93 protein-coding genes, 2 tRNA genes, 2 rRNA genes, 1 other RNA gene, 1 pseudogene and 1 riboswitch (1 of these 100 cut by a window edge) are annotated in these 104,022 nt (G+C 58.6%); of the genes and pseudogenes, 44 read left to right on the forward strand and 55 right to left on the reverse strand.

The features are described from left to right. The 5 genes from exbB to ACQZ5Y_RS05065 form a co-directional block, all read right to left on the reverse strand. A protein-coding gene (gene exbB, locus ACQZ5Y_RS05045; RefSeq protein ID WP_065703610.1) for a tonB-system energizer ExbB crosses the window boundary here: on the reverse strand, positions 1–362 show its beginning. 799 nt of this gene lie to the left of the window's left edge; the window shows 362 of its 1,161 coding nt (coding positions 1–362); the start codon lies at positions 360–362; its stop codon lies beyond the left edge, outside the window. A 193-nt stretch (positions 363–555) separates the two neighbouring features. Next, a complete protein-coding gene (gene hutC / locus ACQZ5Y_RS05050) occupies positions 556–1,293 on the reverse strand; it encodes a histidine utilization repressor (protein WP_003514455.1) in 738 nt (245 codons plus the stop codon). 35 nt (positions 1,294–1,328) lie between these two features. Beyond that, positions 1,329–2,114: an ABC transporter ATP-binding protein gene (locus ACQZ5Y_RS05055; RefSeq protein ID WP_013635262.1), complete on the reverse strand. Its 786-nt coding sequence runs from the start codon at positions 2,112–2,114 to the stop codon at positions 1,329–1,331. Next, the gene (locus ACQZ5Y_RS05060) at positions 2,114–2,887 is read right to left on the reverse strand and encodes an ABC transporter permease (protein ID WP_003514452.1); all 774 of its coding nucleotides are present in this window, start codon (positions 2,885–2,887) and stop codon (positions 2,114–2,116) included. Before ACQZ5Y_RS05060 ends, ACQZ5Y_RS05055 begins: the two co-directional genes overlap by 1 nt. 142 nt (positions 2,888–3,029) lie before the next feature. Beyond that, entirely contained in the window at positions 3,030–3,971 is a 942-nt protein-coding gene (locus ACQZ5Y_RS05065) for an ABC transporter substrate-binding protein (RefSeq protein ID WP_003514451.1), read from the reverse strand. 205 nt (positions 3,972–4,176) lie between these two features. On the opposite strand from ACQZ5Y_RS05065, the gene ACQZ5Y_RS05070 reads away from it, so the two are divergent. Next, the gene (locus ACQZ5Y_RS05070) at positions 4,177–4,887 is read left to right on the forward strand and encodes a YoaK family protein (protein WP_174049107.1); all 711 of its coding nucleotides are present in this window, start codon (positions 4,177–4,179) and stop codon (positions 4,885–4,887) included. 12 nt (positions 4,888–4,899) lie between these two features. Here the strand turns inward: ACQZ5Y_RS05070 and ACQZ5Y_RS05075 are convergent, their stop codons facing one another. Continuing rightward, entirely contained in the window at positions 4,900–5,418 is a 519-nt protein-coding gene (locus ACQZ5Y_RS05075) for a hypothetical protein (RefSeq protein WP_019564536.1), read from the reverse strand. Between the two features lie 77 nt (positions 5,419–5,495). Between ACQZ5Y_RS05075 and ACQZ5Y_RS05080 the strand changes: the two genes are divergently transcribed. Continuing rightward, complete coding sequence (locus ACQZ5Y_RS05080; RefSeq protein WP_003514444.1) at positions 5,496–6,134, forward strand: trimeric intracellular cation channel family protein; 639 nt, start codon at positions 5,496–5,498, stop codon at positions 6,132–6,134. 72 nt (positions 6,135–6,206) lie between these two features. Here ACQZ5Y_RS05080 and irrA read toward each other — a convergent pair whose 3' ends face one another. Further along, positions 6,207–6,626 (reverse strand): iron response transcriptional regulator IrrA, encoded by a 420-nt coding sequence (gene irrA / locus ACQZ5Y_RS05085; protein WP_003507276.1) that lies wholly within the window; start codon positions 6,624–6,626, stop codon positions 6,207–6,209. Beyond that, positions 6,616–6,747, reverse strand: coding sequence for a hypothetical protein (locus ACQZ5Y_RS05090; RefSeq protein WP_003514443.1), 132 nt, complete (start codon positions 6,745–6,747; stop codon positions 6,616–6,618). The genes irrA and ACQZ5Y_RS05090 overlap by 11 nt, the downstream gene beginning before the upstream one ends. 195 nt (positions 6,748–6,942) lie before the next feature. Between ACQZ5Y_RS05090 and fabA the strand changes: the two genes are divergently transcribed. From fabA to ACQZ5Y_RS05115, 5 genes are all read left to right on the forward strand, one after another. Further along, complete coding sequence (fabA, locus tag ACQZ5Y_RS05095; RefSeq protein WP_003514441.1) at positions 6,943–7,458, forward strand: 3-hydroxyacyl-[acyl-carrier-protein] dehydratase FabA; 516 nt, start codon at positions 6,943–6,945, stop codon at positions 7,456–7,458. A gap of 75 nt (positions 7,459–7,533) precedes the next feature. Beyond that, positions 7,534–8,757 carry a beta-ketoacyl-ACP synthase I gene (fabB, locus tag ACQZ5Y_RS05100; protein WP_003514438.1) on the forward strand — a complete coding sequence of 408 codons (1,224 nt, stop codon included), beginning with the start codon at positions 7,534–7,536 and terminating at the stop codon, positions 8,755–8,757. A 5-nt stretch (positions 8,758–8,762) separates the two neighbouring features. Then, positions 8,763–9,569: an enoyl-ACP reductase FabI gene (fabI, locus tag ACQZ5Y_RS05105; RefSeq protein ID WP_003514436.1), complete on the forward strand. Its 807-nt coding sequence runs from the start codon at positions 8,763–8,765 to the stop codon at positions 9,567–9,569. A 189-nt stretch (positions 9,570–9,758) separates the two neighbouring features. Continuing rightward, the gene (locus ACQZ5Y_RS05110) at positions 9,759–10,352 is read left to right on the forward strand and encodes a TadE/TadG family type IV pilus assembly protein (protein WP_025592078.1); all 594 of its coding nucleotides are present in this window, start codon (positions 9,759–9,761) and stop codon (positions 10,350–10,352) included. Next, positions 10,349–10,942 carry a TadE/TadG family type IV pilus assembly protein gene (locus ACQZ5Y_RS05115; RefSeq protein WP_003514432.1) on the forward strand — a complete coding sequence of 198 codons (594 nt, stop codon included), beginning with the start codon at positions 10,349–10,351 and terminating at the stop codon, positions 10,940–10,942. Before ACQZ5Y_RS05110 ends, ACQZ5Y_RS05115 begins: the two co-directional genes overlap by 4 nt. Before the next feature lie 19 nt (positions 10,943–10,961). Here the strand turns inward: ACQZ5Y_RS05115 and ACQZ5Y_RS05120 are convergent, their stop codons facing one another. The 3 genes from ACQZ5Y_RS05120 to ACQZ5Y_RS05130 form a co-directional block, all read right to left on the reverse strand. Then, positions 10,962–12,728, reverse strand: coding sequence for a sulfite reductase subunit alpha (locus tag ACQZ5Y_RS05120; RefSeq protein WP_174049106.1), 1,767 nt, complete (start codon positions 12,726–12,728; stop codon positions 10,962–10,964). Then, on the reverse strand, positions 12,725–18,229 hold the full coding sequence (locus tag ACQZ5Y_RS05125; RefSeq protein ID WP_174049105.1) for a glutamate synthase-related protein: 5,505 nt from the start codon (positions 18,227–18,229) through the stop codon (positions 12,725–12,727). The genes ACQZ5Y_RS05120 and ACQZ5Y_RS05125 overlap by 4 nt, the downstream gene beginning before the upstream one ends. A 407-nt stretch (positions 18,230–18,636) precedes the next feature. Next, a complete protein-coding gene (locus tag ACQZ5Y_RS05130) occupies positions 18,637–19,965 on the reverse strand; it encodes an MFS transporter (RefSeq protein ID WP_003514422.1) in 1,329 nt (442 codons plus the stop codon). Between the two features lie 306 nt (positions 19,966–20,271). Here ACQZ5Y_RS05130 and cyoA point away from each other — a divergent pair, with 306 nt between their 5' ends. The 4 genes from cyoA (at position 20,272) to cyoD (ending at position 24,452) form a co-directional block, all read left to right on the forward strand. Then, positions 20,272–21,345 (forward strand): ubiquinol oxidase subunit II, encoded by a 1,074-nt coding sequence (cyoA, locus tag ACQZ5Y_RS05135; protein ID WP_003514421.1) that lies wholly within the window; start codon positions 20,272–20,274, stop codon positions 21,343–21,345. A 76-nt stretch (positions 21,346–21,421) separates the two neighbouring features. After that, positions 21,422–23,425 carry a cytochrome o ubiquinol oxidase subunit I gene (cyoB, locus tag ACQZ5Y_RS05140; RefSeq protein WP_112496500.1) on the forward strand — a complete coding sequence of 668 codons (2,004 nt, stop codon included), beginning with the start codon at positions 21,422–21,424 and terminating at the stop codon, positions 23,423–23,425. A gap of 5 nt (positions 23,426–23,430) precedes the next feature. Then, positions 23,431–24,057, forward strand: coding sequence for a cytochrome o ubiquinol oxidase subunit III (gene cyoC, locus ACQZ5Y_RS05145; protein ID WP_003514417.1), 627 nt, complete (start codon positions 23,431–23,433; stop codon positions 24,055–24,057). Further along, complete coding sequence (cyoD, locus tag ACQZ5Y_RS05150) at positions 24,057–24,452, forward strand: cytochrome o ubiquinol oxidase subunit IV (RefSeq protein ID WP_003514416.1); 396 nt, start codon at positions 24,057–24,059, stop codon at positions 24,450–24,452. Before cyoC ends, cyoD begins: the two co-directional genes overlap by 1 nt. An 11-nt stretch (positions 24,453–24,463) precedes the next feature. On the opposite strand, the pseudogene ACQZ5Y_RS05155 reads toward cyoD, so the two are convergent. After that, positions 24,464–24,550 (reverse strand): annotated as a pseudogene (locus ACQZ5Y_RS05155) (twin-arginine translocation signal domain-containing protein); the annotation flags it as partial. 97 nt (positions 24,551–24,647) lie between these two features. Between ACQZ5Y_RS05155 and ACQZ5Y_RS05160 the strand changes: the two are divergent. The 5 genes from ACQZ5Y_RS05160 (at position 24,648) to ACQZ5Y_RS05180 (ending at position 29,109) form a co-directional block, all read left to right on the forward strand. Continuing rightward, positions 24,648–25,418 carry an SURF1 family protein gene (locus ACQZ5Y_RS05160; protein WP_112752279.1) on the forward strand — a complete coding sequence of 257 codons (771 nt, stop codon included), beginning with the start codon at positions 24,648–24,650 and terminating at the stop codon, positions 25,416–25,418. A gap of 114 nt (positions 25,419–25,532) precedes the next feature. After that, complete coding sequence (locus tag ACQZ5Y_RS05165; protein WP_025592070.1) at positions 25,533–26,753, forward strand: phosphopentomutase; 1,221 nt, start codon at positions 25,533–25,535, stop codon at positions 26,751–26,753. Continuing rightward, the gene (locus ACQZ5Y_RS05170; protein WP_038489391.1) at positions 26,750–27,727 is read left to right on the forward strand and encodes an adenosine deaminase; all 978 of its coding nucleotides are present in this window, start codon (positions 26,750–26,752) and stop codon (positions 27,725–27,727) included. Before ACQZ5Y_RS05165 ends, ACQZ5Y_RS05170 begins: the two co-directional genes overlap by 4 nt. A gap of 96 nt (positions 27,728–27,823) precedes the next feature. Next, positions 27,824–28,453 (forward strand): uracil phosphoribosyltransferase, encoded by a 630-nt coding sequence (gene upp / locus ACQZ5Y_RS05175; RefSeq protein WP_003493096.1) that lies wholly within the window; start codon positions 27,824–27,826, stop codon positions 28,451–28,453. Between the two features lie 134 nt (positions 28,454–28,587). Beyond that, on the forward strand, positions 28,588–29,109 hold the full coding sequence (locus ACQZ5Y_RS05180) for a TIGR02281 family clan AA aspartic protease (protein WP_013635250.1): 522 nt from the start codon (positions 28,588–28,590) through the stop codon (positions 29,107–29,109). Here the strand turns inward: ACQZ5Y_RS05180 and deoA are convergent. The 10 genes from deoA to ACQZ5Y_RS05230 form a co-directional block, all read right to left on the reverse strand. Further along, positions 29,102–30,418: a thymidine phosphorylase gene (gene deoA / locus ACQZ5Y_RS05185; RefSeq protein WP_174049104.1), complete on the reverse strand. Its 1,317-nt coding sequence runs from the start codon at positions 30,416–30,418 to the stop codon at positions 29,102–29,104. The genes ACQZ5Y_RS05180 and deoA overlap by 8 nt on opposite strands. Next, entirely contained in the window at positions 30,415–31,188 is a 774-nt protein-coding gene (gene deoC, locus ACQZ5Y_RS05190; RefSeq protein WP_173992244.1) for a deoxyribose-phosphate aldolase, read from the reverse strand. Before deoC ends, deoA begins: the two co-directional genes overlap by 4 nt. 2 nt (positions 31,189–31,190) lie before the next feature. Continuing rightward, positions 31,191–31,991 carry a purine-nucleoside phosphorylase gene (locus ACQZ5Y_RS05195; protein WP_013635248.1) on the reverse strand — a complete coding sequence of 267 codons (801 nt, stop codon included), beginning with the start codon at positions 31,989–31,991 and terminating at the stop codon, positions 31,191–31,193. Beyond that, positions 31,991–32,380, reverse strand: a complete 390-nt coding sequence (locus tag ACQZ5Y_RS05200; protein WP_019564546.1) for a cytidine deaminase — start codon at positions 32,378–32,380, stop codon at positions 31,991–31,993. Before ACQZ5Y_RS05200 ends, ACQZ5Y_RS05195 begins: the two co-directional genes overlap by 1 nt. 19 nt (positions 32,381–32,399) lie before the next feature. Next, positions 32,400–33,371, reverse strand: a complete 972-nt coding sequence (locus ACQZ5Y_RS05205) for an ABC transporter permease (RefSeq protein ID WP_003514401.1) — start codon at positions 33,369–33,371, stop codon at positions 32,400–32,402. 6 nt (positions 33,372–33,377) lie between these two features. Continuing rightward, positions 33,378–34,481 (reverse strand): ABC transporter permease, encoded by a 1,104-nt coding sequence (locus ACQZ5Y_RS05210; RefSeq protein WP_003514397.1) that lies wholly within the window; start codon positions 34,479–34,481, stop codon positions 33,378–33,380. A 7-nt stretch (positions 34,482–34,488) separates the two neighbouring features. Then, on the reverse strand, positions 34,489–35,994 hold the full coding sequence (locus ACQZ5Y_RS05215; RefSeq protein WP_003514394.1) for an ABC transporter ATP-binding protein: 1,506 nt from the start codon (positions 35,992–35,994) through the stop codon (positions 34,489–34,491). An 83-nt stretch (positions 35,995–36,077) separates the two neighbouring features. Beyond that, a complete protein-coding gene (locus tag ACQZ5Y_RS05220) occupies positions 36,078–37,070 on the reverse strand; it encodes a BMP family lipoprotein (protein ID WP_003514392.1) in 993 nt (330 codons plus the stop codon). A gap of 214 nt (positions 37,071–37,284) precedes the next feature. Further along, positions 37,285–37,935, reverse strand: coding sequence for a peptide-methionine (S)-S-oxide reductase MsrA (gene msrA, locus ACQZ5Y_RS05225; RefSeq protein ID WP_019564547.1), 651 nt, complete (start codon positions 37,933–37,935; stop codon positions 37,285–37,287). Positions 37,936–38,012: 77 nt separating this feature from the next. Further along, positions 38,013–38,330 carry a hypothetical protein gene (locus tag ACQZ5Y_RS05230; RefSeq protein ID WP_013635245.1) on the reverse strand — a complete coding sequence of 106 codons (318 nt, stop codon included), beginning with the start codon at positions 38,328–38,330 and terminating at the stop codon, positions 38,013–38,015. 220 nt (positions 38,331–38,550) lie between these two features. On the opposite strand from ACQZ5Y_RS05230, the gene ACQZ5Y_RS05235 reads away from it, so the two are divergent. The 3 genes from ACQZ5Y_RS05235 to dnaJ all read left to right on the forward strand — a co-directional run bounded on the left by ACQZ5Y_RS05235 (position 38,551) and on the right by dnaJ (position 42,053). Then, positions 38,551–38,640, forward strand: a tRNA-Ser gene (locus ACQZ5Y_RS05235). 287 nt (positions 38,641–38,927) lie between these two features. Next, positions 38,928–40,829, forward strand: coding sequence for a molecular chaperone DnaK (gene dnaK, locus ACQZ5Y_RS05240; protein ID WP_003514373.1), 1,902 nt, complete (start codon positions 38,928–38,930; stop codon positions 40,827–40,829). 90 nt (positions 40,830–40,919) lie between these two features. Continuing rightward, positions 40,920–42,053 (forward strand): molecular chaperone DnaJ, encoded by a 1,134-nt coding sequence (gene dnaJ, locus ACQZ5Y_RS05245; protein ID WP_025592053.1) that lies wholly within the window; start codon positions 40,920–40,922, stop codon positions 42,051–42,053. Positions 42,054–42,120: 67 nt separating this feature from the next. Here dnaJ and ACQZ5Y_RS05250 read toward each other — a convergent pair whose 3' ends face one another. The 10 genes from ACQZ5Y_RS05250 to polA form a co-directional block, all read right to left on the reverse strand. Beyond that, positions 42,121–42,672, reverse strand: a complete 552-nt coding sequence (locus ACQZ5Y_RS05250; protein ID WP_013635243.1) for a DUF924 family protein — start codon at positions 42,670–42,672, stop codon at positions 42,121–42,123. A 13-nt stretch (positions 42,673–42,685) separates the two neighbouring features. Beyond that, positions 42,686–42,898, reverse strand: a complete 213-nt coding sequence (locus tag ACQZ5Y_RS05255) for a SlyX family protein (RefSeq protein WP_013635242.1) — start codon at positions 42,896–42,898, stop codon at positions 42,686–42,688. Positions 42,899–43,051: 153 nt separating this feature from the next. Further along, the gene (locus ACQZ5Y_RS05260) at positions 43,052–44,557 is read right to left on the reverse strand and encodes a tripartite tricarboxylate transporter permease (protein ID WP_013635241.1); all 1,506 of its coding nucleotides are present in this window, start codon (positions 44,555–44,557) and stop codon (positions 43,052–43,054) included. Between the two features lie 9 nt (positions 44,558–44,566). After that, a complete protein-coding gene (locus ACQZ5Y_RS05265; protein ID WP_013635240.1) occupies positions 44,567–45,028 on the reverse strand; it encodes a tripartite tricarboxylate transporter TctB family protein in 462 nt (153 codons plus the stop codon). Positions 45,029–45,128: 100 nt separating this feature from the next. Further along, positions 45,129–46,112, reverse strand: a complete 984-nt coding sequence (locus ACQZ5Y_RS05270; RefSeq protein WP_026330668.1) for a tripartite tricarboxylate transporter substrate-binding protein — start codon at positions 46,110–46,112, stop codon at positions 45,129–45,131. A gap of 197 nt (positions 46,113–46,309) precedes the next feature. Beyond that, the gene (locus ACQZ5Y_RS05275; protein ID WP_003514350.1) at positions 46,310–47,656 is read right to left on the reverse strand and encodes a sigma-54-dependent transcriptional regulator; all 1,347 of its coding nucleotides are present in this window, start codon (positions 47,654–47,656) and stop codon (positions 46,310–46,312) included. Then, the gene (locus ACQZ5Y_RS05280; RefSeq protein ID WP_162696543.1) at positions 47,653–49,479 is read right to left on the reverse strand and encodes a sensor histidine kinase; all 1,827 of its coding nucleotides are present in this window, start codon (positions 49,477–49,479) and stop codon (positions 47,653–47,655) included. Before ACQZ5Y_RS05280 ends, ACQZ5Y_RS05275 begins: the two co-directional genes overlap by 4 nt. A gap of 161 nt (positions 49,480–49,640) precedes the next feature. Continuing rightward, complete coding sequence (gene rpmF, locus ACQZ5Y_RS05285) at positions 49,641–49,826, reverse strand: 50S ribosomal protein L32 (protein ID WP_003514347.1); 186 nt, start codon at positions 49,824–49,826, stop codon at positions 49,641–49,643. Between the two features lie 193 nt (positions 49,827–50,019). After that, positions 50,020–50,739 (reverse strand): DUF1868 domain-containing protein, encoded by a 720-nt coding sequence (locus ACQZ5Y_RS05290; protein WP_174049103.1) that lies wholly within the window; start codon positions 50,737–50,739, stop codon positions 50,020–50,022. Positions 50,740–50,824: 85 nt separating this feature from the next. Continuing rightward, positions 50,825–53,812 carry a DNA polymerase I gene (gene polA, locus ACQZ5Y_RS05295; RefSeq protein ID WP_174049102.1) on the reverse strand — a complete coding sequence of 996 codons (2,988 nt, stop codon included), beginning with the start codon at positions 53,810–53,812 and terminating at the stop codon, positions 50,825–50,827. A gap of 414 nt (positions 53,813–54,226) precedes the next feature. On the opposite strand from polA, the gene ACQZ5Y_RS05300 reads away from it, so the two are divergent. After that, positions 54,227–54,661 (forward strand): MarR family winged helix-turn-helix transcriptional regulator, encoded by a 435-nt coding sequence (locus tag ACQZ5Y_RS05300; protein WP_003514340.1) that lies wholly within the window; start codon positions 54,227–54,229, stop codon positions 54,659–54,661. Positions 54,662–54,899: 238 nt separating this feature from the next. Continuing rightward, complete coding sequence (locus ACQZ5Y_RS05305) at positions 54,900–56,291, forward strand: dipeptidase (protein ID WP_174049101.1); 1,392 nt, start codon at positions 54,900–54,902, stop codon at positions 56,289–56,291. Positions 56,292–56,705: 414 nt separating this feature from the next. Here ACQZ5Y_RS05305 and ACQZ5Y_RS05310 read toward each other — a convergent pair whose 3' ends face one another. Further along, the gene (locus tag ACQZ5Y_RS05310; RefSeq protein WP_003514335.1) at positions 56,706–56,915 is read right to left on the reverse strand and encodes a cold-shock protein; all 210 of its coding nucleotides are present in this window, start codon (positions 56,913–56,915) and stop codon (positions 56,706–56,708) included. A 480-nt stretch (positions 56,916–57,395) separates the two neighbouring features. Here ACQZ5Y_RS05310 and ACQZ5Y_RS05315 point away from each other — a divergent pair, with 480 nt between their 5' ends. The 3 genes from ACQZ5Y_RS05315 to ACQZ5Y_RS05325 all read left to right on the forward strand — a co-directional run bounded on the left by ACQZ5Y_RS05315 (position 57,396) and on the right by ACQZ5Y_RS05325 (position 61,327). Beyond that, positions 57,396–57,854: a YbaK/EbsC family protein gene (locus ACQZ5Y_RS05315; RefSeq protein ID WP_038489357.1), complete on the forward strand. Its 459-nt coding sequence runs from the start codon at positions 57,396–57,398 to the stop codon at positions 57,852–57,854. A 138-nt stretch (positions 57,855–57,992) separates the two neighbouring features. Further along, the gene (locus ACQZ5Y_RS05320; RefSeq protein ID WP_174049100.1) at positions 57,993–60,296 is read left to right on the forward strand and encodes a transglycosylase domain-containing protein; all 2,304 of its coding nucleotides are present in this window, start codon (positions 57,993–57,995) and stop codon (positions 60,294–60,296) included. Between the two features lie 302 nt (positions 60,297–60,598). Beyond that, complete coding sequence (locus tag ACQZ5Y_RS05325; RefSeq protein ID WP_003514330.1) at positions 60,599–61,327, forward strand: sugar transferase; 729 nt, start codon at positions 60,599–60,601, stop codon at positions 61,325–61,327. Positions 61,328–61,406: 79 nt separating this feature from the next. Here the strand turns inward: ACQZ5Y_RS05325 and ACQZ5Y_RS05330 are convergent, their stop codons facing one another. Then, positions 61,407–61,979 (reverse strand): c-type cytochrome, encoded by a 573-nt coding sequence (locus tag ACQZ5Y_RS05330; RefSeq protein ID WP_003514328.1) that lies wholly within the window; start codon positions 61,977–61,979, stop codon positions 61,407–61,409. A gap of 150 nt (positions 61,980–62,129) precedes the next feature. On the opposite strand from ACQZ5Y_RS05330, the gene ACQZ5Y_RS05335 reads away from it, so the two are divergent. Both ACQZ5Y_RS05335 and ACQZ5Y_RS05340 read left to right on the forward strand, forming a co-directional pair. After that, positions 62,130–62,885, forward strand: coding sequence for a 3-deoxy-manno-octulosonate cytidylyltransferase (locus ACQZ5Y_RS05335; protein WP_003514327.1), 756 nt, complete (start codon positions 62,130–62,132; stop codon positions 62,883–62,885). 11 nt (positions 62,886–62,896) lie between these two features. Then, positions 62,897–63,772 carry a prephenate dehydratase gene (locus tag ACQZ5Y_RS05340; protein WP_025592029.1) on the forward strand — a complete coding sequence of 292 codons (876 nt, stop codon included), beginning with the start codon at positions 62,897–62,899 and terminating at the stop codon, positions 63,770–63,772. A gap of 15 nt (positions 63,773–63,787) precedes the next feature. On the opposite strand, the gene nudC is transcribed toward ACQZ5Y_RS05340, so the two are convergent. Further along, the gene (gene nudC / locus ACQZ5Y_RS05345) at positions 63,788–64,750 is read right to left on the reverse strand and encodes an NAD(+) diphosphatase (RefSeq protein ID WP_003514323.1); all 963 of its coding nucleotides are present in this window, start codon (positions 64,748–64,750) and stop codon (positions 63,788–63,790) included. After that, positions 64,750–65,178, reverse strand: coding sequence for an HIT domain-containing protein (locus ACQZ5Y_RS05350; protein ID WP_161986907.1), 429 nt, complete (start codon positions 65,176–65,178; stop codon positions 64,750–64,752). Before ACQZ5Y_RS05350 ends, nudC begins: the two co-directional genes overlap by 1 nt. A 65-nt stretch (positions 65,179–65,243) precedes the next feature. Between ACQZ5Y_RS05350 and ffs the strand changes: the two genes are divergently transcribed. From ffs to ACQZ5Y_RS05365, 3 genes are all read left to right on the forward strand, one after another. Continuing rightward, positions 65,244–65,340: signal recognition particle sRNA small type (ffs, locus tag ACQZ5Y_RS05355), an RNA gene on the forward strand. Positions 65,341–65,502: 162 nt separating this feature from the next. Next, positions 65,503–67,380 (forward strand): DNA polymerase III subunit gamma/tau, encoded by a 1,878-nt coding sequence (locus ACQZ5Y_RS05360; protein WP_111795096.1) that lies wholly within the window; start codon positions 65,503–65,505, stop codon positions 67,378–67,380. 27 nt (positions 67,381–67,407) lie between these two features. Next, entirely contained in the window at positions 67,408–67,731 is a 324-nt protein-coding gene (locus ACQZ5Y_RS05365) for a YbaB/EbfC family nucleoid-associated protein (protein ID WP_003514318.1), read from the forward strand. Between the two features lie 13 nt (positions 67,732–67,744). Here the strand turns inward: ACQZ5Y_RS05365 and ACQZ5Y_RS05370 are convergent, their stop codons facing one another. After that, positions 67,745–68,380 (reverse strand): MOSC domain-containing protein, encoded by a 636-nt coding sequence (locus tag ACQZ5Y_RS05370; protein WP_162714127.1) that lies wholly within the window; start codon positions 68,378–68,380, stop codon positions 67,745–67,747. Positions 68,381–68,417: 37 nt separating this feature from the next. Between ACQZ5Y_RS05370 and recR the strand changes: the two genes are divergently transcribed. After that, positions 68,418–69,023, forward strand: coding sequence for a recombination mediator RecR (recR, locus tag ACQZ5Y_RS05375; protein ID WP_003514308.1), 606 nt, complete (start codon positions 68,418–68,420; stop codon positions 69,021–69,023). Positions 69,024–69,146: 123 nt separating this feature from the next. Beyond that, positions 69,147–70,385, forward strand: coding sequence for a lytic murein transglycosylase (locus ACQZ5Y_RS05380; protein WP_370647620.1), 1,239 nt, complete (start codon positions 69,147–69,149; stop codon positions 70,383–70,385). A 90-nt stretch (positions 70,386–70,475) separates the two neighbouring features. Here ACQZ5Y_RS05380 and ACQZ5Y_RS05385 read toward each other — a convergent pair whose 3' ends face one another. Then, positions 70,476–72,104, reverse strand: coding sequence for an MFS transporter (locus ACQZ5Y_RS05385; RefSeq protein ID WP_076843882.1), 1,629 nt, complete (start codon positions 72,102–72,104; stop codon positions 70,476–70,478). 287 nt (positions 72,105–72,391) lie between these two features. On the opposite strand from ACQZ5Y_RS05385, the gene rimP reads away from it, so the two are divergent. The 9 genes from rimP to ACQZ5Y_RS05430 all read left to right on the forward strand — a co-directional run bounded on the left by rimP (position 72,392) and on the right by ACQZ5Y_RS05430 (position 83,603). Then, a complete protein-coding gene (gene rimP, locus ACQZ5Y_RS05390) occupies positions 72,392–72,988 on the forward strand; it encodes a ribosome maturation factor RimP (RefSeq protein WP_003514299.1) in 597 nt (198 codons plus the stop codon). 64 nt (positions 72,989–73,052) lie between these two features. Continuing rightward, entirely contained in the window at positions 73,053–74,669 is a 1,617-nt protein-coding gene (gene nusA / locus ACQZ5Y_RS05395) for a transcription termination factor NusA (protein ID WP_003514298.1), read from the forward strand. Beyond that, positions 74,666–75,367, forward strand: coding sequence for an RNA-binding protein (locus tag ACQZ5Y_RS05400; RefSeq protein WP_003514297.1), 702 nt, complete (start codon positions 74,666–74,668; stop codon positions 75,365–75,367). The genes nusA and ACQZ5Y_RS05400 overlap by 4 nt, the downstream gene beginning before the upstream one ends. A 102-nt stretch (positions 75,368–75,469) precedes the next feature. Continuing rightward, the gene (gene infB / locus ACQZ5Y_RS05405) at positions 75,470–78,217 is read left to right on the forward strand and encodes a translation initiation factor IF-2 (RefSeq protein ID WP_003514296.1); all 2,748 of its coding nucleotides are present in this window, start codon (positions 75,470–75,472) and stop codon (positions 78,215–78,217) included. Between the two features lie 75 nt (positions 78,218–78,292). Next, entirely contained in the window at positions 78,293–78,709 is a 417-nt protein-coding gene (gene rbfA / locus ACQZ5Y_RS05410) for a 30S ribosome-binding factor RbfA (protein ID WP_003507167.1), read from the forward strand. A 3-nt stretch (positions 78,710–78,712) separates the two neighbouring features. After that, positions 78,713–79,660 carry a tRNA pseudouridine(55) synthase TruB gene (truB, locus tag ACQZ5Y_RS05415; RefSeq protein ID WP_174049099.1) on the forward strand — a complete coding sequence of 316 codons (948 nt, stop codon included), beginning with the start codon at positions 78,713–78,715 and terminating at the stop codon, positions 79,658–79,660. A gap of 163 nt (positions 79,661–79,823) precedes the next feature. Then, positions 79,824–80,093 carry a 30S ribosomal protein S15 gene (gene rpsO, locus ACQZ5Y_RS05420; protein ID WP_003514294.1) on the forward strand — a complete coding sequence of 90 codons (270 nt, stop codon included), beginning with the start codon at positions 79,824–79,826 and terminating at the stop codon, positions 80,091–80,093. A gap of 270 nt (positions 80,094–80,363) precedes the next feature. Then, complete coding sequence (pnp, locus tag ACQZ5Y_RS05425; RefSeq protein WP_003514278.1) at positions 80,364–82,511, forward strand: polyribonucleotide nucleotidyltransferase; 2,148 nt, start codon at positions 80,364–80,366, stop codon at positions 82,509–82,511. Positions 82,512–82,586: 75 nt separating this feature from the next. Next, entirely contained in the window at positions 82,587–83,603 is a 1,017-nt protein-coding gene (locus tag ACQZ5Y_RS05430; RefSeq protein ID WP_003514275.1) for a class I SAM-dependent methyltransferase, read from the forward strand. Between the two features lie 15 nt (positions 83,604–83,618). Here ACQZ5Y_RS05430 and ACQZ5Y_RS05435 read toward each other — a convergent pair whose 3' ends face one another. After that, complete coding sequence (locus ACQZ5Y_RS05435) at positions 83,619–84,563, reverse strand: AEC family transporter (protein ID WP_174049098.1); 945 nt, start codon at positions 84,561–84,563, stop codon at positions 83,619–83,621. 535 nt (positions 84,564–85,098) lie between these two features. Between ACQZ5Y_RS05435 and ACQZ5Y_RS05440 the strand changes: the two genes are divergently transcribed. Further along, positions 85,099–86,091: an adenosine kinase gene (locus ACQZ5Y_RS05440; RefSeq protein WP_003514270.1), complete on the forward strand. Its 993-nt coding sequence runs from the start codon at positions 85,099–85,101 to the stop codon at positions 86,089–86,091. On the opposite strand, the gene ACQZ5Y_RS05445 is transcribed toward ACQZ5Y_RS05440, so the two are convergent. After that, entirely contained in the window at positions 86,084–86,617 is a 534-nt protein-coding gene (locus tag ACQZ5Y_RS05445; protein WP_003514268.1) for an SH3 domain-containing protein, read from the reverse strand. The two genes, ACQZ5Y_RS05440 and ACQZ5Y_RS05445, sit on opposite strands and share 8 nt — an antisense overlap. Before the next feature lie 180 nt (positions 86,618–86,797). Here ACQZ5Y_RS05445 and ACQZ5Y_RS05450 point away from each other — a divergent pair, with 180 nt between their 5' ends. Next, the gene (locus tag ACQZ5Y_RS05450) at positions 86,798–87,802 is read left to right on the forward strand and encodes a 2-hydroxyacid dehydrogenase (protein ID WP_003514267.1); all 1,005 of its coding nucleotides are present in this window, start codon (positions 86,798–86,800) and stop codon (positions 87,800–87,802) included. 79 nt (positions 87,803–87,881) lie between these two features. On the opposite strand, the gene ACQZ5Y_RS05455 is transcribed toward ACQZ5Y_RS05450, so the two are convergent. The 3 genes from ACQZ5Y_RS05455 to recF are packed head-to-tail and all read right to left on the reverse strand — an operon-like array spanning position 87,882 to position 90,271. Further along, a complete protein-coding gene (locus ACQZ5Y_RS05455; protein WP_174049097.1) occupies positions 87,882–88,358 on the reverse strand; it encodes a GNAT family N-acetyltransferase in 477 nt (158 codons plus the stop codon). After that, the gene (locus ACQZ5Y_RS05460; RefSeq protein WP_080800686.1) at positions 88,351–89,121 is read right to left on the reverse strand and encodes a molybdopterin-synthase adenylyltransferase MoeB; all 771 of its coding nucleotides are present in this window, start codon (positions 89,119–89,121) and stop codon (positions 88,351–88,353) included. The genes ACQZ5Y_RS05455 and ACQZ5Y_RS05460 overlap by 8 nt, the downstream gene beginning before the upstream one ends. A gap of 22 nt (positions 89,122–89,143) precedes the next feature. Continuing rightward, positions 89,144–90,271, reverse strand: a complete 1,128-nt coding sequence (gene recF, locus ACQZ5Y_RS05465; RefSeq protein ID WP_013635217.1) for a DNA replication/repair protein RecF — start codon at positions 90,269–90,271, stop codon at positions 89,144–89,146. A gap of 156 nt (positions 90,272–90,427) precedes the next feature. Between recF and ACQZ5Y_RS05470 the strand changes: the two genes are divergently transcribed. Further along, positions 90,428–91,540 carry an alpha/beta hydrolase gene (locus ACQZ5Y_RS05470; protein WP_038489306.1) on the forward strand — a complete coding sequence of 371 codons (1,113 nt, stop codon included), beginning with the start codon at positions 90,428–90,430 and terminating at the stop codon, positions 91,538–91,540. A 28-nt stretch (positions 91,541–91,568) separates the two neighbouring features. Here ACQZ5Y_RS05470 and nrdF read toward each other — a convergent pair whose 3' ends face one another. The 8 genes from nrdF to ACQZ5Y_RS05510 all read right to left on the reverse strand — a co-directional run bounded on the left by nrdF (position 91,569) and on the right by ACQZ5Y_RS05510 (position 99,717). Next, a complete protein-coding gene (gene nrdF, locus ACQZ5Y_RS05475; protein WP_003514262.1) occupies positions 91,569–92,543 on the reverse strand; it encodes a class 1b ribonucleoside-diphosphate reductase subunit beta in 975 nt (324 codons plus the stop codon). Between the two features lie 16 nt (positions 92,544–92,559). Beyond that, positions 92,560–94,749, reverse strand: a complete 2,190-nt coding sequence (nrdE, locus tag ACQZ5Y_RS05480; RefSeq protein WP_075807520.1) for a class 1b ribonucleoside-diphosphate reductase subunit alpha — start codon at positions 94,747–94,749, stop codon at positions 92,560–92,562. Further along, on the reverse strand, positions 94,737–95,135 hold the full coding sequence (gene nrdI / locus ACQZ5Y_RS05485; RefSeq protein WP_003514252.1) for a class Ib ribonucleoside-diphosphate reductase assembly flavoprotein NrdI: 399 nt from the start codon (positions 95,133–95,135) through the stop codon (positions 94,737–94,739). Before nrdI ends, nrdE begins: the two co-directional genes overlap by 13 nt. 12 nt (positions 95,136–95,147) lie before the next feature. Next, entirely contained in the window at positions 95,148–95,369 is a 222-nt protein-coding gene (nrdH, locus tag ACQZ5Y_RS05490; protein WP_013635213.1) for a glutaredoxin-like protein NrdH, read from the reverse strand. A 256-nt stretch (positions 95,370–95,625) separates the two neighbouring features. Next, positions 95,626–95,849, reverse strand: a riboswitch (cobalamin riboswitch). Positions 95,850–95,980: 131 nt separating this feature from the next. Next, on the reverse strand, positions 95,981–96,610 hold the full coding sequence (locus ACQZ5Y_RS05495) for a nucleoside triphosphate hydrolase (protein WP_174049096.1): 630 nt from the start codon (positions 96,608–96,610) through the stop codon (positions 95,981–95,983). After that, complete coding sequence (locus ACQZ5Y_RS05500) at positions 96,607–97,389, reverse strand: ATP-binding cassette domain-containing protein (RefSeq protein ID WP_003514244.1); 783 nt, start codon at positions 97,387–97,389, stop codon at positions 96,607–96,609. The genes ACQZ5Y_RS05495 and ACQZ5Y_RS05500 overlap by 4 nt, the downstream gene beginning before the upstream one ends. Continuing rightward, a complete protein-coding gene (locus ACQZ5Y_RS05505; protein WP_013635210.1) occupies positions 97,389–98,471 on the reverse strand; it encodes an ABC transporter permease in 1,083 nt (360 codons plus the stop codon). Before ACQZ5Y_RS05505 ends, ACQZ5Y_RS05500 begins: the two co-directional genes overlap by 1 nt. Positions 98,472–98,694: 223 nt before the next feature. Continuing rightward, a complete protein-coding gene (locus ACQZ5Y_RS05510) occupies positions 98,695–99,717 on the reverse strand; it encodes a sugar ABC transporter substrate-binding protein (RefSeq protein ID WP_003514241.1) in 1,023 nt (340 codons plus the stop codon). 266 nt (positions 99,718–99,983) lie between these two features. On the opposite strand from ACQZ5Y_RS05510, the gene ACQZ5Y_RS05515 reads away from it, so the two are divergent. Continuing rightward, a complete protein-coding gene (locus ACQZ5Y_RS05515; protein ID WP_065661530.1) occupies positions 99,984–101,216 on the forward strand; it encodes an ROK family transcriptional regulator in 1,233 nt (410 codons plus the stop codon). Between the two features lie 54 nt (positions 101,217–101,270). Here the strand turns inward: ACQZ5Y_RS05515 and recQ are convergent, their stop codons facing one another. From recQ to ACQZ5Y_RS05535, 4 genes are all read right to left on the reverse strand, one after another. Next, positions 101,271–103,079: a DNA helicase RecQ gene (gene recQ, locus ACQZ5Y_RS05520; RefSeq protein WP_174049095.1), complete on the reverse strand. Its 1,809-nt coding sequence runs from the start codon at positions 103,077–103,079 to the stop codon at positions 101,271–101,273. Positions 103,080–103,274: 195 nt separating this feature from the next. Then, a tRNA-Met gene (locus ACQZ5Y_RS05525) sits at positions 103,275–103,351 on the reverse strand. Between the two features lie 244 nt (positions 103,352–103,595). Then, positions 103,596–103,710, reverse strand: a 5S ribosomal RNA gene (gene rrf / locus ACQZ5Y_RS05530). A gap of 221 nt (positions 103,711–103,931) precedes the next feature. Beyond that, positions 103,932–104,022, reverse strand: a 23S ribosomal RNA gene (locus ACQZ5Y_RS05535); the annotation flags it as partial.

Raw genomic sequence — 104,022 nt, forward strand, 5'->3', positions numbered from 1 at the left:
CCGTTCGTCGGAGCGGGTTGCTCCGTCTGTGTCGGCTGCGGTGAAACACCTTCGGCTGCCGGCGTGGGATTACTTGCGGCGGGCGCAGGCTGGGCCGGCGCGGGCTGTGTGGGCGCGGCAGCGGAAGGCGGCACAGGCTGGACTGCCGGAGCGCTCGGCGTCTCAGCCGGCGACTGCGCGGGCTGCATCGTTTCCGTTGCCGGTGCAGGTGCTGGTTGGATCTGGGTTTCGGATGCCGACTGAGCAAAAACCGCTCCGGCACTCAAGCCGGCCAGCAAAGTGACCGTCATGGCAAGTGAGATATGCCGTGTTTTGTTTGCTCTGGTGAAGCACGCGGAAGAAGTTGAGGTCTCAGCTGACATAATTTTTATCCCGGATTTCCGTCGATGAACTCATCCGCAGATTGACCGGTTCATTAAAACCGGGGCCATGAACGGATGCCGTCGTGAAAGCTTGACGTTCCGATAATAAACCTGAGTTCTTTTGACAACTATTATATTGCCAAAAGACGACCCGTAAACTCTTCTTTACAAAAAATTGACCGACCTGCGGTCTTCAGGTGTTTTGCGAAGGCGAAAACTGCGCCACCAGCGCGTGTCGGTCGCCGGGATAGGTGACCCGAACACTGGTGACATAATCCGCTCCGTGCCAGGTGCGGCGGTGGATGACCAGACACGCCGCACCGGAAGCAATGCCGAGCGCGGTCGCGTTTTTGCGATCAGCGGAAACTGCGCTGATGCGATGTTCCGCGGCACTCCAGGGAACCATTTTCAGCAGCCAAGTGCCCGGCCCGATCTGTGAAAAATCCGCTGCCTCCGCCTCCGGAACGGCGGTGACATTGATGATGCGTTCTTCAAGGCAAAAGGGAACGCCGCCGGCAAAATGCGTGCAGGTGAGTTCCAGAACCGGGGCATCCGCGGCAAGCGCCATGGCCGCGCCGTCTTCTTCCCCCGCAGGGCGCAGTCGCCGTCTGTCGAGACGGTAACCGTAAACGAGGCCGAGGGCCTGCACCTCCCGCTCGATATCGTGGATTTCCAGCACGGCCGATTGCGCATGGGGCTGGCGAACGAAAGTGCCGAGACGCCGGCGGCGCTCGATAAGGCCGCGCTGCACCAGTTCGCCGAGCGCCTTGTTCACCGTCATGCGCGAGCAGGCATATTGCCGGGTCATCTCGTGTTCGTAGGGAATACGGTACCCCGGCGGCCACTCGCCCGACATGATGTGGCGCTCGACATCGTTGCGGATGCGCTCGTGCAGTGATTTTTCCTGAAGATCGGCGCCTGTACTCCTCATACCGATGCTTCCTTCCTCCCGGTTCTATGGATCAACTATCCATGGGCAGCGGCGGCAATCGCCTCGCTGCGAATTTCCTCCGTCAACTTGGCGCGTAGCTGCGAAAACTCCGGGCTGGCCTTGACGGTGTAGTGACGCGGATGCGGCAGGTCGACCGGCATGATCGACTTGATGCGCCCCGGCCGTGCTGACATCGTCACAACCCGCGACGCCATGAATACCGCCTCCTCAATGTCATGCGTCACAAAAATGACGGTCTTCTGCTCGCGCTCCCATATGCCGAGCAGCAATTCCTGCATCAGCCCGCGCGTCTGGTTGTCGAGTGCGCCGAAAGGCTCGTCGAGCAGCAGGATTTTCGGGCCGTTTGCCAGAGCGCGCGCGATGGCTGTTCTCTGCTGCATGCCGCCGGACAGCTGTTTCGGCCAATGGTTCTCGAAGCCGCGCAGGCCAACCTTGTCGATATAGCTGTCGACGATCTCCCATTTTTCCTTCTCGGCCACACCACGCTCGCGCAGACCGAAGGCGACGTTTTCCCGGATCGTTAGCCACGGAAACAGCGTGTAGGACTGGAACACCATGCCGCGATCCGCCCCCGGCCCTGTCACTGCCCGGCCGGACAAAAGGACTTCACCCGTCGTTGGACGGTCAAGACCGGCGATGATGCGCAGCAAGGTCGACTTTCCGCATCCGGACGGGCCGAGAATGGTGACGAAATCGTTGCGGGAGATTTCCAGATCCGTGGGCTGCAAGGCCAGCGTTGGCTGGCCGCCCTGAACGCCGGGGAAAGTGCGGCTGACGCCCTTGATAACGAGTTCGCTCATCAGGCAAGCCTCCAGGCGAAAAGCTTCCGGTTCAGCGATTTGAACGCGAAGTCAGAAATAAGTCCGATGACACCGATGACGATGATGCCGAAGATGATCTGCCCGGTCGCCATCAGCGCCTGGCTGTTGATTATCATATAGCCGATGCCCGACGACGCGCCGATCAACTCGGCAACAATCACATAGGTCCAGGCCCAGCCGAGGACGAGACGGAGAATTTCCGCAATATCGGGCGCATTGGCGGGAATGAGAACGCGGCGGACCACGCCCCGGTCTTTTGCGCCAAGTGTATAGGCAGCCTCCACCAGATCGCGTCTTGTGCCGGCAACCGCCACGGCAACCATGAGAATGATCTGGAAAACTGCGCCGATGAAGATCACCAGCAGCTTCTGCATCTCGCCTATGCCGGCCCAGAGAATAAGCAGCGGCACGAAGGCAGAAGCCGGAAGATAGCGTGCGAAGGAGACGAAGGGCTCAAGCAGCGCCTCGACCGGCTTGTAAGCGCCCATGGCGATGCCGACCGGTACGGCAACGAGCGAGGCCAGCACGAAGCCGCCGACAACACGCCAGATCGTCATACCGATATCGCTGGCAAATCCCTGATCGGTCAGCAGATAGATGCCGTCCTTCAGCATGGTGATCGGGTCAGCCAGAAAGGTCGGCGATACGAAACCGCCGAGCGTGGCAAAGCCCCAGGCGGAGAAAAAAAGCACGAAGAACAGAATGCCGAGAAAAATCCGCGTGCTGTTCTTTATGGGTTGAAGAGGTTGCATTCTGTCGCCTGTCCGGAAAACGGGCGCGGCACTCTATCGCCGCACCATCTAAGCGCCTGTGCTTCGTCCATGACGCACAGGCGCTGTAAGGCTTCTCACTGGCTGCAATAGTCCCCGAAGGAAAAGCAGCAATTTGCTTCTGTTACTTGATGAAGGACGTGTCCGCGAGTGTCGAAAGATCGGGTTTCGATTTTATCACGCCGATTTCCAGAAGCAGATCAGCCGATTTTTCGGAGAACGTCTTGAATTCACCGTCGAAGAACTTCTGGTTGGCGGCCTTGTCCTGCCATTCCAGGAATTTCGCCGAAGCTGCGAATGCCTCGCCGGTCTGTTTTACGTCCGCTCCCATGGTCTCATAGGATTTTGCAGGGTCCGTCTTGATGAGCTCGAGCGCCTGGAAATAGCTGTCCGCAAGGGCTTTTGCCGCCTGCGGATTGGCCTTCAAGAAATCCGGCGTGCAGCCGAACGTGTCCATGACGGCGGGATAATCCAGCGTCGTCGCAAGGATTTTCCCCTTGTCCGGCGCGGCGCGCACTGTGGACAGATAAGGCTCATAGGTCATGGCGGCTTCATTCTGGCCGGCGACGAATGCCTGCGCGGCCGGTCCCGGCTCAAGGTTGACGACCTTCACGTCCTTCAGGGTCAGGCCGTTTTCCTTCAGTATCCAGGCAAGGAAGAAATAGGGGGATGTGCCCGGTGCAGAAGCGGCAACCGTCTTGCCTTTGAGGTCCGACACCTTTGCAACATCACTGCGCACCGCAATGCCGTCGGCGCCGTGCGACTTGTCCATCTGGAAAATCTGGGTGGACTTCACGCCATTGGCATTCCACGCGATCCACGTTTCGACCGTGGTGGCGGCGCACTGGATGTCACCGGAAGCAAGCGCCAGATGCCGGCTTGCCTGCGGAATCTTCTTGATATCGACCTTGAGGCCATTCTTTTCGAAAATGCCGGCCTGCTTGGCAAGCGTCAGTGGCGCAAAGCCGGTCCAGCCGGACATGCCTATTGTAACCGATGTTTCGGCATAGGCGGAAGCAGATGAAACAAGCGTCGCGATTGCGGCGATAACCCATGTCTTTTTCATGATCGGAACCCCTTTTGATTTATTTTTGTGCGATATTTTTTTCGCTTTATTTGAGGCATGCTAGGCAGGGATTTTACATTTGTCTAGACAAAATAGAGGCGCTCAAACGCTTCCAGAAAGATTGCAAACAAGCCGCCCGGCATTCTAGACATAGGATAGCACAGCCCGGCGCATCGGCCCGCTGTTTTCCATATCGAGCTTTTCCATGACCAGACAGAGACGCCGTAACATCATCAGGGCAAGGCGCACCGGCACCGGCATTGCGCTCGTCGCCGCCATTTCATTCATCGCCGGAATGACAGATGCGGTGGGTCTTCATCTTTCCGGCGATTTCGTTTCCTTCATGACCGGCAACACCACCCGCGCGGCCATTTCGGTGGAAGCTGGCGTTTATTCCCATGCGGCGAAACTACTCTTCGCGATCATCGCTTTCGTGGCGGGCAACGCTGGCGGTATCGTGGTCGCGCATAAATTCGACCGGAGTATCTTTGCCGTTCTCGTGGCCGTCGGGTCGCTGGTGGCGATTGCCGCATTGCTGCGCGGCGATGCTTCCGCCCTGGCACAGTTTTATCTTGTCGTTTTCGCCATGGGGATGGTCAACGCTGCCGTCGAACATATTGAGGGGCTGCCTATTGGCCTCACCTACGTGACCGGCGCCCTTTCCCGTTTTGGCCGTGGCATCGGTCGCTATCTTCTGGGGGAGCGAAGCCTCGATTGGGGCATCCAGATCGTGCCCTGGCTCGGTATGATCAGCGGCGCAATCTGCGGGGCGGTGTTGGGCGCCACGCTGCAGTACCATGCCCTGTGGGTGGTTGCGGCAACCGTTTTTGCGGTCGCCATCGCCACACTCGTCATTCCGCGTTCGCTTCGCCACCGCTATAATCAAAGGGTCCGGATCAGGCGCATCGCGCCCTGACGGACTGCGTCGTCACTTGCGTGAGATGGTGACGAATTTCGTGCCGCGCACCCGCACCGTCATCAGGCAGGCTTCCTTGTCGGTTCGATCGCAATAACGCGGGTGCATCTTCAGTACGAAGACCATGTTGCCGAAACGTTTGATGAAATCGTAGCCGTAAATCCGGGCCGTCGCGATCATCAGATATCCGCCCTCTTTGACCTGGACGTAAAAATTGTAAGGGCAACCTTCGTCATCGCAGCTGCGGCCTTTTTCGCCATCGCAATCCAGCACGCCGTGATTGACGACGGCATCCATCAGGCCATCATTGTTGATATCCAGTCTGGTGATGAAATCATCGCCGAAGCCAGCCGTCTTGCACTCCTTGCGGAAATGATCCTTTTCATAGATCTCGGGATCGTTCACCAGCTGCTGCTGTGCCGCCAGCGCGACCGGAAACATCAAGAGGACCAGCGCCTGAAGAGCGGCAACGATAGCGATTCGCACGGCATTTTCCTTTGCATCCGTTTCGTTTATGGATGTTGCGATCATCCGGGCGGCCAGCCTAGAGTTCCGTGCTTGCGCGACACTGACGCAAACGCATCCAAATTTCCGGGGGGACCTTTTCCATGACACTGCTGGGTTTTCTCGATTATGCCGGCGTTGCCGTGTTTGCCGCAACCGGCGCATTGGCCGCCTCACGCAAGCAGCTCGACCTGATCGGCTTCCTGTTTTTCGCCGCCGCGACCGGGATCGGCGGCGGCACCGTGCGCGATCTCGTGCTGGGCAGGGCGCCCGTGTTCTGGGTGTTGAACCCGACCTATATTCTGGTCTGCGTATCGGTTGCGGTCCTACTTTTCTTCACCGCCTACCTGTTCGAATCCCGGTATCGGGTGCTCATCTGGCTCGATGCCGTCGGCCTCTCAGCCTATTGCGTCATGGGAGCCGCCAAGGGTCTGGCTGCAAGCGGCTCCGCAACCGTGGCGATCGTGACAGGCGTTTTGACAGCGACGTTCGGCGGCGTATTGCGCGATGTTCTCGCGGGAGAACCCTCCGTGCTGCTGCGCCCGGAAATCTACATCACCTGCGCGCTTTTGGGCGCCTCCATCTTCACCGGCGCTTATTTCCTCGGCGCGCCGCTTTATGTCGCGTCGGGCATCGGCGTATTGACGGCTTTCGGTGTCCGGTCCGGAGCGTTGATCTTCGGATGGACCTTTCCGCCCTACAAGGGCAAGCCCGGCAGACGGCCTGAAGATATATTGAAGTGAGGCGGCGAAGGCTGCCTGAAACAAAAATGGCGCCCACAGGCGCCATGTTTTTTTGTTTATCAAGCCGAAGCTTCAACCGCGCTTGCGACGCAGGCGAATGACCACGTCCACATGGGCGATTTCCATGCCTTCGGGCGCCTCTGGCAGATTGTCGATCTGGAGATTGTTGACGGGGATGTCGAGAACCTCGTTCTCTCCTTCCACGAAGAAGTGATGGTGGTCGGACACGTTGGTGTCGAAATAGGTGCGGGCACCCTCGACAGCCAGAACGCGGATGAGACCGGCTTCGGTAAACTGATGCAGCGTGTTGTAGACCGTCGCGAGAGAAACGGGCACGCCGGCGGTCACCGCCTCGTCATGCAGCTCCTCGACCGTCAGGTGGCGATCACCCTTTGCGAAAAGAAGATCGCCCAAAGCAACGCGCTGGCGCGTGGGGCGCAGCCCCGAGCGCCGCAGCCTCGTCCCGATATCCAATGTGGCGTCAAATGCCATGCAATCCCATTCCAAACACAGGGGTGAAACCCATCAATTGCAATAGCATATATCTTTTGCGGTGAATGCTTTCAATAGTTTCAGCGTCGCCGAGTGTCGCAAATGGCTGCAAACCGGCCATTCTTGCAAATTTCCTCTGGTTCCTGCCGGATGGTTCCTGTATGCGGACGGCATATTGAGGTAATGACTTCTCTAAAGAAGGTTCGAAGACAAAGAATGGGGGCATAATGGCCTCTGCCCTTGCAGCGCTTCATTTTGAACCTAACTTGCTCTAGTGAAGTCGATAAACACCAGTGATTGAGGAAGTGAAAGCGGTATGGCAACGAGGCAATCAAGTTACAATTACGAGGAGATCCTTTCCTGCGGACGCGGCGAATTGTTCGGTCCGGGAAATGCCCAGCTTCCGTTGCCTCCCATGCTCATGGTTCACCGCATCACCGAAATTTCCGAAACCGGCGGCGCGTTCGACAAGGGTTTCATCCGCGCTGAATACGATGTCAGCCCAGACGACTGGTATTTCCCCTGCCATTTCCAGGGCAACCCGATCATGCCGGGTTGCCTCGGCCTTGACGGCATGTGGCAGCTGACCGGCTTCTTCCTCGGCTGGTTGGGCGAAGAAGGCCGCGGCATGGCGCTCTCCACCGGCGAAGTCAAGTTCAAGGGCATGGTTCGCCCGGAGACGAAGCTCCTCCAGTACGGCATAGACTTCAAGCGTGTGATGCGCGGACGTCTCGTTCTGGGTACCGCGGACGGATGGCTGAAGGCAGACGGCGAAACCATTTATCAAGCGACGGACCTTCGTGTGGGGCTGTCGAAGGAAAAGACCGCCTGAAGCGGACGGAATAGTCCTGGCAAACGCCGGGCGGCTTCGGTCGTCCAGCCGAAATCTTAAGAAAAGGTCCATTTCATGAGACGAGTTGTTGTCACCGGCCTCGGCATTGTTTCTTCCATCGGTGGTGATGCCGCCGAAGTCACCGCATCACTGCGCGACGCCAAATCCGGCATTTCATTTTCACCGGATTTTGCTGAACACGGTTTCAAGTGCCAGGTATGGGGCAAGCCGTCTCTCGATCCGACCGAGCTGGTCGACCGTCGCGCCATGCGCTTCCTTTCGCAGGGCGGCGCATGGAACCACGTTGCCATGAAGCAGGCGATTGCCGATTCCGGTCTCGAGGAAAGCGACATCAGCGGCAACGAGCGCACCGGCATCATCATGGGTTCGGGCGGTCCTTCCACCCGCACCATCGTCGAAGCCGCCGATATCACGCTGAAGAACAACAGCCCGAAGCGTATTGGCCCGTTTGCCGTGCCGAAGGCCATGTCCTCGACCGCATCGGCCACACTTGCGACCTGGTTCAAGATCCACGGCGTCAACTATTCGATCTCTTCGGCCTGCTCCACATCGGCGCATTGCATCGGCAACGCCGCCGAGATGATCCAGTGGGGCAAGCAGGACGTGATGTTTGCTGGCGGCCATGAAGACCTCGATTGGTCCATGTCCAACCTCTTCGACGCCATGGGCGCGATGTCGTCCAAATATAACGAGACGCCAAACCTCGCTTCCCGCGCCTATGACGTCAACCGCGACGGTTTCGTGATCGCCGGCGGTGCTGGCGTACTGGTTCTTGAAGAGCTGGAACATGCAAAGGCGCGCGGCGCCAAGATTTACGCCGAGATCGTCGGTTATGGCGCAACCTCGGATGGATACGACATGGTGGCTCCTTCCGGCGAGGGCGCGATCCGCTGCATGCGTCAAGCCCTTTCCACCGTCAAGGGCGATATCGACTACATCAACACCCACGGCACCTCGACGCCGGTTGGCGACAGCAAGGAAATCGGCGCGATCCGGGAAGTCTTCGGCGACAAGATCCCGCATATCCAGTCGACCAAGTCCCTCACCGGCCACTCGCTGGGCGCAGCAGGCGTTCAGGAATCGATCTACGGCCTGTTGATGATGCAGGAACGCTTCATCGGCGAGAGCGCGCATATTTCCGAACTCGATCCGGAATTTGCGGGCGTCCCGATTGTTCGCAGCCGCATCGACAATGCCAAGATCGACACGATCCTTTCCAATTCCTTCGGCTTCGGCGGCACCAACGCCACGCTGGTCTTCCAGCGTCATAACGGATAATTGCCATGAACGGCATCATGCAGGGTAAACGCGGCCTCATCATGGGCGTCGCAAACAATCACTCTATCGCCTGGGGTATCTCCAAGGCTCTTGCGGCGCAGGGCGCAGAGCTCGCCTTCACCTATCAGGGTGAGGCGCTCGGCAAGCGGGTAAAGCCGCTCGCCGCCGAGCTCGGATCCGACTTTATCGTGCCTTGCGATGTCGAGGATATCGCCTCGGTTGACGCGCTTTTTGCGGCAATCCGAGAAAAATGGGGTACGCTGGATTTCGTCGTGCACGCGATCGGCTTTTCCGACAAGAACGAGCTGAAGGGTCTTTACGCGGATACGACCCGCGAGAATTTCAGCCGCACTATGGTCATCTCCTGTTTCTCGTTCACGGAAATCGCCAAGCGTGCCGCCGAACTGATGACGAATGGCGGATCCATGCTGACGCTGACCTATAACGGTTCGCAGCGGGTCATCCCCAACTACAACGTCATGGGCGTTGCCAAGGCAGCTCTAGAAGCGTCCGTGCGTTATCTCGCTGCCGACTATGGCCCGCGCGATATTCGCGTCAACGCCATCTCGGCCGGACCGGTCCGCACACTGGCGGGCGCCGGCATTTCCGATGCGCGCGCAATCTATGCGTGGAACCAGAAAAACGCACCGCTGCGGCGAACAGCGGATATCGACGATATCGGCGGATCGGCTCTTTATCTGCTGTCCAACATGTCGCGCGGCGTTACCGGCGAGTGCCACTACGTGGATTGCGGCTACAATATCACCTCCACACCCACTCTTGAGGTTCTCTCAAAAGCGGATGCGGAATAAGCTATCGTCTTTCCAGTAAGTAAAAGCCCGGCGATATGCCGGGCTTTTTGCGTTTATAGCCTGTGCCATTTTTGCGAACTGATAAAGTATAACTCGTCGGGGTAACTGAATTTAAACACCGGCTGGTTATGGTCCGCAACAAATTCAACGGTTGCGCTTGCCGCATATTCTAAAGATCGACACCGACATATGCGACTGGCCAAATTGAAGCCATTGCTGGAAAAATTCGGGCTCTCGCGTGACGGGACAGCAGCCATCGAATTCGCGATCCTGGCGCTTCCCTATTTCCTGGTCGTCTTTGCGATCATCGAAACTTTCATCGCCTTGATGGCGGAGCAAGTGGTCGTCAATGCTACCGACACGATGGCGAGGCGTCTGCGCACCGGGCAGATCAGCAGTTCGATTTCCAAAGAGGATTTTCGCAAGAGTTTCTGCAACGAAGTTTCGGTGATTATCACCTGCGATGATGAGATCAAAAAAGAACAGAAGCTTTATATAGACCTTCGCTCCTTCACCGCCTTCAAGGATATTCCAACTACGATACCCTTGAAAGCTAACGGCGAATATTACGATCTCGACACGGCGCAATTCGGCTTCAAGCCGGGTGGACCTGACACGATCAATATGCTGCGCGTCTATTATCGCTGGCGTGTAGTCGCAGATATCATCCGACCATATCTTACCAAAATACGCCCAGCCGACGGGTCAATGCCGTCGCATTTCCTCATTGTCGCGACCGACGCTTTCATGAATGAGAAGTACACCACGAGCGGGGGCTCATGATGGCAGGGCTTGTTTCCACCATCACGAACGGCCGACTTCGTTTTATCGCGCTCGTTGCACGCTTCGCAAGGGATCGCCGTGGCGTGGGTGCGGTAGAATTTGCGATCGTCTTCCCGATATTGCTTGCGCTTTATCTGACGTCCTTCGAACTCACCATCGGCTATAATACCTACAAGCGGGCAAGCAGCGCCTCCGCAACGATCAACGACCTGATCTCCAAAACAAATTCCGTCGACAAGGCTTATCTGACAAGCATGCAGGACGTAACGGCTGCCGTCTTTGCGCCTTACAGCACCAAGGGTCTGCAGCTGAAGATCAGCGGCATCAAGATCGACAAGCAGAAACAGGCGACTATCGCCTGGTCCTGGAACGAGAAAAACGCGCGGCCCTATGTGGTGGGATCGCCAGTCTCCGTTCCCACACGTTTGCTTGTAGCGGACAGTTTCCTCATCCACGTCGAGCTTTCCGTGCCGCATGAGTTGTTGATGTTCATGCCAGATATTTCTTCGTCCGGCGTAAGATCGATCACGATCGCACGCGATTATTTCTTCAAGCAGCGCGACGCTGAGATAACCTGCTCCAATTGCTGATGCGCCTCAGCGCTTTGCTCTAATAAACATCGCGCAGATAACGTTTTTCGCGCTTCAGCCGGTTTACATAGTCGCTTGCCGCTTCCGCAGAGATGCCCGCCTCGTCAATAACGATCTGGTGCAGGGCATCGTCAACATCCTTCGCCATGCGGGTCGCGTCGCCGCAAACATAAAAATGGCCGCCCTCTTCGAGCCATTGATAGAGTGCCTTGCCGTTTTGGCGCATACGGGTCTGAACATAGATCTTTTCGGCCTGATCCCTCGAGAAAGCGAGATCGAGACGGGTCAGCACGCCATCGCGACTCATCTTTCCAAGTTCGTCTTCGTAGATGAAATCCGACTGCCGGTGCTGATCGCCGAAAAACAGCCAGTTCCGGCCCTTTGCGCCCCGCGCCTGCCGTTCCTGCAAAAATGCCCGGAATGGCGCAATGCCCGTGCCGGGTCCCACCATGATAACAGGTGCGTCATTGTCCTGAGGCACGCGAAACGCCTTGTTCGGAGAGACGAAAATCCCGGCACTCTGCCCCGCTTCTACCCGGTCCGCGAGATAAGTGGAGCACACGCCGCCACGCTCGCGACCTTCGGCGCGATAACGCACGCTGGCGACTGTCAGATGAACGCTGTTGTGCGCGGCCAGAGGGCTGGAAGAGATAGAATAGGCGCGATGCTGTAACGGCTTCAGGAAAGTCACGAATTCAGCAAGGTCGAATACGGGTTTTTCACCGAGACTAAGCAGGTCGAGAATATCCTTGCTCCAGAGAAAGGCGGCAAGCTGTTCCCTGTCTCCATTCGCAAGGATGTAGCTGAGTTCATCGTGCCCTGCGCGCTTGCCGATCTCGGCGACCAGTTCACGCGACGGTGTCGATATCTCGAACATATTGAGAAGCGCATCGCCGACCGGACGGTCAAGTCCGGCGACTTCGCCATCCGCGCTCACTCCGAAGCGTTCGAGCAGCGCGCCTACCAGTTTCGGGTCGTTTAGGGGAACGACGCCCAGAGCATCCCCCGCCTCATAGTCGAGACCACTTTCGCCGAGATTAAATTCGTAGTGGCGAATTTCCTTGGACGAAGCAGGCCCGGAAAGAAGGCGATTGACGCTCACCTGCGCAGCATAGGGGTTCTTGCGGCTCCAGCCCTGTTTTGTCCGCGCGGGCGCCGCGGCGATCGCCGGCACAACCGCCGCCTTATTGCCACCATCGATGGCGAGCGCGAGTGGCAGGGTCTCGCCGATCCAGTTGGCTGCGACATCTTCGAAATCGATATCGCAATCGATACGCGTCTTCATCCGTTTGCCGCCAAGCTGCTCGAAGCGGGTATCGATGAGCTTGCCCGCCTGGCAGAAGCCATCGTAACCGGTGTCGCCAAGCGCAAGCACGGCAAAGTTCATCTCATCCAGCCGGGGTGCGGCCTCCCTGGAAAGGGCCTCCCAGAAAAGCTGGGCATTGTCAGGCATTTCACCTTCGCCGTAGGTGGAAGTGACGACAATGACGCGCTTCATGGCGCCCAGACTATCCATGGAAACATCATCCAAGGCCGTCACCACAGGCTGCATGCCCTGGGCACGGGCGGCGTCGGCTATATCCATCGCCAGCGCCTCGGCATTGCCGGTCTGGGTGCCGAAGAGAATGTTCAGCACGCTGGCCGCCGCCTTGGGAGCGGCAGCGGCAACCGATGTGTCCATACCCATTGCTGCGCGGGAATGAAGCCCGGCCAGGAAGCCGGATAGCCAGGCGCGCTGGTCGCCATTGAAAGGGGCATCTTGAGGAATGTAAGGTATCTTCATCATGCTGCCCTGTTCTGGCTGGATGCGGTGGCAAGGTCGGGAATGGCACGCGCCGCGAAAAGCTCCTCAAAGCCCGGCAGACGACCGATCTTCTCGATGTTTTTGCGGTTCTGCTGAATGATCCAGCCATAGGTGCCGGGGCTATCCACCGACCAGATGTTGCGGCGCGCGAGCGCCTGCTTGTAATCGTCGAGCCGCTTGGCGGCGATCATCACCGCAAGCTGCTCGTCATCATGATCGGAAAGCGCCTCGCGCGCATATTTCAGCAGCCGCTGCATCAGCGCATAGTCCTCCGTGAGGACGAGATTGCGCACGGCTTTTTCGATGGCGGGATCGGAAGGACCGGATGCCATCGGCAACCGTTGGAGGGCAATGGCCTGCGCCATGCTCAAAACCGTGTAGTTGTTGATGAGCGCATACATGTCTTCCGTATCCGTCTCACCATAACCAGGGACGGTTCCGTTCAACACGGCCTTGCGGTCGCGATAAGCCAGCTTGAACTTCCGCACCTGATGGGCGGCAAGCGCGGACGCCAGTTCCTCCAGCAGCTCCTTGCGGGGCTTGGCTTTCAGAATCTCGTCGCTGTCCTGATAAAGCAGCAGGGCGCGCGGCATGCCGTAGACGAAATTGTGCTGTTCGCTTTCCCAGTTTTGCAGAATCCATGCGGCCTTGGCGGACCCTGTTTCGTCGACATGCCAGGTCAAAAGCTGGTGAACGGCCTGATTGTGGATAGATGCCTGTTCGTCCTCGCCGGTGATGGAGCCGAGCATGATGGAATCATGGCTCACCTTCTTCGGCAGATCGCCGTAAGGGTCATATTGATAGACGAAGCCGCCGCTCATGCCGTTGCCGAAACCCTTGCCGAAACTGCCGAGGTTAAGCACAGCGCCATTGGTCATATATTCGCAGGCGAAGTCGCCCACACCTTCGACAACGGCTGTCGCACCCGAATTGCGCACCGCAAAACGGTCGCCCGCCTGCCCTTCCACGAAAGTGCGACCGCCGGTGGCGCCGAACAATGCAAAATTACCGACCAGCACATTGCCATCAGCATCTTGCGAACCGCCACCGGGGGAGCGCACTACAATGGTGCCGCCGCAGGCGCTTTTGCCGACGCCATCATTGCAGGTACCGGTATGGACCATGACCATGCCGTCATTGCAGAAAGCGCCGAAGGACTGCCCTGCTGAACCTGATGTGTCGATGCGCACCGAACCCGCCTCCAGAAAACGGCGACCACGGCTATCCCGCTTCACAGCCGGAAGCGCATCCGCCTCTTCGTCGGAAAGTTCGTGGTTCAGCATGCGCTCGATATCGACGGCGAGCTGGCCGCCAACACTCTTGTTGCAATTGTTGAGGAAGCGGTTGCCGCCAAGCTCGATGTTCTCCCGCTTGCTGTCGATCAGAGCCGAGCGCACGAGTTCGATGAAGGCATCGTCCAGCGCGAAGTCCTTTTCCATATAGACCGGGCTATCGATCTTCACTTCCTCCACCACCGAAAGCATCGCCCGCAGGTCAAGCTGGCCGACGCTCGCCGGGTGATCGAGGAGGTGAAGAAGATCGGAGCGGCCCCGAGCTTCGCGCAGCGAGCGCAGCCCGAGTGCGGCCAATATCTCGCGGGTTTCATGGGCGATGTTCATGAGATATTGCGCCAGCGCGCGTGGATCGCCGTTGAAGGCTTCCTGATTGGTGGTGAGGCCAGCGGGGCACTTGATGTTGCAGTTCTTCGCCATGACGCATTTCAGCATCATCAGCGCCGTGGTGCCGAATTCGAAGCTGTCGCCGCCGAGAAGGGCCGATTTCACCACGTCGCTCGCTGTCTGGTGCGCGCCGGAGCAGCGCAGCAGCACCTTGGCACGAAGGCCCGTGGCGCAAAGCGCCTGATGCACCTCGGCGATGCCGATTTCCGCCGCGCGGCCGGTATATTTGAGGCTGGTGACAGCGGCCGCACCCGTGCCACCGGTATTGCCGGCAACATTGATGACGTCCGCACCCGCTTTCGCAACACCGACTGCAATCGTGCCGATGCCTTCCGACGAAACGAGCTTGACGATGACGCGCACGCGCGCCGCCTTGGCGTCGTGGATAAGCTGGGCCAGATCCTCGATCGAATAGGTATCATGGTGCGGCGGCGGCGAAACCAGCTCGACGCCTGGGGTGCCGCCACGGGCCGCGGCTATTTCCACCGTTACCTTGGGGGACGGCAATTGCCCGCCCTCGCCGGGCTTTGCACCCTGGCCGATCTTGATCTCTATTTCCTCCAGCATCGGGTCGGCAAGATAACCCGCCCAGACACCAAAACGGCCAGACGCGAACTGCTTGATGCGCGAGGCGCGGATGGTACCGTAACGGGAAATATGCTCGCCGCCCTCCCCCGAATTCGACATGCCGCCAACCATATTGGTGCCATGCGCCACCGCCTCATGGGCGGCTGCGACCAGCGCGCCATGGCTCATCGCACCCGAAGCGAGGGTCTTGGTGATCTCACTCGCCTTTTGCACAGCGTCGAGCGCAATGCTGTCAGGTGCGGTGCGGATCAGCGACAGATAGGTGAATGCTTCACCCTTCGCCTGAACCAGAAGCGCGCCGCCCTCCAGCCAATGGCCGGCAATATCCTCACCGAAACGATCAAGCAGCGACTGACCGAGTGCGGCAAGCCGGGCAAGCTCATGACCGTGCGGCCCGGTCAATTCCAGCCGGAACGCGCCTTCGCCCGCACTTTCGCAGAGCAATCCGCGCACCATGAAGCTGTTGTTGCCACGTCTGGAAAAGCGCCCCATCTCGCGGCGGAATTCTTCGGCCGAACCGGCAAAGGTCACATCAGCCGGCAATTCCAGAACATCACGCAGGGCTGCCGGACGGCGTGCCCTTTCTTCGGCCATCATGCGTGCGAAGGCGCGGTAACCCGGCGTTACCTCGAAAGCGTCGATTGCCTCGGGCGTCAGCCGGTCGAAGCTGTTGTGATAATAGGCCGCATCGTTGAGGCCGAAAGCATCCTCCAGCCGGTTGAGCGGCAGGAGACGCAGCGCCTCTTCGTTGTCGGTTCCCTTGTCGAAACCGATCTTTTCCTCCGTCATATCGACGAAACCGCGAACCGCCGTCGTGCCATAGGAATGGCCAGCACCTTCGGCGCGCTCCTTGAAGAGACCGAGCAGCGGAATGTCGTTTTCACCCTTTACCGACAGCGCCTTGCGATGCCAGTCCACTACCGCCTGCGCGATGACAGCGAAGGTAACGCCACCGACCGGGGTCTTAACATTGGGGAAATAACGCTTCAGCACAGGATCGTTGGTGTCGAGGAAGTTCGGTTCGAAGAACTCGCCGCCAATATAGCTTTCCGCCGTGCACAGCCCGACCTTGCCCATGGTCTTCATCAGCGACTTTTCAGCCGCCTTGGCAAAACGCTTGAAGGCCTTGTCAGCATCGGCACCAAATTTCTCCTCGGCACGGAACTGCACGCCGAGTGGGTAGACAGCCGAAGCCCCGAAACCAAGGCCCGCTGCGATGTGATGCGAGGAGGAAAATTGCCCACTTTCAACGATCAGGGACACGCGTAGCCGCAGCCCCTCCTCGATCAGCCGCTGGTTGATGGCGGAGACGACCATGATCATAGGCAACGCCGCACGACCTGCCGAAACGTGCCGGTCAGTGACGACGGCAATACCGCCCTCCCCGGCCGCGAAAGCCACAACCTCACCGCAGAGGCCATCTATCGCCTGACGCAAGGCCGCTTCGTTGGCACTCGCAGCATCAAAGATCGGCGTATAAAGCATCTCGAAACGACGAACTGGCGTCTCCGACTGCTCGCGAATGCGCAGCATGTCGAGATGGGTCAGGATCGGGGAGTGCACGACAATCTGGCGGGCCGCTTTCGCACCGCTATTCGGCTTTGCGCCGAGCGCCACGCGCAGCGTCATGCCATCGGCCTCACGAATGCTGTCGAGCGGGGGGTTGGTGACCTGCGCAAAGCGTTGCGAGAAATATTTGGCAACCCCGCCTTCCTGATCGGAGAGCGCGTTGATGGCATTGCCATAACCCATGGCCGAGATTTTTTCAGCACCCGACGCCAGCATCGGATCCATCAGGAACTTGAAGCTTTCCTGATTGTGCGAATAGGCGACATAACGCTGATGCCGTTCCAGATCGCCATTGTATCGAAGCGGCGATCCCTGCTTTTCGGCGGGCACCTCCGGCAAATCCGCAAGCATGACGCGCGCTTCAGACAATAGCGACGGGTAGTCCCGCCGCGCCGCCAGAAGCTCCAGCGCCTCGACGGTGGAAAAGGCGCGCCGTTCGGCGTGGTCGTAATAAAGCATGCCGCCGGCCTCGATGCGGCCGCGACGAATGACGCTTTCGGCCGGAAAGGCGATCTGCCCCGCCTCCGACATGACGCAGAGATAATCGTCTGTCTCGACGGTCCGCAGCGGGCGCAGGCCGAGGCGATCAAGCCGTGCGCCGATGACGGTGCCGTCGCCGAAAATCAGCGCAGCCGGGCCGTCATTCTTCTCCTCGTAGAGCGAGAAATATTCCAGCATCGCCTTGACGCCGGGCGAGAGCGTGTCGTCGTTTTCCCAGGCGGGCGGCATCATCGAGACGACGGCGGTGACGAGGTCGAGACCGTCTTCCATCACCCGCGCCTGCAATGTCTGGTCCAGACGGCAGCTATCAGACTGGCCCTTCGGCCGGATGATGCTGGCATTTTTCGCCAGCGCCACGGCCGCTTCCGACAGCCGGTTCTTCTTGTCGGTGTTGAGTTCGCCATTATGCGCCATCAGCCTGAAGGGCTGCGCCATGGAGGGGTGCGGATCTGTATTGGTGGAAAACCGCGTGTGGAAATACATCGTATGCACTTCATGGCGCGGATCGGTCAGGTCGCAGAAATAGGGCATGACCTCATGCGAGTTCAAACGCCCTTTCAGAACCTGCGTGCGCGCGCTGAGCGACAGCGGATAAAAACCGGCAAGTTCCGGCGCGGTATAGGCAAGCGCCTCGATAGCGAGCAGCGCCTTGTGAATACGCCAGTCGAACTCGGCAAGGGTTGCGCATTCCGCTGGCGCCGAAAAGACCCATTGCCGGATCGGCAATTGATAGGAAATGGCGGCCGCGCGGATGGCCGCGTCATTCACCGGTACATTGCGGACCAGCAGGATCGAGAAGCCCTGTTCCTCCAGAGCACTGCCGATGATGCCGATCGCCTGGTCATGAAAAGCAGGGTTCTGCGGCAGGAAAAAATTGCCGACGCCGAACCGGCCGGCTTGCAAGGAATCGTTGCCCGTCAGCTTCCGGAAAAATGAGAGTGAAAGATCGAGCGACACGCCAGCACCATCACCCACGCCCTCCGCCGACATGCCGCCGCGATGCGGCACGGCACAGAGCGCCTCGTGACCGCGCTTCAGCACATCATGCGTCTGCACGCCGTCCTTGCGGGTGATGAAACCGACGCCACAGCTGCTTTTCTCAAAAGCCGCATCGTAAAGGCCGAATTTTTGCTCCGTCACGCTCAAGGTTCTCTCCTCTCGTTGCGCATTCCGCGCGGCATCGCCCTTTTCCCGAAACCCGGCGCGTCAGCCGGCACTCTGCGGGCGGAGCCGCAGGCGACCTGGCTGCTCCTCTTCTTTTCTGCTTATCGGCGTTTAATGGCGCGAACGGTCGTTTTGCGGCCGCCAAACGGCGTGGCGGCATTGGCCGCTTTCTCGCAAATAATGATCGTCATCGTTCGCATTGCGTTCCCTGATGGCCGGCATTTCCGGCAGTGAGACACATTGAATTACGTCAGTATTGCTTACATAATATTTCATGATGGGCCGAGTCAAGATTAAAATCGGTCCCACGCAATAAAAAAACAAAAACGCCGCGAAATCCGACAGGATTCCGCGGCGCGATGGCTGCAGAGATGTTTATATTGCCCTGTTCACTCCGAGGGCATGTCCAGCGTTCGGCTGAACCACAGTGCGACCAGTGTACAGACTGCACCCGACATCAGGTAAATGCCGACCGCAAACAGTCCGAATTTGGACGAAAATCCGAGCGCCACGAGCGGTGCAAAACCAGCGCCGATCAGCCAGGAAATATCCGAGGTGAGCGAAGCGCCGGTATAACGGTATTCGCGGCTGAAGCGGGAGGCGAGCGCACCGCCCGCCTGGCCGAAGGACAGGCCAAGCAATGCAAAGCCGACCAAGACGAAAAGATAACGCCCTATATCGCCCGAACTCAGCAGGAGCGGTGCCACGAGGCTGAAAAGACCGATCAGCACTGCGGCGAAAGCCAGCAGCTTCCGCCGGCCGATTTTGTCGGCGAGAATACCAGACACGACGATCATGCCGCCGGCGATGATGGCGCTGACGAATTGCACGAACAGAAAGTCCGAAACCCGCTGGGTGGTATTGAGGGAAACCCAGCTCAGCGGGAAGACTGTGACAAGATGGAAGAGCGCGAAGCTTGCCAGCGGCACAAAAGCGCCCGTCAGCACGACCGGAAACTGCGAGCGCAGCATCTTGAACACGGGGCGCGGCTCCAGCTCATGCTGTGCCAGCATGGACTGGAATTCCGGCGTGACAATCATGCGCAGGCGGGCAAAGAGCGCGAGAACATTGAGCGCCAGTGCAACGAAGAACGGGAAACGCCAGCCCCAGGCCAAGAATTCCGCGCTGGAGAGCTGCGTCACGAACACGATGAAGAATGCGCTGGCAAGACCAAAGCCCATCGCCGCACCAATTTGCGGCATCATGGCGTACCAGCCGCGCTGCTTAGGCGGTGCGTTCATGGCGAGGAGCGAGACAAGACCATCCCAGGCACCGCCAAGACCAAGTCCCTGACCGATACGGAATACCGCCAGAAGACAGGGGGCAAGCATGCCGGCTTCCGCATAGGACGGAAGAAAGCTGATCGCCATGGTGGAACCGCAAAGCGTGAACAGGGCCGCCATCAGCTTGACGGCACGCCCGAACTTTCGGTCGATCTGGAGGAAGATCAATGAACCGATCGGCCTTGCGATGAAGGCCAGCGAGAAGACCGCAAAGGAATAAAGCGTCGCCGTCAGCGGATCGACGAAGGAAAAGAAGACATGCGGAAAAACGAGCGCGGAGGCGATGGCGTAGATGAAAAAGTCGAAAAACTCCGTCATTCTCGCAAGAATGACAGCAATTGTAATGCGATCCGGATCGACCTTGACCGGATCGGTCCCATGTCCCTTCGCTTCCGGCGCCTGCCCAAAAGATGGAGCAGCATCAGTATAACTCATAATATCCCTCCTGCGTCATGGACGAACCATTTCCTGTAACGCGCCGGCTCCTCTTCCTTAGCGTCACGATGCGACGGATTGTCACACGCACCCTACGTAACGTCAATTGAAGTTTGATAAGAAAGGCTTGCTCCGCAAGCTCCCTATGCGATAATGCAGCCGCTCCGCCTTCAAACGCGGCTCCGCTAAGCCTATGGTGCATCGCGAAGGTTTCGCTGCACCGCGACAATATACCTCATTTCAAAAATGATGTTCGGCAATTAATCGCGGCATAATCCAAACTGTACGAGTTCAAAGAACGTGCGCATGATCAAGAAAATCACATCTGCCCTTCTGGCAATCCCCGCACTGCTGCTGCTTAGCGGCTGTAACCTCGTGGTGATGAACCCTTCGGGCGACGTCGCCATCCAGCAGCGCGACCTCATCATCACGTCCACGGTTCTGATGCTGCTCATCATCGTCCCGGTTATCGCCCTGACGCTGTTCTTCGCATGGAAGTATCGCGAATCGGCGAAGGCCGAGGATTACGATCCCGAATGGCATCACTCGACGCGCCTTGAAATGGTGATCTGGTCCGCCCCGGTCGCCATCATCCTGATGCTAGGCACGGTGACCTGGATTTCCACCCACCGTCTCGACCCCTACCGCCCGCTGGAGCGTATCGACGAAAACCGTCAGGTTACCGCCGAAACCAAGCCGCTTACGGTGGAAGTGGTGGCCATGGACTGGAAGTGGCTGTTCTTCTACCCCGAGCTCGGCATTGGCAGCGTCAATGAATTTGCAGCTCCGGTCGATGTTCCGATCAACTTCAAGATCACCGGCACGACCGCGATGAATTCGTTCTTCGTTCCCGCACTCGCCGGCCAGATCTACGCCATGGGTGGCATGCAGACCAAGCTACACGCGGTCATCAACAAGGAAGGCGTTTATGACGGCTTCTCGGCCAACTTCTCCGGCCCTGGCTTCTCGCATATGCGCTTCAAGTTCCATGGTCTCAGCCAACAGGGCTTCGATCAGTGGGTTGCGAAGATCAAGGATGGCGGCAAAGGCTTCGGTCGCCAGGAATATCTCGACTTTGCCAAGCCTTCGGAACGTGAGCCGGTGCAATATTTCGCCTCCGTCGATCCGCAGCTTTACGATGCCATCCTCAACCGCTGCGTCGAGCCCAACAAGCTCTGCATGCGTGACATGATGCATATCGACGCCAAGGGCGGCGGCGGCAAGGAAGGCATCGATATCGCCAAGGCGCTGAACTCCGTCGTCTGTACACCGCTTTCACCTTACGGTGTCGCCAGCGGACCCCAATCCACTCCGGCTGCGATCGAAGGACAGACTTTCGAACCCGCGGCGCTGCCGGAAACGAAACAAGTCGCTGGCTGACGGATAAGTCCCGGCATTATGCGGCGCGGCCAATGGCTGCGCCGATCTTATGTCTTAGAATCGCAAGAGGCTAAAAATGATCGTCAATTCCGATCAAACGTCATTCCTGTTCGGGAAGCTGACATGGGAGTCCATCCCGCTTCACGAGCCCATTCTCGTCGCGACCTTCGCGGCAGTGGCTCTGGGCGGCATCGCCGTCGTCGGCGCCCTCACCTATTTCCGGCTGTGGGGTTATCTCTGGAATGAATGGTTCACGAGCATCGATCACAAGAAGATCGGTATCATGTACATCATTCTGGCACTCGTCATGCTGCTGCGCGGTTTCGCAGATGCCATCATGATGCGCGTCCAGCAGGCGATCGCCTCGGGCGGATCGGAAGGCTATCTTCCGCCGCACCATTACGACCAGATTTTCACGGCCCATGGCGTCATCATGATCTTCTTCATGGCCATGCCGATGATCACCGGTCTCATGAACTTCGTCGTGCCGCTGCAAATCGGCGCCCGCGACGTTTCGTTCCCCTTCCTCAACAACTTCTCGTTCTGGATGACCACGGCCGGCGCCGTCATCACCATGATCTCGCTGTTCATCGGTGAATATGCGCAGACTGGCTGGCTTGCCTATCCGCCGCTTTCCGGCATTGATGGAAGTCCGGGCGTGGGTGTGGATTATTACATCTGGGGTCTGCAGATCGCCGGTGTGGGCACGACGCTCTCGGGTATCAACCTGATCGTCACGATCATCAAGATGCGCGCACCTGGCATGACCATGATGCGCCTGCCGATCTTCGTCTGGACGTCGCTGTGTTCGAACATCCTGATCGTGGCATCCTTCCCGATCCTCACCGGCACGCTCGCCCTTCTGACCCTTGACCGTTATGTTGGTACGAATTTCTTCACCAACGATCTCGGCGGCAACCCGATGATGTATGTCAACCTCATCTGGATCTGGGGCCATCCCGAAGTTTACATCCTGGTGCTGCCGGCCTTCGGCGTCTTCTCGGAAATCGTCTCGACCTTCTCCAACAAGCGTCTTTTCGGTTACGCCTCGATGGTCTATGCGACCGGTGTCATCACCATCCTCGCCTACATCGTTTGGCTGCACCACTTCTTCACCATGGGTTCCGGCGCAAGCGTCAACGCTTTCTTCGGCATCACCACGATGATCATATCGATCCCGACCGGTGCGAAGATCTTCAACTGGCTCTTCACCATGTACAAGGGCCGCATCAAGTTCGACGTTCCGATGCTGTGGACGATCGGTTTCATGATCACTTTCGTCATCGGCGGCATGACCGGCGTTCTTCTCGCTGTTCCGCCGGCGGACTTCGTGCTTCACAACTCGCTGTTCCTCATCGCCCACTTCCACAACACCATCATCGGTGGCGTGGTGTTCGGTGTGCTTGCGGGTATCGTTTACTGGTTCCCGAAGGCCTTCGGCTACCGCCTGGATCCGTTCTGGGGCAAGCTGTCCTTCTGGTTCTGGTTCATCGGCTTCTACTTCGCCTTCATGCCGCTCTACATTCTCGGCCTGATGGGTGTGACCCGCCGTATCAGCCAGTTCGAGGACAATTCGCTCCAGATCTGGTTCGTGATCGCAGCCTTCGGCGCTTTCCTGATCGCGCTCGGCATCGCTTCCTTCGTCATCCAGCTCATCGTCAGCTTCTTGAAGCGCGATCAGCTCCGTGACGTGACCGGCGATCCCTATCATGGGCGTACGCTGGAGTGGTCGACCTCGTCGCCTCCGCCTGCCTACAACTTCGCTTTCACGCCGGTTGTGCATGACGTCGACGCCTGGGCGGATATGAAGAAGCGCGGTTACGACCGTCCCAAGGAAGGCTTCATACCGATCCATATGCCGAAGAACACCGGTGCGGGCGTAATCATCAGCGCCATCAGCGTCGTGCTTGGCTTTGCCTTGGTGTGGCACATCTGGTGGCTGGCGGCTCTGTCCATGCTCGCCATCATTGCGGTCTCGATCGCCCATACCTTCAACTACAACCGCGAATACTACATTCCTGCCTCCGATGTTTCGACAGTCGAGGCGGAACGTACGAAGCTGCTTGCGGAACAGGCGTAACGAATATGGCTCATACACCTGCACAAAGCGCCGCGGGCGCGGAAACACCGGTCTTCTACCTCAAGGAAGACCACCATCCGGAGAACGGCACCTCGCTGGGCTTCTGGCTCTATCTGATGAGCGACTGCCTCATCTTCGCAACGCTGTTTGCCACCTATGCCGTTGTCGGCCGCAACTATGCGGCCGGCCCTTCGGGCGCAGATCTGTTCGATCTGAAGCTTGTGGCGATCAACACCGCCTTCCTGCTTTTCTCTTCCATCACCTATGGCTTCGCCATGCTGGAAATGGAAAAGCAGAAGGTGAAGACGACGCTAATCTGGCTCGGCATCACCGGTCTCTTCGGTCTCGCCTTCCTCGCCGTGGAACTTTACGAGTTCCATCACCTGATCGAAGAAGGTGCAGGTCCACAGCGTTCAGCGTTCCTTTCCGCCTTCTTCGCGCTGGTTGGTACGCACGGTCTGCACGTCACCTTCGGCGTGATCTGGCTCGTCACACTGATGTTCCAGGTCGCAAAGCATGGTCTGATCGCCGCAAACAAGCGTCGCCTGATGTGCCTGTCGATGTTCTGGCACTTCCTTGACGTCATCTGGATCGGCGTCTTCTCCTTCGTTTATCTCATGGGAGTTCTTTGATGAGTTCCGAAGCACACGCACACCACGACGCGCATGGCGACGACCATCATCACCATGATGGCGCCAGCCACGGCACGTTCAAAAGCTACATGATCGGCTTCGTCCTGTCGGTCATCCTGACGGCGATCCCGTTCTGGCTGGTCATGGGCGACGTTCTTGAAAACAAGACGCTGCTGGTCATCGCGATCATGGGTCTCGGCGTCATCCAGATCTTCGTGCACATGATCTACTTCCTGCACATGGACACCAAATCCGAAGGCGGCTGGACCTTCATGGCGCTGATCTTCACCGTCGTGGTGCTGCTGATCACGCTCTCCGGCTCACTCTGGGTCATGTACAACATGAACAAGAACATGATGCCGCTGCACATCGAGGATGTGAAAAACCTGCCCTGAGCAGCCATAGATCAACGGCCTGCCGGATTTCCGGCGGGCCGCTTTCTGCGCCAGCACACGCCCGCCGCAGCGCATAACCCCATGAATCGTCGGCGCGATTTATGGGGTTATTTGCTGGAAGACCCGGCTGCCGACAGCCGACAGCCGACAGTGTTGCCGCAGCAAACCGCATGGCCTTGCAAGGACTGTGAAACCATGACCGATCCGTCGACAACCGCCCCGCACACGCGACGCATCCGCCCCGCAGCAATCGTCGTCCTGCTTCTGACTATTGTACTGACAGGCTTCCTGCTGGCGCTTGGAACATGGCAGGTTCAACGCCTCTTCTGGAAGCTCGATCTCATCGAACGCGTCGAAGCTCGCGCCCATGCCGCACCTGTGGATGCACCGGCAGCCAGCGAATGGCCGGCCCTTGCAGACCCCGCGCACTATGAATATCGCCGCGTGAAACTGTCCGGCACCTTCCTCAACGACAAGGAGGTCCAGGTCTATACGGTCAGCGATCTCGGCCCCGGCTACTGGGTGATGACGCCGCTGAGACGCGATGACGGCTCGAATATCATCGTCAATCGCGGCTTCGTGCCTTCCGACAAACGCGATCCATCCTCGCGCCGGGAAGGGGAGCCAACCGGGCAGGTCGAGATCGTCGGGCTGATGCGCGCGTCAGAAACCGGCGGGCTTTTCCTTCGAACCAACGATCCGGCAAATCGGCGCTGGTACTCCCGCAATATCCCGCAGATATCGCAGGCATCCGGCCTTTCCGGCGTGGCGCCCTTTTATGTCGATGCCGATGCGACGCCCAATCCGGGTGGCCTACCGGTCGGCGGCAAGACCATGCTCACCTTCCCCAACAACCACCTGTCCTACGCCATCACATGGTACATTCTGGCGGCCATGGTAATTGCCGCTGGATGGTACGTGCTGCGCAATCTCAACGCGCCGAAATCGAAACGGGAAGAGGATTGAACAGCCGGTTTTACCGGATGGTTCATAAAATCACTTCCTTCTTCACGTTTTGCTGATCTATAACGACAGTTCGGCCTGACATTGCCCGTCGGCGCATTTTCGTTTCGGTGAGTTATGGCAAGAGCATTTCTTCTCGTTCTGGATTCCTTCGGTGTCGGCGGTGCGCCTGACGCGGAGCATTATGGCGACCTCGGCGCCAATACGCTCGGTCATATCGCCGAATTCTGCGCGGCAGGTGCTGCCGACAGGCCGGGCCTTCGGGCGGGTCCGCTGAAGCTGCCCAACATGTCTTCGCTTGGTCTTCTGGAGATTGCACGACAATCAAGCGGCGACATTCCCGCCGGCATGGAGCCGCCGGAGCGTATTTTCGGCCTGCATGGCTCTGCCAGCGAAATATCGAAGGGCAAGGATACGCCCTCAGGCCATTGGGAGATCGCGGGCACGCCCGTCACCTTCGACTGGGGCTACTTCCCGACAGAGGGCGACGCCTTTTCTCCCGAACTGGTGGAAGCCATCTGCACGCAAGCGGATATTCCAGGCATTCTCGGCAATTGCCACGCTTCCGGCACCGAGATCATCGCGACGTTTGGCGAAGAGCATATCAGGAGCGGCAAGCCGATCTGCTACACCTCATCCGATTCCGTGTTCCAGATCGCCGCGCACGAGACCCATTTCGGATTGCAGCGGCTCGTCACGCTCTGCGAGACGGTGCGAAAGCTGCTCGATCCGCTGAATATCGGCCGTGTCATTGCCCGTCCCTTCATCGGCGAGACGGTCGCAACCTTCGAACGCACCGGCAACCGCCGCGATTTCTCCGTTCCGCCGCCCGAACCGACGTTGCTCGACCGCCTTGTGGAGGCTGGCAGGAAAGTGCACGCGATCGGCAAGATCGGCGATATCTATGCCCACAAGGGTGTCTCGCGCGTCATCAAGGCAAATGGCAACAGCGCCCTGATGGATGCAACGCTGCACGCTATTGACGAAGCCGAAAACGGCGATCTTGTCTTCACCAATTTCGTCGATTTCGACATGCTCTACGGCCATCGACGCGATGTTGCCGGTTATGCGGCGGCGCTTGAAGCCTTCGATGCGCGCATTCCGGAAATCCATCGCAAAATGGCGCCGGGCGACATCGCCATTCTTACCGCTGACCATGGTTGCGATCCCACATGGCGGGGCACGGACCATACACGGGAAAGAGTGCCGATCATGGCATTCGGGCCGGGCATCCGCTCCCGCGATGTCGGCATTCGTTCAAGCTACGCCGACATCGGCGAGAGCATCGCCCACCATCTAGGTATCGAGGCCGGTTCGCACGGCAGGAGCTTCATTTGACATCGCATTTGCTGAAAGCGGAAATTCACTGCCACCTGGAAGGTGCGGCACCCCCTGCCCTCGTCGCAAAACAGGCTGAGAAATACGGCATAGACACCAGTAGCTTTCTGCGCGACGGCCAGTACGTCTGGTCGGATTTTGCGCAATTCATCCAGTGCTACGATGCGGTGGCGCAGGTGTTCAAGACCGATGAGGACTATGCGGTTCTGACGCAAACCTATCTGACCGAACTTGCCGAGGCCAATACGATCTATAGCGAGCTCATCATCTCGCCCGATCATGGCGACCGCATCGGGCTCGGCGCTGACGCCTATCTCTCCGGTATCGCCGAGGGCATCCGGATCGCGAAAGAAAAGACCGGTATCGAAACCCGCATCATCGTGACCGGCGAGCGGCATTTCGGTCCTGAACGGGTCATCGCGGCGGCTGAATATGCAGCACGGACGAAACATCCGCTGGTGACCGGTTTCAACATGGCGGGCGAGGAGCGCATGGGCCGCGTCGCCGATTACGCACGCGCCTTCGACATTGCCCGCGATGCCGGCCTTGGGCTGACCATCCATGCGGGTGAGGTCTGCGGACCGGAAAGCGTCGTCGATGCGCTCGATCTCGTAAAGCCGTCGCGCATCGGCCATGGCGTGCGCGCCATCGAAGACGCCGCTCTCGTCGATCGGCTGGTTGAGGCGGGAACAGTGCTTGAGGTCTGCCCCGGATCAAATATCGCGCTCAACGTTTATCCCGATTTCGGCAGCCATCCGCTGAGGGCGTTGCGCGATGCCGGGGTGCGCGTCTGCATCAGTTCCGACGATCCGCCATTCTTCTTTACCTCGCTTGCCCGGGAATATGCGCTGGCTGCGGATGCTTTCGGTTTCAGCGATGCCGAGATTAACCGCATGACCCGAACCGCACTGGAAAGCGCCTTTGTGGATGAAGTCACACGCGCCCGGCTGCTTGCGAAACTCGATAGCCACTAGGCATCGGTTGGCGGGGTAAAACCGCGAAGAAGGCTTGCGAAAAGCCTGCTTTCGGTGAATTACAGGGGCACAGGATAAAAAAGGAAGGCCAGTTTCATGGACGGCGTCACAGTCATCGAACATCCGCTGGTGCGGCACAAACTTACCATCATGCGCAAGAAGGAAACCTCGACAGCCGGCTTCCGCCGCCTGCTCAGGGAAATCTCGACGCTGCTCTGCTATGAAGTGACGCGCGACCTTGAAATGACGATGGAAACCATCGATACGCCGCTCGAAACCATCGAGGCTCCGGTGCTGGAGGGCAAGAAGCTGGTTTTCGCCTCCATCCTGCGTGCCGGCAACGGCCTTCTGGAAGGCATGCTCGAGCTCGTGCCTTCGGCGCGTGTTGCGCATATCGGCGTGTATCGCGATCACGATACGCTGGAGGCGGTCGAATATTACTTCAAGGCTCCCGAAAGCCTCGATGCCCGCCTGATCATCGTCGTCGATCCAATGCTGGCGACCGGCAATTCCTCCATCGCTGCGGTTGAAAAGCTGAAGGAGCGGGGCGCGAAGAACATCCGCTTCCTGTGTCTGCTGGCTGCACCCGAAGGCATCAAGAATTTCCGTGAAGCGCATCCCGATGTGCCGATCTATACTGCCGCAATCGACAAGCAGCTGAATGAAAAGGGTTACATCGTTCCCGGCCTCGGCGATGCGGGCGACCGCATGTACGGCACGAAATAACACCGTTCATCATCGCTTAACCGTTTGAGCCATTCGCCGACCAACAAGCGGCGAATGGCTTTTTCTTTTAAGATTTCAGCACGTTTTGCGTCTATTCTGCATAGGGATAACCCTGCCTTCTCAGGAGCGACGACTTGCTGGCGCGTACGATTTTTCTGCTTATCGGTCTTTCGGTCAGCGCCACGCAGATTCCGGCGCTGGTGGAAAAATTTCAGCCGCGCCCGGAAGCCAAGGTGGAAAAAGCCGAAGTCAAATCGGAAGCCGTCAAACCGGAGCCCGTTTCGCTTGGTGGCGTCAATCTGAAAGCGGACGCACGCGGCCACTTCAACGCCGCTTTCCGTATCAACGGCAAATCTTTCGACGGGCTTGTCGATACCGGCGCCTCCATGGTTGCCATCAATGAGACGATCGCCCGGCGGCTCGGTTTCGGCGTCAACAGCCTCGATTTCAAATATCCGATCTCAACCGCCAACGGCCAGACCATGGCGGCCTATCTGAAGCTCGACCGGGTGGAAATCGGCACGATCCGCGTTCAGAATGTCGACGCCATGGTGCTGAAAGATAATGCGTTGAGCAACATGCTTGTTGGCATGAGCTTCCTGAAACAACTATCGTCATTCAAGGTATCGGGTGGCGAAATGAGGCTGGTCAGGTAATTCGCTCGAGGACCACAGTGCTGGTTTCCATCGCAGTGTCAGCAACCCCATAGCAGGCCGTAATCCTTTTGACGGCAAGTTCCGCTTCTTGCTTAGAGGCCGCATGGACGCAGGCGATTGGTTCGCCTTTTTCCACTTTTGTGCCGAGCGGCAGGATATCTGAAATCCCGACCGAAGGGTCGATCTTGTCTGACGGTATTCTTCTGCCGCCGCCAAGCTCGACAACGACCATGCCGAGATCGCGCGTCGCACAGGATGCCAGCCAGCCGCTGCGCTCAGCCGAAACCGGGAGAATGACCGGCGCCGATGGCAGGTAACGCGATGGCTGATCGACAAAGTCCGCAGGCCCGCCAAGTGCTGCGACCATTTTCGCAAAGACTTCCATGGCACGCCCGGAGGAAAGGGCGGCCTCAGCCAGCGCCTCGCCTTCATCCAGAGTGGCCGCGCTGCCCGCTTGCACCAGCATTTCCGCAGCAAAGGCAAGAACCACCTTTTCGAGACGTGTTCCCGCCTTGCGGCCAGCCAGAAAGTCCAGGCAATTGACGATTTCGACCGCATTGCCTGCGGCATCGCCAAGCGGCTGGTTCATGTCGGTTATAAGAGCCGTCGTCGGCAGGCCTGCGCCATTTGCCACATCGACCAGCGCGACGGCGAGATTACGGGCATCCTCCACACTCTGCATGAAAGCGCCGTTGCCGACCTTCACATCCAGAACCAGCGTCTGAAGTCCGGCCGCAAGCTTCTTAGACAGAATGGAGGCGGTGATCAACGGGATGGAATCCACCGTCGCAGTCACGTCCCTGATAGCATAGAGGCGCTTGTCTGCGGGGGCGAGATCGCCCGTCTGGCCGATGATGGCACAGCCGACCGTCTTGACCGTCCGGCGGAACAGGGCTTCGTCCGGCATCACATCGTAACCGGGGATCGCTTCCAGCTTGTCGAGCGTGCCGCCGGTATGGCCAAGACCCCTGCCGGAAATCATCGGCACCGCAAGACCGCAGGCGGCAACGATCGGGGCGAGCATCAGGGAGACATTGTCGCCGACGCCGCCGGTCGAGTGCTTGTCCGCCACCGGCCTGCCAATATCGTTCCAGGACAGGACATCACCGCTGTCGCGCATGGCGAGTGTCAGCGCCACCATCTCGTCGCGGTTCATACCCCGGAAAAACACCGCCATGGCAAAAGCAGCGGCCTGGCCTTCCGATATGCCGTCCTTGGACAGCGCCTCGATAAAAGCGGCAATCTCCTGCGGCGCAAGAGACAGGCCATCACGTTTGCGGCGGATGATTTCCTGCGGGATCAAGCTCAATACCCGCTGGCGGCCTTGGCCGGTTCGCCGCCGGCCAGCACGTTCAGGACATCATCGAGAACGCCGGAAGCGCCGAAGCGGAACGTGGACGGCATGGCCCAGTCGGGCGCCATGATTGTTTCCGCCAGCCGCAGATAAAGCGTGGCGTCTTCCACCGTGCCGACACCGCCGGCAGGCTTGAAGCCCACCTTCTGCCTGCTGTCGCGGATCGCCTGCAACATGATATCGGCGGCTTCCAGCGTGGCGTTGATGGCGACCTTACCTGTTGAGGTCTTGATGAAATCGGCCCCTTCGGCAATGGCGAGTTCGGAAGCACGACGAATGAGAGCCTTGTCCTTCAGCTCGCCGGTTTCGAGAATGACCTTGAGAAGAACGGGTGCGACGCAGACCTTGCGTACGGCAGCCACCATCTCGGAAACAGCCGTTTCATCGCCTGCTATGAACTTACGATAGGGGATGACCAGATCGATTTCGTCGGCACCGTCGCGGATAGCCGCCTCGGTCTCCGCCACCACGGTCGCAACATCCAGATCGCCCGAAGGAAAATTGACGACCGTGGCGATACGGATCGTATGGTCTTTTCCGAAAGCGGCACGCGCTTGGGCGACGAAACGCGGCCAGATGCAGATCGCGGCGGTATTGCCGTATTCGGTATGAGCCCTCTGGCACAAAGCAGCAATCTGCTCGGGCGTGCAGTCTTCCTTGAGGTTGGTCAGGTCCAGCAAGGATAGTGTCAGGGCAGCCGCTTCGCGCGGACGCTGGAGTTCCATGGTCACGCTCCTCCTGCGATCATTTCTTTCAAGATGGCGGCAAGCCTCTTGCCGCCTACCGGAGCCATGTCCTTGGTTTCCTCATGGCTCAGTTCAGCGCCAGTCATGCCGGCACCGTAATTGGTAATAACCGATGCGGCGGCAACGCGCATCCCGAAAAAGCGGGCGAGGATGACTTCCGGCACGGTGGACATGCCGACGGCATCCGCACCCAGCAGCCGCGCCATGCGGATTTCCGCCGGCGTTTCGAAGCTCGGGCCGGAAAACCACATATAGACGCCGCCGAACAAGGGCACCGTCGCGCGGATCGCGGCATTACGCATCGCGAGCATCAGGTCCGGATCATAAGCCGTGGTCATGCCGACGAAGCGGTTGTCGCTCTCTTCGCCAATCAGCGGGTTCATGCCGGAATAATTGATATGATCGGTGATCTGCATGACCGAGCCGGGCGGTATGTCCTGCCTGACCGAGCCTGCAGAATTGGTGAGGATGAGCGACTGCACGCCAAGACCGGCGAGCGCCTCAATGACCGCGCGCATAGCGGCCGGATCGCCTTTTTCGTAATAGTGCACCCGGCCGGACAGCATCATCACCGGCTCGCCACCGAGATATCCGGCCACCAACTCGCCCGCATGGCCAGAAACGCCGCTTGCAGGGAAACCGGGAAGTTCGGTGTAGGGCACGCGGATCGCATCGCTGACCTCGTCCACCAGCGACCCCAGGCCTGAGCCCAGCACGATGGCGATGCGCGGCATCAGGCCATTCAGACGCTCCACCAGAATATCGATCAGCGTATCCGGCATCAGGGCAGCTCGGTCTTGAAGCTGAAGGGCAAAAGTTCATCCATGGTCATGACCTTCTGAACACCGGTTTCGTCACAGAGATAGACCTTGGTGTCTGGCGAGGCGAATTCGGCGATCTTCTGCCGGCAGCCGCCGCAGGGCGGGCAAAGAGCAAGCTTTTCCGCGATGACGGCGATCTCGCTTATCTTCTTTGCTCCACCCATGATCATGGCGCTGATGGCCGAAGGCTCGGCGCACCAGCCTTGAGGGAAGGAGAGGTTCTCGATATTGGCGCCCTTGTAGATCTTACCGTCTTCAGCGCGGATTGCCGCACCGACAGGGAATTTCGAATAGGGCGCATGGGCAAAGGCCATGGCCTCCACCGCTGCCTCGAACAACTGATGGGACATTGGTTCACGGGACATGGATTTAACGCTCCTTCGCATAGGCAACGCCACCGGCCTTGGGGGGCTTGGCGACGCCGATGAAACCGGCAAGCAGGATGCAGGTCAGAATATAGGGCATGGCCTGGAAAATCTGCACCGGCACTTCACCGATACCCGGCACGGATTTGCCCTGCATGAAGTTGGCGAAAGCATCCAGGAAACCGAAGAGCAGGCATGCGAACATGACCGGCACCGGCTTCCATTTCGCGAAGATCAGCGCGGCGAGTGCGATATAGCCCTTACCGGCCGACATGTTTGCGATGAAGGCCGCCGATTGCGCAACGGCTAGATAGGCGCCCGAAAAACCGCAGAGGAAGCCGGCAACGATGACGGCGCGGTAACGCATCCATGTCACCGAAATGCCCGCCGTATCGACCGCGCCCGGATTTTCACCCACCGCGCGCAGGCGAAGGCCGAAACGGGTACGGTAAAGCACCCACCAGGACAGCGGCACCGCCAGAAAGGCGAGATAGGTCAGGATATTGTTGCCGGAAATGACATTGGCGTAGAGCGGGCCGATGAAAGGCACTTCGCGCATCGCATCCGCACCAGGCAGGATGATCGGTGCGAAACGGCCTTCGCCCGGCAATTGCGGCGTGCGCCCGCCCTGCCCGAACCACGCCTGCCCCAGAACCACCGTCAGACCGGCGGCAATGAAGTTGAGCGCCACGCCCGACACGATCTGGTTGCCGCGATTTGTGATGACGGCAAAGCCGTGGATCAGCGAAAACAGGATGGAGACGGCAATGCCCGCAAGCAGGCCGGCCCAGGGATTTGCGGTGAGATAGGCGACACAAGCCGAAGCAAAGGCTGCCGCCAGCATCTTGCCTTCAAGGCCGATATCGAACACGCCCGCGCGTTCGGAAAACAGCCCGGCAAGCGCCGTGAACAGAAGCGGGATGGTGAGACGGACGGTCGAGCCGAGAATGCTGACCAGCATATCGAAGAAATCCATATCAGCTCACCCCTTTGCCAAGCGCTGGTAGATGCGGACGATCGCCGGCCGGTACATATATTCGAGCGCGCCGGCAAACAGGATAACCAGACCCTGGATGACGACGATCATCTCACGGGTAATATTCGGCATCTCGAAAGAGAGGTCTGCACCACCCTGATAGAGAATGCCGAACAGCAGCGCCGAAAACAGGATGCCGAGCGGGTGGCTTCGCCCCATCAGAGACACGGCGATGCCGACGAAACCCGCACCGCCGACAAATTCCACCTGCAAGCGGGCGGAAGCCCCCATGACCGGGTTCAGCGCCATCATACCTGCCAGACCGCCGGAAATGAGCATGGCAATGATGACGGTGCGCGCATAGGGAATGCCGGCATAGACGGCGGCCGAGGGGCTGACGCCGAGCGTGCGCATCTCATAACCGAGCTTGGTGCGCCAGATCAGCACCCAGACGAGAAAACACATGACCAGTGCGATGATGAAGGAGACGTTGAACGGCGCCGGCCCGAGCTTCAGGCCGAACAGCGCCATCAGCCAGTCGAGCTTCGGCAATTGCCCACCCGGCAGAAAGGTGCGCGTTTCCGGCGCCATCTTGCCCGGCACGATCAGCACGTTCACCAGCAGATAGACCATCAACGCCGCAGCGATGAAGTTGAACATGATGGTGGTTATGACGACGTGGCTACCGCGTTTTGCCTGCAGCCATGCCGGAATAAACGCCCAGGCCGCGCCGAAAACCGCAGCGCCGATGATGGCGAAGGGCATCGTCACATACCACGGCACATAACGGTCGAGCGCCAGCGCCACCAACGCCGCGCCCAATCCACCAATATAGGCCTGGCCTTCAGAACCGATGTTGAACAGACCGGCATGGAAGGCGACCGCCACAGATAGGCCGGTGAAGATGAAACTCGTCGTATAAAACAGCGTGAAGCCGATGGCATCGCCACGGCCTAGCGCCCCTTCGATGAGCAGGCGAAGCGCCGCGAGCGGATTTTCACCGATCGACCAGACGACGAGGCCGGAAATCAGAAATGCGGTAACTACATTTAAAAACGGCAGGAGGCCGTAGGTGATCCAGTTTGGCAGGGGTACGGAAGCGGTGCTCATTCATGCCTCATGCGGCGATGCCGGCCATCATCAGGCCCAGCGTCTGTTCTTCGGCTTCCGCCGTTTTTTCTCCAACGACACGCCCGGCGAACATGACCATGATCCGGTCCGAAAGGGAACGGATTTCATCGAGTTCGACCGAAACCAGCAAGATCGCCTTGCCGGCATCGCGCATTTCGATGATGCGGCGATGGATGAATTCGATGGCGCCGATATCCACACCGCGGGTCGGCTGGCCGATGATCAGCATCTTGGGGTCACGCTCGATTTCGCGGGCAACGACGATCTTCTGCTGGTTGCCGCCGGAAAAATTGGCGGTCTTCAGCTGCGGGTTCGGCGGGCGAATATCGTATTTCTCGATCTTTTCGACCGCATCCTTGCGGATGGCCTCGGGGTTGAGGAAAGGGCCTTTGCCGTATCGCTCGTCATGGTGATAGCCGAGGATGGAATTTTCATATTCCTCGAATTTCAGCACCAGCCCCATATGGTGCCGGTCTTCCGGAATATGTGCGAGACCGAGTTCGCGCAGAATGGACGGATCGGGTCGGTCAACCTTCTGCCCGGCCACCCATATTTCTCCCGAGTAAGGCTTGCGGATGCCCGCGATCGCTTCAAGAAGTTCGGACTGGCCATTGCCGGCCACACCGGCGATGCCGACGATTTCGCCGGCGCGGACATCCAGCGAGACATCGTCCACCATGGTAACGCCGCGGCTGTCCTTGACGGTCAGATTACGGATGGAAAGGAGAACCTCGCCCGGCGTCGTCTCGCCTTTTTCCACCCGCAGCAGCACGCGACGGCCGACCATCAGTTCGGCCAGTTCCTCAACGCTGGTTTCGGAGGTTTTGCGGGTCGCTACCATTTCGCCGCGGCGCATGACGGAGACGGAATCCGTGATCGCCATGATCTCGCGCAGCTTGTGGGTGATGAGGATGACGGTTTTGCCCTGCTCACGCAGGACACCGAGGATCTTGAAAAGATGATCGGCTTCCGCAGGCGTGAGAACGCCGGTCGGCTCATCGAGGATCAGGATTTCGGCGCCACGATACATGGCTTTCAGGATTTCGACGCGCTGTTGCAGGCCGACCGGCAGTTCTTCGATCACAGCATCCGGATCGACTTCCAGCCCGTAGTCGTCTTCAAGGCGCTTCAACTCCTTGCGCGCAGCCGCCCTGCCCTTGGCAAGCGATGCGCCGCCTTCCGCGCCCAGCATGACGTTTTCCAGCACGGTGAAATTTTCCACCAGCATGAAATGCTGATGCACCATGCCGATGCCAGCACTGATCGCAGCCTGGCTATCGCGGATCGATACCGGCGCGCCGTTTACCCGGATTTCACCGGCATCTGCCTGGTAAAAACCGTAGAGGATCGACATCAGGGTCGATTTTCCGGCACCGTTTTCCCCGATGATGCCGTGGATCGTACCCTTGGCAACGGTCAGGTTGATATTCTTATTGGCGTGAACGGCACCGAATTTTTTATCGATACCCACGAGTTCGATTGCTGGGTCCATACTCAAACCGAAACCTCTCCGAAGGCTGGATATGAAAAGGGCGCAAGGTGAAAAATCACCATGCGCCCCAGACACATATCATATCATTTCGGGCAGGAATTGTCCGCCATATAGTCATGAACCTTGATGGTGCCGGCAATGATGTCGGCCTTCGCCTTGTCCACGGCGGCGGTCATTTCCGGCGTGATCAGGGCCTTGTTGTTGTCATCGAGAGCATAGGCAACGCCGTCCTCCTTGACGCCGAGAGCAACGATGCCGGGGGTGAACTTGTCGTCCTTGGCATCCTTGTAGGCGTTGTAGACGGCCAGATCGACGCGCTTGACCATCGAGGTCAGAACCGAGCCGGGGTGCAGGTGGTTCTGGTTGGAATCGACGCCGATCGAGAATTTCTTGTTGTCGGCAGCGGTCTGCAACACGCCGATACCGGTCGCACCAGCTGCCGCGTAGATCACGTCAGCGCCCTGGTCGATCTGGTTCTTGGTCAGTTCGCCACCGCGCACCGGATCGTTCCAGGCCGCACCCGTGGTGCCGGTCATGTTCTGGAAGACTTCGATCTTGTCGTTGGCAGCCTTGGCGCCCTGCGCATAACCACAGGCGAATTTACGGATCAGCGGAATATCCATGCCGCCGATGAAGCCGACCTTACCGGTCTTGGAGGCCATGCCTGCCAGAAGACCGACGAGATAAGAGCCTTCGTGCTCCTTGTAGACGACCGAGCGGACATTCGGCAGCTCGACGACGGAATCGACGATGACGAACTTGGTGTCAGGGAATTCGGCTGCAACCTTTTCCATGGCCGACGTCCAGGCGAAGGACACGGCAACAACCGGGTTAAAGCCCTTGCTGGCGAAGTTGCGGATAGCCTGCTCACCCTGCGTATCGCTGGTCGGTTCAAAATCGCGGAACTCGATGCCCGTTTCTGCCTTGAACTTTTCAGCGCCAGCCGCGGCGGCTTCGTTGAACGACTTGTCGAACTTGCCGCCCGTACCATAAACCAATGCCGGCTTGATATCGGCAGCAAGCGCGGAAGCCGACATGGCGGCGAGCGCAAAAAGCGTCAGAAGGGATTTTTTCATTGTGCAGCCCTGTTGTTGCAATTGATATTTTAAGGGTCCTCCCGCAAACCCGTTGACCGGGAATGTCTGCGGAACCGCCAGCCGTTATCCCGGCTGTGCTTGGCTCATATCCTTGCATGGCTCAATGAAAAATTCATCCGGTTTTTTTGACCCGGTGGAAAAACTTTATTCTGGCGTTTTTTTGGTCTTTCCACCTGGGCAACGTGCAAAAAATCTAGTCGATATTGCAGCTTACGCCGGTTCCCCTGAGCCCGCAGTAGCCGCCCGGATTCTTGGCAAGATATTGCTGGTGATAGTCTTCCGCGTAATAAAATGTTTCAAGCGGTCCAATTTCGGTGGTGATGGCGCGGCCATGCCCCGCCTCGTCCAAAGCCTGCTGAAAAGCGTCGTGCGCCTTCTGCGCCTGCTGCAACTGGCCTTCGGTATTAGCATAGATGGCGGAACGATAGGTCGTGCCGACGTCGTTGCCCTGCCGCATCCCTTGCGTCGGATCATGCTCCTCGAAGAATATCTTAAGCAGGCCTGACAGCGAGATGACGGCCGGATCGTAGACGACCTTGACCACTTCGGCGTGGCCCGTCTGGCCCGTCGTCGTCTCCTGATAGGTGGGATTGCGGGTAAAACCGCCAGCATAACCCACCGCCGTCACCCACACACCCGGCGTCTGCCAGAACAGGCGCTCCGCACCCCAGAAGCAACCCATACCCAGATAGATGATTTCCAAACCATCGGGATAAGGCCCCTTCAAGGGCCGGCCATTGACGAAATGGGTCTCGGGCACGGCAAGCGCCTCTTCCCGGCCGGGCAAAGCCGTCTCTTCGGTCGGCATCGTCGTCTTTTTTGAAAGCGTATCGAACAGGAACATTCGGTCCTCCGTGCGGCCGATTATGCCGCTTCTCAGGGTTCACATCTGCGGGGCGCGCGCGCTGTCAGTTGATAAATTCAGACTGACGAACGCCTCATCACTTTGCGCTTCCTGTAACCGGCCATCCAGCAAAGCAGGGATAGCGCGAGGAAAAAAGCAAATGCCGGCAGTCCCGACAGGGCATTTTCAATGAAGCGCCACGCTTCAGGGTGAATATAGTGAGCCAAGGCCGTTTCCACCATGGTGCGCGAGGCAGGAAGAAGATAGTTCCAGACGGACAGGATGCCGGTGATATTGACCGAGGATGTGGAAACCGAGCGGATCGAATCGAGTACGCCAAGAAAAACAGCTGCAATGAGAAGAAGAAAGCTCAAAAACCGCAAAAAAGCTTTCATCAGGATACCTCGGTTGCGGCTCGTCGTTTCGACAGCCATGTTTTGAAAGATATATTGCATCGATAAAGGCGGGAAAACCGGTTTGCAATCGCATCGGAAGGCAGGAAATTGCCGACAATTCAAAAAACTGTCAGATTCGTGTTGATCCCAGCGAATTCATCGGTATATATCGCGCCGTTCCAGTGATTTGCATTCCTCAAAACATGCAGATTTGAAAAAAGGACAGGTGGCCGAGTGGTTTAAGGCGCACGCCTGGAACGCGTGTGTGCGTGAAAGCGTACCGTGGGTTCGAATCCCACCCTGTCCGCCATTTCACCTCACCTCAATGACTTTATAAACGCGCCTCCGCATCGCCATGACCGTGGCAGTCAAAGTCACGTTTTTGCCCTTCTGCATGCCTTGATGGCTATGCTTCTGCACAGACAGGGGTTTCATCCGCTTTTTTGCAGCGCTTCACCCTCTCTTGCGCCTTGCAGCAGGAAAAATCGCTCCTTATATACGCCGCATAACAGCAGCGAATACTGCAAATCCAAGTCAAGGAGTTGTCCATGGAATGCCTCACGGGGTTCCGACAGCTCGCTTCAAGGAGAGAAGAGCATGGCAAAAGTAATCGGTATCGACCTTGGCACAACCAATTCCTGCGTTGCAGTGATGGACGGCAAGGACACGAAAGTTATTGAAAACGCGGAAGGCGCGCGCACTACGCCATCCATGGTGGCATTTTCCGACGATGGCGAACGCCTTGTCGGCCAGCCGGCCAAGCGCCAGGCGGTCACCAACCCGACCAACACCCTGTTTGCGGTCAAGCGCCTCATCGGTCGCCGTTATGAAGACCCGACCGTCGAAAAGGACAAGGCTCTCGTTCCCTTTGAAATCGTCAAGGGCGACAATGGCGACGCATGGGTGAAGGCTCAGGACAAGAACTATTCCCCTTCGCAGATTTCCGCGATGATCCTTCAGAAGATGAAGGAAACGGCTGAATCCTATCTCGGCGAAAAGGTCGAGAAGGCCGTCATCACCGTTCCGGCATATTTCAACGACGCCCAGCGCCAGGCAACCAAGGATGCCGGCCGCATCGCCGGTCTGGACGTCCTGCGCATCATCAACGAGCCGACCGCGGCAGCCCTCGCTTACGGCCTCGACAAGAAGGACGGCAAGACCATCGCCGTTTACGACCTTGGCGGCGGCACCTTCGATATTTCCGTTCTGGAAATCGGCGACGGCGTTTTCGAAGTGAAGTCCACCAACGGCGACACCTTCCTCGGCGGTGAAGACTTCGACATGCGTCTGGTTGAATATCTGGCCGGCGAGTTCAAGAAGGATCAGGGCATCGACCTGAAGAACGACAAGCTCGCTCTGCAGCGCCTCAAGGAAGCTGCCGAAAAGGCCAAGATCGAACTTTCGTCCTCGCAGCAGACCGAAATCAACCTGCCGTTCATCACGGCTGATGCTTCCGGTCCGAAGCACCTGACGCTGAAGCTGACCCGCGCCAAGTTCGAAAGCCTGGTGGACGATCTGGTGCAGCGCACCGTCGCCCCTTGCAAGGCTGCCCTCAAGGATGCCGGCGTTACCGCTGCCGAGATCGACGAAGTCGTTCTCGTTGGTGGCATGAGCCGCATGCCGAAGGTGCAGGAAGTCGTCAAGCAGCTGTTCGGCAAGGAGCCGCACAAGGGCGTGAACCCTGATGAAGTGGTTGCCATGGGCGCCGCCATTCAGGCCGGCGTTCTGCAGGGCGACGTCAAGGACGTTCTGCTTCTCGACGTGACGCCGCTGTCGCTCGGCATCGAAACGCTGGGTGGCGTCTTCACCCGTCTGATCGATCGCAACACGACGATCCCGACGAAGAAGAGCCAGACCTTCTCGACCGCCGAAGACAGCCAGTCGGCCGTGACGATCCGTGTCTCGCAGGGCGAGCGCGAAATGGCACAGGATAACAAGCTGCTCGGCCAGTTCGACCTCGTCGGCCTGCCGCCGGCACCCCGCGGCGTTCCGCAGATCGAAGTGACCTTCGATATCGACGCCAACGGCATCGTGCAGGTTTCGGCGAAAGACAAGGGCACCGGCAAGGAACAGCAGATCCGTATCCAGGCTTCCGGTGGTCTTTCCGACGCCGACATCGAGAAGATGGTCAAGGACGCTGAAGCCAACGCCGAAGCCGACAAGAAGCGTCGTGCGGGTGTCGAAGCCAAGAACCAGGCCGAAAGCCTCGTTCACTCCACCGAGAAATCCGTAAAGGAATATGGCGACAAGGTTTCTGAAACCGACCGCAAGGCCATCGAAGACGCCATTGCCAGCCTGAAGACGGCCGTTGAGGCTTCCGAACCGGATGCCGACGACATTCAGGCAAAGACCCAGACCCTCATGGAAGTTTCCATGAAGCTCGGTCAGGCCATCTACGAAGCGCAGCAGGCTGAAGCCGGCGCTAACGGAGAGGGCGGCAAGGACGACGTCGTCGACGCCGACTATGAGGAAATCAAGGACGACAAGAAGTCCGCATAATCGCGTGACTTCCCGTCTCCTGTCGATACATGCAAGACATCCGGCTGCCGAAGTGCAGCCGGAAATCCATTTGCGAGGCTTGTTATCTTAATGGCGAAAGCAGACTTTTACGAAACACTCGGCGTCAGCAAGACCGCGGACGAAAAAGAGCTGAAAAGCGCCTTCCGCAAACTCGCGATGAAATTCCATCCGGACAAGAACCCGGATGATGCTGATTCCGAACGGAAGTTCAAGGAAATCAACGAAGCCTATGAAACGCTGAAGGACCCGCAAAAACGCGCGGCCTATGACCGTTTTGGCCACGCCGCCTTTGAAAATGGCGGCATGGGCGGCGGTGGTATGGGCGGCGGCGGTTTCGCCAATGGCGGCTTCTCGGATATCTTCGAAGACATCTTCGGCGAGATGATGGGCGGCGGACGCGCACGCCGCTCTTCCGGCGGTCGCGAGCGCGGCGCCGACCTTCGCTACAACATGGAAATCACGCTGGAAGAAGCCTTTGCCGGCAAGACGGCGCAGATCAGGGTTCCAACCTCGATAACCTGCGATGTCTGTTCCGGTTCCGGCGCAAAACCCGGCACGCAACCCAAAACCTGCGGCACCTGTCAGGGTTCCGGTCGCGTGCGCGCAGCCCAGGGCTTCTTCTCGGTAGAACGCACCTGCCCCACCTGCCACGGGCGTGGACAGACGATTTCCGATCCGTGCAGCAAGTGCCACGGCCAGGGCCGCGTGACGGAAGAGCGTTCGCTTTCGGTCAACATTCCCTCGGGTATCGAGGATGGCACCCGCATTCGCCTGCAGGGCGAAGGCGAAGCCGGCATGCGTGGCGGCCCGGCGGGCGATCTCTACATCTTCCTGTCCGTGCGTCCGCATGAGTTCTTCCAGCGTGACGGTGCCGATCTCTATTGCACCGTGCCGATCTCCATGACGACGGCCGCTCTTGGCGGCACCTTCGATGTGACGACGCTCGACGGCACGAAGTCTCGCGTCACGGTTCCGGAAGGCACCCAGCCAGGCAAGCAGTTCCGCCTGAAGGGTAAGGGCATGCCGGTGCTGCGTTCGGCGCAGACTGGCGATCTCTACATCCAGATCCAGATCGAGACACCGCAGAAGCTCAGCAAGCGCCAGCGCGAGCTGTTGCAGGAGTTCGAGCAACTCTCGTCCCAGGAGAATAATCCGGAATCGACCGGCTTCTTTGCCCGGATGAAGGAATTCTTCGACGGCTGATCTGCGGCCGTTACCCACCAAAAAAAGCGCCGCCGTCTTTCGGGACTGGCGGCGTTTTTCGTTGATATCAGCCAGTAAAACCGCCCGCATCAAGATATTGCCGTTCCTCCGGCGTCGTTTCCCGCAGCAATATGTCGTTGCGATGCGGAAAGCGGCCAAAACGCGCGACGATATCGCGATGCTCTTCGGCGTGGTGGAGATAAAGCCCGCCAAGCGGCCGGTTGAGCGTGCAGGCACGCTCCTGATCCTCGATGCTTTCAGAATGGGAAAAGGGCAGATAGAAAAAGACCCGCAAATCCTCGGTCACCGCCTGATCGTGGCCGCGACGGATGGCCTCGCTGGCGAACATGCGTGCCAGCGGATCGGTTGCATACATATGCGCTGTCTCGCGAAAGCAGTTACGCGGGAACTGATCCAGCAGAAGCATCAGCGCGAGGCTGCTTTCCGCACCGTCCAGCCAGCCATCCAATTCGCGCCTTGCAGCGGCAAAATGGGCATCGCGGAAACGGTCATGAAAGTGATCGTCGAAGGCGGCGTCCTTGTCGAACCATTTTTCCGGTCCTGCCTGCTTCCAGAAATCCACAATTTCGGCGGCAAGTGCGGCTGTATCGCTCCTCATCGGGTCTCCCTCATCAATAATGCGGCGGCCGGGTGATTGCGGGTGCGTCCAGCGACTGCTCCTCAAGGCTCAGGAACCTTTCCGTCAACCGGTCGAGCTTGGCGCGGGTCTGTTCCACCACCTTCCACTGTTCCGTCAGCTGGTCGGACAGTTCCTCTATAGTCTTGGCCTGATGCGCGATCGTTTCCTCAAGCGCAATGATCCGTTTTTCGGTTTCCGACGTCATATCGACCTCTCTTTCCCGCCCTTCCTTGGCCCTAAAAAGCTTCAAGTCAACCATATGCCGCTTCGGTGAATCGGATTCCTCTCAGCGATCACATCAACGCAGAAACGCCGGCGACATTTCCATCACCGGCGTTCCGAATATTTCGAGACCTGCTCAGTCTTCTTCTACGAAAACCTCTTCGCGCTTTTTCTTCACGCTGGGCAGGAAGACGATGATCAGCACGGCCAGAGCAATAAACAGCAGGGTAGCGCTGATCGGTCGGGTGACGAAGGTCGTCGGATCGCCACGTGACAGGATCATGGCGCGTCGCAGGTTTTCCTCCAGCAGCGGCCCAAGCACGAAGCCCAGCAGCAGCGGCGCCGGCTCGCAGCGCAGCTTCACGAGCACATAACCAATGAAGCCGAAGAAGGCGACGGCGTAGAGATCGAAGACGTTGGAATTAACGCTGTAAACCCCGATGGCGCAGAAGGCCATGATGATGGGGAAAAGCACGTAATAAGGCACCGTCAGCAGCTTCACCCAAAGCCCGATCAGGGGCAGGTTGAGGATGACGAGCATCAGATTGCCAATCCACATCGAGGCGATGATGCCCCAGAACAGCGCCGGCTGCTCGGTCGCAACGTTCGGACCGGGCACGATGCCCTGAATGATCATCGCACCGATCATCAGCGCCATCACCGGGTTTGCGGGAATACCGAGCGTCAGAAGCGGGATGAACGATGTCTGGGCACCGGCATTATTGGCGGATTCCGGACCGGCAACACCGGCGACGGCACCGTGTCCAAACTCCTCAGGATGCTTGGAGACGCGTTTTTCGACGGTGTAGGATGCGAAGGCAGCGAGAATTGCACCGCCGCCGGGCAGGATGCCCAGTGCCGAACCGATGACCGTACCGCGCAGCACCGGGCCAACCATGGCCTTGAAGTCTTCCTTCGACGGCATCAGGCTGCTGACCTTGGCGATCAGCACCGAGCGCGTGCGCTCGTTTTCGAGATTGCGCAGGATTTCGGCGATACCGAATACACCCACCGCCACCGCAACGAAATTCAGCCCATCGGCATATTCACGGATGCCGAGAGTGAAGCGCGGCGCGCCGCTGTAGATATCCGTACCGACAAGACCGAGCAGCAGGCCAAGCACGACCATGGCCAGCGCCTTGACGATGGAACCATGGGCAAGCGCGATGGATGAGACAAGGCCGACGACCATCAGCGAGAAATATTCCGCCGCGCCGAATTCCAGCGCAATCGCCGTCAAAGGCGGTGCAAAGACTGCCACGAGAAAGGTGGAAACCGTGCCGGCGAAAAACGAGCCGATGGCGGCAATTGCAAGTGCGGCACCCGCCTTGCCCTTGCGCGCCATCTGGTAGCCGTCAATGGCGGTAACGGCGGATGAGGATTCCCCCGGCATGTTGATGAGGATCGCCGTGGTGGAGCCGCCATATTGCGCGCCGTAATAGATGCCTGCGAGCATGATGAGCGATGAGACGGGCTCAAGCTGAAAGGTGATAGGCAACAGCATGGCGATGGTTGCGGTTGCGCCGATGCCCGGCAGCACGCCAATCAGCGTGCCGAGCAGCACGCCAATCAGGCAGAAAAACAGGTTTGCCAGCGACGTGGCCGTGACGAAACCGAGAGCAAGATTATCAAGCAATTCCATTGCGGCACCTCAAAATTTAAGCCAGGGGCCGAAGCGCTGGAATGGCAGGCCGAGACCATAATTGAACACAGCAACGGAAAAGACCGTGATGGCGGCGGAAATAATGACGGCCATGAGCGGGCTCATCTTGTGCGAGGCGAAGGCTGCGATAAGGGCGCTGAAAAAAAGCGCCGGTACGAAACCAAGCCCCCGGACCGTGAAACCGAAAAAGATCGGCGCGGGCAGGATGAAAAAAATCCCCCGCCAGGCGATTGCACCGAGGGCATCGCCCTGCACACGGGTGGCGCGAATGAATATTACCGCGCCAAGCAGGATCAGCACGATTGCCAGAACAAGCGGAAAATAACCCGGCCCCATGCGGAAGGCGGTTCCGATATCCAGCCCGAAAGACTGCAACGCGAAAAAAGCGCCAAAACCGATGAAAATTGCCCCACAGGCTGCCTCGGCAGGGTCAATGAAAAACGACTTCATGAAAGATGCCCCTCCACTGCGGCCGGCCACACACCGTTCCGCGCGTTAAATTGACGGCAAGAAGCCGGCGGCAGGGTGCCGCCGGCAATTGCTTCAACCATCAGTCGGCATATTGGCCGGCGCCCTCGATCACAGGCTTCCAGCGGGCGATTTCGCTTTCAAGCTTGGTCTTGAGCGCTGCGGGCGTCGCATCGGCTTCCGGGGAAGGCGTGGTGCCGAGTTCGGCAAAACGGGCCGCCACGTTCTTGTCCTTCAGCGCGACCTGCAGCGACTTGGAGAGCTTTTCGTTGATCTCGGCCGGTGTACCCTTCGGCGTGTAGATACCGTGCCAGATACCCACCTCAAGCTTCGGCAGGCCCGATTCGGCAACTGTCGGTACGTCCGGCAGCACGTCGAGCCGTTTGGCCGAGGTTACGGCATAGGCTTTGACGGTCCCGCCCTGGATTTGCTTGGTGGTGTTGGTAGTCTGGTCGCACATGATATCGACCTGTCCGCCGAGCAGGTCGGTCATGGCCGGGCCTGTGCCCTTGTAGGGAACAGTGACCAGCGGTGTCTCGATCGCGCTCATGAACAACATGCCGCACAGATGCGAAGCAGCACCGATGCCGGCATTGGCAACGGTGACCTTGTCCTTGTTCGCCTTGGCGTAGTCGATCAGACCCTTGAGATCCTTGGTTTCGAGCGTCTTGCGCGACAGAATGGTCATCGGCACTTCCGTGACCAGACCGACATATTCGAAAGCGTTCAGGGTATCATAGGCGAGCTTGCGATAAAGCGTGGCGCTCGTCGCCATGCCGATGTGATGCAGCAGAACGGTGTAACCGTCCGGATCCGACGCCGCCACGCGGCCAGCGCCCAGCGTGCCACCAGCGCCGCCGACATTCTCGACGATGATCTGCTGGCCGAGATCCTTCGACATGGATTCAGCGACAAGACGCGCGACCGTATCTGTCGGGCCGCCGGCGGCAAAGGGCACGACCATGGTGATGTTGCGCTCGGGGTAGTTCTGAGCGGATGCAGAAAGCGCAAAAAGGGAAACGGCAGCGGCGGCAGCAAGGCCGGTAACTGTCTTCAGTATTTTCATCGATTCCTCCCGGATGAAAATGTTCGCCACTTCAGCCGCGCATGCTCCTCCATGGCGACCGGGGTGAGCCATTTGCGATCCGGGATTGCCGTTCAGCAACGGCGGTCTTGCGGCAAGGCGCGCTTTTATCGCCATCATGGGCAGCAATGGGTGGATTTCTACCCATACGGGCTCATCCATGGGTGGAAATCCACCCATCACACCTCGGTCATGTGCCGGTGCAGCTCATATTTCTGCATTTTTTCGTAAAGCGTTTTGCGTGAAATGCCGAGGCTCTCATAGACGGATTTCAGATTTCCGCCGTGGGCGGCGATCGCGCGCGCAATAAGGCTTTTTTCATAAGCGGCGACCCTTGCGGCAAGCGCCGCCTTGCCATCGCCCTCAAATGGCAGCGAGGTTTCGGAGACATCGCTTTCCAGACCGAGAACGAAACGGTCCGCCGCATTGCGCAATTCCCGGACATTGCCCGGCCACTCACGCAGGGAAATGACTGAGAGTAGATGCTGCGGAACGTCCATATCTTCCCGACCGTAACGGGCAGCAGCCTCCCGCACCAGATGGAGGAAAAGCAGCGGTATGTCGGCACTGCGCTGCGAGAGGGACGGCACGAGAATCGTCGCCACGTTCAGGCGGTAGAGAAGATCGGCACGGAACCGCCCTGCCGCGACTTCCTGCTCCAGATCGACCTTGCTGGTGGCGATGAAGCGGACGTCGAGCTCGACTGTTTCATTGGAGCCGAGACGGGTGATCACCCGTTCCTGCAACACGCGCAGGAACCGGCCCTGCAATTCAAAGGGCATGGAGCCGATCTCGTCCAGCAATATGGTGCCGCCGCGGGCATGCTCGAACTTGCCGTAGCGCGGGCGCAGCGCGCCGGGAAAAGCGCCAGCCTCGTGGCCGAACAGCTCGCTTTCGATCAGCGTTTGCGGAAGGGCGGCACAATTGATGGCGACAAAGGGCCGGTTGGCTCTGGCGCTGATATCGTGAAGTGCGCGCGCCACCACTTCCTTGCCCGCACCGGTATCGCCGACAATGAGCGTATCGGCATCGGTCGCGCCGATGGCGCGAATGCGGTAACGCAGATCGACCATGACCTGGGTTCTGCCGGGCAGACGCGTTTCGAGATCGTCATGCTTGCCCGCCACCGCCTTCAGGCGGCGGTTTTCCAGTACCAGTGCCCGCCGGTCGTTGGCTCTTTTTATGATGCCGGCGAGATATTGCGGGGTGAAGGGCTTTTCGATGAAGTCATAAGCACCGTTGCGCATGGCATTGACGGCAAGCTGCACATCGCCATGGCCCGTCATCAGGATGACAGGTATTTCCGGGTCAAGCTCCCGCACCTTCTGCAGCAGCGTCATGCCATCCATGCCGGGCATCCTGATATCGCTGACCACGACGCCATCGAAGCTGTAGCCGATGAGTTCAAGCGCATGTTCGGCGCTTGCCAGCATGGTGACCGCAAAACCGGAAAGTTCCAGCGCCTGCGCGGTGGAAAAACGCAGTTCCTCCTCGTCATCAATCAACAGAACCCGCGACATGGTCATTCCGCCGCCACCTCCACACGATAGGCTGCTGCCGGTAATTCGATCTCGAATTCCGCGCCGCCGTCTTCATGGTTTCTGACACGCAGCTGGCCGCCAAAATCCTTGATGATGTTGTAGGTGATGGAAAGGCCGAGACCAAGGCCACGGCCCACGCCCTTGGTGGTGAAGAAGGGATCGAAGATGCGCTCAGAAATCGCCGGAGGAACGCCCGGACCTCGGTCACGAATGAAAATCGACACCGTCTGACCGTGCAGCACGGCTTTCAAAGCGATGCGACGATCCTCGCGCCCTTCCACCGCATCGGCGGCATTGGAGATGATGTTGACCAGCACCTGCTGCAGCCGCACCGGCCCGGCCTTCACCGCAAGCGGCACCGGACCAAGATCAACATCCAGCACCGCATTGGCGACCTTCAGCCGTGCTCCAACAATTTCCAGCGTATCGCGAAGCACGGCATCCAGCGCGACCGCAGCCATTTTCTCATTGGGTTTGCGGGCAAAATTTCTCAGATGCCTGCTGATAGAAGCCATGCGATCGATAAGGCCCGAAATACGCCTGAGGTTTTCCGTCACCTCTTCCAGACGTCCACGTTCCACGAGAAGAGAGGCGTTTTCCGCATAATTCTTGGCGGCTGCGAGCGGCTGGTTGAACTCGTGCGAAAGTGCTGCCGACATTTGTCCGAGCGCTGCAAGCTTGCCCGCCTGAACCAGGTCATTCTGCATCTTGCGCAATTGTTTCTCCGTCTGGCGGCGCTCGGCGATTTCGTGTTCGATTTCACGGTTCACCCGCGCGAGATCGGCTGTACGCTCCTCCACACGCCGCTCCAGCTCCGCCTGAGCTTCGGCCTGGTGGGTTAGGCGTTCGCGCAGGCGCCGCCGTCTTTGCAGCATGGCGGCGACCACGGCAGCGGCAAGACACAGGCAGAGGATGATCGCGATCATCGCCGTCTTGACCTGCGTCCTGAGTGAGCCGGTATCCATCAGCACGCTGACCGTCCAGCCCGCGTCGGGCATCGGCTGCGACAGGACGAGATATTCCCTGTCACCGTCGTTCTGGCTGATCGTCATCAACTGATGAGAGCCGAAATTGCCGTTTTTCAGCGGCAGTTCCTTCAGGTCGGCATTGGCGTAACGGCGGGATGCCGCCGTGCGCGCAAGCCTTTCCGGTGTCAGCGGCATCAGGCCGGAATAAAGCCACTGCGGCGTTCCGGTCATGAAGATGATGCCTTCCGGGTCCGATACGAGAATGCGGTTTTCACCATCGCCGAACGACGCCTCTATGCCTTCAATATCGACCTTGAAGACGATGACGCCCTTGATCTCCTCGTTGAAGAGAATAGGCGCGGAAAAATAATAACCGCGCTTGTGGGAGGTGGTGCCTAGCGCAAAGAAACGCGACGGGAAGCCCTTGGCGGCATCCTGAAAATAGGGACGGTAGCTGAAATTCTCACCGACGAAGCTCGTGGGTCCATCATAGTTACTGGCGGCGATGGTCACTCCGTCCAGCGTGATGATGTAGATGTCGGAGGATTCCAGCAATGTATTGATGGATTTGAGATAGATATTGGCGCGCTGGCGCATCGCCTCATCCTGCGGATGCGCGACAAGCTCCTCAATGTCGTCGTGATCGGCGATCAGGGCGGGCAGCGGCTCGAAACGGCTCAAAAGCCCGCCAAGAGCCGAGACGGCCAGCCTGAGGGTGGTGCGGCCCTGATCGGAGACTTCGCCGAAATAGCTTTCCGCAATGATGCCGCTGCCCTTGGTCACGGCGCCGTAACCGAGGCCGAGGCTGAGCAGCGTCAATAACATCCAGCGATATTTCACCGAAGCTCCCCTCCCCGTTGCAGGCACCAGACCTGCTCTCCCGAACAGAGTGTAGGAGGAGTGATCGGATTTTCCAAGTAACCGAAAAAAGCAGCTAAACGGCCTGAAAACAAAAAACCGGCCACGAGGGCCGGTTTTCCGTAAAGATTATTTCAGAAAGCTTATGCGCTTTCCTTCGGCGTCAGAACCTGACGACCGCGATACATACCGGTCTTCAGATCGATATGGTGCGGACGGCGCAGTTCGCCGGAGTTCTTGTCTTCAACGTAGGTCGAAGCCTTGAGACCGTCAGCCGAGCGGCGCATGCCGCGCTTGGACGGGCTTGTTTTTCTTTTTGGTACAGCCATTTTTGTTACTCCACTTTAGCGGCGAAACAACGTAACCGGCCATAACCAAAGGCCGAATGTCGGGTGTCTCGATATCGGAAATTTGGCGCGCTTATACATGCCCAAACGGGCTTTGACCAGCCCTGACGCGCATTTTTTCCGATTAAGCCGGTTTGCTGCGACGGGCGGGCTGCAGTCCTTTGCAAATCATGCTTCACTTCCTATCAAAAACCACGAGTTCCCTAAAGTGGTTCATGTCCCTGAATTCACAGAAAGCTGGCGCGCGCATCTCGATTATCGGCGCTGCCGCACGCAGTTTTTCCAGCTCTTCATCCAGCATCGCCTGCCATCGCGGCAGGCACTCCGGATCGAACCAGCACGTGACATAAGCCAGCGTAATATGGAATTGGTAGGTGTCGTGATCGGGATGCCGATAACCGAAAGCTTCGGCAAATGTATCCCGCCACAGCGCAATGGTACGATCGTCTTCGGCGCTGGCACCCTTCAGCACCAGCCCCGTCGGCTTGAGACCAGTCACCTGCATATTGAAACCAGGCAGACCCGGAAAATCCGCCAGACGATCGCAATAATACTCCGTCATCGTGTCGATCGGAGTATCGAGTGGCATGTCTTCCGGCCAGTAGGGAAATGCACGGCGATATTCGATAATGCCCTGAAATACCGTCATATGCAGGCTGGAAACCGGTGTGAAGGCCAGCTGCGATGCCTCGGGCATATCCAGAAGACGCTGGCGTGTCCCGATGATTGCGCTTTCGGCTTTCGACCCTTCAACGAGATGGCAGACCACGGTATTGCCCGGCTCGAGCAGGAATTCACCATCCGTATTATAGCGGCGACCCAGATGGCGCGGCGGCTGATCATGGCTGGCAGCGGAAAAAGATTCCAGGTCTTTTGAAACGAGCGGGGCGTGCATGGGGAACTCCTTTTGAGACGTTTCCCCTAATCTGCGCACGCAACAAATCAATGACACCAATCGCTCAATGGCCGGTCAATTCCCGTCAATGCGCCTCGTCCCAGTTGTCGGCCGCGCGGGCATCCACCTTGAGCGGAACCCTCATGGAAATAGCCGGCATGGCTGCATTTTCCATCACCGAGACGACGATGGGCAGGGTCTTTTCGATTTCCCCTTCCTCGACTTCGAAGATGAGTTCGTCATGTACCTGCAGCAGCATGCGGGCGGAAAGCTTCTCCGCCTCCAGCACCGGCTCGATACGGACCATCGCACGGCGGATGATATCGGCTGCAGACCCCTGGATTGGTGCGTTGATGGCTGCACGCTCGTTGAAGGCCTTCATGGAAGGGTTGGAGGAGCGGATTTCCGGATAATGCGCGCGGCGGCCGAAAATCGTCTCGACATAGCCGTTCTCGCGGGCGAAAGCCTTGGTCGCTTCCATGTAATCGCGAATGCCAGGAAAACGCTCGAAATATTTCTTGATATATTCGCCCGCTTCGGAGCGCGCGATGCTGAGCTGGTTGGCAAGGCCGAAAGCGGAAATACCGTAGATGATGCCGAAGTTGATGGCCTTGGCACGTCGGCGCACTTCAGACGGCATGCCTTCCACCGGCACCCCGAACATTTCCGATGCGGTCATCGCATGAATGTCGATGCCGTTTTCGAATGCGCTGCGAAGCTGCGGAATGTCGGCGACATGGGCAAGCACACGTAGCTCGATCTGGCTGTAATCGGCGGAAAGAAGCTTGTGTCCGGGGGTGGAGATGAAGGCCGTGCGGATCTTGCGGCCTTCCGCCGTGCGCACCGGAATGTTCTGAAGGTTCGGCTCCGAGGACGACAGGCGCCCCGTGGTGGTGGAGGCCAGCGCGTAGGACGTGTGCACCCGTTTCGTCTGCGGATGGACATATCCGGGAAGCGCATCCGTATAGGTCGATTTCAGCTTGGTCAGCTGCCGCCAGTCGACGATCTTTCGCGGTAATTCGGCACCTTCCGCCGCCAGATCTTCGAGAACCTGCGCCGATGTGGACCATTGGCCCGTCTTGGTCTTGGAGCCGCCAGGCAGGCCCATCCGGCCGAACAGGATATCGCCGAGCTGCTTTGGCGATCCGATGTTGAAACGCTCGCCTGCCAGTTGGTAGACTTCCTCTTCGAAAGCAGCCGCCTTCTGGGCGAGTTCACCGGAGAGACGCGACAGGATCTGTCGGTCCACGGTGATGCCACGCTCCTCCATATGCGCCAGTACAGGCACCAGAGGGCGCTCCAGCCGCTCATACACACTGGTCAGCCGCTCGGCGGCAAGCCTGGGCTTCAGCACCATCCACAGCCGCAGGGTGACATCCGCGTCTTCCGCGGCGTAAGCGGTCGCCTTGTCAATATCGACGAAATCGAAGGTGATGCTCGACTTGCCCGATCCCGCCACGTCCTTGTAGGCGATCGGCGTGTGGCCGAGCCAGCGTTCGGAAAGCGTATCCATGCCATGCGTGGTTTTTCCCGCCTCAAGAACGTAGGAAATCAGCATGGTATCGTCGAAACTCTGCATGACGACGCCGTGGCGCTTCATCAGCAGGTAGTCATATTTGAGGTTCTGCGCGATTTTCAGAACGGCTTCGTCCTCAAGAAGATCCTTCAAACGTGCCAGCGCCTCGGCAAACGGCACCTGTCCTTCAGCAAGCTTGATGCCATCGCTGAAAAGATCGCCACCGGAGCCGGTCTTGTGCGTCAATGGCACATAGGCAGCGCGGATATCGGTGCCTGAGGCATCCTTGCCGTTATCGGCAATCGCCAGCGAGAAACCGACGAGTTCCGCCTGCATGGGGTCGAGCGAGGTCGTTTCCGTGTCGAAGGCGACGACACCTGTTTCGCGGGCAGCGGCAACCCAACGATCCAGCTCCGCCAAATCCCTGATCGTCGTATAGGCGGTCGTGTCGATCTTGGCGGCGGAGAAAACCGTCTGCCGTGCCGTGGCGAGATCGGTGGGCGCACTGCCCTCCCCTGTCACCTTCCGTGCCGGAGCGGTGGTTGACGCTGGCGCAGCGGTCTTGTCATCAGCTGCGGTAACTGCAGGCGTGGCATCGAGGTCTGGTCCATGGGCATCAGTGCCCCATTGCACCGGCACATTGGCGGCTTCGATGGCCGAGGCATCGCTATCGGTGGCTTCAGCTACCCGGCGCGTCAGCGTCGTGAACTCCATTGCCTTCAGGAAAGCGATGAGTTTCGGCCCGTTCTGCGGTTCGAGCACCAGTTCTTCCAGAGACTGCTCCAGCGGCACATCGGTTCTGAGCGCCACAAGCTGTCTGGAAAGGCGGGCAAGATCGGCATTGGCGATGATATTCTCGCGGCGTTTCTGCTGCTTGATTTCTCCTGCCCGCGCCAGCAGCGTGTCGAGATCGCCGTATTCTTCCAGCAATTGCGCGGCCGTTTTCGGCCCGATACCAGGAATACCCGGAACATTATCGGTGGAATCGCCGGTCATCGCCTGAAGGTCGATCATCTTTTCCGGGGCTACACCCCATTTTTCGACGACATCGGGAACGCCGATCTGCTTGTCCTTCATGGCGTCGTACATATGCACATTGGCCGTGACGAGCTGCATCAGATCCTTGTCGGAAGAAATGATGGTGACATCGGCGCCAATCGCCTCCGCCTGACGGGCGTAAGTGGCGATGATGTCATCCGCCTCGAAGCCTTCCGTCTCGATGCAGGGAAGGTTGAAGGCCCGTGTCGCCTCGCGGATCAGGCCAAACTGCGGCACCAGATCTTCCGGCGGTGCGGTGCGGTTGGCCTTGTATAGATCGTACAGCTCGTTGCGGAAGGTTTTCGACGAATAGTCGAAAATCACGGCAAAATGCGTGGGCGTGACGCCGACATCGGTATTGCGCGCATCCTTCAGGAGCTTCCACAACATGTTGCAGAAGCCGGAAACGGCGTTGACCGGCAGCCCATCCGACTTGCGGTTCAGCGGGGGAATGGCATGGAACGCCCGGAAAATGAAACCGGAGCCGTCAACGAGGAAGAGATGATCGCCTTTTTTCATGGCGATATGGATAGCGCGGGGCCGTTTTGACGTCCACAGAAAGTTCAAACAACGCACCGCAAAGCGCATGGAGCTAAGCCGCTGGAGGCACCGGCAAAATTCGCGTGAACCTTACGAATTTGTAATAGATTTTCCCTTGAAAAGCCGCATTTGCACACACATTTCTTAGGGGACGGCGCCTGATCACGCCGTAGTCTGATTGTAGGCTCGTCCCCCGCCGCATCAGACCGGACAAAGGCCTTTCCCCCCTCTCCGGGCCTTTGTCCTCTAATATGACCGCCATGGCCGTCCCCTCCCGGCCATGGCGGTTTTTATTTGTGCCGGGTTTCTGACTGGCATAAACATACCATGCGATATATATCCCACTATCGAAATCGCGCGATTGCGCCGACCAGATGCCAGACGGATTGATGAATGGGTTTTTCCCGGGACGAATCGGCGATCTATCTCGCCGCAAAAATGGCGAGGGAATTCACCATGGCGCTCCAGAAGAGAGCCGCCGCGCTGGGGTTTTCTCCTGGACAATTCCCCATCCTCATCGAACTGTGGCATGAGGAGGGACTGACGCAACGGCAATTGCTGGATAGAATCGACGTGGAGCAGGCGACGCTTGCCAATACGCTGTCCCGCATGGAGCGCGACGGGCTGATCGTGCGCAAATCCCACCCAAGCGACCGCCGCGCGCAGATCATCGAACTGACCCAGCGCGGCAGGGATCTCGAGGCGAACGCCATTGCCGCTTCCGAAGCCACGGAAGATACGCTGCTGGCGGATTTCCGCCGTTTCGAAAAGCAGCTTCTGCTGGAATATATGCGCCGGGCGATCGACCGCGCCAAAAAAGCGAAATAGCATTTACAACTCGAACGCTTTCTTTGCTCCTGGCTTCTATCGCCTGCAGCCTCCAAGGTTTTGTTTCCGCGCAGTTTAGGACGGAAAACCACTTCGCACTTTTCCTGAACTGCTCTATCGTTCCGGCGGCTGCGCGCTTGCCGATTCAACGACACGTCAGCCCCTTGTTCCCACGCGATGCGCGATACCAGGATGTTTCGTCCATCGCCGGGTTGCGACAGACATGACAGGATCAGCGATGACAGACGTTTCCCCCATTCTTTCCACGGCCGACGACAACCTCACCTCCAGCCTCGAGCGATTGTTCGAACTGGTGCGCATCCCGTCCATTTCCACGGACCCCGCCTACAAGGCGGAGTGCCGCAAGGCGGCGGAATGGCTGGTCAGAACGCTTGAATCACTCGGCTTTGCGGCTTCCGTTCGCGATACGGCCGGTCATCCAATGGTGGTGGCGCATCACGACGCCGCGACAAAAGACGCGCCGCATGTGCTTTTCTACGGCCATTACGACGTGCAGCCGGTCGATCCGCTCAATCTCTGGGAAAACGATCCGTTCGAACCGGCCGTGAAAGATATCGGCGGCGGCCGGCAGGTGATCACCGGGCGTGGAACGGCTGACGACAAGGGTCAGCTGATGACCTTCGTGGAAGCCTGCCGGGCCTATAAGGCAGTCAATGGCAGTCTGCCCGTGCGCGTCACCATTCTTTTCGAGGGCGAGGAAGAATCCGGTTCGCCCTCGCTGAAGCCGTTCCTCGACGCCAATGCCGATGAGCTGAAAGCCGATTATGCACTGGTATGCGATACCAGCATGTGGGACCGCGATACGCCCGCCATCGCCGCCGCCCTTCGCGGCCTGGTCGGCGAGGAAATCACAATCACGGCGGCCGACCGCGACCTGCATTCGGGCCTTTTCGGTGGTGCGGCCGCAAATCCCATTCACATCCTGACCGATATTCTCGCCGGCCTGCATGACGAGACCGGCCGCGTAACACTTGCCGGCTTCTATGACGGCGTGGAAGAAACCCCCGCCAACATCAAGGCTTCCTGGGAAACGTTGGGCCGCACCGCAGAAGCCTTCCTCGGGGAAGTCGGCCTTTCGATTCCATCGGGCGAAAAGGGCCGCTCCGTGCTAGAGCAGACCTGGGCTCGTCCAACGGCGGAAGTCAACGGCATCATCGGTGGCTATACCGGCGACGGCTTCAAGACGGTTATCGCCGCAAAAGCCTCTGCTAAAGTGTCCTTCCGTCTCGTCGGAGAGCAAGACCCGAAAGCGGTCCGCGAGAGCTTCCGGAACTATGTCCGCTCCAAAATGCCAGCCGATTGCTCGGTGGAATTTCACGAGCATGGTGCATCGCCGGCTATCCAGCTTTCCTATGATTCGCCAGTGCTGACGAAGGCGAAAAACGCGCTTTCGGAAGAGTGGCCCAAACCTGCCGTCGTGATCGGCATGGGGGGCTCGATCCCCATCGTCGGCGATTTCCAGAAGATGCTGGGCATGGATTCGCTGCTCGTCGGTTTCGGCCTTACCGATGACCGCATTCATTCGCCGAATGAAAAATATGACCTGCAGTCGTTCCACAAGGGCATCCGCTCCTGGATCCGCATTCTAGACGCCCTGGCCGCGAAGTAGTCAAAAAGAAAGGAGGCGCCGGTTACCCGATGCCTCCCCTTCTCTTATATTTTGGTGGTTCAAAACAAAAAGGCCGGGCAAGCCCGACCTTTCCATCCGTTTTTCGTCAGTGCCAGTACATCCGTGGTCAAAGCGTTCAAACGGTCCGATGCTCCAGAGCGCGCCAACAACGTCGACGCTGCTTTTCACGATCAGGATCGGCTGCTTTGGTTAATCTTTGGTTAACGCAACAACAGCGGCACTTTAAAAGCACCAGCCTGACAATTCCGTGCGGAGCACTGTTGAACCCTATATTGGTATGCACTCCAGCTTTTTCAAGAGCGGCCGGACCCGGTGCAGCTTCCAAAGGAAAAAGGCCGGAGAAATCCGGCCTTTCATATTCATGCGAATGCCCCGTTCAGGCCAAGCCGCTTATCAGGAAGCGACGAGCTCGCCTGCAGACATCTTGCCCGAGCGACGGTCCTGCGTCAGCTCGTAAGAGAGCTTCTGACCGTCGTTGAGGGAGGTCATACCAGCGCGCTCAACGGCGGAGATGTGAACGAATACGTCCTGCGAACCGTCGTCAGGCTGAATGAAGCCGTAGCCCTTGGTTGCGTTGAACCACTTTACTGTACCAGTCGCCATAACGATTTCCTTCCGTTGGCAAATTGTATTTGCACTGCGCGCAGTGCGGTCTTGGGTCGAATTTGAAGGAAAGATCGTCGTGTGCACCTAAAAAAGGCGCCGAAGCTCTGGTCGTCAAACAAATATCGATGCGCGAACACCTAGGTTGGAAGGGCCTGAAAGTCAAGTTTCTTTGAAAAAGCCCGGCGATTTTTGTGAAGCGTCGGCAAATGAAAGTCGCGGGAAACAAGGCCTTAAACAGCAAAAACCCGGCGCGGGAGGAGGTGCGCCGGGTTCTTGAAACTGACTGACAATTGGGAGGAGGAGTATTGTCAGTCCAATCGGGCGACGCTGGGAGGAGGAGTGCGTCGCTTCGATGATTTGAAGATACAGGATTTCCGCTCAAAAAACAGACGTTTCATCGCAGCGCAGCATTGCATAAAATGCATAGCTATTTCGCGACATCTTGAAGCCTCTTGGCATACCGCCTAATAAATACGCATGACCATCGAATCCGTCAGAGCCTTTTTTACCGAGAATTCCCCCGAAGTGACCGTTATCGAAACGGAAACGAGTTCGGCGACAGTCGCTTTGGCTGCCGAAGCGCACGGCGTCGATCCCGACCAGATTGCCAAAACGATCTGCCTGAAGGCGGGCGACACAATTCTTCTCGTCGTTGCCGCCGGCACGAAGCGGCTAGACAATCGTAAATTCCGCGATCATTTCGGCGCCAAGCCGCGCATGCTGGGGGCGGAAGAAGTCGTTGCGGTGACCAGCCATCCCATCGGTGGCGTGTGTCCTTTCGGATTGCCTTCTCCCCTTCCGGTGTTTTGCGACATATCCCTGAAAAACTATCCCGAGGTGGTTCCGGCAGCGGGTGCCACCAATGCGGCGGTAAGGATTTCGCCTGACATGATGGCGCGACTGACGGGAGCGGAATGGGTCGACGTCTGCCAATGACGCCGATTTGATCCGGCAAGGACTTAACCCCGCCTTAAATTGCCGCATTTAAACTCTTCATCCTGGATTAAGGATCGCGCAGGCATAGAGGCTTGAAGTGCGAACGGTTTCGCGAATATAAGGAGCGACTTCGGCTGGATGGCAGGCAAGGGTAAATCACGCGATCGGGTAGAGCCTTCCTTCGGGGATTTCCACGAATCCGGTGACGATCTGCGTCTTGATGCCAGCGAGCGCATTGGCGGAACCGCAAAGCAGCCCGCCAGAAAACCGAAGTCCACATCCGGCCGCGCCAAACCGCAAAAAAAGGAAAAGCGCACACGCAGTTCCGACGGTGGCGCAACAGGCTTTATCCGGTCCCTCGTTTACTGGTGCATCGTGCTCGGCATCTGGGGCGGTATCGGCGTTGCCGGTCTTGTCCTTTATTACGGCGCGCGCATGCCGAGTGCCAGCAGCTGGACCATTCCCGAACGCCCTCCGAATGTGAAGATCGTTTCGGTGAACGGCGGCGTGCTTGCCAATCGCGGCACCACGGGTGGCGAGGCTCTCGCGCTTGAAGACATGTCGCCCTACCTTCCACAAGCGGTCATGGCGATCGAAGACCGGCGGTTCTATTCCCATTTCGGTGTGGATCCGCTCGGCCTGGCCCGCGCCATCGTGACCAATGTGATGACGGGACGAACAGTGCAGGGCGGCTCGACGCTGACGCAGCAGCTGGCAAAAAACCTGTTCCTCTCACAGGACCGGACGCTGGAGCGCAAGGTACAGGAAGTGCTGCTGGCCTTCTGGCTGGAGCATAAATACACCAAGGACCAGATCCTCGCGATGTATCTCAACCGCGTTTATTTCGGTTCCAACGCCTTTGGCGTCGAAGCCGCTTCCAGACGCTACTTCAACAAATCCGCGCGCGACGTCAATCTTGGCGAGGCGGCAACGCTTGCCGGACTTCTCAAGGCCCCCTCGCGCCTTTCACCGGCGCGCGACCCGCAGGCAGCGGAGGAGCGGGCGCAGGTCGTTCTAAGATCCATGCGCGATGTCGGGTTCATCACCGATGACGAGATCAAGACCGCGATGTCGCAGCCGCCGACCAAGGCCAAACGTTTCTGGTCCGGTGCCGAACATTACGCTGCCGATATGGTGATGGAGGAAGTTCGTGGCCTGATTGGCGACGTCAAGCAGGACATCGTCGTCGATACGACCATCGACCCCAATCTTGAACGCGACGCAGAAAAAGCACTGACCCATGTTCTCCAGGGTGATGGTAAAAAGCAGGGCGCTTCGCAAGCGGCTCTCGTTTCCATCGATGGCACAGGCGCAATCCGGGCCGTGGTCGGCGGGGCGGATTATGCCGAAAGCCAGTTCAACCGGGCCGCCAAGGCGAAACGGCAACCCGGATCGGCGTTCAAACCCTTCGTATACGTCGCCGCGCTCGAATCGGGTCTGACCCCCAGTACCATTCGCAATGACGGGCCGGTCCGCATCGGAAACTGGACACCGGAAAATTACGAGAAGAAATATCGTGGCGAAGTGACGCTTGCCACTGCGCTTGCCAATTCTCTGAACACGATCGCCGCGCAGCTGGTGATGGAAGTCGGTCCTGAGCGGGTGACGCAGGTGGCGCATCGCATGGGTATCGAATCGGAGCTTCAGAACAACGCCTCCATCGCACTCGGCACCTCGGAAGTGTCACTGATGGAGCTGACCGCCTCCTACGCTCCCTTCATGAATGGCGGCTACAAGGCGACGCCGCATATCGTTAAACGCATCTCCGATGCCGACGGCAAGGTGCTTTATGAAAACAGATACGACAACCCGCCGCGCGTGCTGAGCGAGGAGATCGCCGCGACGATGAACGGCATGTTGTCGCGCGTCATCACCGAAGGAACAGGGAAAGCCGCTCGCCTTCAGGGTTGGCAGGCAGCGGGAAAATCAGGCACGACACAGTCTTTCCGCGACGCGCTGTTTGTCGGCTACACAAGCAACCTGACAACGGGCGTCTGGTTCGGCAATGACGACGGCACATCGATGAAAAAGGTCACCGGCGGTGGCTTGCCTGCGAAGGCCTGGAAAGATTTCATGACCGCCGCCCATTCCGGGCTCTCGCCTTCGCCACTCTTCGGTCTCGGCGCAGGCGGCGTGCCGCCGCTTGGGGAAATACAGCAACCGGCGTCCGAGAGCGCGCCCTCGTCCATCGGCGACATCATTTCCAATGCTCTCGGCGGCGGCGGAACGACAAACACCCGAGCCTATCCCGAAGCGCCCGTCTCGCCAAACGCTGGTCAGCCGGGCGTCCCCATGCCGCCTGGAAACATCCCTTCCCGCGATATCGAACCCGGCTATTCAGCCGACAATGGACCTGTGCCGCCAGCCGATATCGGCGGCCGGGCGCCGGCAACTTCCGGGCCGAAGCAGACGACCCTTCTTGATATTCTGATGGGAAATTAATTGCATTTTGGATAATCGGCTCGCCGGTTACCCGGCAAGCGATGGGCAGGCAACGATCCTGTCGCCTTTCCCGCAAATACTCAATTTTCCAAAGACTTGATTACACCGAATGGGCAACCAACGCAGCCAAGAGCGGAGACCGTGCTTGTGTTTGCAACATATGCGTGCATCCACGTTAACCGTAGATTGCTATTTGCGCAAAAACGATTACATTTCGGATGACTTTTTACGGTAAATGAATTATTAATCGTTCATATAAATTAATTTTCTTGTTTCAAAATAACTTTTCAGGGCTTCATATTATGCTGGGTACTAAAAGCTCATCGCATGCCGTGTTTTACGGCGCCCCTTATCCTGCGGCTGTCACTTTCGACGCGGCGGAAACACAACCTTCCATTTCAGAAACCAACACATCGGTGTTCCTGCGCAGCCAGTTTGTGCTCAAGAGAACGATCGACATTGCAGGGGCGTCCATCGCCCTTGTCGCACTCGCGCCCGTATTGCTGACCGTCGCGGCGCTGGTCAAACTCGACAGCAAAGGGCCGGTCCTGTTCTCACAAGTCCGTTGGGGCATGAACGGGCGAAAGATCAGGGTCTATAAATTTCGCTCGATGCGGACCGAACTGGGCGATGCCACCGGCGTGGCGCAAACGGTAAAGAACGATCCGAGGATAACCCGGATCGGCGCCGTGCTTCGCCGCACAAATGTCGACGAACTGCCACAACTCATCAACGTCTTGAAAGGCGACATGTCGCTGGTGGGTCCGCGCTGCCATGCGATCGGCATGCTGGCCGCCGGCCGTCTTTATGAGGAACTTGTTCCCCACTACCACCTGCGGCACCGGATGCGGCCAGGCATTACCGGTCTTGCCCAGATGCGGGGTTTGCGCGGCCCGACGGATCGCAGTGACAAGGCGCGTGCCCGCATCGTGTCCGATCTTTATTACGTCGACAATTTTTCCGTCTGGCTGGATATCAAGATCATGATCGGAACGGTCATTTCCGAATTGCGCGGCGGCAAGGGTTTCTGATCTTTCAGAAATCAGACAGATAGAATCAAAAAAGCCCGGCAGCGATGCCGGGCTTTTCTCATGAAATCACCATATTCCGTCAGTTTATCGGCACGGGAGCCGCAGCCGGGTCCGGCAGCGGCGCCGGGTTTGCCGACAGCGTGCGCAGATAAGCGATGAGATCGGCGCGTTCCGTCTCCTTCTTCACACCCGCAAAGCCCATGGCCGTGCCGGGAACGTGTTTCTTGGGAGCTTCGATGAAGTAGCTGAGATGATCGTAATCCCAGTGCACGGAACCGCCCTTGGAGAAATCCTTCATTGCTGCGGAGTAGCTGAAACCCGCATGGCTGGCGATCGGCCGGTTGACGATATCGAAGAGATTGGGGCCGACCTTGTTTGCACCACCACTCTCTCCGGTATGACAGCTCGTACACTTCTTGAAGACCGCCTCACCCTTGGCAGCATCCGCGCTGGCGAGCAATTTCGCAATCGGAGTTGCCGCTGCAGCGGGTTCGCCTGCAGCCTCGCCGCCGCTCGCTTCCGCGACGATGGCGTAACCTTCCTTTTCCGGGGTGGGCGCATGAAAAATGCCCTCAGACGCAATTGACACCGACATCAGAACGAAAACCGTGCCCAGCAACGCCCCAACGCCCATATTTACATAAGAATTCATCTATATGCGCTCCCTCGCATCCGCTCCATATAACCGGGCATCTTGAAATTATTCAAAAGCTATGGCTTTTGCACAGCCTGCGCAACTTGAATAATATTCCCCACTCCGTGACGTTTTGACACTTTTCGGTTGGGATTTGAAGGGTGTCGGATGAAGAATCGGGAATTCGAGAAAGCTGTCGTCCTTATACCGGCGCGGATGGCATCGACACGGCTTCCGGGCAAGCCTCTCGCGGATATTGGCGGCAAACCGATGATTGTGCAGGTTGCACTCAGGGCGCGTGAAGCTGGCGCGACGCGCATCGTCGTTGCAGTCGATGACGAACAGGTATTTTCAGCCGTTAAAAATGCCGGTTTCGACGTAATGATGACGCGAGATGATCACCAATCCGGTTCGGACCGCATTTTCGAGGCGCTGCAGAAGGCCGACCCCTATGGCAACGCCGAATATGTCATCAATGTTCAGGGCGACCTTCCGACCATCGAAGCGGAAACGATCCGCGCCTCGTTGCGCCCGTTGGAAAATGCCGCCGTCGACATTGCCACGCTGACGGTGGAGATCACCGACGAGGAAGAAAAGACCAATCCGAACGTGGTGAAAGTGGTTGGCAGCCCGCTTTCCGAGACGCGATTGCGCGCGCTTTATTTTACCCGCGCGACTGCGCCCTATGGCGACGGACCGCTTTATCATCACATCGGCCTTTATACCTATCGCCGCGCCGCCCTTGAAACGTTCGTGAGGCTTCAGCCTTCGCCACTCGAGAAGCGCGAAAGGCTGGAACAATTGCGCGCGCTGGAAGCGGGCATGCGTATTGATGCCGAAATCGTTCACTCCGTGCCGCTTGGCGTTGATACGCCGCACGATCTCGAAAAAGCCCGCACTATTCTCGCAAACCGAACCCTCTGATGGATAATTCCATGACCTTGAGCACAAACCGCATTGCCTTTCAGGGCGAATTTGGCGCGAATTCCGACATGGCATGCCGCGACATGTTCCCGGATATGGAGCCTTTGCCGTGCCCGACATTCGAGGATGCTTTCAACGCCGTCGAAAACGGCGAAGCCGATCTCGGCATGATCCCGATCGAGAACACGCTGGCCGGTCGCGTTGCCGATATCCATCATCTTCTGCCGGAATCACGCCTTCACATCATCGGTGAATATTTCATGCCGATCCGCTTCCAGCTGATGGTTATACCGGGCGTGAAGAAAGACGAGATCCGCACCGTTCACAGCCACATCCACGCGCTTGGCCAGTGCCGCAAGATCATCCGTTCCAACGGCTGGAAGCCCGTCGTTGCCGGCGATACGGCCGGAGCGGCGAGACTGGTTTCTGAAAAGGGTGATCGCAGCATGGCAGCGCTTGCACCGCGTCTTGCCGCCGGTCTCTACGGCCTTGATATCATGGCTGAAAATGTCGAGGATTCAGAAAACAACATCACCCGTTTCGTAATTCTTTCGCGCGATGAGAACTGGGCCAAACGCCAGTCCCAAGGCGAAGCACCAGATGAAACCATCGTCACGACCTTCGTGTTCAATGTCCGCAACATTCCGGCGGCACTTTATAAGGCAATGGGCGGTTTCGCGACGAATGGCATCAACATGACGAAGCTGGAAAGCTACCAGCTCGGCGGAAGGTTCGTGGCAACGCAGTTCTATGCCGATATCGAAGGCCATCCGGATGACGAGCCGGTGCGGCACGCGCTGGACGAGCTGCGCTTCTTTTCCGAGAAGGTCCGAATTCTCGGCGTCTACAAGGGTCATGCGATGCGCGGCAAGCTCAACCAGAGCTGAGCCTGCCGCAAATCTTCATTTCGTCCATTCCACCCAGTCGCGCATCAGCCGGTGCGCGATGGCACCGCCCGGAGGCGCGGAAAAGCCCTCGCCCGCAGCAGCCTCCAGCATCGTGGCAACCTCCGCCCGCGTGAACCAGCGGCAATCCTCCAGCTCGATCTCATCGCGGGAAATATCGAACGAGAGAGCCTCGGCATAACAGCCGATCATCAGCGTGTGCGGCATCGGCCAGGGCTGGGAAGCGTGATAGCGCACGCGGCCGATTTCGACGCCGGATTCTTCATGCGTCTCGCGGCGCACGGCCTGCTCGATCGTTTCGCCCGGCTCCACGAAACCGGCGAGGCAGGAATACATGCCCGGCGCAAAATGCGCGCCGCGTCCGAGCAGGCAAAGATCGCGCTCGATATCGATCGTCATCATGATGACAACGGGATCGGTTCGGGGAAAAATGGTGTGATTGCAGGCGGCGCAGATGCGCTTGTAGCCGCCGATACGCAATTCCATCGTGCCGCCGCACCGTCCGCAGAAGCGGTTGTCGGCATTCCAGTGCGTAAGGCTGACGGCCTGGGCGACCTCGCTCAACAATTCCTCATCGAGAAGATGATCGCGATAAAGGGTGCGGGCATCGGCCAGCTTGTAGTGGCTCGCGAGCGTGTCTTCCGTGACGGCCACCGGCACCGCAATTCTCGGTTCGCCAGTTTCGCGGTATCCAAGCAGAACGGCATTGTCGAAATCCGGCTGCAATTCCGCCAGCTCATAGGCGGAAAACAGGGGATCTATGACCTGTTCGTCATGTTTCAGGACAAGCCGGTTGCCGGAGAAGGCAAAAATATGGGTGCCATCGACTTTCAGCGCATCGGCAACGCAGTCTTCCGTCCGCTTTTCGGCGAATCGGTTGAGGGCGTTCTTGGAAAAGGCTGTCAGCAGGCTTGCTTCGGGATGGGGAGCAGTGGTTTCGAAAATAGTCATTGATATCATCAGAGCGCGCCGGATATTTTTTTCATCAAGGATTCCTTTTCGCCCGGGCCATAGGGCACTGGCGTCCCGTGACCCCAGATTGGGCCGGGCCAGCAGGTGTCGCCTTCGTTGCGGGCGATAATATGGACGTGAAGTTGCCGGACGATATTGCCCAGCGCGCCGACATTGATCTTGGTGGCCCCGGTAACGTCCTTCAGCGCGGAGGCGACGAGATTGGTCTCGAACGTCAGCACGGCCTGATCGAGCGGAGTAAGATCGAACAGCTCGCTGGCGCCGCCTCTCTGTGGCACCAGCACCAGCCAGGGCCAGCGGCTGTCGTTCTGCAAACGCAGCTCGCATAGTCCCAAACGCATTACAAGCGCACTGTCGCGCGCCAGCCTGTCGTCCAGCCGGAATGTCTCCAAGGCGTCCTCCATGTTTGTTTTCATTGTGATAGCAGTTTTTTGAAGGCTTGGCTTGCATTTGCTTTCGATATTGCCGATATGTGGCCCCGGGAGGTTGGTGGTGGACGAGCCACTCGCCAACCGGGTCAGGTCCGGAAGGAAGCAGCCCTAACGAGCCAGGCACGGGTCGCCGTGCCAGCCTCCCACCCTTTTTAAATTCCGCTCAGCTTTCGCCGGGCCGGTTCAGCCTGAAAGCGGCCCCTGCGTATCGGCATGATGTGCAGACTTTAGAGGAATAGAGCGTGCCTGATGCGTCCAATGGGACGCACGGCGCTCTAGGACAAACTGGCAAAATAAACTGGCGAGGCGATGAGCGACACCTTACCCACCACATCAAGCGAATCCCAGGGCGGGACCGGCTACCGGGTACTGGCACGCAAATATCGTCCGAAGGATTTTTCCGATCTGATGGTCGGCCAGGAGCCGATGGTCCGCACGCTGACGAATGCGTTCGAGACCGGCCGCATCGCGCAGGCCTATATGCTGACCGGCGTTCGCGGTGTGGGCAAGACGACCACCGCGCGTATTCTTGCACGCGCGCTGAACTACAAGACCGACACCATCGACAAACCGACCATCGACCTGCGTATCCCCGGCGAACATTGTCAGGCGATCATGGAAGGCCGTCATGTCGACGTGATCGAGATGGACGCCGCCTCCCATACCGGTATTGACGACATTCGCGAGATCATCGAGCAGGTGCGTTACCGCCCGGTTTCGGCGCGCTATAAAGTCTATATCATCGACGAAGTGCACATGCTCTCGACGCAGGCCTTCAACGGTCTTCTGAAGACGTTGGAAGAGCCGCCGGAGCATGTGAAATTCATCTTCGCAACCACTGAAATCCGCAAGGTTCCGATCACCGTGCTGTCGCGGTGCCAGCGCTTCGACCTGCGCCGCATCAGCGCCGCCGATCTCGTCGGCCTGTTCACTGCCATTGCCGGCAAGGAAGGTTTCGAGGCCGAACCGCAGGCGCTCTCAATGATTGCCCGCGCGGCTGAGGGTTCCGCCCGTGACGGTCTTTCCCTGCTCGATCAGGCGATCGCCCATGGCGGCGGACGCGTGGAAGCCGAGGCGGTGCGCGGCATGCTGGGTCTTGCCGACCGGGCGCGCATCGTCGATCTTTTCCAGCACATCATCAAAGGCGATGTCGCGGCGGCACTTTCTGAATTCAATGGTCAATACGAGGCAGGCGCCAACCCCGTCGTCGTGCTGAACGACCTTGCCGATTTCACTCACCTCGTCACCCGCATGAAATATGTGCCGGATGCGGCGGAAGATCCCTCGCTGTCCGAGATCGAACGCGTGCGTGGCGCGGAATTTGCCGAGACAATCGCCGTGACTGCGCTGTCGCGTATCTGGCAGATGCTGCTCAAGGGTATTCCGGAAACTGAAAATGCCTCACGTCCTGCGGGTGCGGCCGAAATGGTGTTGATCCGCCTTTCGCACGCCGCCAATCTTCCGGCACCGGAAGACGCGGCGCGACGCCTGCTCGAACTTTCCAACAGCGATGGCGGCTATTCCAATGGCGCGCCTTCGGGTGGCGGCAATGGCGGCGGCACTCGCGCCTATTCCTCAGGGCAGACAGTGGCCGCAGGAAGACCTGTGGAGCTTTCCGCCCAGAGGCCGGCAAGCTCGCAGCCTTCGACCATGCTGCGCGCCGTGCCTGACAGCCGCCCGCAGGAAATGCAGGTCGCGGCACCGAAAACCGAAGAACGGCCGGAGCCGAAGGTTCCCGTCAACTCTCTTCAGGACATTGCCGACCTGTGCCAGAAAAATCGCGATCCCGTCATGCGGGCGAAGGTTCGCAACTTCGTACGGCTGGTGCGGCTGGAGCCGGGCCGGCTCGACATGCGCCTCGGCGATGGCGCACCCGGATCGCTCCCCGGCGAGCTTGGTGTGAAGCTGAAAGAGTGGACCGGTATCCACTGGATCGTCAGCCTTAGCAAGGAACAGGGTCAGCCGACGCTGGTTGAAGCCGAGGGGAGTGCGCGCGACGCCCGCCTCGTGGATGCGAGGCAGGACCCTGACGTTGCAGCCATTCTTCAACAGTTTCCAGGTGCAAAAATCACCGACGTGCGCATTCGCGTCACCCAGCAGGACGAGCCGGACGAGATCGCCCCGCCGCCTTCGGTTGCCGAATCGAGCGAGGGCGACATCCTTCCCGGCGACGACATCGAATTTTAATACATAACAAAAACAGGAGTTTGGCACATGCGCGACATCATGGGCATGATGGGCAAGGTCAAGGAAATGCAGGCCAAGATGGAAAAGATGCAGGCGGATATCGCCGCGCTTGAAGTCGAAGGCAAGTCCGGTGGCGGTCTCGTCACCGTGAAGCTGAATGGCAAGGGCAGCCTGCTGGGCCTGAAGATCGATCCGTCTCTCTTCAAGGAAGACGACGTCGAAATTCTCGAAGACCTGATCGTCGCCGCCCACAATGACGCCAAGGAGCGCGCCGAGGCCATCACCGCTGAAAAGACCAAGGAAATCACGGCTGGCCTGCCGATCCCGCCCGGCATGAAGCTGCCGTTCTGATATTATTACGAATTCAGACTTCCAGCATGGCGCGGAACCGGCTCGCAAGCGGGGTGCCGAGATATGCGGCACGTTCGTCCCTGGTAAGCTGCATGGGGCGGAAGCGCTGGAGAATGACCGGTATGGGCAGCTTCGTTCCCTGATAGGGTTCGAAAGCGATGCCTTCGCCGGCGCTGAGCATTCCACCTTTCAGAACCCGGCAATAAAAGCCCGGCTGACCCGCCTGCCGAAAACGCGGCGCGAAGCCGGGATCGCCGAGCCGGGCTGACAGGGTGGCGCAGGGAATGCGGGCGGCGGTCACTTCCAGCACCACTTCCTCGGCTGAAAACCTGTCGCCGACATGCAGTTTTGCACTATCGACACCTTCCAGAACCAGATTTTCCCCAAAAAATCCGGGCTCAACCACAAAACCCAGCGTACGCGACCAGAAATCGAGATCGGCAGAGCCCATGGCGTAGATCGCCTGATCCGGCCCGCCGTGATGTTTACGATTGCAGACAGCGTCGCTGACGATGCCTTGCGCATCCACCATCACCGCGCCCTGCACGGCATGTTTGAAAATACCCGTCTTTGCCGTCTTTCCCGGCAAGGCCTTCGCCTCGCCCCGGCACACTGCCCGTATTTTCATGGACTGCCCTTCGCGCTTCATGATTCCCGTTTCCCGATTTATGCAGTAGAAAGCGCTCATGGCAAAACGAGTCACCGGTCCCGAAATCGAAAAACTGATCCAGCTGCTTGCAAAAGTACCGGGGCTTGGGCCTCGCTCGGCGCGGCGGGCGGCGCTGCATCTCATCAAGAAGAAGGAACAGCTTCTTGGACCGCTGGGCCACGCGATGGGTGAAGCCTATGACAAGGTGAAGATCTGCTCGTGCTGCGGCAATGTCGATACCATCGATCCCTGCACTGTCTGCGCCGATGATAGACGTGACCAGTCGGTCATCATCGTGGTGGAAGACGTGTCGGATCTGTGGGCGCTGGAGCGAGCAGGCGCCATGAATACCGCCTATCATGTGCTTGGTGGCACGCTGTCGCCGCTCGATGGCGTCGGGCCGGAAGATCTGAACATCAAGGGACTGATCGATCGCGTCAGCGCCGGCGGTATTCGCGAGCTCATCATCGCCGTCAATGCGACGGTGGAGGGACAGGCAACAGCCCATTACATCACCGACCGCCTGGCCGATCTCGGCATCAAGATCACCCGGCTTGCGCATGGCGTGCCTGTTGGCGGCGAGCTGGACTATCTCGACGAGGGCACATTGACGGCGGCGCTGCGCGCTCGCACAACGATCTGACGCCTTCTTTCCCTGTCCGTCACTCGAAGAGGAGACCGAATGCGAAACCGATTTGATTCTTTGTTTTGGCGCATTTCCAGACGGAAAACCGGCCTCCACATTTCCTGGAAAAGCCTCAAGGCATTGGCCGCCATTCTTTCCGTTTTTTCAGCAACGGACGCTCTGGCGCAATCCGCGCCGACAGGTGCCGCTGCTGCCCGGTACGATGCCGATTTCAATGCATGGCTGAAAAAGGAAATCTGGCCGGAAGCGCGCAAGGCGGGAATTTCGCAAAAGACGCTGGAGGCTGCGCTGAGCGGCCTTTCCATCAACTGGAGTCTGCCTGATCTCGTCATCCCCGGCCAGAAGCCGCCGAAGGAACAGAGCCAGAGCCAGGCCGAATTTTCATCGCCCGGCGCTTATTTCTCCGAAAAACGATTGCAGGGGCTTGCCGCCACCGGCCGCTCTCTGGCCGCGACGCATGCCGCCACCCTTCGCCGGATCGAAGCCAAATATGGCGTGCCCGGCGATGTCGTCGTGGCGATCTGGGGCCGCGAATCCGGTTTCGGCCGTGCGAAACTGCCGCATTCGGTTGTCGATGTGCTGGCGACGAAAGCCTATATGTCGACCCGCAAGGAGATGTTCCGCACCGAGCTGATCGATGCGCTGAAGATCGTCGAAAGCGGCGATATTGCGGCCTCGCGCATGATGGGGTCCTGGGCAGGCGCGCTCGGTCAGCCGCAATTCATGCCGTCGAGCTATCTCAAATATGCCGTTGATTTCGATGGCGACGGCCACCGCGATATCTGGAACTCCGTGCCGGACGCATTGGCATCCATAGCGAACTATCTTTCGCAGCGCGGCTGGCAGAGGGATCGCGACTGGGGCTTCGAAGTGTCTATACCCGGCAACGTCTCCTGCGCCCAGGAAGGCCCGGATCTTGCCCGGCCGGTGAGTGCGTGGGCGAAGATGGGGATCACCCGCATTTCCGGAAAGGCCTTTCCATCCAATGACCTCTCCGCCGACGGCATGATGCTTGTGCCAGCCGGGCGGCACGGGCCGGAATTCGTGGTGACGCCGAATTTCTACGTCATCAAGGAATACAATAATTCCGATCTCTACGCGCTGTTCATCGGCAATCTCGCCGACCGCATCTCCCATGGGGCGGGGCCGTTCAAGGGCGAATGGGGCAATGTCGGATCGATGTTGCGCTCCGACGTTCTTGCCATGCAGAAGGCACTCGTCGCCAAGGGTTATGATGTCGGCAAAGCGGACGGGCTGGCCGGCTTCAAGACACGCCGGTCACTGGGCGACTGGCAGGCGAAAAACGGTCTGTCACCAACCTGCTTTCCCGATGCTACGCTGAAAGCGAAGCTGAAATAGCAGCTTACTGGCGACGTGTGAAAACCTCTCCTCCGTCATGCGCGGGCTTGTCCCGAGCATGACATCGCCACTACTTAGCCCTATCGTCTCTCAATGCTGGTCCGTATGCGGCTTGTGGAAGATGTCATCTGTCGGCGGAATGGTTTGCCGCTCGATCATCCGGTGCACGCGGGGCCGTGTCTTGCCGCGATGAAGGGCCAGTAGCCGGTCCCAGGCTTCCGCATCCGCCTGGGTGCGGCGGTGGTTGTGGCGGACATATTCCACCCATGTCAGTACATGGTAGCTTTCCGTCCAGATATCAGGATTTTCCAGATCACGCATCAGGTTCCAGTTGCGCGCGCCATCGCGCAGACGGATGCGGCGACGCTCAGCCATCAAAGGCAGGAATTCGCCGAGATCCTCGTCATGAATTTCATAGTCTATAAGAATGGCAATCGGCCCGCTGCGCGGCTTGATATCGAGCCTTAGCGGCGGTTCGACGAAACGGTTGAGCGGATCGAGGTTGAGTGAAGCAAAAGCGGGCATGGCGAGTTTGAGGCCGACGACGACGCCCAGCAGCATCAGCACGCACGAACCGAGAAGCGAATAGGAAATACCGTAATCTTCCGCCAGCTCGCCCCACAGCCAACTGCCGACGGCGATGCCGCCGAAGGTCAGCGTCTGGTAAAGCGACAGCGCCCGGCCCACCACCCAGCGCGGGGCAGAAAGCTGGACGATGGTATTGAACAGGGAAAGCGCCAGAACCCAGCAGGCACCGGCAATAGTCAAAACAAGCGAGGTTACGATCGCGTTCGTGCTGACCGCCGTCACGCCGGAACTGAAGGCGAAGCCCAAAAAGGCGACACGTACGATCCATTCGCTGGACAGAACCTCGCGAAGTCTGGCGCTGACGAGCGCGCCGCCGATAGCGCCGACACCGAACGCACCCAGCATGACGCCGTAGGTCAGCGGGCCACCCTCGACCAGATCGCGGGCAACGATCGGCATCAGCGCCAGGATGGCGCTGGCGGAAAGGCCGAAGAGAAAGCCACGCACCAGAACCTTGCCGATATTCGGCGACATCGCCACATAACGCATCCCGGCCGATATGGCGGCAAGAAGCTGCTCGCGCGGCAAGGTCGAGGCATATTTGGGCGGCTGCCAGCGAACCAGCGCGTAGATGAGGGCAAAATAGCTGAGCGCGTTCACGAAAAACGCGGCCGCGGCGCCGGCGGCAGCGACGATGATGCCGCCGATGGCAGGACCGACGCTGCGGGTGATATTAAACCCGACGCTATTCAGTGTCACGGCGGCGGGCAGATCCTCACGCGGCACCATTTCGCCGACGGACGCCTGCCAGGACGGATTGTTGAGCGCCGTGCCACAGCCGATCATGAAGGTGAAGAAGAGCAGCAACCACGGAGTGAGCCAGCCGGACCAGGCAAAAACCGTCAGCAGCACGGAAGCCGTCAGCATCAGGATCTGAGCGGAAATCATGATGCGGCGGCGGTCGAAACTATCGGCCAGTGCGCCTGAAATCAGCGAAAACATCATGATCGGCAGCGAGGTGGAGGCCTGTACCAGCGCTATCATGTTTTCGGAACTCGACAGCGAGGTCATCATCCACGCGGCGCCAACCGCCTGGATCAGACCGCCGAAATTCGAGGCAAGGCTCGCGATCCAGATTCGTCTGTAAGTCAAATGCCTTAAAGGCGCGAGTGGCGATTTACGGTCAGGCACGATCAGTCCACTTGATGCAACTGCGATTTGTCAAACGGCAACTATAGACAGTGCCGGAAATCATGCCACCCTTTCCGACACGGTGAAGGTGAAAATGTGGCCGCAGCCGTGACTGACGCGCCCTGCCCGCGAAAACCTTGCAATCCTGCCCTGATGGGTCTATATGACCTTTGAAATTCTTGATCGCTTGATGAAGAGTGGGGCCGCAAGGCTCCGCTCTTTTTCGTTAGGCGAACCGGAAACCACGGGCTGAGCGCCCGGTGAAAATCTAAAGACCGGAAGGCCAGATGGCAGACACCGTACATGAACCGCGACTGATAACCGAAACGGGAATCGACCAGCGCATCGCCGAAATCATCGAGCCTGTTTTGACGGGCATGGGATATCTTCTGGTGCGCGTGCGGCTCTCCAACCAGAACGGCATGACCCTGCAGGTGATGGCCGAGCGGGAAGACGGCACCATGACCGTCGAGGGCTGCGAAGCCGTGTCAATGGCGATTTCACCGGTTCTTGATGTGGAAGATCCGGTCGATAAGGCGTATCATCTCGAAGTTTCCTCGCCCGGCATTGACCGGCCGATGGTTCGCAAGTCGGATTTCACCCGTTGGCAGGGCCATCTGGTGAAGGCCGAAACCTCCATTCTGGTCGAAAACCGCAAGCGGTTTCGCGGCAAGATCGTCGAGGTGGATGCGGACGGCTTCAAGCTGGAACGCGACCAGATCGCCTATGGCGACGAACCGACAGTCACCATTCCGTTCAGCGCGCTTTCCGACGCGAAGCTCATTCTGACGGACGACCTTATTCGTGATGCGCTGCGGGCAGACAAGGCGGCAAAGGCCGCCGCCGCAAACCAGAACGACGAAAACGAAGCAGACGAAGACTAATTCCAACGTAAAAGCCCGGAAAACGGGTGATCCCCGCAATTATGCGACTTACGGAGACAAAAAAATGGCAGTGAGTGCTAACCGGCTTGAGCTTCTGCAGATCGCCGATGCTGTGGCGCGCGAAAAGGTCATCGACCGCGAAATCGTGCTTGCCGCAATGGCCGACGCTATCCAGAAAGCCGCCCGCTCGCGCTATGGTTCGGAAACCAACATTCGCGCCGACATCAACTCCAAGACCGGCGAAATCCGCCTGCAGCGTCTTCTGGAAGTGGTAGAGACGGCCGAAGACTATTCGACCCAGATTCCGCTCGAACTTGCCCGCGACCGCAACCCGGACGCCAAGCTCGGCGATTTCATCGCCGATCCGCTGCCGCCGATGGATTTCGGCCGTATCGCCGCACAGTCCGCCAAGCAGGTCATCGTTCAGAAGGTGCGCGAAGCAGAACGCGACCGTCAGTATGACGAGTTCAAGGATCGCATCGGCGAAATCGTCAACGGCACCGTCAAGCGCGTCGAATATGGCAATGTCATCGTCGATCTGGGCCGTGGCGAAGGCATCATCCGTCGCGACGAGATGATTCCGCGGGAAAACATGCGTTATGGCGACCGTGTACGCGCTTACGTCTACGACGTTCGCCGCGAGCAGCGTGGCCCGCAGATTTTCCTGTCGCGTACACATCCGCAGTTCATGGTGAAGCTGTTCACCATGGAAGTTCCTGAAATCTACGACGGCATCATCCAGATCAAGTCGGTTGCCCGTGACCCCGGTTCGCGCGCCAAGATCGCCGTCATTTCGAACGACTCGTCGATCGATCCGGTCGGCGCCTGCGTCGGTATGCGCGGTTCGCGCGTTCAGGCCGTTGTCGGCGAATTGCAGGGCGAAAAGATCGACATCATTCCGTGGAGCCAGGAGCCGGCATCCTTCATCGTCAACGCTCTGCAGCCCGCTGAAGTGGCCAAGGTCGTTCTGGATGAAGAATCCGAGCGCATCGAAGTTGTGGTTCCCGACGAGCAGCTTTCGCTCGCCATCGGCCGCCGCGGCCAGAACGTACGTCTGGCATCGCAGCTGACCGGCTGGGATATCGACATCATGACGGAGCAGGAAGAATCCGAGCGTCGCCAGAAGGAATTCAACGAGCGCACGGCACTCTTCATGGACGCCCTCGACGTTGACGAGATGGTTGGTCAGGTTCTGGCTTCCGAAGGCTTCGCGCAGGTTGAAGAACTTGCCTATGTCGATCTTGGAGAAATTTCCTCGATCGACGGCTTCGACGATGACACCGCCGATGAAATCCAGACCCGCGCCCGCGAATATCTGGAACGCCTGGAAGCCGAAATGGACGCCAAGCGCAAGGAACTCGGCGTTGCCGACGAGCTGCGCCAGATCGAAGGCCTGACCTCGCAGATGATGGTCGCCCTTGGTGAAGACGGTATCAAGACCATCGAGGACTTTGCCGGTTGCGCCGCAGACGATCTGGTCGGCTGGAGCGAACGCAAGGACGGCGAGACGAAGAAGTTCGAAGGCATCTTCTCCAAGCTCGACGTATCGCGCGTCGAAGCTGAGAACATGGTTGTGCAGGCCCGTCTTCTGGCAGGCTGGATCACGGCCGAGGATCTGGCTTCCGAAGAAGAAGTCGATGCGGAAGCTACTGAGGAGGCGGATACCGCCGAACAGGAATGACATCGCAGGTGCATGAGCCGGACGAGCTGCCCGAAACCGATGAGGACGGGCGGCTGGAAGGCAACGTCAATGGACGTATGTGCATTGTGACAAGGCAGAGCGGATCTCCAGACGAGTTGATCCGCTTCGTCGCAGGGCCGGACGGCAACGTCGTTCCGGACCTGAAACGCCAATTGCCGGGGCGCGGATGCTGGGTAAAGCCGGAGCGCGCCCTGATAGAGAAAGCCATCGCGAAGAAGATCTTCGCACGGGCACTCAAACGCGACGTCAAGGCCGGGCCGGAGCTTCTCGCTCTTCTCGACCGCCTGATGTCGCAGCAGCTTGCCGGAATGATGAACATGGCGCGCAAGGCGGGTCAGTTCATCAGCGGCGCGACGAAAGTCGATGCCGCCGTCCGTTCGGGGAATGCGATTGCCGTGTTCCACGCAACCGATGCCGCGGCAGACGGCGTGCGAAAACTGGACCAGGCCCGCAAGGCCTGGGAGCTCGGCAGCGATGCCGGCAATGAAATTCCGTCCTTCCGGCTCTTTAGCGAAGCCGAAATGGACGAGTTGATGGGCCAGAATGCTTTTATCCATGCTTGCGCGCTTGCGGGGCAGGCGGGTGAGGGTGTAGTGAAGCGCGCAAAGATGCTTAAGCAGTACCGCCTTGGCGGTCAGCCTGAGGCGGAACGCGACGCTGCCCGGACAGTACAATGACGCGGTTGCCAAACATGAACGGCCGCCGCGTTCCGATGCAGCAATTGAACGACGAGACCTGATGGATGTCATCCGGTTCTCGTCCGTAGGAACGGGAACGGAATGACCGACAACAACGACGACAAGACACTCAATGCGCCGGCCAAGAAGACTCTTACCCTGAAACCGGGCGGGATGAATCAGGGCACCGTGCGGCAGGACATGGGTCGAGGTCGCACCAACGCGGTTGTCGTGGAAACACGCAAGCGCCGCCCCCTGCGTCCCGAAGACGAGAAGCCGGTTCAGCCTGTCGTGGCGGCAGCTCCGGCGCCGAAGCCGGCAGCGCCTGCCCCTTCGGCACCGCGTCCGCAGGCCCCACAGCAACGCATTCAACAGCCGAGCAACCAACAGCAGCGTCCGGGTTCTTCCCATTCGCAGCAGCGCCCCGGCTCGTCCGCACCGCAGCAGCGTCAGCCTGACCGTCCGCGCGGCAACGTTCTGCACGACCTGTCCGCAGGCGAGATGGAAGCCCGCCGCCGTGCGCTGATAGAAGCGCAGGCTCGCGATGTTATCGAAGCCAAGCAGCGCGCCGAAGACGAAGCCCGCCGCAAGGTGGAAGAAGAACAACGCATCGCCGCTGAAAAGATCGAAGCCGAAAACCGCGCTGCCGAAGAGGCTGCGGCGGCAAAGATCGCTGCGAGCCAGCCTGTTACGGAAGCGAAATCCGATCTCTCCGGCGAAAAGCCGGCTGCGGCCGCTGCGCCGGCGCCACGCGCTGACGCCCGTCCCCAGCCTGTTGCTCCCCGTTCCGCTCCCGCCACGCCCGACGCCGCCGCTCCCCGCGGACGCCGCACCGGTGGCGACGACGAGGACGATCGCGGCGCAGTCCGTCGTGGCAGCAGCCTTCCGGCTCGTGGCAAGGTCGTGGCTCCGGTTCCGGCCAAGCCTGCAGCCCGCCTGAAGACCGAAGAAGAGCGCCGTCGTGGCAAGCTGACCGTGACCGCCGCCAATCTGGAAGAAGATGGTACGCCGCGTGGCCGCTCGATGGCATCCATGCGCCGCCGCCAGGAGAAATTCCGTCGCAGCCAGATGCAGGAAACCCGCGAAAAGGTTCTGCGCGAAGTCATCCTGCCGGAAACCATCACCATTCAGGAACTGTCGCAGCGTATGTCCGAGCGCGCCGTTGACGTCATCAAGTTCCTGATGAAGGAAGGCCAGATGCTTAAGCCGGGCGACGTGATCGACGCCGATCTGGCGGAACTGATCGCGGTCGAATTCGGCCATACGGTCAAGCGCGTTTCCGAATCCGACGTTGAAGAGGGTCTCTTCAACAAGGCTGACGATGAAGGCGAGATGGTTTCCCGTCCGCCGGTCGTGACCATCATGGGCCACGTCGACCACGGCAAGACCTCGCTGCTCGACGCTATCCGTCAGGCGAATGTCGTTGCTGGCGAGGCCGGTGGCATCACCCAGCATATCGGCGCCTATCAGGTCGAAAAGAACGGTCAGAAGATCACCTTCATCGACACCCCCGGCCACGCCGCCTTTACGGCAATGCGTGCCCGTGGTGCGCAGGCAACCGACATCGCCGTGCTGGTTGTTGCAGCCGACGACAGCGTGATGCCGCAGACGATCGAGTCGATCAACCATGCGAAGGCGGCCGGTGTTCCGATCGTCGTTGCGATCAACAAGATCGACAAGCACGAGGCAAACCCTGAAAAGGTTCGCCAGCAGCTGCTGCAGCACGAAGTGTTCGTGGAATCGATGGGTGGTGAAGTTCTTGATGTCGAAGTGTCGGCCAAGAACAAGCTCAACCTCGACAAGCTGCTCGAAGCGATCCTGCTTCAGGCGGAAATCCTCGATCTCAAGGCGGATCCAAGCCGCACCGCGGAAGGCACGGTCATCGAAGCCGAGCTGGACCGTGGACGTGGTGCCGTCGCGACCGTTCTCGTGCAGAAGGGTACACTGAAGCCCGGCCAGATCATCGTTGCCGGCGATCAGTGGGGCCGTGTGCGCGCGCTCGTCAACGACAAGGGCGACCACGTCAAGGAAGCCGGTCCGGCCATGCCGGTCGAAATCCTCGGCCTTTCCGGCACGCCGTCGGCCGGTGACCGTTTTGCGGTTGTCGAAAACGAAGGTCGTGCTCGCGAGATCTCCGAATACCGCCAGCGTCTGGCACGCGACAAGGCTGTTGCCCGTCAGACCGGTCAGCGCGGCTCGCTGGAACAGATGATGAGCCAGTTGCAGACTTCGGGATTGAAGGAATTCCCGCTGGTCATCAAGGCGGACGTGCAAGGTTCGGTCGAAGCCATTATCGCTTCGCTCGACAAGCTCGGCACAGACGAAGTCCGCGCTCGTGTCGTTCACTCTGGTGCTGGTGCCATCACGGAATCGGATATCTCGCTTGCCGAGGCATCGAACGCCGCGATCATCGGCTTCAACGTTCGCGCCAACGCACAGGCACGTACGGCGTCCGAACGCGCCGGTATCGAAATCCGCTACTACAACATCATCTACGATCTGGTGGATGACGTGAAGGCGGCGATGTCGGGTCTGCTTTCGCCGGAACGTCGCGAGACCTTCCTCGGCAATGCCGAAATTCTCGAGGTGTTCAACATCACCAAGGTCGGTAAGGTCGCGGGTTGCCGCGTCGTCGAGGGCAAGGTGGAACGTGGTGCGGGTGTGCGTCTGGTGCGCGACAACGTCGTTATCCACGAAGGCAAGCTCAAGACCCTCAAGCGCTTCAAGGACGAAGTCAACGAAGTGCCTGTTGGTCAGGAGTGCGGTATGGCCTTCGAGAATTACGAAGACATTCGCGCCGGCGACACCATCGAGTGCTTCCGCGTCGAACACATCACGAGAACGCTCTAAGCGTCTCGCCGCAAAACAGGACTTTTCTGTCGGGCGCCGGCTTCACCGGCGCTCGCTCCGTTTGAGGCATTACCCATGGCAAAAGCTACATCATCGGCCCCTTCGCAACGCATGCTGCGTGTTGGCGAACAGGTGCGCGCCGCACTGACCCAAATTCTCCAGCGCGGTGAAGTCCGCGACGATCTGATCGAAGGCACCGTCATTTCCATCTCGGAAGTGCGCATGTCACCCGATCTCAAGATCGCGACCGCTTACGTGACGCCGCTTGGCGTTGCGGATCATACCGACATCATCACGGCGCTCAACCGCCATGCCAAGTTCATGCGCGGCCGCCTCGGCCCGCAGCTGCGGCAGATGAAGTACATGCCGGAACTGCGTTTCCGCGACGATACGAGTTTCGACAACTACCAGAAGATCGACGCACTCCTGCGGTCACCGGAGGTGCAGCGCGATCTGGGACCTTCGAACGAAAAAGACGACGAACAGAACTGAAGCATGTCCAAACCACGCAAACAGCAGAACCGCAAACCCAAGGGCCGCCCAGTTTCGGGCTGGCTCATTCTCGACAAGCCGCTCGATTTCGGCTCAACCGAAGCCGTTTCCAAGATCAAATGGCTGTTTAACGCCCAGAAGGCAGGTCACGCCGGAACACTCGACCCCTTGGCGTCCGGCATGCTGCCGATTGCCCTCGGTGACGCCACCAAGACCGTTCCTTACGTCATGGACGGCCGGAAAATCTACGAGTTTACCGTCACCTGGGGTGAAGAACGCGCAACCGACGATCTGGAAGGCGAGGTTGTCAACTCCTCCGACCAGCGCCCGGACGAACAGGCGATCCGCGATATTCTGCCCAATTATACCGGCGTGATCATGCAGACGCCGCCGCAGTTTTCCGCCATCAAGATTGCCGGTGAGCGGGCCTATGATCTGGCGCGTGAAGGCGAAACGGTGGAGATTCCCGCGCGCGAGGTGGAAATTCACCGTCTGACGCTGCTCGCCTGCCCCGACGCTGACACCGCTCATTTCGAAGTGGAATGCGGCAAGGGTACCTATGTGCGGGCGCTTGCGCGCGACATGGGCCGGGATCTCGGCTGTTTCGGTCATATTTCGCAATTGCGCCGTACCATGGTCGCGCCATTCGGCGAGGACATGATGGTACCGCTCGAAACCTTGACGGCGCTCGAAGCCATCGAAGACCGCGACGAGCGGCTTGAAGCGCTCGATGCTTTTCTGATCGACACGGCGGAAGCGCTTTCATCCCTTCCCCACCTCATCATCAATGATGATCAGGCACACCGGCTGAAGATGGGCAATCCGATCCTGCTGCGCGGGCGTGATGCGCCGGCCAATCACCCGGAGGCCTATGCCACTGCGCATGGCAAGCTCATTGCCATCGGAGAGATCGGCGAGGGCGAATTCCGGCCGAAGCGCGTTTTCGGTTGAGACGAGCCTTGAGGGGCGCCGTCAATCGCCTCTTTCAATTGTACCCGGAATAGTTTATAGGCAGCGCCAGCTTGGGCTTTGCCTATGCTGCCGAATGGCCAGAGCTGGACGACATCCCGGCTCTAGGCGTCCCATTTTTCCTTAAAATAGAAAGGATCGTCCGATGTCGATTACTGCAGAGCGCAAAGCCGCCCTCATCAAGGAATATGCAACGAACGAAGGCGACACCGGTTCTCCGGAAGTTCAGGTCGCTATTCTGACCGAGCGGATCAACAACCTGACCGGTCACTTCAAGGACCACAAGAAGGACAACCACTCCCGTCGTGGCCTTCTGACGCTGGTTTCGAGCCGCCGTTCGCTTCTCGACTATCTGAAGAAGAAGGACGAAGCCCGTTACAGCAAGCTGATCGGTGCTCTCGGCATTCGCCGCTAAAACCTTATCCGGCGGGTTTCGCAACGATACCCGCCGGTTTTTATATCTGGCCTTTTGAAGGTCATCTTCAATTTCCGGGCGTTCGCCATAGATGTGGCCCCCGGACGATAAGGCAGCCCCGGATGGGCCGGTGCAGCCTTTTCAACCGCAGACCTGTCATGGGGCAGGATTGCCGGATGCTTGCACCTTGAAAGCCTCCGGCTGTCTTGCCCGTGATTGCGTCGTTCGTTGCCCCCTCGCAAGGCGGGCATACACAAACAAGGACAAGATATGTTCAATAAACACTCCGTGGAAATCGAATGGGCTGGCCGCCCGCTGAAGCTCGAGACAGGCAAGGTTGCCCGTCAGGCTGACGGCGCCGTCATCGCAACCTACGGCGAGACGATGGTTCTTGCGACGGTGGTTTCCGCAAAGTCTCCGAAGCCTGGACAGGACTTCTTCCCGCTCACCGTGAACTACCAGGAAAAGACCTACGCAGCCGGCAAGATCCCCGGCGGCTATTTCAAGCGCGAAGGCCGTCCGTCGGAAAAGGAAACGCTGGTTTCCCGCCTGATCGACCGTCCGATCCGCCCGCTGTTTCCTGAAGGCTACAAGAACGACACGCAGGTTGTCGTAACGGTCATTCAGCACGACCTCGAAAATGACCCGGACGTTCTGTCGATGGTTGCCGCATCCGCTGCGCTCACACTGTCTGGCATTCCTTTCATGGGCCCGGTCGGCGGCGCGCGCGTTGGTTACATCAACGGCGAATATGTTCTGAACCCGCATCTTGATGAGATGGATGAATCGGTTCTGGATCTGGTTGTTGCCGGCACGCAGGACGCCGTCCTGATGGTGGAGTCGGAAGCCAAGGAACTCAACGAAGACGTCATGCTCGGCGCCGTCATGTTCGGCCATCGCGGCTTCCAGCCGGTTATCGACGCGATCATCAAGCTCGCTGAAGTTGCCGCCAAGGAACCGCGCGAATTCGAACCGGAAGATTTCTCCGCACTCGAAAACGAAATGCTCGGCCTTGCCGAAACCGAACTGCGCACCGCCTACAAGATCACCGAAAAGGCTGCCCGTTACGCCGCCGTCGACGCCGTAAAGGCGAAGGTCAAGGCTCACTTCCTGCCGGAAGAAGGCGAAGCGAAGTATAGCCCTGAAGAAATCGGCGCTGTCTTCAAGCACCTTCAGGCGAAGATCGTTCGCTGGAACGTTCTCGACACCAAGAGCCGCATCGATGGCCGCGACCTGTCGACCGTTCGTCCGATCGTTTCGGAAGTTGGCATCCTGCCGCGTACGCACGGCTCGGCGCTGTTCACCCGTGGTGAAACCCAGGCGATCGTTGTTGCGACGCTCGGCACCGGCGAAGACGAACAGTATGTCGACAGCCTGACCGGCATGTACAAGGAACGTTTCCTTCTGCATTACAACTTCCCGCCCTACTCGGTCGGTGAAACGGGCCGTATGGGTTCCCCGGGCCGTCGCGAAATCGGTCACGGCAAGCTCGCATGGCGCGCTATCCGTCCGATGCTGCCGACTGCGGAACAGTTCCCCTACACGCTGCGCGTCGTTTCCGAAATCACCGAGTCCAACGGCTCTTCGTCGATGGCAACGGTTTGCGGCACCTCGCTTGCACTGATGGACGCTGGCGTACCGTTGGCCAAGCCAGTTGCCGGTATCGCCATGGGCCTTATCCTCGAAGGCGAGCGCTTTGCGGTTCTCTCCGACATCCTGGGTGACGAAGATCACCTCGGCGATATGGACTTCAAGGTTGCAGGTACTGCCGACGGCATCACCTCGCTGCAGATGGACATCAAGATCGCCGGTATCACCGAAGAGATCATGAAGATCGCTCTGGAGCAGGCACAGGGTGGCCGCAAGCACATCCTCGGCGAAATGGCGAATGCCATCACCGAGAGCCGCGGCCAGCTTGGCGAATTCGCACCGCGCATCGAAGTGATGAACATTCCGGTCGACAAGATCCGTGAAGTCATCGGTTCGGGCGGCAAGGTCATCCGCGAAATCGTCGAAAAGACCGGCGCCAAGATCAACATCGAAGACGACGGCACCGTCAAGATCGCTTCTGCTTCCGGCAAGGAAATCGAAGCGGCCCGCAAGTGGATCCATTCGATCGTTGCAGAACCGGAAGTCGGCCAGATCTACGAAGGTACGGTCGTCAAGACCGCTGACTTCGGCGCTTTCGTCAACTTCTTCGGCGCCCGCGACGGCCTCGTTCACATCTCGCAGCTCGCTTCCGAGCGTGTCGCCAAGACCTCCGACGTCGTCAAGGAAGGCGACAAGGTCTGGGTCAAGCTGATGGGCTTCGACGAGCGTGGCAAGGTTCGCCTGTCCATGAAGGTTGTCGACCAGGCAACCGGCAAGGAAGTTGCCGCAGACAAGAAGAAGGAAGATGGCGAAGCCGCTGCCGAATAAGGCAGCCTCGCCAGACCCTATCGAGGCGCGGGTTTTGCCCGCGCCTTTTTTCTATTCCATCTTGAGGACGCTCCAATGAGCCGTGATGCTGTTAAAACCCTTTTCCATCCCTTTGCCGCAGAGATGCTCGACTTGCCGAAAGAGGGCGAGCGCGTTCTGTTTCTGGGAGCGGAAGCCGGCCCGCGGCTAGACGGTTTTAACGCTGACATCGTCTCGGTTCAGAATTTTCGACCGCTTTACCGGGCTCTTCAGGCGCAGAACGCAGAGGTCACGCCGGATATTTCCGGCGAGGACTACGATGCGGCGTTGCTGCTTTGCGGCAAACATCGCGGCGAGAACGAAAACCGCGTCGCTGAAGCGCTCTCTCGCGTCAAGGCGGGTGGGTTGATCGTGGCGGCGGGATCGAAAGAAGACGGCATTCTGACGCTGCGCAAGACGCTGGCAAAGCTTGGCATCGAGGCGGAATCGACGCCGAAGTACCACGGCGTCGCCCTCTGGTTCAAACGGCCGGAAGACGTTGCATCTGCCGTGTCGAAACTCGCGCAACATTCCGTTACGGTTGCTGGCCGTTTCACCGCCATGCCCGGCATGTTCTCGCATGACCGCGTGGACGATGGCTCGGAGCTGCTCGCGTCGCGCCTGCCGACCGACTTCGACGGCAACGCCGCCGATTTCGGCGCAGGCTGGGGTTATCTCTCGGTCATGCTGGCGGAAAAATCGCCGCGCACGGCGCGTATCGATCTTTTCGAAGCGGACTGGAACGCGCTCGAATTCGCCAAGACCAATCTTCTTGAAAACAATCCGCGACTGACGGCGCGCTTCTTCTGGCAGGACCTTGCAAACGAGCCGCCGAAAGAAAAATACGACCTCATCATCATGAACCCGCCTTTCCACGCGGCAGGACAGGCGGCAGAACCCGCTCTCGGTCAGGCCTTTATCAAGACGGCTGCCGGCGCGCTTCGCAACGGTGGAAAGCTGCTGATGGTCGCCAATCGCGGCATGCCCTATGAGCCGGTTCTGGCGGCGGAATTCCGCACCAGCGCCGAGGTATGCCGCAACGCGCGCTTCAAGATCCTGAGCGCCCAGAAGTAAGCAATTCGAGCATCATCAGCTCAACAGCCATGCCCACAGCGACACGGAGAGAACACCGGTCGCCGTGGAAATGCTGATGGTGGAGGCCGCAACGCTGTGGCCGATGCCGAAGCGGTTGGCGATCAGCCATGCATTCACCCCTGTCGGCACCGACGAGGTGAGCACGAGGGCAGCTGTCCATTCCCGGCTGAGGCCGAGAGCATGGCCCATGGCCCACACGCAGGCGGGCAGAAGCAGCAGTTTAAAAACCGTCATGGTGACGGCAATCCCCAGATTACCGCGAATGGTGTATTTCGTCAGCGCCATACCGAGCGAGATGAGCGCTGCCGGTCCCGCCATGGACGCGATCTGATCAACCACGGTCTTGAGGATGGGCGTGAGCGTCACGCCTGAAACATTGGTCGAAAGCCCGATGAAAAGTCCGATCACCAGCGGATTTGTGATGAGGTTGCGGCCGACCTGCCTGAAGACAGAAGCCATGCTGCGCTTTTCGCCGCCCACCGCCTTATGCGTGGCGTTCTCCATCAAGATGGTACCGGCAATCATCATGACCGGCAGATGGATGGCCAGCAGAATGGAGAGGGCGACCAGCCCCTCATCCCCGATGGACCGCCCGACAAGCGGCAGGCCGATGAAGATATTGTTGGCAAAGGCCGAGGATATGCCGGCTATGACGGCGATGCGACTATCCTGCTTGAAGATGTACCGCGTGACGATATGCCCAACCGTCCAGGTTACGAACACGCCGGCGAAATAGGTCAGCCACAGCCGGAAGGGCGATGCGCCATGAAAATTCGCCTCCGCAAGAGTGCGGAAGATCAAAGTCGGCACGGCGATCTTGAAAACGAAATCGCTGAGAATCTCACCGGCATCAGCCCTGAACAAGCCGGCCTTGACGGTGAGCCAGCCGATCAGGATAAGAATGAAAATCGGAGCGACGTTCGCGGCAACGGCAGACATGGAGGGAGAGCTTTCGCGGCTTTTGCGGGAGATACTCCGCTTTAGAGCCTTTTCCAAGGGAATGGAATCGCGAAAACGCTGCACCCGGATGTTTCATTCAATAAGCGACGTAGCTCCGTCAGGTATTTTTGCAAAAAGCCCCTCAAAACCGGTCACTGGATCAAGTGGCGCTGCGGTCGGTTTTTCGAGTACCGTCTATAATGAAAACCCGCTTGCGGCACTCTAGAAAGGGGCGCACCAAAGGTGGACCAAAAGAAAAAGCGGGGTTTCCCCCGCCTTTTGTCATATCCGTTATACGCCGTCAGTACATCCGTGAAGGAGATAACGGGTGAGCCAGAAGACCTCATGTCTTCTATTCTGATACGTATTTACGCACCGTTTGCTCTGATCGGAGTGATAGCTTAACCACATTACAGGCACATGACGCGTTTCTGTCTCTGGTGGAGAACCGCATATTTTCCCTTTGGGCTTTTCTTGCCGCCAGAATTGTTTAAGACCGTTCAAAAATGTGCACCCTGCAAACCGGATAGGGCCTATGACGAAATTCGACGTACTGACTGTCGGCAATGCCATCGTCGACATCATTTCCCGTTGTGATGATCGCTTCCTCAATGATAACGCCATCACCAAGGGCGCGATGAACCTCATCGACGCGGAGCGGGCCGAACTGCTCTATTCGCTGATGGGACCCGCTCTCGAGGCCTCCGGCGGAAGTGCGGGCAACACGGCGGCGGGCGTGGCGAATTTCGGTGGCAGGGCGGCTTATTTCGGCAAGGTGGCCGAAGATCAGCTCGGCGAAATCTTCCAGCACGATATCCGCGCGCAGGGCGTCTATTTCGAAACGAAGCCGGAAGGCACGTTTCCGCCGACTGCCCGCTCGATGATCTTCGTCACGGAAGACGGTGAGCGCTCGATGAACACCTATCTCGGCGCCTGCGTCGATCTCGGTCCGGAAGATGTAGAAGAAGACGTCGTAGCGAACACGAAGGTCACCTATTTCGAAGGTTACCTGTGGGATCCGCCGCGCGCCAAGGATGCCATTCGCGATTGCGCCCGCATTGCGCATGAGAACGGCCGTGAAGTCTCCATGACGCTTTCAGACAGTTTCTGCGTTGGCCGATACCGCGAAGAATTTCTCGACCTGATGCGTTCCGGCACCGTGGACATCGTTTTCGCCAACAAGCAGGAAGCTCTCTCGCTTTATGAAACCGACGATTTCGAGCTGGCGCTGACAAAAATCGCTGCCGATTGCAAGATCGCAGCGGTGACGATGAGCGAAGAAGGCGCCGTTATCCTGCGCGGCACGGAACGCGTGAAGGTAGAAGCCTATCCAGTATATGACGTGGTCGACACAACGGGTGCCGGCGATCTTTTCGCCGCCGGCTTCCTTTTCGGCTACACGCAGGATCGGTCTCTGGAAGATTGCGGCAAACTCGGCTGCCTTGCTGCTGCCGCCGTCATTCAGCAGGTCGGGCCGCGTCCGATGTCATCGCTCAAGGCGCTGGGCGAGAAAAACGGCCTTATTTAAAGGCCTCGCCGGGATAAGCACCCCAGATTTCACCCTGCGACACCCAGCCTGAGGCCTGACCGGCCTCGGCGCGGCACCAGTCGCCGTTGCATTCACCGATCCTGAAGACGACACCCGGCTCCAGCCGGGCAATGACGGAGGCGCCCGACTGTGCGTCGCGGCGCATGTTCACGTAGACATCCTTGCCCTTGCCGCGCATCCACGGCGCGGCGACGGCCGTGCGCTCGCCGGAGAGCAGCGCCTGGTTAACCCAGCCTTCCGTGCCATCGGCATCGCGGATACGCCGCCAGTTCTCATATTCCTGAATGATTTCAACCGGCATTCCCGATTTCATATACATCCAGGAAACGGCATAATCCGTGCTGGGTCCGATGCGCATGTTGACGCGCTTGGATTTCAGGCTGACAAAACGCGGCAAAGGCAGGCCGCTTGCGCCTTTGGCAGCGCCTTGCGCCATGGCCTCGTTCGCCACACCAAAGAGGCCCAGAGACAATGCAATGCAAACCATAGAAACCACACTGCGCATGCCCATTTCCGTTTCCTGCCTTCTGCAAACCGGATTAAATTCGAGGAGGCTCGTTTCCACACGCCTCAAGCTTCGGCGAGTTTTATTTGTCTTCGCCGGTGGGTCTGGTAGAAACGCCCTGATTGAAAGAAATTATCGCTCTTTCTGGTTAATGACTTCTGAACAAGGCAGCGGCAAACGATGACCCACAAGAAGAGACCGACAGTCTATATCACCCGCAAATTGCCTGACGTCGTCGAAACCAGAATGCGGGAACTCTTCGATGCCGAACTGAATATCGACGATACGCAGCGCCGCGAGGAGGAGCTTGTGGCCGCCATGCAGCGGGTCGACGTTCTGGTGCCGACGGTCACGGACCGCATCACCGCCGCCATGATCGAGAAAGCAGGGCCGCAACTGAAGCTGATCGCCAGCTTCTCCAACGGCATAGACCATGTGGATGTGGACGCGGCTGCCCGAAAGGGCATCACAGTGACCAACACGCCCAACGTGCTGACGGAAGACAGCGCCGATATCACCATGGCGCTGGTGCTGGCCGTGCCGCGCCGCCTGATCGAAGGCACGCGCGTGCTTGCCAATGGCGCAGACGAATGGCTGGGCTGGTCGCCGACCTGGATGCTGGGACGGCGTATTTCCGGCAAACGCATCGGCATTGTCGGCATGGGCCGCATCGGTACGGCAGTTGCGCGGCGCGCCAAGGCTTTCGGCCTCTCCATACACTATCACAACCGCAAACGCGTCAACCCGGCGACGGAAGCGGAGCTTGAGGCAACCTATTGGGACAGCCTCGACCAGATGCTGGCGCGGGTGGATATTGTTTCCGTCAATTGCCCCTCCACACCTGCGACCTATCACCTGATCTCGGCACGACGGCTCGCGCTGATGCAGCCGACAAGCTACATCGTCAACACGGCGCGCGGCGATATCATCGATGAGGCGGCAATGATCCAGTGCCTGCGCGACGGAAAGATCGCCGGAGCCGGTCTCGATGTCTACGAGAACGAGCCCGCAATCAATCCCAAGCTCATCAAGCTCGCGAGAGAAGGGAAGGTCGTGCTGCTTCCGCATATGGGCTCGGCAACGATCGAGGGACGCATCGAGATGGGTGACAAGGTCATCATCAACATCCGCACGCTTTTCGACGGACACCGACCGCCGAACCGGGTGCTGCCGGGGCGGAACTGAACCGGTTCAGACAAGCCGTTTCTGCTCGTGACGTGGAAGGGAGAAGCAGGCTTTTAAGTGGATCAAAAATTGAGCCGTCTCAGCCGAGGAATTTCGTCATTTCAATCGAGGTCGTACGGTCGTAACCCGGATGGGCGTTTTCAGCGGTTTTGATGAAACCCCAGGCGGCGAATTTCGCGTGATTGCCGACAAGCTCGATGCGCGTTTCCAGCCGCAGCGCCGGTAACGCCAATTCGCGGGCCAATGCTTCGGCCCGTTCCAGAAGCATTTTGCCGATGCCTTTGCCCTGCGCTTTCAGGGAAACGCACAGCTTGCCGACGTAAAGGCAGGCCGGTTGTTCCTGCCGGCAAAACAGGCAGCCAACAATCTCATCACCATCCAGCGCCACGAAAGCGGTCTCCGCCCTCGCCTTCTCCGCGAGATTTTCGAGAGTCAAACGGTGAGCGGACGATGGTGGGTCGATGACGCCGTCCATATAGGCGAAGGACGACATGATAAGCGCAAGCAGCTCCTGCCAGCGCTCGAATTCTTCGCCAATCCATGTGATCTCAGTCATGTTTTTTTCCAGCAGGGCGGCGCTTGTAACGCACGGTTTCGAAGCGGGCCGACAGGGCATCATAGAGAAGCAGGCGGCCGACCAATGGCTCGCCGGCAGCGGTGATCACCTTGATGGCCTCCATGGCCATGATCGTGCCGATCACGCCGGTCAAAGCGCCGACGATGCCCGTTTCCGCGCAATTCGGAATAAGCCCCTGCGGCGGTGGCTCGGGAAACAGATCGCGATACCCCGGCAGCAGATTACCATCGGCACCCGCCTCATAGGGTTTCAGCACCGTTACCGAACCATCGAAACGGCCGACAGCGCCCGTTACCAGCGGCCTTTTAGCAGCCTCTGCGGCATCGGCTGCGGCATAACGTGTGTCGAAATTATCAGAACCGTCGATAAGGAGATCGAAGGATGGCAGATGGGTGTGCGCCCAGACCTGCGAAAAACGCTCCTCAAAAACAAGGGTACGCACATGCGGGTTGAGCCGGGCAATGGCTGCGCGGGCGCTTGCCGTTTTCAGCTCACCGATCGTGCCGGTATCGTGGATCACCTGCCGCTGGAGATTGGACAGGGAGACCACGTCGTCATCGATCAGGCCAAGCGTGCCAACACCGGCTGCAGCAAGATAATGAAGGACAGGCGCGCCAAGGCCACCAGCCCCGATTACCAGCACCCGCGCAGCCTTCAGACGCTGCTGCCCGGCACCGCCGATTTCCGGCAAGAGAATATGGCGCTTGTAGCGTTCGATTTCGTCCGGGCTCAGCGGGTCCATGTCGCACTCCATTTTTTCGCCGTCATGCCGTGATGCCCCCGTGGGAAACATTGAAGAATTGCGCCCTGTCGCCAAGGGCGGAGAACATTGCCGCATCCGTTCCGGTCATGAAACTCTGACCACCGAGCGCGTGAATGAGATCGAACAGAGCCGCCCGCCTGCCCTCATCCAGATGCGCGGCAATTTCGTCGAGCAGCAGAACCGGCGCATGGCCGGTCATGTTGGCGGTGAGCTGGGCATGCGCAAGCACCAATCCCACCAGCAGCGCCTTCTGTTCTCCGGTCGAGCAACGCTCTGCCTCCATGTTCTTTTCCGCATGGCGCACGAACAGATCGACACGGTGTGGCCCATCAAGCGTGCGGCCTGCCGCCGCGTCTCGATACCGGCCTTCGCGCAGCGTAAGCCTATACTCGTCTTCCAGATCGACAGCCGGCCGGTTGAGCGTGTCGTCCATGAAACCCGAGAGCGCCAGCGCTGCCGAGGGGAAGGCAGCATTGCCGGAACGGCCTTCGATGAGGCTCTTCAAAAGACCCAACATTTCATAGCGCGCCAGCGCCATGGAAATGCCGAGTTCCGCCATCTGCTTCTCGATACCGTCCAGCCAGACCGGATCGAAACGGCCTTCCGAAAGCAGACGGTTGCGGCCGCGCATGGCCTTTTCGAAGTCGCTTGCCCGCCGTCCATGCGCGGGATCGAGCGAGAGCACCAACCGATCGAGAAAACGCCGGCGATCCGAGGATGAACCGGTAAAAAGCCCATCCATGGCAGGCGTCAGCCACAGCACCCGCAGATGATCCGTCAATTCATCGACCGACTTCACCGATGTCCCGTTCAGCCTCAGGCGGCGCGACACTACCTCGCCGTCACCCTCGATCCCGGTTCCGATGGCGACCTCGCCGTCCATGCCGTCGACATCCGCAAAAATCGAAAAACCGGCGGCCTCCGCCCCCACTCGCGTCACATCGGACAGGGTGGCGCGGCGCAGGCCCCTTCCGGGCGACAGAAACGAAACGGCCTCCAGGAGATTGGTCTTGCCGGAACCGTTGTCACCCGTCAGCACCACGTGGCGGTCATCCAGCGCAAGCGACGCCGCCGCATAGTTGCGGAAGTCCGTGAGTTTCAGCCGTAAAAGCGACACCTTATTCGTCATCTGTACGGCCTAAAACGAACATAGCTGGATAGCAAGGTGGGGAATGCGTCGTCCGCATTGAACATAATGCCACCACACCGCAATCCAGTCTCCAGTAGCAACTTTTTGAGCGGCCGGTTATTGATGCGTGGTCCCTCATTATCGGTAACCCCATCCATGCGCCTGATTTTTTCGCTCCTCCTCGCTTTCAGCCTTCTTTCATCCTGCGCGGGCAGACCGGGGGCGGATGTGTTGCAGGCCATAAACACCAAGACCACCGATACGAAAATCGTGACAGCCTATGTGGCGAGCACGCGGGAGAAAAACAACGAGGCCAAAAAGGGCTTTAGCGCTGGGCGGGCGGCTGAGCTGAATTATGCGCGCTTCGACATTTCCATTCCTCCCAGCCATAAAAGCGGAAATATCGAATGGTCCAAAGGTAAGCCGAACCCGAGCAAGGATTTTGTCGTCACCAAAGCCGATATGCTGACGAAAACGCGTTTCAATTCCGATCTTGGCGACGTCACCCGCTCCGGCAAGCAGATCGCGCTTTTTGTGCATGGCTATAATTACAGCTATCAGGAAGCCTTGTTCCGTGCGGCACAAATGGCAGCCGATGCCAATATGGATGGTGTGCCGCTGGTCTTTTCATGGCCGTCCCAGGCGAGCGTCACCGGTTACGTGGCCGACAAGGAATCAGCGACCTATTCGCGAGACGCGCTGGCCACGGTGCTGACCGACCTTACCAGGCAAACACCGAAAAAAAGCATTGTCGTGTTCGGTCACAGCATGGGCGGCTGGCTGGTCATGGAAGCGCTGCGACAATTGCGCTTCGAAGGCAGGAACGATGTGCTCTCCAAACTACAGGTAGTACTGGCCGCGCCGGATATCGACGCCGATGTTTTCCGCAAGCAGATCGAGGTGGTGGGAAGGCTCAATCCGCCGCTCACCATTCTCGTCTCCAAGGACGACCGCGCCCTGAAGGCTTCCTCCATCCTCGGGGCCGACGTCACCCGCATCGGCGCGCTGGATGTGACCGATCCTCAAGTGCAGGAAGCCGCCCTGAAAGAGGGCGTTCAGTTCGTTGACATCTCCAAGCTCAAGGCATCGGATCCGCTCAACCACGACCGCTATGCGGCACTCGCGTCGCTGGTGCCACAACTGGAGGCGAGCCGGAACGGCAACGGCGAAAACGGCATAGGCCGCGCGGGTGCCTTTGTGTTCGATGCTATCGGGGCAACAGTATCCAGCCCCTTCCGGCTTGCGAGCCAGGTCGTGAACCCGCAATAACTTTTGCGGGTTCTTGGCGACAACCGGTTCAGAAATCCCAGTCTTCGTCTTCTGTGGCGACCGCCTTGCCGATGACATAGGAAGAGCCGGAGCCGGAGAAGAAGTCGTGGTTCTCGTCGGCATTGGGAGACAGCGCCGAGAGGATCGCAGGATTGACCCGGCAAGCCTCGGGCGGAAACAGCGCCTCGTAACCCAGATTCATCAAGGCCTTGTTGGCGTTGTAATGCAGGAACTGCTTGACGTCTTCCGTCAGGCCAACGCCGTCATAGAGGTCTTGGGTATATTTGGCTTCGTTGTCGTAAAGCTCGAGCAAAAGATCGAAGGCGAAATCCTTGATCTCCTGTTTTTCCGCTTCGCCCAGACGTTCGAGCGCGCGCTGGAACTTGTAGCCGATGTAATAGCCATGCACGGCCTCATCGCGAATGATGAGACGGATCAAATCGGCCGTGTTGGTAAGCTTGGCGCGACTTGACCAGAACATTGGCAGGTAGAAGCCGGAATAGAACAGGAAGCTCTCCAGAAACACGCTGGCGACCTTCATTTTCAACGGATTTCCGCTATCATATTCGCGCATGATGAGCGCGGATTTGCGTTGCAGGAATTCGTTCTCCTCCGACCAGCGATAGGCGTCATCGACGTCAGGCGTGGAGCAGAGCGTCGAGAAGATCGAGGAATAAGAGCGGGCGTGGACCGCCTCCATGAAGGAGATGTTGGAAAGCACCGCCTCCTCGTGCGGCGTCGCCGAATCCGCCATCAGGCGCACGGAACCGACGCCATTCTGGATCGTGTCCAGCAATGTCAGCCCGGTGAAGACGCGGATCGTCAAGGTCTGCTCTTCCGGCTTCAACGTTCCCCAGGACGGGATATCGTTGGAGAGCGGCACCTTTTCCGGTAGCCAGAAATTCGATGTCAGGCGATTCCAGACTTCGAGATCCTTGTCATCCTCGATGCGGTTCCAGTTGACCGCGCGAATACGGGACGCGGGTTTTACGGCAATGTTCATTGTCTTGTCCCTCAATTCAGAGCGTGCAGGATACGCAGCCCTGAACCTGCGTGCCTTCCAGCGCCATCTGGCGCAAACGGATGTAGTAGATGGTCTTGATGCCTTTTTTCCAGGCGTAGATCTGCGCCCGGTTGATATCGCGCGTCGTTGCCGTATCGCGGAAGAACAGTGTCAGCGACAGGCCCTGATCGACATGCTGAGTGGCCGCCGCATAGGTATCTATGATCTTTTCCGGACCGATTTCGTAGGCATCCTGATAATATTCGAGATTGTCGTTCGAAAGGTAGGAAGCCGGATAATAAACACGGCCGATCTTGCCTTCCTTGCGAATTTCAATCTTCGAGACGATGGGATGGATCGAGGAGGTCGAGTGGTTGATATAGGAGATCGAGCCTGTGGGCGGCACGGCCTGAAGGTTCTGGTTATAGAGGCCGGTCTCCATGACGGCCTGCTTCAACGCTTTCCAGTCCTCCTGTGTCGGAATGGAAATGCCGGCTTTCTCAAAAAGGTCGCGGACCTTTTCCGTCGCGGGCAGCCATTCCCGGTCGGTATATTTATCGAAGTAGTCGCCCGAGGCATATTTGGAGTTTTCAAAGCCCTTGAAGCTCTGGCCCCTTTCAGTGGCAAGGCGATTGCTGGCGCGGATGGCGTGATAGGTCACCGTGTAGAAATAGATATTGGTGAAGTCGATGCCTTCTTCGGAGCCGTAGAAGATGCGCTCGCGCGCCAGATAGCCATGCAGGTTCATCTGACCAAGCCCGATGGCGTGGCTCGCATCATTGCCCTTTTCCACGGAAGGGACAGACGAGATGTGGCTCATGTCAGAAACGGCCGTCAGCGCCCGGATGGAGGTTTCGATCGTCTTGCCGAAATCAGCCGAATCCATTGCTGAAGCAATGTTGAGCGAGCCGAGATTGCAGGAAATATCCTTGCCCATATGGCTGTAAGAGAGATCGTCGTTGAACTCGCTCGCCTCGCTGACCTGTAGGATTTCCGAGCAGAGATTGCTCATGCTGATACGGCCGGCGATCGGATTGGCGCGGTTAACCGTATCCTCGAACATGATATAGGGATAACCGCTTTCGAACTGGATTTCTGCGATGACTTGGAAGAACTCGCGTGCCTTGATCTTCTTCTTGCGGATGCGGCTGTCGGCGACCATTTCCTGATATTTTTCGCTGACGGAAATCTCGGTAAACGGCACGCCATAAACCCGCTCAACATCATACGGCGAGAACAGGTACATATCCTCGTTGTTTCTCGCGAGTTCGAAGGTGATATCAGGGATCACCACGCCGAGCGAAAGGGTTTTGATGCGGATTTTTTCGTCGGCGTTTTCGCGCTTGGTATCGAGGAAACGCATGATGTCGGGGTGATGGGCATGCAGATAGACCGCGCCAGCGCCCTGGCGCGCGCCAAGCTGGTTGGCGTAGGAGAACGAATCTTCCAGCAGCTTCATGACAGGAATCACGCCAGAGGACTGGTTTTCGATCTGTTTGATCGGCGCGCCGGCTTCGCGAATATTGGTCAGGGACAGTGCTACGCCACCGCCACGCTTGGAAAGCTGCAATGCTGAATTGATGGACCGGCCGATGCTTTCCATATTGTCTTCCACACGCAGCAGAAAACACGAAACCAGCTCACCGCGGCTTTTCTTGCCAGCGTTGAGAAAGGTCGGGGTCGCCGGCTGGAAGCGGCCGGAAATGATTTCATCCATCAGATCGCGGGCAAGCTGCTCGTCGCCACGCGCCAGAGCCAGCGCCACCATGCAGACGCGGTCCTCATAACGCTCCAGGTAACGCTTTCCGTCGAAGGTCTTCAGCGTATAGGACGTATAATATTTGAAGGCGCCGAGAAATGTCGGAAAACGGAACTTTCTGGCATAGGCCTCGTCGTAGAGGTCACGGACGAAATTGAAGGAATACTGGTCCAGCACCTCCTGTTCGTAATATCCCTCGGTCACGAGATAATCGAGCTTTTCCCTGAGATTATGGAAAAACACCGTGTTCTGGTTGACGTGCTGAAGGAAATATTGCCGTGCCGCAAGGCGGTCCTTGTCGAGCTGGATCTTCCCGTTTTCATCGTAGAGGTTCAGCATCGCGTTCAGCGCGTGATAGTCCAGTCCCGCGTCCAGGTGTTTTTGCGCAGCGGTTACTTGTTGTTTGGCATCCGTGTTGCGCACCGCGCTCGAGGTCAGCGTGTCCAAAATCGTTCCAATCCATGATTGACGTTGGCGACATCTTCCTCCGTGCCAAGAAGCTCGAAGCGGTAGAGAAACGGCACCGCGCATTTACGCGACACGATATCTCCGGCGGATGCGAAAGCTGCGCCAAAATTCGTATTTCCCGCCGCGATGACGCCGCGAATGAGATTTCGGTTTGAGGGCTCGTTCAAAAACCGGATAACCGGTTTCGGTACCGCTCCTTTCATGCCGCCGCCCCCATAGGTGGGGGTGACGAGAACATAGGGCTCCGACACGTGAGGAACGTCTTCCTCGGCGCCGAGCGGCAGGCGAAGCAATCGTCGCCCCAGTTTTTGAAGGAAGCGATGAGTGTTCTCAGACCGGCTGGAATAATAGACGATCAGCCCCATCGCATCGCCTCCTCAGCTGATCGAGCCAATCATGTCCGGACGGAAACCCGCCCAATGGCGTTCGCCGGCAACGACCACGGGAACCTGCATGTAACCGAGGCCGCGAACGCGATCGAGGGCATCCGCATCTTCGGAGATATCGACGATCTCGTAGCTGACACCGATGCGGTCAAGCGCACGATAGGTGGCAGTGCACTGGACGCAGGCGGGCTTGCTGTAAACGGTGACGGTCATTGTTTCCTCTTTCGAAGCCGCTTTTACGCACGGCTCAACATTGCCCGCCTGCAATCGCAAGCGGGTGGCGATGGTTCTGTCATTCTGGCGAGGCGCGCGGGTGAGGCCGCGTAAGATCGCTGCCTACGCCGACGAGCGTAGAAACTTATAAAAATGCACTGGCATGACTTCACCCCGAAGCTTGTTCTGGAGGGGGCAGAAAAGGGCGCACGCAATTCATTTGCGTCATACACCTTCCTTCCGGACACCCCGCCCGTGGACGTTTTCGCTCAAGGCAGGTCTCCTGACTTGCGGGTCAAAACATCCATTCCCACCTTCCCGGAGCTTTTAGCGCCAGTGGCTCAAATCGGAACGATGCTCACCGCTTACAGTTGCGGGGGCAGTTTCGGCATTGCTTCACCATAATGGTGTTGCGCACCGAATTCCCGTCTTAGCTTCCGACGCTTGCGAATCGAAAGAACCTTGAACACCACATATAGTATATGAGGAATTTTTTTCGTCAATAATTAGACATGCGAAAGCCCCACCCTGTGGATCAAAAAGATTCAACACATGGTCAACAAAGGCTTAACGGTGAATGCTCGATGCCGCCTACGGACGGAAGCGGCGGGTTATTCCCAGATATCGATGCGAATATCGGCGGGGCGGGAGTTCTCAATCACCCGCTTTCCGTTGGGAAGATCATTTTCGAACAGTTTGGCGTGAATCTCGGTCGCATCGAGACCATAGCCCTGCCATCTATCCCGCAGGCGTTCCTCGAGCACCGCAACGGATGGGCCTACGAAGACGGTAAGATCGAAGCTGCCGGAAAGCTTCGTCCACGGCGCCTCGTTCAACAGCAGATAGTTGCCTTCGGCAAGGATCAAGCGTGTTTCTGGCGCGATGGCGCGAGCGGAGGCAATGGCTATTTCGCGGGAGCGGTCAAAAACCGGGACAAGAACTTCCTGCCCGCCCTGACGAACTGCGGAGACGATATCAAGAAAGCCGCGCACGTCGAAGGTCTCCGGTGCGCCTTTTCGCGGCAAGAGCCCCCGTTCTTCCAGAATACCGTTATCCATATGGAAGCCGTCCATGGGCAGGACAGCCGCGGCCTCGCCGCGCGCCACGAGGGCACCGCACAGGGCATCCGCCAGCGTGGATTTGCCGGCCCCAGGGGGACCGGCAATGGCAATGATAAAACGAGATTTATCCTCTGCCCGCCGAAGAACGTCTTCGACGATCGTTTCAAGCTTCAACGTCATGCGGCCAGCGTTTCCTTTGGCGCTTCCTTGGCGCCCGTCATGAAGGCGACGGCGTCGGACATGGTATAGTCCTTCGGATTGATGACGCATAAACGCTTGCCCAGCCGATGAATATGAATCCGGTCAGCAACCTCGAAAACATGCGGCATGTTGTGCGAGATGAGAACGATCGGTAGCCCTCGCGCGCGCACATCCAGAATAAGCTCAAGAACGCGGCGGCTTTCCTTGACGCCGAGCGCCGCCGTCGGTTCGTCAAGGATGACGACCTTGGAGCCGAAGGCGGCTGCACGCGCCACCGCAACACCCTGGCGCTGGCCGCCGGAGAGGGTTTCCACCGCCTGATTGATGTTCTGGATCGTCATCAGGCCGAGTTCAGAGAGTTTCTCACGGGCAAACTTTTCCATCGCCGGACGGTCCAGTGCCCTGAACAGGCTTCCCTGAATACCGGGTTTGCGGATTTCACGGCCGAGAAACATATTGTCGGCTATGGACAATGCGGGAGACAGCGCAAGGTTCTGATAAACGGTTTCGATACCAGCCTTGCGCGCCTCGATCGGCGAGCGGAACTGTACCGGCTTGCCTTCAAGCTTGATCTCCCCTTCATCGGGTGTCACCGCACCGGAAATCGCCTTGATGAGAGAGGATTTTCCAGCACCGTTATCACCGATGACGGCGAGGATTTCGCCCGGATAAAGGTCAAAATCGGCATTGTCGAGCGCAGTCACACGACCGTAGCGTTTAACGAGATTGCGTGCTGTGAGGATAGGTTCTTTTGCCATCAGCCTGCTACCTTTCTGATCCACTGGTCGATTGCGACAGCCAAGATGATAAGGACGCCGATCAACAGATAGGTCCATTGTGGGTCTGTTCCGATAAGTCGCAAGCCAAGAGAGAAGACACCGACGATGAGCGCGCCGAAGATCATGCCCATGATAGAGCCGCGTCCGCCAAACAGCGATATGCCGCCGATGACCACTGCGGTGATGGATTCGATGTTGGCGAACTGACCGGCGGTCGGCGATACCGAGCCGATGCGGCCGATGAGAGCCCAGCCCGCGAAGGCGCAGATAAGCCCGGAAAGTGTGTAGACAGTCGTCAGCATGCGCTTGACGTTAACGCCGGCAAGTTCGGCTGCGTCGGGATCATCACCCACTGCATAGAGATGTCGACCCCAGGCGGTGCGGTTCAGCACATACCAGAGCAGGGCAACCAGCAGAACCATCGCAATGACGCCATAGGTGAAGACGGCGCTGCCGATGCGGACATTGTTGCCGAAAAACTGGAGAATGGGCGCCTGTTGGACGATATCCTGTGAGCGGATCGTTTCGTTGGCCGAATAGAGGAAATTGGTGGCCAACACGATCTGCCACATGCCCAGTGTAACGATGAAGGGCGGCAGCCGCATGCGCGAAACCAGCACGCCATTGATAAAGCCACAAAATGCGCCGACTGCGAGACCGCAGATAATCGAGAGTTCGGCAGGCAAACCATAGCGGAACGTAAACTGTCCCATGACGACGGAGGACAGAACCATGATCGCACCGACCGAAAGATCGATACCCGCAGTCAGAATGACCAGCGACTGTGCCGCGCCGACGATGCCGACGATTGCCACCTGCTGAAGGATAAGGGTCAGCGAAAAGGCCGAGAAAAACTTGCCGCCCAGGGTCATGCCGAAGACAGCCAGCGACAACACCAGAACGATCAGCGGTACGGCCGCCGGGCTGGAATGCAGAAAGTGCTGGAATTTTTCAAGCAAACTCTTGTTGTGCGTATCGAAAGCAGCGACCTGGGTCGAACTTCCCGACAGCACTTTTTCAAATTCATTATGCGGTTGAGCCCGCACTGGCTGATCGCTCATGGATTTTCCTCCCGATCGCTCCATCGCATCAGCCCCGAACCCGGGATTATTTTCCAGAGGGGACAATGCGTAGATTCAAACTGTTGAGAAGCGTGCCTCAGTTACGTCCACGGACGCCGGGCGCGCTCGTTTGTTCCTGTCCGATCACCCAGATCGTTCTTTTAAACCATTCCGGTTCAAGGGCGGGGGCAAATTGCCCCCCGCCGATTTCAACGGTGAAGTATCAGCCCCAGCACTTCTTCAGGCCTTCCTTGGTGTCGATCGAATCGAGACCCTTGACCGGCTTGTCAGTTACCAGCGTTACGCCGGTGTCGAAGAAGTTCTTGCCTGCGGTCGGCTTCGGCTTTTCACCGGTGTCGGCAAACTTCTTGACGGCTTCCACGCCGAGTGCCGCCATCAGCAGCGGGTATTGCTGAGACGTTGCGCCGATCACGCCTTCCGCAACGTTCTTGACACCAGGGCAACCGCCATCGACTGAAACGATCAGAACATCCTTTTCGCGGCCGACGGCTTTCAGCGCTTCGTAAGCACCGGCAGCTGCAGGTTCGTTGATGGTGTGAACGACGTTGATGGTCGGATCCTTCTGCAGCAGATTTTCCATCGCAGAGCGGCCGCCTTCTTCGTTACCGTTGGTAACATCATGACCAACGATACGCTTGTCATCTTCATCACCAATCTTGTTGATGTCCTTCACGTCGATGCCGAAGCCCTTCATGAAGCCCTGGTTGCGCAAAACATCAACGGTTGGCTGGGAAGGCGTGAGGTTGAGGAAGGCGATTTTCGCGTCCTTGGCCTTGTCGCCGAGGGTGCCAGCAGCCCATTTGCCGATGAGCTCGCCGGCCAGAAGATTGTCGGTAGCGAAAGTGGAGTCAGCGGCATCAACGGGTTCGAGAGGTGTATCGAGGGCGATGACCAGAAGACCGGCATCGCGCGCCTTCTGCACGGCCGGAACGATGCCCTTGGTGTCCGATGCGGTAATCAGGATACCCTTGGAGCCATCGGCAATGCATGTCTCGATCGCGGCAACCTGACTTTCGGAATCGCCATCGATCTTGCCGGCATAGGACTTCAGCGTCACGCCAAGTTCTTTAGCCTTGGCGGTGGCGCCTTCCTTCATCTTGACGAAAAAGGGATTGGTGTCGGTTTTGGTAATCAGGCAAACCGAAGTATCGGCGGCGGACGCGACGGACGCGAAAGAAACGCCGAGCGCAAGCGCGCCCAGAAGAGCGGAAACAGTCGTCTTCATTGTAATCCTCCCATTGAATGTTTGAGTACCGTGACGGTTACCCGACGATCTCGTCTCCTCCGAGAACAGCGACCGTTGACACAGATGGAACCACCAAAGGAAACGGCTGTCAATAAATAAATCCGATTGAATTATTAATTCCGTATGGCATTCTAACAAGCGGCAGGGAGGAATATCGCCGCGTCGTTTAACGTTGCGATAGCAAGATTGCCATAAAGCCTGCATGTATCGGTCGCGGCGGATATGGCGGGCGGGAGGATGAAACTATGAGACAATCTGTCGAGACGGCGCCGCCCGCGCCGTCCACCAACATGGATATGAGCGGCGGCGCCAACCAGATCGGGGTGCGTGCCTATAACGAGCGGCTTGTGCTGTCGCTGGTTCGCCGCCACGGCGGCTTGTCGAAAGCCGAAATATCCAGGCTTTGCGGTCTCTCCGCGCAGACTGTCTCGGTCATCATGCGCTCGCTCGAAAGTGACGGTCTTCTTATTCGTGGCGAAAGACTGCGCGGCAAAGTCGGGCAGCCTTCGACGCCGATGCGCCTCAATCCCGATGCCGTCTTCTCGTTTGGCGTAAAAATCGGCCGTCGCAGCGTCGATCTGGTGCTGATGGATTTCGTCGGCCGGATCAAGCTGAAGCTCCGCAGAACTTACCCCTATCCTATGCCGGAATGGATTTTGCCATTCGTCATCGAGGGTATCACGGAACTCGAATCCAAGCTCTCTCCGGCCGAACGGCAAAAAATTGCCGGTGTCGGCATTGCCGCGCCGTTCGAATTGTGGAACTGGGCGCAGGAGGTGGGCGCACCGCAGAATGAGATGGAGCGCTGGCGCGACGTCGATATCCGTTCCGAAATTGCGGATGGCGTCAGCTATCCGGTTTTCCTGCAGAACGATGCGACCAGTGCCTGCGGTGCAGAACTGGTTTTTGGTGCAGGCCAGAACTACCCCGATTTTCTCTATATCTTCATCGGATCCTTCATCGGTGGCGGTGTCGTTTTAAACTCCGCACTGTTTTCCGGAAAGACGGGCACCGCCGGTGCAATCGGCCCCCTTCCGGTTCAGGGGCAGGACGGCAACACGGTCCAGCTTCTGAAAATCGCCTCCATCTTCGTTCTGGAAAACATGTTGCGCGAACGGGGTATCGATCCCCGTCCCCTGTGGTTCTCGCCGGATGAATGGATCGATTTCGGCGAGCCGCTGGAAAGCTGGATCGGAAAAACGGCCGCGGCCCTTGCGCAAGCCGTCATCGCTGCAGCCTCCATCATCGATTTTTCCAGCGTCATCATCGATGGCGGTTTTCCGGATTGGGTCAGAGCAAGAATAGTCTCCGCCACCCGTCTTGCCCTAAAACATCACGATCTTCAGGGTGTTACGCTCCCGGAAATCATCGAGGGAGCGGTCGGCAGCCAGGCCCGGGCTATCGGGGGAGCGAGCCTGCCCCTGTTTTCCCGTTATCTCATCGACCAGAATGTTCTGTTCAAGGACACGACAGGCTGAGGTTTCGGGCCCTGCCGAAATTTCCTGGCGGGACTCTTTGCCGGATTCAAATGGTCACTCGCTGGCGGCATGTTCCATGATCGCCGCCAGAAAAGCAGGGCCGTATCGTTCCAGCTTTGTGTCTCCCACTCCGGGTATCTGCGCCATTTCCCCCACAGAGGCCGGTCTTGATGCCGCAAGCTCAATGAGTGTCTTGTCGTGAAAAATCACATAGGGCGGAACGTTCTGTGCGCGGGCAATTTCCATGCGCTTCGCACGCAGCGCCTCGAAGAGACTGCGATCGGCCTCCGGTAGAACAATGGCGGTGGGCTTGCGATTCGTCTGTTGTCGCGCCGAACGGGGAGCGGTCGGTATCCTCAACATCAGGGACGGCTTTTCGCGCAGGAACCGCCTCCCTTCTTCGGAAATGGACAATCCCCCGTGACCGGCCAGATCAACCTCGATCAGGCGCAGCGCAACCATCTGGCGCAGGATGGCCCGCCAGGTGCGATTGTCGTGCTCTTTGCCGATGCCGTAGGTCGTGATCCGATCGTGACCAAAGCTCGATATCCGTTCATCTTCCATGCCCAGCAATACGCGGATGACATAGGCCTGGCCGAAACGTTCTCCCGTGCGGTAAATGCAGGACAGCAACTTCTGCGCCGCAATGGCACCATCAAACAGGTCCGGCGGTTCCGCACAGGTGTCGCAATTGCCGCAGGGCTCGCAATAGTCGCCGAAATAAGACAAAAGCACCCGCCGACGGCAACCGGCGGTTTCCGCGAGGCCAAGCAACGCATCGAGCTTCCGGCGCTCCATGTTTTTGCGCTGGTCGCCCGCATCCGACTCTTCGATAAAGCGGTTGCGCAATGCGATGTCTTCATAACCGTAAAGCATAAGCACGTCGGACGGCAGACCATCACGGCCGGCACGGCCGGTTTCCTGATAATAGGCTTCGATGCTGCTGGGCAGATCGATATGCACGACGAAGCGCACATCCGGTTTATCGATGCCCATACCGAAAGCCACGGTTGCAACCATGATTACAGCTTCACCATGCTGGAAGTGGGTCTGGTTCGCCTCGCGGGCGGCCTTGTCCATGCCGGCGTGATAGGGCAGCGCATCGCGCCCCTCCTCGCGCAGCCAGGCTGCCGTCTCATCGACCTTCCGTTTGGAAAGGCAATAGACGATGCCGCTTTCGTCCTCGCGACCCGTCAGGAAGCGCTTCAGCTGCGTACGTGGATTATCCTTTTCCATGATCGCATAGCGGATATTTGGCCGATCGAATCCGGCTATGAAGGCGTCGCTTCCGTTTATCCCGAGATGACCCAGAATTTCGGCGCGGGTTGGCTCGTCCGCAGTCGCCGTGAGCGCCATGCGTGGCGTCTCCGGAAAGCGCTCGATCAACGTGTCTAGCTGGCGGTACGGGGGGCGGAAATCGTGCCCCCACTGCGACAGGCAATGAGCTTCGTCGATGGCGATCAGCGACAGGCTGATAGGTTGAAGCGCATCCAGAACATCCGGCTTGAGAAGGGTCTCCGGCGCGGCATAGAGAATATCGACCTTGCCAGCCCGCATATCCTGCCAGAGTATCCGCCGCTGTTCTGGGGAAAGATCGGAGTTGAGAGCTTCTGCCCGCACACCTGCCTGACGCAAGGCGGCGACCTGATCGACCATCAGCGCGATCAGGGGCGAAACAACCAGCCCCATTCCCTTACGGGCGAGCGCCGGAATCTGGTAACAAAGCGACTTCCCGCCCCCTGTTGGCATCAACACAAATGCATTGTTGCCTGCCATCACATGCCGGATGATTTCGGCCTGCTGTCCACGAAACGTATCGTAGCCATAGACGGTCTTGAGAATCTGCAAGGGATCGGTGGTCACGTTGGCTTTCTTATGAGCTGGACGGTTTACGCATCATGGCCAAATCAGGGGCTATCGCAACGCAGAAAGGCTGAATCACTCCCATAAAAAAGAGCGCCAATTGTGGATGATGCGAACTTATATAGATTTGGAGATTATTTGAGGTATTTTGCAAAAGAAAACCCCGCAGCTTAAGCTACGGGTTTTTTGTGAATATGGTTGCGGGGGCAGGATTTGAACCTGCGGCCTTCAGGTTATGAGCCTGACGAGCTACCGGGCTGCTCCACCCCGCGTTACCAGCGTAAATCCCTATGGGATTTATCGCGACTGCATCACAGGGAAGCTGTGATGTATATTGCCGGAGCAAATTGCCGAAGGCGATTTGTCTCCTTTAAGGGACGCACCCTCATTGGGTGACCGATTTGTTTCGGCACATTGTGCGCTGGATTATTATAGCATAAAGGCCGCTTCAGCGGCCTTTTGATTAGGGCTTGAAGCCCTTTTTGTGACTGAGAAGATATTTGTTGCGTTTTGCAGACCTGGCAGCGACCTACTCTCCCGCGTCTTGAGACGGAGTACCATTGGCGCTGGGGCGTTTCACGGCCGTGTTCGGAATGGGAACGGGTGCAGCCGCCCCGCGATAACCACCAGGTCGGCAAAACGCAACACAGTTCATGTTTTCACATGAGTGTTGTTTCGAGAAGCTGGGAAGCTTGCGCTTCATTTAATTTAACACGTCTTTCTGCGACCCATCCCGTATGTTTGCCATACAGACCAGAGGTCGTCGCGCCCTGTGGCGCGGCCCGTCCGGAGCGCTATGCGCGTCAGGACAGAACAGATGATGCTCATCTTTGATGAGCATGAACAATGGGAACGAAGAAGTCGATCGAGCTATTAGTAACGGTAAGCTTCACATGTTGCCATGCTTCCACACCCGTCCTATCAACGTGGTCGTCTTCCACGG

Source organism: Agrobacterium sp. A3-95 (genome assembly GCF_053521785.1).

Coding starts and splice junctions, on each gene's coding strand:
- ACQZ5Y_RS05460 (WP_080800686.1), bottom strand. CDS start 89,121: ATGGACCCGCTGAGCCCGGACGAAATCGAACGCTACAAGCGCCATATT.
- fabI (WP_003514436.1), top strand. CDS start 8,763: ATGAACGGCATCATGCAGGGTAAACGCGGCCTCATCATGGGCGTCGCA.
- ACQZ5Y_RS05450 (WP_003514267.1), top strand. CDS start 86,798: ATGACCCACAAGAAGAGACCGACAGTCTATATCACCCGCAAATTGCCT.
- truB (WP_174049099.1), top strand. CDS start 78,713: ATGTCCAAACCACGCAAACAGCAGAACCGCAAACCCAAGGGCCGCCCA.
- ACQZ5Y_RS05435 (WP_174049098.1), bottom strand. CDS start 84,563: ATGTCTGCCGTTGCCGCGAACGTCGCTCCGATTTTCATTCTTATCCTG.
- nrdF (WP_003514262.1), bottom strand. CDS start 92,543: ATGAACATTGCCGTAAAACCCGCGTCCCGTATTCGCGCGGTCAACTGG.
- ACQZ5Y_RS05205 (WP_003514401.1), bottom strand. CDS start 33,371: ATGGATTTCTTCGATATGCTGGTCAGCATTCTCGGCTCGACCGTCCGT.
- fabA (WP_003514441.1), top strand. CDS start 6,943: ATGGCAACGAGGCAATCAAGTTACAATTACGAGGAGATCCTTTCCTGC.
- ACQZ5Y_RS05265 (WP_013635240.1), bottom strand. CDS start 45,028: ATGAAGTCGTTTTTCATTGACCCTGCCGAGGCAGCCTGTGGGGCAATT.
- ACQZ5Y_RS05365 (WP_003514318.1), top strand. CDS start 67,408: ATGCGCGACATCATGGGCATGATGGGCAAGGTCAAGGAAATGCAGGCC.
- rimP (WP_003514299.1), top strand. CDS start 72,392: ATGGCAGACACCGTACATGAACCGCGACTGATAACCGAAACGGGAATC.
- rpmF (WP_003514347.1), bottom strand. CDS start 49,826: ATGGCTGTACCAAAAAGAAAAACAAGCCCGTCCAAGCGCGGCATGCGC.
- cyoD (WP_003514416.1), top strand. CDS start 24,057: ATGAGTTCCGAAGCACACGCACACCACGACGCGCATGGCGACGACCAT.
- ACQZ5Y_RS05330 (WP_003514328.1), bottom strand. CDS start 61,979: ATGAATTCTTATGTAAATATGGGCGTTGGGGCGTTGCTGGGCACGGTT.
- rpsO (WP_003514294.1), top strand. CDS start 79,824: ATGTCGATTACTGCAGAGCGCAAAGCCGCCCTCATCAAGGAATATGCA.
- ACQZ5Y_RS05130 (WP_003514422.1), bottom strand. CDS start 19,965: ATGAGTTATACTGATGCTGCTCCATCTTTTGGGCAGGCGCCGGAAGCG.
- dnaK (WP_003514373.1), top strand. CDS start 38,928: ATGGCAAAAGTAATCGGTATCGACCTTGGCACAACCAATTCCTGCGTT.
- ACQZ5Y_RS05305 (WP_174049101.1), top strand. CDS start 54,900: ATGACAGACGTTTCCCCCATTCTTTCCACGGCCGACGACAACCTCACC.
- cyoA (WP_003514421.1), top strand. CDS start 20,272: ATGATCAAGAAAATCACATCTGCCCTTCTGGCAATCCCCGCACTGCTG.
- ACQZ5Y_RS05315 (WP_038489357.1), top strand. CDS start 57,396: ATGACCATCGAATCCGTCAGAGCCTTTTTTACCGAGAATTCCCCCGAA.
- ACQZ5Y_RS05250 (WP_013635243.1), bottom strand. CDS start 42,672: ATGAGGAGCGATACAGCCGCACTTGCCGCCGAAATTGTGGATTTCTGG.
- msrA (WP_019564547.1), bottom strand. CDS start 37,935: ATGTTCCTGTTCGATACGCTTTCAAAAAAGACGACGATGCCGACCGAA.
- ACQZ5Y_RS05195 (WP_013635248.1), bottom strand. CDS start 31,991: ATGCCGGATACGCTGATCGATATTCTGGTGGAGCGTCTGAATGGCCTG.
- ACQZ5Y_RS05340 (WP_025592029.1), top strand. CDS start 62,897: ATGACCTTGAGCACAAACCGCATTGCCTTTCAGGGCGAATTTGGCGCG.
- ACQZ5Y_RS05495 (WP_174049096.1), bottom strand. CDS start 96,610: ATGACGTTGAAGCTTGAAACGATCGTCGAAGACGTTCTTCGGCGGGCA.
- upp (WP_003493096.1), top strand. CDS start 27,824: ATGGACGGCGTCACAGTCATCGAACATCCGCTGGTGCGGCACAAACTT.
- ACQZ5Y_RS05210 (WP_003514397.1), bottom strand. CDS start 34,481: ATGAGCACCGCTTCCGTACCCCTGCCAAACTGGATCACCTACGGCCTC.
- ACQZ5Y_RS05215 (WP_003514394.1), bottom strand. CDS start 35,994: ATGGACCCAGCAATCGAACTCGTGGGTATCGATAAAAAATTCGGTGCC.
- nrdH (WP_013635213.1), bottom strand. CDS start 95,369: ATGACCGTCACCGTTTACAGCAAGCCCGCCTGCGTCCAGTGCACTGCC.
- ACQZ5Y_RS05200 (WP_019564546.1), bottom strand. CDS start 32,380: ATGTCCCATCAGTTGTTCGAGGCAGCGGTGGAGGCCATGGCCTTTGCC.
- ACQZ5Y_RS05260 (WP_013635241.1), bottom strand. CDS start 44,557: ATGGAATTGCTTGATAATCTTGCTCTCGGTTTCGTCACGGCCACGTCG.
- ACQZ5Y_RS05350 (WP_161986907.1), bottom strand. CDS start 65,178: ATGAAAACAAACATGGAGGACGCCTTGGAGACATTCCGGCTGGACGAC.
- rbfA (WP_003507167.1), top strand. CDS start 78,293: ATGGCAAAAGCTACATCATCGGCCCCTTCGCAACGCATGCTGCGTGTT.
- ACQZ5Y_RS05115 (WP_003514432.1), top strand. CDS start 10,349: ATGATGGCAGGGCTTGTTTCCACCATCACGAACGGCCGACTTCGTTTT.
- ACQZ5Y_RS05160 (WP_112752279.1), top strand. CDS start 24,648: ATGACCGATCCGTCGACAACCGCCCCGCACACGCGACGCATCCGCCCC.
- ACQZ5Y_RS05275 (WP_003514350.1), bottom strand. CDS start 47,656: ATGACCATGTCGCGGGTTCTGTTGATTGATGACGAGGAGGAACTGCGT.
- cyoB (WP_112496500.1), top strand. CDS start 21,422: ATGATCGTCAATTCCGATCAAACGTCATTCCTGTTCGGGAAGCTGACA.
- ACQZ5Y_RS05515 (WP_065661530.1), top strand. CDS start 99,984: ATGAGACAATCTGTCGAGACGGCGCCGCCCGCGCCGTCCACCAACATG.
- ACQZ5Y_RS05335 (WP_003514327.1), top strand. CDS start 62,130: ATGAAGAATCGGGAATTCGAGAAAGCTGTCGTCCTTATACCGGCGCGG.
- nrdI (WP_003514252.1), bottom strand. CDS start 95,135: ATGGGGCTGATCGTCTATTATTCCAGCCGGTCTGAGAACACTCATCGC.
- irrA (WP_003507276.1), bottom strand. CDS start 6,626: ATGGCATTTGACGCCACATTGGATATCGGGACGAGGCTGCGGCGCTCG.
- ACQZ5Y_RS05090 (WP_003514443.1), bottom strand. CDS start 6,747: ATGGCCGGTTTGCAGCCATTTGCGACACTCGGCGACGCTGAAACTATT.
- ACQZ5Y_RS05290 (WP_174049103.1), bottom strand. CDS start 50,739: ATGCACGCCCCGCTCGTTTCAAAAGACCTGGAATCTTTTTCCGCTGCC.
- ACQZ5Y_RS05505 (WP_013635210.1), bottom strand. CDS start 98,471: ATGAGCGATCAGCCAGTGCGGGCTCAACCGCATAATGAATTTGAAAAA.
- ACQZ5Y_RS05510 (WP_003514241.1), bottom strand. CDS start 99,717: ATGAAGACGACTGTTTCCGCTCTTCTGGGCGCGCTTGCGCTCGGCGTT.
- polA (WP_174049102.1), bottom strand. CDS start 53,812: ATGAAAAAAGGCGATCATCTCTTCCTCGTTGACGGCTCCGGTTTCATT.
- infB (WP_003514296.1), top strand. CDS start 75,470: ATGACCGACAACAACGACGACAAGACACTCAATGCGCCGGCCAAGAAG.
- ACQZ5Y_RS05370 (WP_162714127.1), bottom strand. CDS start 68,380: ATGAAGCGCGAAGGGCAGTCCATGAAAATACGGGCAGTGTGCCGGGGC.
- pnp (WP_003514278.1), top strand. CDS start 80,364: ATGTTCAATAAACACTCCGTGGAAATCGAATGGGCTGGCCGCCCGCTG.
- ACQZ5Y_RS05455 (WP_174049097.1), bottom strand. CDS start 88,358: ATGACTGAGATCACATGGATTGGCGAAGAATTCGAGCGCTGGCAGGAG.
- ACQZ5Y_RS05120 (WP_174049106.1), bottom strand. CDS start 12,728: ATGATGAAGATACCTTACATTCCTCAAGATGCCCCTTTCAATGGCGAC.
- ACQZ5Y_RS05445 (WP_003514268.1), bottom strand. CDS start 86,617: ATGCGCAGTGTGGTTTCTATGGTTTGCATTGCATTGTCTCTGGGCCTC.
- ACQZ5Y_RS05400 (WP_003514297.1), top strand. CDS start 74,666: ATGACATCGCAGGTGCATGAGCCGGACGAGCTGCCCGAAACCGATGAG.
- ACQZ5Y_RS05300 (WP_003514340.1), top strand. CDS start 54,227: ATGGGTTTTTCCCGGGACGAATCGGCGATCTATCTCGCCGCAAAAATG.
- dnaJ (WP_025592053.1), top strand. CDS start 40,920: ATGGCGAAAGCAGACTTTTACGAAACACTCGGCGTCAGCAAGACCGCG.
- ACQZ5Y_RS05165 (WP_025592070.1), top strand. CDS start 25,533: ATGGCAAGAGCATTTCTTCTCGTTCTGGATTCCTTCGGTGTCGGCGGT.
- fabB (WP_003514438.1), top strand. CDS start 7,534: ATGAGACGAGTTGTTGTCACCGGCCTCGGCATTGTTTCTTCCATCGGT.
- ACQZ5Y_RS05230 (WP_013635245.1), bottom strand. CDS start 38,330: ATGAAAGCTTTTTTGCGGTTTTTGAGCTTTCTTCTTCTCATTGCAGCT.
- ACQZ5Y_RS05360 (WP_111795096.1), top strand. CDS start 65,503: ATGAGCGACACCTTACCCACCACATCAAGCGAATCCCAGGGCGGGACC.
- ACQZ5Y_RS05310 (WP_003514335.1), bottom strand. CDS start 56,915: ATGGCGACTGGTACAGTAAAGTGGTTCAACGCAACCAAGGGCTACGGC.
- ACQZ5Y_RS05470 (WP_038489306.1), top strand. CDS start 90,428: ATGCGCCTGATTTTTTCGCTCCTCCTCGCTTTCAGCCTTCTTTCATCC.
- ACQZ5Y_RS05325 (WP_003514330.1), top strand. CDS start 60,599: ATGCTGGGTACTAAAAGCTCATCGCATGCCGTGTTTTACGGCGCCCCT.
- recR (WP_003514308.1), top strand. CDS start 68,418: ATGGCAAAACGAGTCACCGGTCCCGAAATCGAAAAACTGATCCAGCTG.
- ACQZ5Y_RS05060 (WP_003514452.1), bottom strand. CDS start 2,887: ATGCAACCTCTTCAACCCATAAAGAACAGCACGCGGATTTTTCTCGGC.
- ACQZ5Y_RS05430 (WP_003514275.1), top strand. CDS start 82,587: ATGAGCCGTGATGCTGTTAAAACCCTTTTCCATCCCTTTGCCGCAGAG.
- deoC (WP_173992244.1), bottom strand. CDS start 31,188: ATGGAACTCCAGCGTCCGCGCGAAGCGGCTGCCCTGACACTATCCTTG.
- nusA (WP_003514298.1), top strand. CDS start 73,053: ATGGCAGTGAGTGCTAACCGGCTTGAGCTTCTGCAGATCGCCGATGCT.
- ACQZ5Y_RS05110 (WP_025592078.1), top strand. CDS start 9,759: ATGCGACTGGCCAAATTGAAGCCATTGCTGGAAAAATTCGGGCTCTCG.
- ACQZ5Y_RS05500 (WP_003514244.1), bottom strand. CDS start 97,389: ATGGCAAAAGAACCTATCCTCACAGCACGCAATCTCGTTAAACGCTAC.
- ACQZ5Y_RS05255 (WP_013635242.1), bottom strand. CDS start 42,898: ATGACGTCGGAAACCGAAAAACGGATCATTGCGCTTGAGGAAACGATC.
- cyoC (WP_003514417.1), top strand. CDS start 23,431: ATGGCTCATACACCTGCACAAAGCGCCGCGGGCGCGGAAACACCGGTC.
- ACQZ5Y_RS05270 (WP_026330668.1), bottom strand. CDS start 46,112: ATGAAAATACTGAAGACAGTTACCGGCCTTGCTGCCGCCGCTGCCGTT.
- hutC (WP_003514455.1), bottom strand. CDS start 1,293: ATGAGGAGTACAGGCGCCGATCTTCAGGAAAAATCACTGCACGAGCGC.
- ACQZ5Y_RS05065 (WP_003514451.1), bottom strand. CDS start 3,971: ATGAAAAAGACATGGGTTATCGCCGCAATCGCGACGCTTGTTTCATCT.
- recF (WP_013635217.1), bottom strand. CDS start 90,271: ATGACGAATAAGGTGTCGCTTTTACGGCTGAAACTCACGGACTTCCGC.
- ACQZ5Y_RS05440 (WP_003514270.1), top strand. CDS start 85,099: ATGACGAAATTCGACGTACTGACTGTCGGCAATGCCATCGTCGACATC.
- ACQZ5Y_RS05070 (WP_174049107.1), top strand. CDS start 4,177: ATGACCAGACAGAGACGCCGTAACATCATCAGGGCAAGGCGCACCGGC.
- ACQZ5Y_RS05055 (WP_013635262.1), bottom strand. CDS start 2,114: ATGAGCGAACTCGTTATCAAGGGCGTCAGCCGCACTTTCCCCGGCGTT.
- ACQZ5Y_RS05075 (WP_019564536.1), bottom strand. CDS start 5,418: ATGATCGCAACATCCATAAACGAAACGGATGCAAAGGAAAATGCCGTG.
- ACQZ5Y_RS05080 (WP_003514444.1), top strand. CDS start 5,496: ATGACACTGCTGGGTTTTCTCGATTATGCCGGCGTTGCCGTGTTTGCC.
- ACQZ5Y_RS05220 (WP_003514392.1), bottom strand. CDS start 37,070: ATGAAAAAATCCCTTCTGACGCTTTTTGCGCTCGCCGCCATGTCGGCT.
- nudC (WP_003514323.1), bottom strand. CDS start 64,750: ATGATATCAATGACTATTTTCGAAACCACTGCTCCCCATCCCGAAGCA.
- ACQZ5Y_RS05320 (WP_174049100.1), top strand. CDS start 57,993: ATGGCAGGCAAGGGTAAATCACGCGATCGGGTAGAGCCTTCCTTCGGG.